This is a genomic window from Cupriavidus sp. UYPR2.512 (assembly GCF_000379565.1).
Lineage (GTDB): Bacteria > Pseudomonadota > Gammaproteobacteria > Burkholderiales > Burkholderiaceae > Cupriavidus.
Map to the genome: position 1 here is coordinate 1 of NZ_KB902965.1, position 97795 is coordinate 97795.

At 66.0% G+C, this 97795-nt stretch carries 76 protein-coding genes, 2 tRNA genes and 2 pseudogenes; 35 read left to right on the forward strand and 45 right to left on the reverse strand.

Annotated elements, in window-relative coordinates; genetic code table 11:
- Both A3A5_RS0115035 and A3A5_RS0115040 read right to left on the reverse strand, forming a co-directional pair.
- A partial coding sequence (locus tag A3A5_RS0115035) for a bifunctional UDP-4-keto-pentose/UDP-xylose synthase (RefSeq protein WP_018311387.1) occupies positions 1-551 on the reverse strand: 551 nt, incomplete at its 3' end.
- A 44-nt stretch (positions 552-595) separates the two neighbouring features.
- Entirely contained in the window at positions 596-2335 is a 1740-nt protein-coding gene (locus A3A5_RS0115040) for a glycosyltransferase family 39 protein (RefSeq protein ID WP_018311388.1), read from the reverse strand.
- A 208-nt stretch (positions 2336-2543) separates the two neighbouring features.
- Here A3A5_RS0115040 and A3A5_RS0115045 point away from each other — a divergent pair, with 208 nt between their 5' ends.
- Complete coding sequence (locus tag A3A5_RS0115045) at positions 2544-3215, forward strand: response regulator (RefSeq protein WP_026200796.1); 672 nt, start codon at positions 2544-2546, stop codon at positions 3213-3215.
- The gene (locus tag A3A5_RS0115050; protein WP_018311391.1) at positions 3212-4567 is read left to right on the forward strand and encodes an ATP-binding protein; all 1356 of its coding nucleotides are present in this window, start codon (positions 3212-3214) and stop codon (positions 4565-4567) included. The genes A3A5_RS0115045 and A3A5_RS0115050 overlap by 4 nt, the downstream gene beginning before the upstream one ends.
- A 51-nt stretch (positions 4568-4618) precedes the next feature.
- Here A3A5_RS0115050 and A3A5_RS0115055 read toward each other — a convergent pair whose 3' ends face one another.
- On the reverse strand, positions 4619-6973 hold the full coding sequence (locus tag A3A5_RS0115055; RefSeq protein WP_018311392.1) for a Tex family protein: 2355 nt from the start codon (positions 6971-6973) through the stop codon (positions 4619-4621).
- 169 nt (positions 6974-7142) lie between these two features.
- Between A3A5_RS0115055 and A3A5_RS0115060 the strand changes: the two genes are divergently transcribed.
- From A3A5_RS0115060 to A3A5_RS0115070, 3 genes are all read left to right on the forward strand, one after another.
- Complete coding sequence (locus A3A5_RS0115060; RefSeq protein WP_018311393.1) at positions 7143-7934, forward strand: hypothetical protein; 792 nt, start codon at positions 7143-7145, stop codon at positions 7932-7934.
- A 34-nt stretch (positions 7935-7968) separates the two neighbouring features.
- Positions 7969-8172 (forward strand): DUF465 domain-containing protein, encoded by a 204-nt coding sequence (locus A3A5_RS0115065; protein ID WP_013956445.1) that lies wholly within the window; start codon positions 7969-7971, stop codon positions 8170-8172.
- A 70-nt stretch (positions 8173-8242) separates the two neighbouring features.
- The gene (locus tag A3A5_RS0115070; RefSeq protein ID WP_018311394.1) at positions 8243-10405 is read left to right on the forward strand and encodes an ATP-dependent DNA helicase; all 2163 of its coding nucleotides are present in this window, start codon (positions 8243-8245) and stop codon (positions 10403-10405) included.
- A gap of 83 nt (positions 10406-10488) precedes the next feature.
- Here A3A5_RS0115070 and A3A5_RS0115075 read toward each other — a convergent pair whose 3' ends face one another.
- Positions 10489-11319, reverse strand: a complete 831-nt coding sequence (locus tag A3A5_RS0115075; protein WP_026200798.1) for an outer membrane protein assembly factor BamD — start codon at positions 11317-11319, stop codon at positions 10489-10491.
- A gap of 17 nt (positions 11320-11336) precedes the next feature.
- Here A3A5_RS0115075 and A3A5_RS0115080 point away from each other — a divergent pair, with 17 nt between their 5' ends.
- Both A3A5_RS0115080 and pgeF read left to right on the forward strand, forming a co-directional pair.
- Entirely contained in the window at positions 11337-12584 is a 1248-nt protein-coding gene (locus A3A5_RS0115080) for an RluA family pseudouridine synthase (protein WP_026200799.1), read from the forward strand.
- 2 nt (positions 12585-12586) lie between these two features.
- Positions 12587-13390 carry a peptidoglycan editing factor PgeF gene (gene pgeF / locus A3A5_RS0115085; RefSeq protein ID WP_018311397.1) on the forward strand — a complete coding sequence of 268 codons (804 nt, stop codon included), beginning with the start codon at positions 12587-12589 and terminating at the stop codon, positions 13388-13390.
- A gap of 13 nt (positions 13391-13403) precedes the next feature.
- Here the strand turns inward: pgeF and A3A5_RS0115090 are convergent, their stop codons facing one another.
- A complete protein-coding gene (locus A3A5_RS0115090) occupies positions 13404-13607 on the reverse strand; it encodes a hypothetical protein (protein ID WP_018311398.1) in 204 nt (67 codons plus the stop codon).
- Positions 13608-14053: 446 nt separating this feature from the next.
- Between A3A5_RS0115090 and phaC the strand changes: the two genes are divergently transcribed.
- From phaC to A3A5_RS0115135, 9 genes are all read left to right on the forward strand, one after another.
- Positions 14054-15823 (forward strand): class I poly(R)-hydroxyalkanoic acid synthase, encoded by a 1770-nt coding sequence (gene phaC / locus A3A5_RS0115095; protein ID WP_018311399.1) that lies wholly within the window; start codon positions 14054-14056, stop codon positions 15821-15823.
- An 84-nt stretch (positions 15824-15907) separates the two neighbouring features.
- Entirely contained in the window at positions 15908-17089 is a 1182-nt protein-coding gene (locus A3A5_RS0115100; protein ID WP_018311400.1) for an acetyl-CoA C-acetyltransferase, read from the forward strand.
- Positions 17090-17168: 79 nt separating this feature from the next.
- Complete coding sequence (locus A3A5_RS0115105) at positions 17169-17909, forward strand: 3-ketoacyl-ACP reductase (RefSeq protein WP_018311401.1); 741 nt, start codon at positions 17169-17171, stop codon at positions 17907-17909.
- Positions 17910-18345: 436 nt separating this feature from the next.
- Positions 18346-18897, forward strand: a complete 552-nt coding sequence (gene phaR, locus A3A5_RS0115110; RefSeq protein WP_010810130.1) for a polyhydroxyalkanoate synthesis repressor PhaR — start codon at positions 18346-18348, stop codon at positions 18895-18897.
- A gap of 304 nt (positions 18898-19201) precedes the next feature.
- Positions 19202-20170, forward strand: a complete 969-nt coding sequence (locus A3A5_RS0115115) for a tRNA-dihydrouridine synthase (protein ID WP_018311402.1) — start codon at positions 19202-19204, stop codon at positions 20168-20170.
- Positions 20171-20314: 144 nt separating this feature from the next.
- Positions 20315-21694, forward strand: a complete 1380-nt coding sequence (gene rimO, locus A3A5_RS0115120) for a 30S ribosomal protein S12 methylthiotransferase RimO (protein ID WP_026200800.1) — start codon at positions 20315-20317, stop codon at positions 21692-21694.
- Between the two features lie 116 nt (positions 21695-21810).
- A complete protein-coding gene (bktB, locus tag A3A5_RS0115125; protein ID WP_018311404.1) occupies positions 21811-22995 on the forward strand; it encodes a beta-ketothiolase BktB in 1185 nt (394 codons plus the stop codon).
- An 8-nt stretch (positions 22996-23003) separates the two neighbouring features.
- On the forward strand, positions 23004-23630 hold the full coding sequence (locus tag A3A5_RS0115130; RefSeq protein ID WP_018311405.1) for a hypothetical protein: 627 nt from the start codon (positions 23004-23006) through the stop codon (positions 23628-23630).
- A 166-nt stretch (positions 23631-23796) separates the two neighbouring features.
- Positions 23797-25020 carry a cystathionine beta-lyase gene (locus tag A3A5_RS0115135; RefSeq protein ID WP_018311406.1) on the forward strand — a complete coding sequence of 408 codons (1224 nt, stop codon included), beginning with the start codon at positions 23797-23799 and terminating at the stop codon, positions 25018-25020.
- A gap of 6 nt (positions 25021-25026) precedes the next feature.
- Here the strand turns inward: A3A5_RS0115135 and A3A5_RS0115140 are convergent, their stop codons facing one another.
- The 8 genes from A3A5_RS0115140 to mfd all read right to left on the reverse strand — a co-directional run bounded on the left by A3A5_RS0115140 (position 25027) and on the right by mfd (position 35088).
- Complete coding sequence (locus A3A5_RS0115140; protein WP_018311407.1) at positions 25027-25266, reverse strand: DUF2789 domain-containing protein; 240 nt, start codon at positions 25264-25266, stop codon at positions 25027-25029.
- A 129-nt stretch (positions 25267-25395) separates the two neighbouring features.
- Positions 25396-27054, reverse strand: a complete 1659-nt coding sequence (locus A3A5_RS0115145) for a PepSY domain-containing protein (protein WP_018311408.1) — start codon at positions 27052-27054, stop codon at positions 25396-25398.
- Positions 27055-27064: 10 nt separating this feature from the next.
- Positions 27065-27376, reverse strand: a complete 312-nt coding sequence (locus A3A5_RS0115150; protein ID WP_026200801.1) for a hypothetical protein — start codon at positions 27374-27376, stop codon at positions 27065-27067.
- On the reverse strand, positions 27373-27660 hold the full coding sequence (locus A3A5_RS0115155; protein ID WP_018311410.1) for a hypothetical protein: 288 nt from the start codon (positions 27658-27660) through the stop codon (positions 27373-27375). Before A3A5_RS0115155 ends, A3A5_RS0115150 begins: the two co-directional genes overlap by 4 nt.
- A gap of 196 nt (positions 27661-27856) precedes the next feature.
- Positions 27857-28711, reverse strand: coding sequence for a phosphoserine phosphatase SerB (gene serB, locus A3A5_RS0115160; protein WP_018311411.1), 855 nt, complete (start codon positions 28709-28711; stop codon positions 27857-27859).
- A gap of 115 nt (positions 28712-28826) precedes the next feature.
- Positions 28827-30218, reverse strand: coding sequence for an amidohydrolase (locus A3A5_RS0115165; protein ID WP_018311412.1), 1392 nt, complete (start codon positions 30216-30218; stop codon positions 28827-28829).
- 122 nt (positions 30219-30340) lie between these two features.
- Positions 30341-31558, reverse strand: coding sequence for an acetylornithine deacetylase (argE, locus tag A3A5_RS0115170; protein ID WP_018311413.1), 1218 nt, complete (start codon positions 31556-31558; stop codon positions 30341-30343).
- Between the two features lie 80 nt (positions 31559-31638).
- Entirely contained in the window at positions 31639-35088 is a 3450-nt protein-coding gene (gene mfd, locus A3A5_RS0115175; protein WP_018311414.1) for a transcription-repair coupling factor, read from the reverse strand.
- Between the two features lie 149 nt (positions 35089-35237).
- Between mfd and ispD the strand changes: the two genes are divergently transcribed.
- The gene (ispD, locus tag A3A5_RS0115180; RefSeq protein ID WP_157637229.1) at positions 35238-36050 is read left to right on the forward strand and encodes a 2-C-methyl-D-erythritol 4-phosphate cytidylyltransferase; all 813 of its coding nucleotides are present in this window, start codon (positions 35238-35240) and stop codon (positions 36048-36050) included.
- Positions 36051-36054: 4 nt separating this feature from the next.
- Positions 36055-36564 carry a 2-C-methyl-D-erythritol 2,4-cyclodiphosphate synthase gene (gene ispF, locus A3A5_RS0115185; protein ID WP_018311416.1) on the forward strand — a complete coding sequence of 170 codons (510 nt, stop codon included), beginning with the start codon at positions 36055-36057 and terminating at the stop codon, positions 36562-36564.
- Here ispF and A3A5_RS0115190 read toward each other — a convergent pair whose 3' ends face one another.
- From A3A5_RS0115190 to ompR, 6 genes are all read right to left on the reverse strand, one after another.
- Positions 36565-37140 carry a GNAT family N-acetyltransferase gene (locus tag A3A5_RS0115190; RefSeq protein WP_018311417.1) on the reverse strand — a complete coding sequence of 192 codons (576 nt, stop codon included), beginning with the start codon at positions 37138-37140 and terminating at the stop codon, positions 36565-36567. It lies immediately after the preceding gene.
- Positions 37141-37311: 171 nt separating this feature from the next.
- A complete protein-coding gene (locus A3A5_RS0115195; protein ID WP_018311418.1) occupies positions 37312-37833 on the reverse strand; it encodes a carboxymuconolactone decarboxylase family protein in 522 nt (173 codons plus the stop codon).
- Between the two features lie 106 nt (positions 37834-37939).
- Positions 37940-38488, reverse strand: a complete 549-nt coding sequence (locus A3A5_RS0115200) for a peroxiredoxin (RefSeq protein ID WP_018311419.1) — start codon at positions 38486-38488, stop codon at positions 37940-37942.
- A 307-nt stretch (positions 38489-38795) separates the two neighbouring features.
- Positions 38796-40097, reverse strand: coding sequence for an MFS transporter (locus tag A3A5_RS0115205; RefSeq protein WP_018311420.1), 1302 nt, complete (start codon positions 40095-40097; stop codon positions 38796-38798).
- Between the two features lie 229 nt (positions 40098-40326).
- On the reverse strand, positions 40327-41676 hold the full coding sequence (locus A3A5_RS0115210; RefSeq protein ID WP_035812651.1) for an ATP-binding protein: 1350 nt from the start codon (positions 41674-41676) through the stop codon (positions 40327-40329).
- Between the two features lie 24 nt (positions 41677-41700).
- Positions 41701-42423, reverse strand: coding sequence for a two-component system response regulator OmpR (gene ompR / locus A3A5_RS0115215; RefSeq protein WP_010810107.1), 723 nt, complete (start codon positions 42421-42423; stop codon positions 41701-41703).
- Positions 42424-42738: 315 nt separating this feature from the next.
- On the opposite strand from ompR, the gene A3A5_RS0115220 reads away from it, so the two are divergent.
- Positions 42739-43086, forward strand: coding sequence for a hypothetical protein (locus tag A3A5_RS0115220; RefSeq protein WP_018311422.1), 348 nt, complete (start codon positions 42739-42741; stop codon positions 43084-43086).
- Positions 43087-43132: 46 nt separating this feature from the next.
- Here A3A5_RS0115220 and A3A5_RS0115225 read toward each other — a convergent pair whose 3' ends face one another.
- Together A3A5_RS0115225 and hpnD are read right to left on the reverse strand one after the other, a co-directional pair.
- Complete coding sequence (locus A3A5_RS0115225; RefSeq protein WP_026200803.1) at positions 43133-44395, reverse strand: Zn-dependent hydrolase; 1263 nt, start codon at positions 44393-44395, stop codon at positions 43133-43135.
- A 44-nt stretch (positions 44396-44439) separates the two neighbouring features.
- Positions 44440-45276 (reverse strand): presqualene diphosphate synthase HpnD, encoded by an 837-nt coding sequence (gene hpnD / locus A3A5_RS0115230; RefSeq protein WP_018311424.1) that lies wholly within the window; start codon positions 45274-45276, stop codon positions 44440-44442.
- Between the two features lie 327 nt (positions 45277-45603).
- Between hpnD and A3A5_RS0115235 the strand changes: the two genes are divergently transcribed.
- Both A3A5_RS0115235 and A3A5_RS0115240 read left to right on the forward strand, forming a co-directional pair.
- The gene (locus A3A5_RS0115235) at positions 45604-46818 is read left to right on the forward strand and encodes an efflux RND transporter periplasmic adaptor subunit (protein WP_026200804.1); all 1215 of its coding nucleotides are present in this window, start codon (positions 45604-45606) and stop codon (positions 46816-46818) included.
- 4 nt (positions 46819-46822) lie between these two features.
- Positions 46823-49936 (forward strand): efflux RND transporter permease subunit, encoded by a 3114-nt coding sequence (locus tag A3A5_RS0115240; RefSeq protein ID WP_018311426.1) that lies wholly within the window; start codon positions 46823-46825, stop codon positions 49934-49936.
- Positions 49937-49972: 36 nt separating this feature from the next.
- On the opposite strand, the gene A3A5_RS0115245 is transcribed toward A3A5_RS0115240, so the two are convergent.
- The 6 genes and pseudogenes from A3A5_RS0115245 to A3A5_RS0115280 all read right to left on the reverse strand — a co-directional run bounded on the left by A3A5_RS0115245 (position 49973) and on the right by A3A5_RS0115280 (position 56889).
- Positions 49973-51163 (reverse strand): amidase, encoded by a 1191-nt coding sequence (locus A3A5_RS0115245; protein WP_018311427.1) that lies wholly within the window; start codon positions 51161-51163, stop codon positions 49973-49975.
- Between the two features lie 35 nt (positions 51164-51198).
- Positions 51199-52212, reverse strand: a complete 1014-nt coding sequence (locus A3A5_RS0115250) for an ABC transporter ATP-binding protein (protein WP_026200805.1) — start codon at positions 52210-52212, stop codon at positions 51199-51201.
- A 10-nt stretch (positions 52213-52222) separates the two neighbouring features.
- The gene (locus tag A3A5_RS0115255) at positions 52223-53242 is read right to left on the reverse strand and encodes an ABC transporter ATP-binding protein (RefSeq protein ID WP_081623905.1); all 1020 of its coding nucleotides are present in this window, start codon (positions 53240-53242) and stop codon (positions 52223-52225) included.
- Positions 53243-53245: 3 nt separating this feature from the next.
- Positions 53246-54133 (reverse strand): ABC transporter permease, encoded by an 888-nt coding sequence (locus tag A3A5_RS0115260; protein WP_018311430.1) that lies wholly within the window; start codon positions 54131-54133, stop codon positions 53246-53248.
- Positions 54134-54143: 10 nt separating this feature from the next.
- Positions 54144-55092: pseudogene (locus tag A3A5_RS38565) on the reverse strand (ABC transporter permease).
- Between the two features lie 174 nt (positions 55093-55266).
- Complete coding sequence (locus tag A3A5_RS0115280; protein ID WP_018311434.1) at positions 55267-56889, reverse strand: ABC transporter substrate-binding protein; 1623 nt, start codon at positions 56887-56889, stop codon at positions 55267-55269.
- 216 nt (positions 56890-57105) lie between these two features.
- On the opposite strand from A3A5_RS0115280, the gene A3A5_RS0115285 reads away from it, so the two are divergent.
- Complete coding sequence (locus A3A5_RS0115285) at positions 57106-58353, forward strand: Zn-dependent hydrolase (RefSeq protein WP_018311435.1); 1248 nt, start codon at positions 57106-57108, stop codon at positions 58351-58353.
- Positions 58354-58374: 21 nt separating this feature from the next.
- On the opposite strand, the gene A3A5_RS45675 is transcribed toward A3A5_RS0115285, so the two are convergent.
- The 3 genes from A3A5_RS45675 to A3A5_RS0115300 form a co-directional block, all read right to left on the reverse strand.
- Positions 58375-58800 carry a hypothetical protein gene (locus tag A3A5_RS45675; RefSeq protein ID WP_018311436.1) on the reverse strand — a complete coding sequence of 142 codons (426 nt, stop codon included), beginning with the start codon at positions 58798-58800 and terminating at the stop codon, positions 58375-58377.
- 156 nt (positions 58801-58956) lie between these two features.
- Positions 58957-59757, reverse strand: a complete 801-nt coding sequence (locus A3A5_RS0115295) for an IclR family transcriptional regulator (RefSeq protein ID WP_018311437.1) — start codon at positions 59755-59757, stop codon at positions 58957-58959.
- A gap of 227 nt (positions 59758-59984) precedes the next feature.
- Positions 59985-60071 (reverse strand) — tRNA-Leu (locus A3A5_RS0115300).
- Positions 60072-60347: 276 nt separating this feature from the next.
- Here A3A5_RS0115300 and A3A5_RS0115305 point away from each other — a divergent pair.
- Entirely contained in the window at positions 60348-60722 is a 375-nt protein-coding gene (locus tag A3A5_RS0115305; protein ID WP_018311438.1) for a VanZ family protein, read from the forward strand.
- Here the strand turns inward: A3A5_RS0115305 and A3A5_RS0115310 are convergent.
- Positions 60697-61554 (reverse strand): 23S rRNA (adenine(2030)-N(6))-methyltransferase RlmJ, encoded by an 858-nt coding sequence (locus A3A5_RS0115310; protein ID WP_018311439.1) that lies wholly within the window; start codon positions 61552-61554, stop codon positions 60697-60699. The genes A3A5_RS0115305 and A3A5_RS0115310 overlap by 26 nt on opposite strands.
- A 165-nt stretch (positions 61555-61719) precedes the next feature.
- On the opposite strand from A3A5_RS0115310, the gene mnmC reads away from it, so the two are divergent.
- The 6 genes from mnmC (at position 61720) to A3A5_RS0115340 (ending at position 70474) form a co-directional block, all read left to right on the forward strand.
- Positions 61720-63693, forward strand: coding sequence for a bifunctional tRNA (5-methylaminomethyl-2-thiouridine)(34)-methyltransferase MnmD/FAD-dependent 5-carboxymethylaminomethyl-2-thiouridine(34) oxidoreductase MnmC (gene mnmC / locus A3A5_RS0115315; RefSeq protein WP_018311440.1), 1974 nt, complete (start codon positions 61720-61722; stop codon positions 63691-63693).
- A 230-nt stretch (positions 63694-63923) separates the two neighbouring features.
- Positions 63924-65279 (forward strand): trigger factor, encoded by a 1356-nt coding sequence (tig, locus tag A3A5_RS0115320; RefSeq protein ID WP_018311441.1) that lies wholly within the window; start codon positions 63924-63926, stop codon positions 65277-65279.
- A 102-nt stretch (positions 65280-65381) separates the two neighbouring features.
- On the forward strand, positions 65382-66032 hold the full coding sequence (gene clpP, locus A3A5_RS0115325) for an ATP-dependent Clp endopeptidase proteolytic subunit ClpP (protein WP_018311442.1): 651 nt from the start codon (positions 65382-65384) through the stop codon (positions 66030-66032).
- A 231-nt stretch (positions 66033-66263) separates the two neighbouring features.
- Positions 66264-67541, forward strand: coding sequence for an ATP-dependent Clp protease ATP-binding subunit ClpX (gene clpX, locus A3A5_RS0115330; RefSeq protein WP_010810087.1), 1278 nt, complete (start codon positions 66264-66266; stop codon positions 67539-67541).
- A 255-nt stretch (positions 67542-67796) separates the two neighbouring features.
- Positions 67797-70208, forward strand: coding sequence for an endopeptidase La (gene lon / locus A3A5_RS0115335; protein WP_026200807.1), 2412 nt, complete (start codon positions 67797-67799; stop codon positions 70206-70208).
- 190 nt (positions 70209-70398) lie between these two features.
- Positions 70399-70474: transfer RNA gene (locus A3A5_RS0115340), tRNA-Val, on the forward strand.
- A gap of 800 nt (positions 70475-71274) precedes the next feature.
- Here the strand turns inward: A3A5_RS0115340 and A3A5_RS0115345 are convergent.
- Positions 71275-71514 (reverse strand): DUF2789 domain-containing protein, encoded by a 240-nt coding sequence (locus A3A5_RS0115345; RefSeq protein WP_018311444.1) that lies wholly within the window; start codon positions 71512-71514, stop codon positions 71275-71277.
- Between the two features lie 854 nt (positions 71515-72368).
- On the opposite strand from A3A5_RS0115345, the gene A3A5_RS0115350 reads away from it, so the two are divergent.
- Both A3A5_RS0115350 and A3A5_RS0115355 read left to right on the forward strand, forming a co-directional pair.
- Positions 72369-73289, forward strand: coding sequence for a helix-turn-helix domain-containing protein (locus A3A5_RS0115350; RefSeq protein WP_026200808.1), 921 nt, complete (start codon positions 72369-72371; stop codon positions 73287-73289).
- A 211-nt stretch (positions 73290-73500) separates the two neighbouring features.
- Positions 73501-74211 (forward strand): response regulator transcription factor, encoded by a 711-nt coding sequence (locus A3A5_RS0115355; RefSeq protein WP_018311446.1) that lies wholly within the window; start codon positions 73501-73503, stop codon positions 74209-74211.
- 72 nt (positions 74212-74283) lie between these two features.
- Here the strand turns inward: A3A5_RS0115355 and A3A5_RS0115360 are convergent, their stop codons facing one another.
- From A3A5_RS0115360 to A3A5_RS0115400, 9 genes are all read right to left on the reverse strand, one after another.
- Positions 74284-74676: a response regulator transcription factor gene (locus tag A3A5_RS0115360; protein WP_018311447.1), complete on the reverse strand. Its 393-nt coding sequence runs from the start codon at positions 74674-74676 to the stop codon at positions 74284-74286.
- A gap of 247 nt (positions 74677-74923) precedes the next feature.
- Positions 74924-75652: a YoaK family protein gene (locus A3A5_RS0115365; protein WP_026200809.1), complete on the reverse strand. Its 729-nt coding sequence runs from the start codon at positions 75650-75652 to the stop codon at positions 74924-74926.
- A 33-nt stretch (positions 75653-75685) separates the two neighbouring features.
- Positions 75686-76834 carry a porin gene (locus tag A3A5_RS0115370; protein WP_157637230.1) on the reverse strand — a complete coding sequence of 383 codons (1149 nt, stop codon included), beginning with the start codon at positions 76832-76834 and terminating at the stop codon, positions 75686-75688.
- A gap of 4 nt (positions 76835-76838) precedes the next feature.
- Positions 76839-77132, reverse strand: coding sequence for a XapX domain-containing protein (locus A3A5_RS0115375; RefSeq protein WP_018311450.1), 294 nt, complete (start codon positions 77130-77132; stop codon positions 76839-76841).
- Between the two features lie 37 nt (positions 77133-77169).
- Positions 77170-78783: an MFS transporter gene (locus A3A5_RS0115380; protein WP_018311451.1), complete on the reverse strand. Its 1614-nt coding sequence runs from the start codon at positions 78781-78783 to the stop codon at positions 77170-77172.
- Complete coding sequence (locus A3A5_RS0115385; RefSeq protein ID WP_018311452.1) at positions 78780-79214, reverse strand: DoxX family protein; 435 nt, start codon at positions 79212-79214, stop codon at positions 78780-78782. Before A3A5_RS0115385 ends, A3A5_RS0115380 begins: the two co-directional genes overlap by 4 nt.
- A gap of 28 nt (positions 79215-79242) precedes the next feature.
- The gene (locus tag A3A5_RS0115390; protein WP_035812652.1) at positions 79243-81189 is read right to left on the reverse strand and encodes an amidohydrolase; all 1947 of its coding nucleotides are present in this window, start codon (positions 81187-81189) and stop codon (positions 79243-79245) included.
- A gap of 6 nt (positions 81190-81195) precedes the next feature.
- Positions 81196-82185: an alpha/beta fold hydrolase gene (locus A3A5_RS0115395; RefSeq protein ID WP_018311454.1), complete on the reverse strand. Its 990-nt coding sequence runs from the start codon at positions 82183-82185 to the stop codon at positions 81196-81198.
- Between the two features lie 117 nt (positions 82186-82302).
- Entirely contained in the window at positions 82303-82989 is a 687-nt protein-coding gene (locus A3A5_RS0115400) for a hydrolase (protein WP_013951984.1), read from the reverse strand.
- A gap of 526 nt (positions 82990-83515) precedes the next feature.
- On the opposite strand from A3A5_RS0115400, the gene A3A5_RS0115405 reads away from it, so the two are divergent.
- Positions 83516-84124 (forward strand): response regulator transcription factor, encoded by a 609-nt coding sequence (locus tag A3A5_RS0115405; protein ID WP_051108528.1) that lies wholly within the window; start codon positions 83516-83518, stop codon positions 84122-84124.
- Between the two features lie 196 nt (positions 84125-84320).
- Here the strand turns inward: A3A5_RS0115405 and A3A5_RS0115410 are convergent, their stop codons facing one another.
- Both A3A5_RS0115410 and A3A5_RS44070 read right to left on the reverse strand, forming a co-directional pair.
- The gene (locus A3A5_RS0115410; RefSeq protein WP_018311456.1) at positions 84321-89828 is read right to left on the reverse strand and encodes an ATP-binding sensor histidine kinase; all 5508 of its coding nucleotides are present in this window, start codon (positions 89826-89828) and stop codon (positions 84321-84323) included.
- 193 nt (positions 89829-90021) lie between these two features.
- A pseudogene (locus tag A3A5_RS44070) lies at positions 90022-90187 on the reverse strand (integrase); the annotation flags it as partial.
- 457 nt (positions 90188-90644) lie between these two features.
- On the opposite strand from A3A5_RS44070, the gene A3A5_RS38570 reads away from it, so the two are divergent.
- Positions 90645-91424, forward strand: coding sequence for an L-serine ammonia-lyase, iron-sulfur-dependent, subunit alpha (locus A3A5_RS38570; protein WP_198293144.1), 780 nt, complete (start codon positions 90645-90647; stop codon positions 91422-91424).
- Between the two features lie 11 nt (positions 91425-91435).
- Positions 91436-91957, forward strand: a complete 522-nt coding sequence (locus A3A5_RS41530) for a flavin reductase family protein (RefSeq protein WP_081623906.1) — start codon at positions 91436-91438, stop codon at positions 91955-91957.
- A gap of 95 nt (positions 91958-92052) precedes the next feature.
- Here A3A5_RS41530 and A3A5_RS0115430 read toward each other — a convergent pair whose 3' ends face one another.
- Positions 92053-95502: an adenylate/guanylate cyclase domain-containing protein gene (locus A3A5_RS0115430; RefSeq protein WP_026200812.1), complete on the reverse strand. Its 3450-nt coding sequence runs from the start codon at positions 95500-95502 to the stop codon at positions 92053-92055.
- A gap of 417 nt (positions 95503-95919) precedes the next feature.
- Between A3A5_RS0115430 and A3A5_RS0115435 the strand changes: the two genes are divergently transcribed.
- Entirely contained in the window at positions 95920-96918 is a 999-nt protein-coding gene (locus A3A5_RS0115435) for a GlxA family transcriptional regulator (protein ID WP_018311459.1), read from the forward strand.
- Between the two features lie 103 nt (positions 96919-97021).
- Here A3A5_RS0115435 and A3A5_RS0115440 read toward each other — a convergent pair.
- Positions 97022-97795, reverse strand: a 774-nt coding sequence (locus A3A5_RS0115440) for a zinc-binding dehydrogenase (RefSeq protein WP_018311460.1), incomplete at its 5' end; no start/stop codon positions are given.

Genomic DNA, 97795 nt, shown 5'->3' on the forward strand with positions numbered 1-97795 from the left:
GCGCCGATCCAGTTGAACGGACGGAACAGGGTGTAGTTCAGGCCTTGCTCCATGCCGTAGGCGTGGATCACACGGTCCATCAGCTGCTTGGAGCAGGCATAGATCCAGCGCGGCTTGTTGATCGGGCCGTAGACCAGCGGCGAGGCCTCGGGGTCGAACTCATCATCGCTGCACATGCCGTAGACCTCGGAGGTCGACGGGAACACCAGGTGCTTGCCGTACTTGACCGCGGCGCGCACGATCGGCAGGTTGGCCTCGAAGTCCAGCTCGAACACGCGCAGCGGCTGGCGCACGTAGGTCGCCGGGGTGGCGATGGCCACCAGCGGCAGCACCACGTCGCACTTGCGGATGTTGTACTCGATCCACTCCTTGTTGATGGTGATGTCACCCTCGAAGAAGTGCATGCGCGGATGGTCGACGAGATCGCCGAGGCGGTCCGACGACATGTCCATGCCGTAGACCTCCCACGGCGTGGTTTCCAGGATGCGGCGCGTCAGGTGGTGGCCGATGAAGCCGTTGACGCCGAGGATCAGTACTTTCTTGCCTTGCATTGGATTTGACGAATGGCAGGGGAAATCAGGATGCGCCGGCGCGGCTAGCGCCCGCCGGCGAGGGGAAAGTTGGCGACGGCCACGCGCCGCCAGTCGCGCGCGACGACATGCATCGGCACGCGCGCGCTCAGTTCAGAGAATGCCTGCGGCGAGAGCAGCGCGATGGCACGCGGGCCGTGCTGCCAGGCATCGACGAAGGCATCGAGGGTCGGCAGCCACTTCTGCGGCTCCTGCCCGGCGCCGAAAGCGAGCTCGTCGGCCTGCGCCACCATGGTGAGCGGATGGCGCAGATAGAAGGGCAGGGTATGGTCGAGCATGCCGACGCCGTAGAGCGGCATGCCGGGGCGCAGCACGCGTTCGATCGGCGCCACCATGTCGATGCCCGAGGCGGAGCGGCCGATCGCCTCGTGGCCGAGCAATGCGGTGGAGAACGCCAGCAGCATGCCGAATGCATAGGCCGTGATGCTGGCCAGGCGGCCATGCCGCCGCAGCAGCCACAGCCCCATGGCGGCGCTGCCGAGCACCAGCGTGAATGCCAGCGCGGCCCATACGGCGTACGCGCGGTACAGCGCGTTGGGAGTGTTATTGGAATCCAGCGTAGCCACGACCGGGCTCGCCAGCAGGCCGATCGCGCCCACCACCAGCATCGCGCACAGCTGCCTGCGCCAGGATTGGTCGCCGGTCCGCGCCAGCGCTGCGCCCGCCAGGATCGCCAGTGCGGGAAATACCGGCAGGATGTAGCCGGGCAGCTTCGAACCCGACAGGCTGAAGAACACGAAGATCACCGCTGCCCAAAGCCCTGCCATCAGCGCAGGCCGGAACGGCCTGGGTCCATCAGTGGTCAACACCGCGGCACGCTGCCTGACCGCTCGGAACATGCCGGGGACCAGGCCCAGCCACGGCAGGAAACCGCCTACCACCAGCGGCACGAAGTACCACAGCGCGCCCTTGCGCGCATGGACAGTCGAGGTATAGCGCTGCCAGTGCTCGTGGATAAAGAAGAAGCGCAGGAATTCCGGATTGCGCTGCGCCACCAGCCAGTACCACGGCACCACCACCAGCAACATCAGCGCGATCCCGGCCGGCGCATGCAGGCGGCGCCACAGTGCCAGGTCGCGCGTCACGCAGCTGTACACCACCAGCACCAGTCCGGGCAGCGCCAGCCCGACCAGTCCCTTGGTCAGTACCGCCACGCCCATTGCCGCCCAGCACGCAAGCATCCAGTTGCGGCGCGCCGACGGCGTGGCATCAGGGTGCTGGGCCAGCAGCATGCAGGCGAGCACGCAGGCCATGATGCCGGACAGGGTCATGTCCAGCGTATTGAAATGCGCGGCGACGTTCCACATGGGCGCACTCGCCAGCACCAGTCCCGTCAGCAGCCCCGCACGGGCACCGAACCAGCGCCCGGCGGCCAGCATCGATACGCCCAGCCCGACCATGCCCGCCAGCGCCACGCACAAGCGCGCCTGCCAGTCGCCGATGCCGAACACTGCGTATGACAGCGCGGTGGCCCACATATGGAACGGCGGCTTTTCGAAGTACTTCAGCCCGTTGTAGCGGATCGTGACCCAGTCGCCCGTGCTCAGCATTTCGCGGGCGATCTCGGCATAGCGGCCCTCGTCGGGCCCGAGCAGGTGGCGCACGCCCAGCGTGCCGAACCACAATAGCGCGAATGCCAGCACCACCAGCCCCAGCGTGAGCGCGGGCACCCCTGCCAGGCGCGCGGCGGGCCGGGTGGTGACGAGACCTGGCTTGGCGGCGAGGCGATCGGAACGGTGCTGCATGCGGGAACGGCTCGGCGTGAAGGGAAGGAAAAGTGGCGCCGGAAGTGGCGATGTGCTGACGGGGGACAAGGCCATGTCCACGCCCGCGGCCCGGGCCGCGTTGAACGGGCGGACGCTTTTCAGGTCAGCGGAGGATAATGCGCGAACCTTAATGGCACATTAAGGCGGCGCATGCACAATGCCGTGATGCGTCCGGGTCACGTGGAACATGAGAATCCTTATCGTTGAAGACGACCCGATGCTGGGTGACGGGCTGCGGCGCGGGCTGCAGTTGCTGGACTATGCGGTCGACTGGTTCAGCACCGGCGCCGAAGCCGACCACGCACTCGACGTGGTCCACTACGACGCGGTAGTGCTGGACCTGGGCCTGCCTGGCGAGGACGGCATGACCCTGCTGGCACGCTGGCGTGCGCGCGGCTGCCGCATCCCGGTGATCGTGCTGACCGCGCGCGATGCGATCGACAGCCGCATCGGCGGCCTTGACGCCGGTGCCGACGACTACCTGGTCAAGCCGGTCGCGCTCGATGAGCTGGCGGCCCGGCTGCGTGCCGTGGCCCGCCGTGCCGCAGGCCTGTCGTCGCCAGTCTGGAAGCACGGCGCGCTGGAATTCCACCCGGCCGCGCGCCAGGCGTACTGGCAGGGCAAGCCCCTGGAGCTGACCAGCCGCGAAGCCATGCTGCTGGAGCTGCTGCTGGCGCACCCCAACCGGCTGTTGACGCGCGACTTCCTGCGCGACAAGCTCTATGACTGGCAGGGCGGCGTTGAAAGCAACGCGCTGGAGGTCCATATCCACCACCTGCGCCGCAAGATCCATCCGAAGATCGTGCGCACCTTCCGTGGCGCCGGCTACACGCTGGGCGCGGCCGAGGACTGCACATGACGTTGCAGCGCCGGCTCATCCTTGCGGTGCTGATCGCCGCGCCGGTGGTGTGGCTGCTGACCATCGGCATGACCTACGTGCGCGCCCGGCACGAGATCAACGAACTCTATGACACCGACATGGTGCGCATGGCGCTGCAGATGCATTCGGTGGTGCCGCTGGTGGACGTCGCCGCGGCGCCGTCGCGCACCCGGCTGCCAGAGCTGGTCGAGGGCGACCAGGGCGATGCCGGCCTGGGCGACCTTGCCATTGCCGCCTGGCTGCCGGACGGCAGGCCCTTGCATATCGATCCCGAGGGCGACCTGCTGCCGCGTGCGCCGGGTGTGAAGGGCTTTACCGACGTCAACATCGGCAAACAGTCCTGGCGGCTTTACTACCTCGATGATCCCGACACGGGCTGGCGCGTCTGCGTGGGCCAGCAAGTGGCAGAGCGCAATGAGCTGATCCTGTCCTATATCGCCGCGCAGGTGCTGCCGTGGGCAGCAGGCCTGCCGGTGCTGATCGGCCTGCTGATCTGGTTCATGCGGCGCGCCATGGCGCCGGTGCGCGCGTTGTCGACCGATATTGAAGGCCGCGCCCCCGAAGACCGCCGGCCGCTCAGCCTGCAGGCCGTGCCGGGCGAACTGGTGCCGCTGGTGCACGCCATGAACCGCCTGCTGGCGCGCGTGTCGGATTCGATCGAGCATGAGCGGCGTCTCACCGCCGATGCGGCCCATGAGATGCGCACGCCGTTGGCCGCGCTGAAGGCGCAGTGGGAAATCGCCGAGCGTTCGGCCGATGACGCCGAGCGCGCGCAGGCACGTGCCAACGTGGCTTCCGGCATCGACCGCATCAGCCGGCTGGTGTCGCAGCTGCTGACGCTGAGCCGGCTGGAAGATGCTGCCGGCCTGCCGTCGCGCCAGCCGGTCAACTGGGTCCCGGTGGCGCAGCAGGCGCTGTCCGACTGCCTGGCGCTGGCGCAGCAGAAGCAGGTCGACGTCGAACTGGAATGGCCCCCGGAAGGGCAGGCGCCATTGCCGGTGGCGGGTGACACCAACTTGCTGTCGCTGCTGCTGCGCAACCTGCTCGACAACGCCATCCGCTACAGCCCGCCGGGCGCGCTGGTGACCATCGATTTCCGGCCTGACGGCGTCACCGTGCGCGACCAGGGCCCGGGCGTCGCGCCTGACGTGCTGGCGCGGCTCGGCGACCGCTTCTTCCGTGGCGGATCGGGGCAACGCGAGCAGGGCCATGGCCTCGGCATTTCGATTGCGCAGCGCGTGGCGCGGCTGCATGGGCTGGAGATTGCATTCGCCAACCGCACCGATGGCGCCGGCAAGGGCCTGGCCGTGCGGATCGCGCACGGCGGCTGAAAACGACAACGCCCCGCACGGTTGCCCGTGCGGGGCGTCATGCCATCGGCCCTAGCGCTTGAGCTTGGCGAAGGCCGCGGCCATGGCGCCGGCCGGCTCTGCCTCGCGGCGGCCGCCGCTGAAGCCCTTGCCGCCGCCATTGCGTTGGCCGCCGCGGTCACCGCGGTCGCCGCCGGCACGCGCCGCGGCCTGGCCGGGCTCGTCGTCCAGGCGCATCGACAAACCGATGCGGTTGCGCTTGACGTCGACCTCCATCACCTTGACCTTGACAACCTGGCCAGCCTTGACCACCTCGTGCGCGTCCTTGACGAACTTGTTCGACAACGCGGAGATGTGGACCAGGCCGTCCTGGTGCACGCCGATATCGACAAACGCGCCGAAGGCTGCCACGTTGGTGACCACGCCTTCCAGCACCATGCCGGGCTGCAGGTCCTTCACGTCTTCCACGCCTTCCTGGAAGGTTGCGGTCTTGAACTCGGGGCGCGGGTCGCGGCCCGGCTTTTCCAGTTCGGTCAGGATGTCGCGCACGGTCGGCAGGCCGAAGGCGTCGTCGGTGAACTGCGTCGGCGACAGGCCGCGCAGCGCGTCGCGGTTGCCCATCACGTCGCGCAGGCCCTTCTTGACGTGTTCCAGGATGCGCTGCACAACCGGATACGCTTCCGGGTGCACCGAGGAGCGGTCCAGCGGATTGTCGCCGTCGTTGATGCGCAGGAAGCCGGCCGCCTGCTCGAAGGTCTTGTCGCCCAGGCGCGGCACCTGCTTCAGCGCGTCGCGGTTGGGGAAGGCGCCATTGGCGTCGCGGAACTCGACGATATTGCGCGCCAGCACCGTGTTCAGGCCCGACACGCGCGCCAGCAGCGGCGCCGAGGCGGTGTTGACGTCCACGCCCACGGCGTTGACGCAGTCTTCGACCACGGCGTCCAGCGCCCGCGCCAGCTCGCGCTGGTTGACGTCATGCTGGTACTGGCCCACGCCGATCGACTTGGGATCGATCTTGACCAGCTCGGCCAGCGGATCCTGCAGCCGCCGGGCAATCGACACCGCGCCGCGCAGCGACACGTCCAGGTCCGGGAATTCCTTGGCCGCCAGCTCCGACGCCGAGTACACCGAAGCGCCGGCCTCGCTGACCACGATCTTGGTCAGCTTCAGCTCGGGCATCTGCTTCATCAGGTCCTGCACCAGCTTGTCGGTTTCGCGGCTGGCGGTGCCGTTGCCGATCGACACCAGCGCCACATTGTGCTGTTTTGCCAGGCGCGCCAGCGTGGCGAGCGAGCCGTTCCAGTCGCGGCGCGGCTCGTGCGGGTAGATGGTGGCGGTGTCCAGCAGCTTGCCGGTGCTGTCCACCACGGCGATCTTGCAGCCGGTGCGGATGCCCGGGTCGACGCCCATCACGGACTTGGGCCCGGCGGGCGCGGCCAGCAGCAGCTCATGCAGGTTGCGGCCGAACACCTTGATGGCTTCGTTCTCTGCAGTTTCGCGCAGCTGCGTCAGCAGTTCGGTTTCCAGGTGGGGCTGCACCTTGACACGCCAGCACCAGCGGCATACGTCGCCCAGCCACTTGTCGGCCGGGCGGCCCAGGTTCTGGACGCCGACATGGCGCGCGATCATGCCTTCGCACGGGTGCGGCACCATCGCGTCCTGTTCTTCGCCCAGGCCCAGCTTGACCATCAGCACGCCCGCGTTGCGGCCGCGGAACAGCGCCAGCGCGCGGTGCGACGGCACGGTGCGGATGGTCTCGCTGTAGCTGTAGTAGTCGCGGAACTTCTCTTCCTCGGCGGTTTCCTTGCCGTCCATCACGGTGGAGGCCACCACGCCGTTGGTCCACAGGTGCTCGCGCAGCTTGCCCAGCAGTTCCGCGGTCTCGCCGAACTGCTCGGACAGGATGTCGCGCGCACCGTCCAGCGCGGCCTTGACATCAGGCACGCCGCCGTCGGCGGTGGGGTTGCCGTTGACGTACTTGGCGGCCTCGGCCTGCGGGTCCAGCGTGGGATCGGCCAGCAGCGCCTGCGCCAGCGGCTCCAGCCCGCATTCGCGCGCGATCTGGGCGCGGGTGCGGCGCTTGGGCTTGTAGGGCAGGTAGAGGTCTTCGAGCGTTTGCTTGGTTTCGGCGGCCTCGATGGCGGCCTGGAGCTCCGGCGTCAGCTTGCCTTGCTCCTGGATCGACGCGAGGATGGCCGCGCGGCGGTCTTCCATGTCGCGCAGGTACAGCAGGCGCTCTTCCAGGTTGCGCAGCTGCGTGTCATCCAGGTTGTCAGTCACTTCCTTGCGGTAGCGGGCGATGAAGGGCACGGTGGCGCCTTCGTCGAGCAGCGCCACGGCCGCGGCCACCTGGCGGGGCTGCACGGACAGTTCAGCCGCGATGAGCGAGACAATCTTTTGCGAGACGGATGCGGGCAGGTTGGACATCGGAGAGCGCAGCGAAAAACGCAGTCAGTCGAAAGCGGGGCATTTTGCCACAAGCGCGGGAGGTATCCGCTGGCACGCGCAGTGGGTGCGGGGCGGGCGGCGTCCCGCGCACGTCCGGAACGGGCCGGCGGGGCAGGCCGGGGCCCAGCCCGGATGCTAGAATCCGGTCATGATCGTCAAGTCCCGCCCGGCCGCCGCCAAGGCCACCATCCTGGCCATGCCAACCTTCGCCAACGTGCCTGAAACTTCCCTGTTCCGCTTCGGCCGCCTGGCTGCACTGGTCGTGGCTGCATGCGCCGTGCTGATGCCGCTGCGCGAGGCGCGCGCCCAGGCTTCCGCGCCCGCCGCGCCGCCCGCCGCCAACGGCCAGCGCGACTTTGCCGCCGAACGCAAGGCCGTTGAGGATTCGCGCGCCTGGACCAACTACCGCTTTGCCGCCGCCGAACGCGAGTGCTACGGCAAGTTCTTTGTCAACCGCTGCATCAACAACGCCAAGGAAGTCCAGCGCGAGGAGCTGCAGGTGCTGCGCAAGCGCGAACTGGAGGTTGGCGAGGCCGAACGCGCCCACCGCGCCGCCGAGCGCGACCGCGAACAGGCGCTGCGCCGCGCCGAGTTCGAGGCCAGCCAGCCAAAGCGCTCGGCAAGTGAGCAGTCCAGCCGCGAGGCCTTCGAGAAGAAGCAGCAGGAACAGCAGTTGCGGGAGGCGCAGCGCCAGGGCGAGGCGCCGCAGCGCGCTGCCAATGCGCAGGCGTACGAAAAGAAGCAGTCTGACTTCGATGCCCGCATGCAGGAGGCCCAGCAGAAGGGCGCCGGGCAGGCCCGCCAGCGGCAGGAGAACGTCAAGGCGTACGAGGCCAAGCAGCGCGACCTCGAACGGCGCCAGAAGGAACTGGAAGAGCGCCGCGCCAAGGCGAAGGAGCAGCAAGGCCAGGCGTCGGCGCCACGCCCGTTCGGCTTCTGAGGTCCGGCACCGTGACTGCGCAGCGGAGGCATAGATGGACAGCAACCTGAACACCCTGGAGCGGCGCATCATGGAGTTGCAGATCGAGCACCGCGACCTGGATTTCCTGATCGACCGGCTTGCCAGCGACGCCGTCCATGACGAACTGCAGCTGCGCCGGCTGAAGAAGCGCCGCCTCAAGCTGAAGGACGCCATTACGCTGCTGCAGCTGCAGCTCGAACCTGACGTGCCGGCCTGAGCGCATCCGCGCCAGGCTTGCCGATTGCCGCCGGCCCCGTCCGGTGGCCCATACAACATTCCCCCCTGCCTTGTCCGATCTTCCAGATTCCCCTGAGCCGTCCGAAGCCGTCAGCCTGACCGACGCCGGGTCGCCCGCGCCTGCCGCGCCCGCCGACGACGGCGCCAGCCGCGGCGCAGAACTGGCCACCATTTTTGCCGATACCGGCACGCTGGCCCAGGCCATTCCCGGCTACCGGCCGCGCGCCTCGCAGCACAAGATGGCCGAGGCCGTCGCCGACGCGATCGCGCAGAGCGATTCCGTCATCGTCGAGGCCGGCACCGGCACCGGCAAGACCTACGCCTACCTGGTGCCGGCGATGCTGTGGGGCGGCAAGGTGATCCTGTCGACCGGCACCAAGAACCTGCAGGACCAGCTGTTCCTGAGGGACATTCCCACCGTGCGCCATGCGCTGAACGTGCCGGTCTCGGTGGCGCTGCTCAAGGGCCGCGCCAACTACGTCTGCCATTACCACCTGGAACGCGCACAGGCTAACGGGCGCCTGGCGTCGCGCCAGGACGCGGCGTGGCTGCGCGACATCGGCCGCTTCATCAAGGAAACCTCCACCGGCGACAAAGCCGAGCTGGCGTCGGTGCCCGAGAACGCGCCGGTATGGCAGATGGTGACCTCCACGCGCGACAACTGCCTGGGATCGGAATGCCCGCATTACAAGGAATGCTTTGTGATGCGCGCGCGCAAGGAAGCGCAGCAGGCCGACGTGGTGGTGGTCAACCATCACCTGTTCTTTGCCGACGTGGTGCTGCGCGACACCGGCATGGCGGAACTGCTGCCGGCGGCCAACACCGTGATCTTCGACGAAGCCCACCAGCTGCCCGAGACCGCCACGCTGTTCTTCGGCGAGACGCTTTCCACCAGCCAGCTGCTGGAAATCGCCCGCGATACCGTGGCCGAAGGCCTGTCGCATGCGCGCGATGCGGTGGACTGGGTCGCGCTGGCCGCGCCGCTGGAGCGCGCCGCGCGCGACCTGCGCCTGGCCTTCAGCAAGGACAATGCGCGGCTGGCGCTGGGCCAGATCGAGGCCGACCGCCGTATCGCCGAGCCTTTCAACGAGACGCTCGATGCGCTGGACGAGGCGCTGTCAGACTTCGTCGAGATGCTCGAAAGCCAGGCCGAGCGTGCCGAATCGCTGCAGCAATGCCACCGCCGCGCGCTGGAGCTGGCCAACAAGCTGGCCGCGTGGCGCGCCGAAGCCGCGCCCGCGCCGGCACCGCAGCAGGCGGAGGGCGAGGGCGAAGCAGCCCCGGCGGTGCCCGCCGGGCCTGAAACCGTGCGCTGGGTCGAGGTGTTCTCGCATACCGTGCAGCTGCACCGCACGCCGCTGTCGATCGCGCCGATCTTCACGCGCCAGCGCGACGGCCAGCCGCGCGCCTGGGTTTTTACCTCGGCGACGCTGTCGGTGAAGGGTAACTTCACCCACTACGCCGCGCAGCTGGGGCTCGACAAGGACCGCTCGCTGACGCTGCCCAGCCCGTTCGATTACGCGAGGCAGGGGCTGCTCTATGTGCCGCGCGACATGCCGCAGCCGCAGTCGCCACAGTTCACCGACGCGGTGGTGCAGGCGGCATTGCCGCTGATCGAAGCCGCCGGCGGGCGCACGTTCCTGCTGTGCACCACGCTGCGCGCCGTGCAGCGTGCCTCGGACCTGCTGTATGACGCGTTTGCCGAGCGCGGCCTGAACCTGCCGCTGCTGGTGCAGGGCCAGGCCAGCCGCACCGAGTTGCTGGACCGCTTCCGCGAGCTGGGCAATGCGGTGCTGGTCGGCAGCCAGAGCTTCTGGGAGGGCGTGGATGTGCGCGGCGAGGCGCTGTCGCTGGTGATCATCGACAAGCTGCCGTTCGCGCCGCCCGACGACCCGGTGCTGGCCGCGCGCATGGAAGTGCTGCAGAAAAAGGGCCTGAGCCCGTTTGCCGTGCACCAGCTGCCGCATGCGGTGATTACGCTCAAGCAGGGGGCGGGGCGGCTGATCCGTTCGGAGTCGGACCGCGGCGTGCTGGCGATCTTCGATACGCGGCTGGTCGAGAAACCCTATGGCCGGCAGATCTGGCAAAGCCTGCCGCCGTTCACGCGCACGCGTGAGGCAGCGACCGTGGTGCGGTTCCTGGAGTCGCTGCGCGGTCCCGGCAAGGGGTCTGAGGCGGAGCCCGCCGGCGCCGGGGACGCGGCAGAGGACTGATCGCCGCGGGTGCCGGAAAAAGAAAAACGGGACGTATCCTCTCCGATACGTCCCGTTTCATTATGGCCGCCGGCCAGGCGGCGTCAGAACACTTCCCACCAGGCTTTGTCCTTGCGGCGCGCGCCGTACTTGATGAAATCGCTGTCCGGGAAATTGCGCTCCATCACGCGCGCGGTGTCGTCGCGCAGGTCCTTCATGCCCATCGCGTCATACGAGCGGTTCATGATGTACAGGGCCTCTTCGTTGGCCGGCGCGCCGTCGTAGTCCTTCAGCGACTGCTGGGCACGGTTGACCGCCGCCAGATACGCGCCGCGCCGGTAGTAGTAGCGCGCGGCATGCACTTCGTGCTGGGCCAGCGAGTTGACGATGTACTGCATGCGCAGCGTGGCGTCGGGGGTGTACTTGCTTTCCGGGTAGCGCGTGATCAGCGTATGGAACGCGTCGTACGCGGCGCGCGCGGCCTTGGGATCGCGCTCGCTCAGGTCCTGGCCCGAGAATCGGCCCAGCCAGCCCAGGTTGTCGTTGAAGTTGATCAGGCCCTTGAGGTAGTAGGCGTAATCGATATTGGGGTGGTTGGGGTGCAGCTGGATGAAGCGGTCCACTGCGGCCAGGGCTGCGGCCGTTTCACCATCCTTGTAGTTGGCGTAGGCGGTATCGATCTGGGCCTGCTGCGCATAGCGGCCAAATGGATAGCGGCCTTCGAGCTTTTCATACAGCTTGACGGCACGCGTGTAGTCGCCGCCATCCAGCGCATCCTTGGCTTCCGAATATAATTTGTTGGCCGACCAGCCTGCGGTCTCGTCGGGTTGGTCCGCGAGCAGGCCGCATGCAGACAGCATGACGCAGCCGCCTGCGAGCAGAACCGCTCCAATTGTCGTGCGCCAGCGCGCGCGTTTCATGCTCTGCAATTGCATGGGCAATCGTATCCCGGATGAAGAAAAATAGCGTCAAGCATTATAGCCCAAGCCCCCAGCCCAACTCCGAAGCAGGAGATGGCGTGGGAGGACTTCCACCAGAACGGGTGCGCGCAGCCGCGTCCGTGGCCGAATTCGAGGCCCATCCCGAGGACTTTGAAGACCTTGCCGAGACGCCCTCCGGCAGCGGCGCGCCAGTTGCCGAGCCGGCCGTGACCCTGTCGCTGGAGGTGGACAGCGCCTCGCATGGCGAGCGGCTCGATAAATTGCTCGCGCGTCACTTCAGCGAGTTTTCACGCAGCCGACTGCAGCAGTGGATCGAAAGCGGCGCGGTGCGCGTCGACGGCCAGGTGCGCCGGCCGCGCGACGCGGTGCAGATGGGCAACCGCATCGAGATCCAGCCGCAGGCCGCGCCGGAATCGTCCGCCTTCGCGCCTGAGGAGGTGCCGCTGGACGTGGTCTATGAAGACGACACCCTGCTGGTGATCAACAAGCCCGCCGGGCTGGTAGTGCATCCGGCAGCCGGCAACTGGAGCGGCACCGTGCTCAACGGGTTGCTGCACCGCGACCCCGCTGCCGCGTCGCTGCCGCGCGCGGGCATCGTGCACCGGCTCGACAAGGAAACCTCCGGGCTGATGGTGGTGGCGCGCTCGCTGACCGCGCAGACCGACCTGGTGCGCCAGCTGCAGGCGCGCACGGTCAAGCGCACCTATATCGCGCTGGTGTGGGGCCGCACCTATGACGAGGGCACCATCGACGCGCCCATCGGCCGCGACCCGCGCGAGCGCACGCGCATGGCGGTTGTGCATACCGCCAGCGGCAAGCCGTCGCGCACGCATTTCCGCACGCTGGCCACGGTGCCGCTGGGGCGGGGCTTCGTGTCGATGGTGATGTGCAAGCTGGAGACCGGCCGCACGCACCAGATCCGCGTGCATTTCGAGTCGATCGGCCACCCGCTGGTGGGCGACCCGGTCTACTTCCGCGCCACGCAGCGCGGGCAGCGCCCGGCGGTCCGCGCGCCGCTGCCGGTGCCGTATGAGCGCCAGGCGCTGCATGCGTACCAGCTCGGCCTGGTGCATCCGGCCACCGGCAGGCACATGTCGTGGACCGCGCAGCCGCCGCAAGACCTGCAGGCGTTGATCGATGCGCTGGACTTTGAAAGCGCGCAGGCCGGCGAGGAAGAAGAGGCCTGGGACGAAGTCTGGGAAGGCGGCGAGGCCCACTGGGAATACGCCGGCGGTGACGAAGACGGTGACCGGCGATGACGATGAGCGCAGCGCCTGATCCCGCCTGGCTGGTCCCTGGCTGGCCCGCGCCGGCGCGTGTGCGCGCGTTGTCCACGACGCGCCAGGGCGGTGTCAGCAAGGGCCCGTACGGGCTTGCCGGCGCAGCCCCGGGCGGCCTGAACCTGGGCACCCACGTTGGCGACGACCCCGCCGACGTGGCGCGCAACCGCGCACGGCTGGCCGCCTGCCTGCCGTCGATGCCGCAATGGCTGGAGCAGGTGCATGGCTGCGCGGTGGCGACGGTCGACCATGTGGCGGCACCGGGCGCGCCCGTGCCCCAGGCCGACGCGAGCCTGGCGGTGGCACCCGGCCACGTCTGCGCCGTGATGACGGCGGATTGCCTGCCGGTGCTGCTGTGCGATGCGCAGGGGACGGTGGTGGGCGCCGCGCATGCGGGCTGGCGCGGCCTGTGCAACGGCGTGATCGAAGCCACGCTGTCACGGATGCAGGCCGCCGCCGGTGCTGGCGCCCCGCGCTGGCTGGCGTGGCTGGGCCCGGCCATCGGCCCCGATGCGTTCGAGGTGGGTGCCGAAGTGCGCGATGCCTTTCTGGCCCAGGCACGCGCCGATGAGCAGGCCGCGGTTGCCGCAGCCTTCCGCGCCGGTGCACCGGGCAAGTACCTTGCCGACATCTATGCGCTGGCGCGCACGCGCCTGGCACGTGCCGGCTGCACCGAGGTCTACGGCGGCGACGCCTGCACCGTGGCCGATGCCGGTCGCTTCTACTCCTATCGGCGCGACGGCGTGACCGGCCGCATGGCCAGCCTGGTCTGGCTGGCGGACTGAGCCGGCCGCTGCCTCACTCGTCCTCGCCCCTGGCCGCCTGCGCGCGCTCGGCTTCGGCCTTGCGCCGCCGCCGGCCGGGCGTGCCCATGATGTAGAGCACCAGCGCCACCGGCGCCACGCCATACAGCAGGAAGGTGGCAACCCCTGCCACCACAGTGTGCTCGGTGATCGCCATCATCAGCGCCACGTAGAGCCAGCCAATGGCCACGATGTACATCAAACTTTCATCCTTCTCGCCTATGCTCTGTGGCCTCGGCAGATGCGAGCGCTGCATACCGTCCGGTAGGTCGGGGAGCGCGCAGCGCCGGGGCTGATTTCCGCATTGACAGCACGTGCGTTGCAAGGCAACAATGGGCTCAAATGTCTCGGAATCGCTGACGATTCCCAGGTTTTTCCGGCAAGCATACCGCATGGCGTTGCCATGCCAGGATGTCGCGCTTGCCGGATAAAAGGGGAGCCGCTATCGGATTGGACGCAAGCCACGGCCGCAGCAGGTGCAGTCGAGGCTTCCAGCCAGTTCCAGGGCAGATGTGCCGGCAGACCCTCCCGCTTTGGGGGAGGCGCAAGCCGGGTCCATTCGGATAGCATCTCCCCATGCAAAGTGCCGGCCAGGGCAATGCCCGGAGCCGGTTCGAATAGTGACGGCAGAGAGACAATCAAATCATGGCGACCGGCAAAGGTGCTGCAGCTTCCAATCAGGAAGGCAAGTCCCAACCATTCAAGCTCACGCCGGGGCCATTCGATCCAGCCACATGGCTGGAATGGTCCCGCCAGTGGCAGGGCACTGAAGGCAACGGCCACGCGGCTGCGTCCGGCATTCCGGGCCTGGATGCGCTGGCAGGCGTCAAGATCGCTCCGGCGCAGCTGGGTGATATCCAGCAGCGTTACATGAAGGACTTCTCGGCACTGTGGCAGGCCATGGCCGAAGGCAAGGCCGAGGCCACCGGGCCCCTGCACGACCGGCGCTTCGCCGGCGACGCATGGCGCACCAACCTGCCATACCGCTTCGCTGCCGCGTTCTACCTGCTCAATGCGCGCACCTTGACTGAGCTGGCCGATGCCGTCGAGGCCGATGCCAAGACGCGCCAGCGCATCCGCTTTGCGATCTCGCAATGGGTCGATGCGATGTCGCCCGCCAACTTCCTTGCCACCAATCCCGAGGCGCAGCGCCTGCTGATCGAGTCGGGCGGCGAATCGCTGCGTGCCGGCGTGCGCAACATGATGGAAGACCTGACGCGCGGCAAGATCTCGCAGACCGACGAGAGCGCGTTTGAGGTCGGCCGCAATGTCGCGGTGAGCGAAGGCGCCGTGGTCTTCGAGAACGAATACTTCCAGTTATTGCAGTACAAGCCGCTGACCGACAAGGTGCACGCGCGCCCGCTGCTGATGGTGCCGCCGTGCATCAACAAGTACTACATCCTGGACCTGCAGCCGGAGAGCTCGCTGGTGCGTCATGTGGTGGAGCAGGGGCATACGGTGTTCCTGGTGTCGTGGCGCAATCCGGACGCCAGCATGGCTGGCAGCACCTGGGACGACTACATCGAGCACGCGGCCATCCGCGCCATCGAAGTTGCGCACGACATCAGCGGCCAGGACAAGATCAACGTGCTGGGCTTCTGCGTGGGCGGCACCATTGTCTCGACCGCGCTGGCGGTGCTGGCCGCGCGCGGCCAGCACCCGGCGGCCAGCGTCACGCTGCTGACCACGCTGCTGGACTTCGCCGACACCGGCATCCTCGACGTCTTTGTCGACGAGGGCCATGTGCAGCTGCGCGAGGCCACGCTTGGCGGCGGCGCCGGCGCGCCGTGCGCGCTGCTGCGCGGCCTTGAGCTGGCCAATACCTTCTCGTTCCTGCGCCCGAACGACCTGGTGTGGAACTACGTGGTCGACAACTACCTGAAGGGCAACACGCCGGTGCCGTTCGACCTGCTGTTCTGGAACGGCGACGCCACCAACCTGCCGGGGCCGTGGTATTGCTGGTACCTGCGCCACACCTACCTGCAGGACGAGCTCAAGCTGCCGGGCAAGCTGACCGTGTGCGGCGTGCCGGTGGACCTGGCCAGCATCGACGTGCCGACCTATATCTATGGCTCGCGCGAAGACCATATCGTGCCGTGGACCGCGGCCTATGCCTCGACCGCGCTGCTGGCGAACAAGCTGCGCTTCGTGCTGGGCGCATCGGGCCATATCGCCGGTGTCATCAACCCGCCGGCCAAGAACAAGCGCAGCCACTGGACCAATGATGCGCTGCCGCAGTCGCCGCAGCAATGGCTGGCCGGCGCCACCGAGCATCACGGCAGCTGGTGGCCGGACTGGACCGCATGGCTGGCAGGCCAGGCCGGCGCGAAACGCGCCGCGCCAGCCAACTACGGCAATGCGCGCTATCCCGCAATCGAACCCGCGCCTGGGCGATACGTCAAAGCCAAGGCATGACGCTTGCATGAGGGCCGGCGTGCGTCATGCACGGCGCCGGCAGGCCTGCAGGTTCCCTCCCATTTCCATTGAAAGGACTACACAATGACTGACGTTGTCATCGTATCTGCCGCCCGCACCGCGGTAGGCAAATTTGGCGGCTCGCTGGCCAAGATCCCGGCGCCGGAACTGGGTGCCCTGGTCATCAAGGCCGCGCTGGAGCGCGCCGGCGTCAAGCCGGAGCAGGTGAGCGAAGTCATCATGGGCCAGGTGCTGACCGCCGGTTCGGGCCAGAACCCCGCACGCCAGGCCGCCATCAAGGCCGGCCTCCCGGCGATGGTGCCGGCCATGACCATCAACAAGGTGTGCGGCTCGGGCCTGAAGGCCGTGATGCTGGCCGCCAACGCGATCATGGCGGGCGACGCCGAGATCGTGGTGGCCGGCGGCCAGGAGAACATGAGCGCCGCCCCGCACGTGCTGCCGGGCTCGCGCGACGGTTTCCGCATGGGCGATGCCAAGCTGATCGACACCATGATCGTCGACGGCCTGTGGGACGTGTACAACCAGTACCACATGGGCATCACCGCCGAGAACGTGGCCAAGGAATACGGCATCACGCGCGAGGCGCAGGATGAGTTCGCCGTCGGCTCGCAGAACAAGGCCGAAGCCGCGCAGAAGGCCGGCAAGTTTGACGAAGAGATCGTCCCGGTGCTGATCCCGCAGCGCAAGGGCGACCCGGTGGCCTTCAAGACCGACGAGTTCGTGCGCCAGGGCGCCACGCTGGACAGCATGTCCGGCCTCAAGCCCGCCTTCGACAAGGCCGGCACGGTGACCGCGGCCAACGCCTCGGGCCTGAACGACGGCGCCGCCGCCGTGGTGGTGATGTCGGCGGCCAAGGCCAAGGAGCTGGGCCTGACCCCGCTGGCCACGATCAAGAGCTACGCCAATGCGGGTGTCGATCCCAAGGTGATGGGCATGGGCCCGGTGCCGGCCTCCAAGCGCGCCCTGTCGCGCGCCAACTGGACCCCGCAGGACCTGGACCTGATGGAGATCAACGAGGCCTTCGCCGCGCAGGCGCTGGCGGTGCACCAGCAGATGGGCTGGGATACCTCCAAGGTCAACGTGAATGGCGGCGCCATCGCCATCGGCCACCCGATCGGCGCATCCGGCTGCCGTATCCTGGTGACGCTGCTGCATGAGATGAAGCGCCGCGATGCCAAGAAGGGCCTGGCCTCGCTGTGCATCGGCGGCGGCATGGGCGTGGCGCTGGCGGTCGAGCGCAACTGAGAATCAAAAGGTATACCGGGCCCGCGCAGGTTCGCACGGGCCCGGCGGCAGATAACGAAGAGCCAATCAAGGAGTGGACATGACTCAGCGCATTGCGTATGTGACCGGCGGCATGGGTGGTATCGGAACCGCCATTTGCCAGCGGCTGGCCAAAGATGGCTATCGTGTGGTGGCCGGCTGCGGCCCCAACTCGCCGCGCCGCGAAAAGTGGCTGGAGCAGCAGAAGGCCCTGGGCTTCGATTTCGTTGCCTCTGAAGGCAACGTGGCTGACTGGGACTCGACCAAGACGGCATTCGACAAGGTCAAGGCCGAGGTCGGCGAGGTCGATGTGCTGATCAACAACGCCGGCATCACCCGCGACGTGGTGTTCCGCAAGATGACCCGCGCCGACTGGGACGCGGTGATCGACACCAACCTGACCTCGCTGTTCAACGTCACCAAGCAGGTGATCGACGGCATGGCCGACCGTGGCTGGGGCCGCATCGTCAACATCTCGTCGGTGAACGGGCAGAAGGGCCAGTTCGGCCAGACCAACTACTCCACCGCCAAGGCCGGCCTGCATGGCTTCACCATGGCGCTGGCGCAGGAAGTGGCGACCAAGGGCGTGACGGTCAACACCGTTTCGCCGGGCTATATCGCCACCGACATGGTCAAGGCGATCCGCCAGGACGTGCTCGACAAGATCGTCGCGACGATCCCGGTCAAGCGCCTGGGCCTGCCGGAAGAGATCGCCTCGATCTGTGCCTGGCTGTCCTCGGAGGAGTCCGGTTTCTCGACCGGCGCCGACTTCTCGCTCAACGGCGGCCTGCATATGGGCTGACCTGCCGGCCTGGTTCAGCCAGTCGGCAGCCGGCGCTGGCGCCCGCGTATTGCGGTGCAGCCAGCGCGGCGCACAAGGCGGCGGACGCTTCGTTTCGCCGCCCGTCTCGCGGGCCGTCATGGCCCGCGAATCGTTTCCGCCAGCGCGGCATTCCTCCCTTTTTGCGCCAATTCACCGGGTTTTCCTTAAGCCCCGTCGCTTTTCTTAGTGCCTTGTTGGGCATAGAATCAGGGCAGCGGCGCAGCCAGCACCATGTTCGTGCAGCGCAGTCCTCGCGGGGGCGAGGTTACAGGCCGCCACGCGCAGCCATGCGCGAACAGGCCACCAGACGGCCGGCACGACAACAAGCAGATGGCGCGGGCGGTACCGATTTGCGCACTGCACCCCGTGCGGTGCAGCAGCGCGCAAACAGCGATGACACAAGGACAGAGCACCGATGGCCACGACCAAAAAAGGCGCAGAGCGACTGATCAAAAAGTATCCGAACCGCAGGCTCTACGACACCCAGACCAGCACCTACATCACCCTGGCCGACGTCAAGCAACTGGTCATGGATTCAGAAGAATTCAAGGTTGTCGACGCCAAGTCTGGTGACGAACTGACCCGCAGCATCCTGCTGCAGATCATTCTGGAAGAAGAAACGGGCGGCGTGCCGATGTTTTCCAGCGCGATGCTGTCGCAGATCATCCGCTTCTATGGCCATGCCATGCAGGGCATGATGGGCACCTACCTGGAAAAGAACATCCAGGCCTTCATCGACATCCAGAACAAGCTGGCAGAGAACTCCAAGGGTCTGTATTCCGGCGAAACCTTCAGCCCCGACATGTGGTCGCAGTTCATGAACATGCAGGGCCCGATGATGCAGGGCATGATGAGCAACTACATCGAGCAGAGCAAGAACCTGTTCGTACAGATGCAGGAGCAGATGCAAAGCCAGGCCAAGAATATGTTCGGGACGTTCCCGTTCAACCAGCCGGACAAGAAGTAAAACACTGGCAGCGGCGGGCTCTGCACCCGCCGCATATCCGGCACGCTGGCTGGCACTCAGTCCGCGCTCCCATGCAGGCGGATGCCCGGCGCCGGCACACCTCCCCGAAAACCGCGACGACGCAAAGCAGGTAGAATGCGCGGTCTGCGCTGCCCCAGGCGCACGCAATCACGCAACTCTCTCCAGCGGCGGCTCAGTGTGGACTCGCCTTTACTGCGCGAATCCCGATGCCCTCCGTCATTCAATGTGCTTGTCAGGCGCCGTCCATCAAGGCCCGGCCCTCTGCTTTGGTGAAGGCTTCGCCATGAGCCGGCTGTTCCTGGCCCCCATGGAAGGGCTTGCCGACTACGTCTTGCGCGACGTGCTGACCGATACCGGCGGCTACGACGGCTGTGTGTCCGAGTTTGTCCGGGTGACGGGTTCGTTGCTTCCGGCGCGGGTCTACGAGCGGGATACGCCCGAAATCCTCGCCGGTGGCTATACCCGCGGCGGCACGCCGATGGTGATCCAGTTGCTCGGCAGCGATCCGGAATGGCTGGCACGCAATGCGGCCTATGCCGCGACCCTGTCGCCGCATGGCATCGACCTGAACTTCGGCTGTCCCGCCAAGGTCGTCAACCGGCATGGCGGCGGCGCGATGCTGCTCACGAACCCGGAACTGCTGAACCGAATCGTTGCGTCCGTACGCGCGGCGGTGCCGGCCCATATCGCCGTGACGGCAAAAATGCGGCTGGGCGTCTCCGATACCTCGCTGGCCATTGATTGCGCCACGGCGCTGGCCGAGGGCGGAGCGGCTTCACTTGTCGTGCATGCCCGGACGCGGGACCACGGCTACCGGCCGCCGGCCCACTGGGACTGGATCGCGCGCATTGCGGCTGCGGTGGACGTGCCCGTCATTGCCAACGGAGACGTCTGGACTGTCGCCGACTGGGAGCGTTGCCGGGCCGTCAGCGGCTGCGCCGACGTGATGATCGGGCGCGGCGCCGTGTCCGACCCTTTCCTGGCCTTGCGCATTCGCGGGCTGATGGACAGCGCGCCGTCGGACCAGGAGTGGCCGCTGGTGCTGCGCCAGATCGCCACTTACCTGAAAAAGCTGCATGCCCGTATTGCCTCCTGCCATGAGCATGGGCGCGTGAAACTCTGGCTCAGCTATCTCAAGCGGACATGGCCACAGGCCGCCGAACTGCATGCGGCCATCCGGCGCATGCAGGACTCGCTGGAGATAGAGCGGGTCCTGGAAGGCCTGCCAGGAGCCGCTGCCGCGCCGGAATGACGCGGCATTGCCGCGGCCTGGGCCACATGTGTGGAGTCAGGCGCCGAGAAATCATGGCAAACGGTTAAAATGCGCGATTGGCTCACCGGCTCCCGGCCTTGTCCCGCATATTCCGCCGCGCCTGCCCCACATTCGGATTGCACCGTGAAAAACCCTTCAGAATCAACGACCCAAAAAGACCATAGTCCGCGTGTGGGATTTGTTTCCCTTGGCTGCCCCAAGGCGCTGGTCGACTCCGAGCAGATCATCACCCAGCTGCGCGCCGAGGGCTATGCCATCAGCGGCACCTATGACGGCGCCGACCTGGTCGTGGTCAATACCTGCGGCTTTATCGACGAGGCCGTGCAGGAGAGCCTTGACGCCATCGGCGAGGCCCTGACCGAAAATGGCAAGGTGATCGTCACCGGCTGCCTGGGCGCGAAGAAGGATGCGGCGGGCCACGACATTGTGTCGTCGGTGCACCCCAAGGTGCTGGCCGTGACCGGCCCGCATGCGCTGGGCGAGGTGATGCAGGCGGTCCACACGCACCTGCCCAAGCCGCATGACCCGTTCACTGACCTTGTGCCGGCCGCCGGCATCAAGCTGACGCCCAAGCACTACGCCTACCTGAAGATCTCCGAAGGCTGCAACCACCGTTGCTCGTTCTGCATCATCCCGTCGATGCGCGGCGACCTGGTGTCGCGCCCGGTGGCTGAGGTCATGCTGGAGGCCGAAAACCTGTTCAAGGCCGGCGTCAAGGAACTGCTGGTGATCTCGCAGGACACCAGCGCCTATGGCGTGGACGTCAAATACCGCACCGGCTTCTGGAACGGCCGCCCGCTCAAGACCCGCATGACCGAACTGGTGGCGGCGCTGGGTGAGCTGGCCGCGCAGTACGGTGCCTGGGTGCGCCTGCACTACGTCTACCCGTACCCGCACGTGGACGAAATCATCCCGCTGATGTCGCAGGGCCATGTGCTGCCGTACCTCGATGTGCCGCTGCAGCACGCGCACCCGGACGTGCTCAAGCGCATGAAGCGCCCGGCCAATGCCGAGAAGACCATGGACCGCATCCGCGCCTGGCGCGAGATCTGCCCTGAGCTGACCATCCGCAGCACCTTTATCGCCGGCTTCCCGGGCGAGACCGAGGCGGAATTCCAGACCCTGCTGGACTTTATCGCCGAGGCCGAGCTGGACCGCGTGGGCTGCTTCGCCTACTCGCCGGTGGAGGGCGCCACCGCCAACGACCTGCCGGGTGCGCTGCCCGACGAAGTACGCGAAGAGCGCCGTGCCCGCTTCATGGAGGTGGCCGAAGCAGTGTCCGCGCGCCGCCTGCAGCGCAAGGTCGGCCAGACCCTGCGCGTGCTGGTGGACGAGGTCAACCAGGAGGGCGGTATCGGCCGTTCGTCCGCCGATGCGCCGGAAATCGACGGCCTGGTCTATATCGCGCCGCCGGAACGCCATTCCCAGCGCTATCGCGCAGGCGAGTTCGTCGACGTGAAGATCACCGGCGCGGACGGCCACGACCTCTGGGGCGAAGTCTGAAGTAGTCCTGCCGGACGAAGTTCGCTCAGGGAATAGTTAGGTAAAAGTACGGTCGTTCGTTTTCTACGGAACCCCGCTATACTGTGCGGTGCAACATAACCTCCTGGAGACAAGTCATGACGCGTGAAGTCGTAGTGGTGAGCGGTGTCCGTACCGCGATCGGGACCTTTGGCGGCGGCCTGAAGGATGTGGCGCCGGCGGAGCTGGGTGCGCTGGTGGTGCGCGAGGCGCTGGCGCGCGCGCAGGTGTCGGGCGACGATGTCGGCCACGTGGTGTTCGGCAACGTGATCCAGACCGAGCCGCGCGATATGTACCTGGGCCGCGTCGCGGCAGTCAACGGCGGCGTGTCGGTCAATGCGCCCGCTCTGACCGTCAACCGCCTGTGCGGCTCGGGCCTGCAGGCCATCGTCAGCGCCGCGCAGACCATCCTGCTGGGCGATACCGACGTGGCCATCGGCGGCGGCGCGGAAAGCATGAGCCGCGCGCCGTACCTGGCGCCCGCGGCCCGCTGGGGCGCACGCATGGGCGATGCCGGCCTGGTCGACATGATGCTGGGTGCGCTGCACGATCCCTTCCATCGCATTCACATGGGCGTGACCGCCGAGAACGTCGCCAAGGAATACGACATCTCGCGCGCGCAGCAGGACGAGGCGGCGCTGGAATCGCACCGCCGCGCTTCGGCCGCGATCAAGGCCGGCTACTTCAAGGATCAGATCGTCCCGGTGGTGAGCAAGGGCCGCAAGGGCGACGTCACCTTCGACACCGATGAGCACGTGCGCCATGACGCCACCATCGACGACATGACCAAGCTCAAACCGGTCTTCGTCAAGGAAAACGGCACTGTCACCGCCGGCAATGCCTCGGGCCTGAACGATGCCGCCGCCGCCGTGGTGCTGATGGAGCGCGCCGAGGCCGAGCGCCGCGGCCTGAAGCCGCTGGCCCGCCTGGTGTCGTACGGCCATGCCGGGGTGGACCCGAAGACCATGGGCATCGGCCCGGTGCCGGCGACCAGGATCGCGCTGGAGCGTGCCGGCCTGCAGGTATCGGACCTGGATGTGATCGAAGCCAACGAGGCCTTTGCCGCGCAGGCTTGCGCGGTGACCAAGGCGCTTGGCCTGGATCCGGCCAAGGTCAACCCGAACGGCTCGGGCATCTCGCTGGGCCACCCGATCGGCGCCACCGGCGCGCTGATCACGGTGAAGGCGCTGCATGAGCTGAACCGTGTGCAAGGCCGCTACGCGCTGGTGACGATGTGCATCGGCGGCGGGCAGGGCATTGCCGCGATCTTCGAGCGTATCTGAGGTTTGCCTTGCGCCTGGCTTTGCTGACGAAGAACCTCCGGACGCTCGGCCTGGCCGCCGTGCTCGCCCTGGCGGGCACGGCGCAGGCAGCGCCGGCGACCGAGCTGTCGACTGGCCCGGTGACCGCTGGGCCAGCCGGAGGGGAAGGCCTGGGCATCAACCAGGCCATTCGCGACGGCGAAGCCCGGCGCGGCGGCACCTCGCTTTCCACTGGTGCGCCAAAACCTCTGGCGCCGCGGCCGGAATATGCGTCACTGCCGGTCTACGTCGGCAAGGTCGGCGACCAGCCGGTGCGGCTGCGCCTGGGCCCCAAGCCTGACGAGCGCGACAGCGTGCGCGGCGAATACGCCGGCCGTGGCACCGGTGTGCGCCTGCTGGCTGGCGAGTGGGAGGACGGCGCCTTCCTGATGGAGGAGTCCGATGACGGCACCCGCGTATCCGGCAACTGGGAAGGCAGCATCGACGCCAGCGGCGCCGTGCGCGGCACCTGGACCGATGCGTTCAACCCGGCCATCGTGCTGCCGTTCTTTATCCGCCCGCTGGGCGTGCTGGTGATCCCCCCGTTCGACATGCGACCCAACAGCGGCGTCACCTACGCGCCGCCGCCGCCGAAGTCCTCGATTTCCGGCTGGTAAGCCGCTTCCTGGTGCCCGCAGCTGCCATCGCCGGTGGCGGGGCCGGCATTTGCTGGTAAGCTCGAAGGCTCATCGAGTCTCATTCCTGACCGTGCCGCGCTTCTGCCTGGGCGATACCGCCGGGGCAGCGCGCCGTGGCCGGCCAGCAGCCAGCAAGGAAACCGCCGTGTCCGATTCGCCATCCGACAAGCCCGCGTCCCCCGCCCATTACCTGCAAACCGTTGCGGTCCAGCCCGAACTGGAGATCGCGCCCGGCTTTGCCTCGTTTTCTCCCGCCACGCACCGCGGCTCCACCGTGGTGTTCCGCAACCTGGCCGAACTGCGCGCCCATGGCGACGGTGCCACCACCTACTGGCGCTATGGCCTGCACGCCACGCCGACCAGCGAGGCGCTGTGCCAGCACCTGGCGCTGCTGGAGGGCGCGCGCCACACGCTGCTGCAGCCATCGGGACTCGCAGCCATCTCACTGGTCTACTTCGCGTTGCTCAAGAGCGGCGACGACGTGCTGGTGCCGCACAACGTCTACGGCCCCAACCGCGACCACGGCGAGTGGCTGGCACGCGAATTCGGCGTGACCGTGCGCTACTACGACCCCATGGACGCCGCTGCGGTGGCGGCGATGATCCGGCCGGATACGCGCCTGATCTGGATGGAGTCGCCCGGTTCGGTGACCATGGAAGTGCCCGACAGCGACGCCATCGTCGCCGCGGCCAGGGCGCGCGGCGTGCTGACCGCGATCGACAATACCTGGTCGGCCGGCATCTACTTCCGCCCGTTCGACAAGGGCATCGACATCTCGGTGCAGGCGCTGACCAAGTACCAGTCCGGCGGCAGCGACGTGCTGATGGGCGCGGTGCTGACCTGCGACGATGCGCTGCACGACCGCCTGAAGCGCACCCGCATGCTGATGGGCTGGGGTGTTTCCGCCGATGACTGCCACCTGGTGCTGCGCGGGCTGCCGAGCCTGCCGGTGCGCCTGGCCGCGCATGACCGTGCGGCCCGCGAAGTGGCGGAGTGGCTGCACCAGCGGCCCGAGGTCGCGCGCGTGCTGCATCCGGCGCTGCCGGACTGCCCGGGCCACGCCAACTGGCGGCGCGATTTCACCGGTGCCAGCGGGCTCTTTGCCATCATCCTGCGGGCCCGCTATACGCGCCAGCAGGTCGATGCCCTGGTCGAGGCGCTGCAGCTGTTTGCCATCGGCTGGTCCTGGGGCGGCGCCCACAGCCTGGCCGTGCCATACCACGTGCAGGGCATGCGCCCGGCGGGCACCTGGCCGCCGGCCGGCTGGCAGGACACCGGCGAACTGGTGCGGCTTTATATCGGCCTGGAAGACACGCGCGACCTGATCGCCGACCTGCGCCAGGCGCTGGAGGCTACGCTGGCCGCGTAAGCGGTCTCAGGCTGGCTGTCTCAGGGCGAGATTGAGCTGGTCGACGATCTCGGCCCAGTCGGCGTCGTCCAGCAGCTCGTCGCGCAGCAGCGTGGCCTGGGCGGGGGTCCAGAACGGTGCCTCGGCCAGTTCGACATTGTCGGGCAGCGGGGCATGCGTGCCGATAAAGCTGCGGATGCTGGCTTCGTCGGAGGCCAGGCCGAGTTGGGCGAATAGTTCGGAAAACTGGTGGAAGGTCGATTCCATGGCGGTTGGCTCGATGTTGTTGGCCTGAGATAGTGTAGGGCAGCGGCCGGGCCGGCGCGCCCAAGGAAACAAAAACGGACGCTGCTGCGTCCGTTTTTGCGTGCGTGCGTGCGTGCGTGCGCCGTGCGCTCAGGGCGTATCCGTGCTGGGCATCGTCTTTGCGCTCGCGGTGGGCCTGGCGGCTTGGGCTGCCTGGGCTGCCTGGGCTGTCTGTGGCATCGCCCAGACCGACTCCGCCGGCCCGCTGCGCGCGCGGCGCTGCGTGGCGCGGGCCAGGGCGACAAAGCCCGCGGCCAGCGCGATCGCGCCGATATCGAAGCCGGCGATGATCCAGTGACCGCTGGGGATGCTCTGCAGCAGGTGGTCGCCGGTCAGGACCGCGTTCGCCAGCGGCACCGTCAGCGACGCCAGCGCGGCGGCGTAGAGCAGTTCCACCGCGGCGCGCACCGGCGGGCGCAGCAGCGCCCAGGCACAGGCCAGGCCAAACACCGTGAAATACGTGTAGCTCACCGCGCGTTCCGGCCACAGCAGCGCCGCCGGGAAGCACAGCGCCACGCCGATGCAGGAGCCGATGCACACGCCGACTGTGCCCTGCGCCAGCAGCCGGTGCACGCGCGGCTGCTCGGCCTGGCGCAGCTTGCGCCGCGACTCGATCCACAGCAGGTTGCCCGAATAGAACAGGAAGGCGCCGGCCAGCCCGGCCAGCAGGTAGACCAGCCGCACCGGCAGCTCGCCGAAGGTGCCGAAATGCAGCGCGTACAGTGCGCTGTAAAGCCCGTGGTTGCCGTCGCGCGTGCCGGCGGTCTGGTTGGCGCTCAGCTGGCCCGCGTTGGGCTCGCCGCTGGCGGCATGGATGCCGACCGAGCCCAGGTTGCCAAGTGCCTGCGTGCTGGTGCCGCGCACCTCCACCACGGCGTTGGCGTCGCCATAGCGCTGGAAGCGGAACGACTCGGGCGTGAAACGCTCGCCGCCATGCTCGCGCGCGATCTGCATCAGCGTGGCGGTGGGCATGGTCGGCACCGTACGGCCGGCCGCGGCCACTTCCGGTACGGCGGTGGTGGCGCGCGGCACCGCCTCGAACAGGCGGCCGTCGAAGGTCAGCGTGTTGAACACCATCATCAGCACCAGCGACAGGCAGAACAGCGCGCCGGTGACGGCAAAGACCAGGTGGAAGGGCAGGCTGAACAGGCCCAGCACATTGTGGGTGTCCATCCAGAAGCGCTTCAGGTTGCGCCCGGGGCGCACCGCGAACAGGTCCTTCTTCAGCCGCGGCAGGTGCAGCAGCACGCCCGACACCAGTGCCAGCCCGTACAGCACCGAGATCGCACCCATGAAGTAGATGCCGCCGGCCGGGATCCCCAGCGAGTAGTGCAGGCTGTTCAGGAACGCCGACAGTTCGCCGGTCACATGGTCGCGCGAGGTGTCGCGCTGCATCGCGGCATCGCCGGCCAGGCGGGCGTCTGTGGTCATCTGCCACTCGCCGGCCTGGTCCTGCCAGTAGGCCGAGATGTTGGGCTCGCCCTCCGACGGCATGATCACATAGGAACTCGCCGCGGCCTCGGGGTGGATCGCGACCAGCTTCTGCATGAGGCGGTCGACCGCGGCCGGGTCGGCCTTGGCCTCGACCGGCGCGCTGCCCTTGAGCCGCGACGGCGATTGCCATACATGCAGTTCGTGATGGAACACGGTGACCGCCCCGGCAAAGAAGGCGATAAACAGGGCCCAGCCGGCCATCAGGCCGACCCAGGTATGCAGCGTCTGGTACAGGCGCAGGGTTGCGGTTTTCATGATGGCGGTCTCAGGAGGCGGGCAGGGCGGCCAGTGCAGCCGGCGCCAGGCCGGCCAGTCGCAGCGCCCACAGCATGCCGAAGCAGAGCAGGTTGGCGCCGCCCAGCCAGAGCCAGGCGGTGCGGCTGGAGCGGAACAGCAGGCTGGCGCTGATGATGGCCACCCACACCGGCAGGCAGGCCACCACGGCCGCGACGATGCCGGTTTCCCAGCCGCCCGGCAGCCACAGGATCGACAGCGTGCACAGCGCCACCGCCAGCGGCAGCCCGAGCAGCGCGCCGGCCAGCCATTTGGTGCCCATCGCGGATGGGTCTGCGCTCATGCCCGTTGCTCCCGTGCTGCCCGGCGCTTGCGCGCGGCATAGGTGCCGATAAAGGGCCATACCGACAGCGCGCAGGGCACGGTCACCAGACTGGCCGCAATGGCTACGGGCCAGCCGTCGGTCGTGCTCCACAGCCAGGTGCTCGCGATGACCAGGGCGAGGCCCAGCCAGCCCGGCACACGCGGTTGCGCGACCCTGCCGGGCGGCAGCAGGACCTGGTTGGGCGCGGCCAGGTACAGGCACACAGCCGCAGCCAGGCCGAGAAGGACGGCCAGAACTTGCATGGGGGAATGTCAGATAAACGAAACATTAATAGTAATGATTCGCATTTAAAGAAGCAAGCGCTAAGTAGACACTGCGTCTCAGCAGGGATTTATCTGCACTAAGGGAGGGACTTGCGCTGGCTCTAGCGCGAATTGGTGCTGGCGGCCCGGGCGCCCGGCGCCCGGCGCGCGATGCCGCGTTTGCCGCGGCCCGGGATCAGTGCGGGAACAGCGCCAGCAGGCCATCCAGCCCGACGTGGTTGAACGCGACGCTGGCCTGCGCGCGCACCACCGGCTTGGCCCGGAAGGCCACCGACAGGCCGGCCACGGCCATCATCTTCAGGTCGTTGGAGCCATCGCCCATGACAATGGCCTGGTCCGGCGTGGCGCCGATCCGGGCGCAGACTTCCTGCACGGTGCGGGCCTTGACGTCGGCGTTGACGATCTCGCCAACGACATTGCCGGTCAGCTTGCCGTCGACGATCTCCAGCGTATTGGCGCGGGTCACGTCGAGCTTGAGCCGTGCCTTGAGCTTCTCGGTGAAGTGGACGAAACCGCCCGACACCAGCAGCGTGCGCAGGCCCAGCGCCTGCACGGTCTGCAGCATGCGCTCGGCGCCCGGCGACAGCCGCAGGCGCTCTTCATAGACGCGCTCCAGCACGCTGGCGTCCAGCCCCTTGAGCAGGGCCACGCGGCGGCGCAGGCTTTCGTTGAAATCGGTGATCTCGCCGCGCATGGCGGCTTCGGTGATGGCCGAGACCTCGGCCTTGAGGCCGCAGAAGTCTGCGATCTCGTCGATGCACTCGATCGTGATCAGGGTCGAGTCCATGTCCATCGCCACCAGGCGGAAGTCGGACAGCTTGCGCCCCGCGGGCACCACCGCCCAGTCGATCGCGCGCGGGCCGCAGAAATCGTCCAGCGCATCGCGCAGCGCCGGCGTCAGCGGCGCGCATTCCTCGGCAGCGGCCACGGTGTCGCTGCGCAGCACCAGTTCAGAGGCGCGGGCCAGAGTGCGGGCGGTGTCGAGGTCAGCAGGGGAAAGCGGGGCGGTGCTCTGGAGGATCAGGGGCATGACGAATGAGGATCGGGCGCTTGCCGCGCGGGCGGCAAGGCGGGGCCGGGGCTGGCCGCGCTGCGCGCGGCAAAACAGCTATTGTAGCCCCGCCGCAGCGCCCCGGGCGAGCCGCTCAGCGCTGCGCCATCACCATGTAGTCCACGGTCAGGCTGGACAGGGCGCGCACGCCGTTGATCAGCGCCGGCTCGTCCACATAGAACTCAGGCGAGTGGTTGGAAGGCGCCTTGGTCACATCCTGGCCCCTGGGCGTCACCCCGAGGTTGAAGAACAGGCCCGGCACTTTCTCCTGGTAGAAGGAGAAGTCCTCGGACGCGGTCGCCTTGGGCGTGATCATCCAGTTGCCTGCGCCGGCTACGCGCTGCAGCGTGGGCGCCATCTTCTCGGTCAGGGCCGGCTGGTTGATGGTGGCGTTGTACAGCTCCACCACGCGGAAGTTGGCCTCGGCGCCGGCACTGGTGGCGATGGCCTCGGTAGTGCGCTTCATGCGGGCATGGATGTCCTTCTTCATGCCTTCGTCATAGGTGCGCACGGTGCCCATCATCTCGACCTTCTCCGGCACAATGTTCATGCGGTTGCCGCCGTGGATGGTGCCCACGGTGATCACCGACGGTTCCAGCATGGCGTTGACCTGGCGGCTCTGGATGGTCTGCAGGCCCATCACGATCTGCGACGCCACCACGATCGGGTCGATCCCGCCCCACGGCCGCGCGCCGTGCGTCTGGCGGCCCTTGACGTCGATCCAGAACTGGTCGGCCGCCGCCATCGAGGGGCCGCTGCGCCAGCCCAGCTTGCCGGATTCGATGCCGCTGCTCACGTGCAGGCCGAAGATCGCGTCGACCTTGGGATTGTCCAGCACGCCCTCGGACACCATCTGCTTGGCGCCCCACGTGTTGGAGCCATTGGGTTCGAAGTCGGCCGGGCTTTCCTCGGCCGGCTGGAAGATGAACTTGACCGTGCCGGGCAACTGGTCCTTCATGCCGGCCAGCACTTCCGCGGTGGCCATCAAAATCGCCACGTGGGTGTCATGGCCGCAGGCGTGCATCACGTCCACTTCCTTGCCCAGGTACTGGCCCTTGGCCTTCGATGCAAACGGCACGTCCACGCGCTCCTTGACCGGCAGCGCGTCCATGTCGGCGCGCAGCGCCACCACCGGACCGGGCTTGCCGCCCTTAAGCACGCCGACCACGCCGGTCTTGGCCACGCCCGTCTTCACTTCCATGCCGAGCTTGCGCAGGTGGTCGGCCACCAGCTTGGCCGTGCGGGTCTCGTAGTTGCCCAGTTCCGGGTGCTGGTGGATATCGCGGCGCCATGCGATCAGCTGCTGCTCGACCGCCTTGGCGCGGGTTTCGATCTGCGCGTGCAGGGCGTCGGCGCCGGCAAGCGTGGGAGACGCGGCGGCCGGTGCCTGCGCTTGCGCGGTATTGCAGAGCAGGCCGGCGGCGAGGGCCACGCCCGCGAGCGCGAAGCGCGTGGTGGAACGGGATGCGGAATCACGGACAGCCATGCAAGGTCTCCTTCGTTGTTGTTGGTGTGATGCAGGCAGTGCTGCGGCCGCTGCGGATGGGGCGGCCAGAAGGGTGCCGCGCTGTGTGTCCTGGCCGGGCACTCAACGCGGCAGGGGGGATGTCAGTCCGCCACGCGCAGGCTGTCGACCACCTTGTGCAGAAAGGCCTCGCAAGCAGCCAGCTGCTCCAGCGCGACAAACTCATCCGGCTTGTGCGCCTGCTGGATATCGCCAGGCCCGCACACCACGGCCGGAATGCCGGCGCGCTGGAACAGGCCGGCCTCGGTACCATAGGCGACCTTGTTGGTGTCGCGGTCGGCGGTCAGCGCGCGCACCAGTTGCGTGATGGCTTCCTGCTCGGCCACGTCCAGCGATGGCGCAGCGGCGATCTTGCTCAGCGTCAGGCCGGCGTCGGCATGCTCGGCGCGCATCTTCGGCAGCAGTACGTCATTGGCGTAAGCCTGGATGCGCGCGTAGATGGCTTCGGGATCCACGCCGGGCAGGTTGCGGAATTCGAACACGAACTCGCACAGCGCCGGGATGGTGTTCAGCGCGATGCCACCCTGGATGGTGCCGGTCTGCGCGGTGGTGTAGGGCACGTCGAAGGCCTGGTCGTAGGGGCCGTTGGCCTTGAATTCATCGGCGATGTCGCGGATGAAACAGATCAGGCGCGCGGCGTATTCGATCGCATTGACACCGCGCGGCGTCAGCGACGAGTGCGCGGCCTGGCCCCTGACGCAGCAGCGGTAGGCGTTGATGCCCTTGTGCGCGACGATCACGCGCATGCTGGTGGGCTCGCCGACGATGCAGCCGCCGGGCGTCACGCCGCGGTCGCGCAGTTCGGCCAGCAGGTAGGGCGCGCCCATGCAGCCGATCTCTTCGTCGAAGGACAGCGCGTAGTGCACCGGCTCGCGCAGCCTGGCCTGCAGGATGGCCGGCAGCAGCGACAGGCTGGTGCCGATAAACCCTTTCATGTCGCAGGTGCCGCGGCCGTAGAGCTTGCCGTCGCGCACCACCGGCTTGAACGGGTCAGTGGTCCAGTCCTGGCCGTCCACCGGCACCACGTCGGTATGGCCGGAGAGCACGATGCCGCCGTTGGTGTTGCCGTCGGCGGCAGGCACGGTGACGAACAGGTTGGCTTTGTCCTGCTGCGGGTTGTAGCTCAGATGCGGCTTCAGCCCCTTGGCCAGGAAATGGTCGCGCACCGACTCGATCAGGCCCAGGTTGGAGTGGCGGCTGGTGGTGTCGTACGCGACCAGCCGCTGGGTCCATTCAAGCGCGCTGCCGCGCGCGGCGGTTTCGGTGACGGGCTGGCGGGAGGAAGCGGCTTGGGCGGACATGGGGCGATTATCACTAACTTGTTAAGGAATTGATGCTACACCCGGCCGCGCGCCGCGTCCATGCAGGATGCCCATGACGCCTACGCCAGTTGCCGCAACGTATGCTTGATGGTCTGCGCGCGCACCGCCACGTCCGGCATCTTGGCCTCGATGCGCAGCTTGTCCTGCCCGGCCAGCTTGATGTGGCGGTTCTTCTGCACCAGGTCGATGATGCGCATCGCGTCGATCGGCGGGTTGGGCACGAACTGCACGCTGATGGTGGCATCGCCCGCGTCGATCTTGCGCACGCCCAGCGGTGCGGCGGCGATGCGCAGCCGGTGCGTTTCCACCAGCGCCTGCGCCTGGTCCGGCAGGCGGCCGAAACGGTCGATCAGCTCTTCCTGGATATCGTCGACACGCTCCGCGGTCTCGCAGTTGGCCAGCCGCTTGTACAGCGACAGGCGTTCGTGCACGTCGGCGCAGTAGTCGTTGGGCAGCAGCGCCGGCGTGCCCAGGTTGATCTCGGTGGTGGCGGCCAGCGGCGCCATCAGGTCGGGCTCCTTGCCGGCCTTGAGCGCCTTGACCGCGGCGTTGAGCATGTCCGTATACAGCTGGAACCCGATCTCGTGGATCTCGCCCGACTGCTTGTCGCCCAGCACCTCGCCCGCGCCGCGGATTTCCAGGTCGTGCATGGCCAGGTAGAAGCCCGAGCCCAGTTCCTCCATCTGCTGGATCGCTTCGAGCCGGCGCTGCGCCTGCCTGGTCAGGCCTTCGACATCATGCACCAGCAGGTAGGCATAGGCCTGGTGGTGCGAGCGCCCGACCCGGCCGCGCAGCTGGTGCAGCTGCGCCAGGCCGAACTTGTCTGAGCGGTGGATCAGGATGGTGTTGGCGGTCGGCACGTCGATGCCGGTCTCGATGATGGTGGTGCACAGCAGGATGTTGTCGCGGCGCGCAACGAAGTCGCGCATCACGCGTTCCAGCTCGCGCTCGTGCATCTGGCCGTGTGCGACGGCAATGCGCGCTTCGGGCACCAGCTCGGCCAGCCGCGCGCGCTTGTTCTCGATGGTCTCGACCTCGTTGTGCAGGAAGTAGACCTGGCCGCCGCGCTTGAGCTCGCGCAGGATGGCCTCGCGGATCACGCCGTCTTCCTCGCGCCGCACGAAGGTCTTGATCGCCAGCCGCTTCTGCGGCGCGGTCGCGATCACCGAGAAGTCGCGCAGGCCCTCCAGCGCCATGCCCAGCGTGCGCGGGATCGGCGTGGCGGTCAGGGTCAGCACGTCGACCTCGGCGCGCAGCGTCTTCAGCGCTTCCTTCTGGCGCACGCCGAAGCGGTGTTCCTCGTCGATGATGACCAGGCCCAGGCGCTCGAACCTGACCTGGTCGGACAAGATCTTGTGCGTGCCGATGACGATGTCGACGGTGCCTTCGTTGATCTGCTTGATGGCCGCGTCGATCTCCTTCTTGGTCTTGAAGCGCGACAGCTCGACGATGCGCACCGGCCATTCGGCAAAGCGGTCGGACAGCGTCTGGAAGTGCTGCTCGGCCAGCAGCGTGGTCGGCGCCAGCATCGCCACCTGCTTGCCGCCCAGCACCGCGACAAAGGCCGCGCGCAGCGCCACCTCGGTCTTGCCGAAGCCGACGTCGCCGCAGACCAGCCGGTCCATCGGCTTGCCCGAGGTCATGTCGGCGATCACCGCGGCAATTGCGGCGGCCTGGTCCGGCGTTTCCTCGAAGCCGAAGCTTTCGGCAAAGGTCTCGTAGTCCTTGGGCGAGAGCGGGAAGGCAAAGCCCTCGCGCGCGGCGCGGCGCGCGTACAGGTTGAGCAGCTCGGCGGCGGTGTCGCGGATCTGCTGGGCGGCGCGGCGCTTGGCCTTGTCCCACTGGCCCGAGCCCAGGTGGTGCAGCGGCGCGGTATCGGGATCGGCGCCGGAATAGCGCGAGATCACATGCAGCTGGTGCACCGGCACATACAGCTTGCTGCCCTTGTCATAGTCCAGATGCAGGAATTCCTCGTCGCCCTGGCCCATATCGAGGGTCACCAGGCCCTGGTAGCGGCCGATGCCGTGCTCGCTGTGCACTACCGGGTCGCCGATCTTCAGCTCGGCCAGGTCGCGCACCATCGAGTCGACGGCGGAGGCCTGCTCCTGCTTGCGGCGCCCGGTGCGGCGCGCGGTGCCGGCGTACAGCTCGGCCTCGGTGACAAAGGCGATTTGCCCCTGCGGCAGCGCAAAGCCGCTCTGCAGCGGCGCCACCGCGATCGAGAAATGCGCTTCGCCGGCCAGGAACGCGGCAAAGTCGTCCACCGGCTGCGGGCGCAGGCCGCTTTCGGCAAAGAGCTGCAGCAGCGTCTCGCGCCGCCCGGCCGAGTCGGCGCACATCAGCACGCGGGTCTCTTTATCGAGCAACAGCGCTTCCAGATTGACCAGCGGGTCTTCGGCGCGGCGGTTGACCGAGACGTCGGGCAGGATGGCCGAGAACGCCGGCTGGTCCGCATTGGCTTCGGCCTGCAGCACCAGCCGTGCCATCGGCTTGGCGGCGACGAAGAACTGCTCCTCGGACAGGAACAGGTCCGCGGGCGGCAGCAGCGGGCGCTCGCGGTCGTGCCGCATGAAGTTGTAGCGCTGCGTGGTGTCGGCCCAGAAGCGGCGGATGGCCTCGTCGACGTTGCCGGCAAAGGCGAGCTGCGTATTGGCGGGCAGGTAGTCGAACACGGTGGCGCTGTGCTCGAAGAACAGCGGCAGGTAGTACTCGATGCCGGCCGACGGCACGCCGTTGCCGATGTCCTTGTAGATCGGCGACTTGGTCGGGTCGCCTTCGAACACCTCGCGCCAGCGGCCGCGGAAGGCGGTGCGCGCGGCTTCGTCGAGCGGGAACTCGCGCCCGGGCAGCAGCCGCACTTCCTTGACCGGGTACAGGCTGCGCTGGGTGTCGGGGTCGAAGGCGCGGATGGTCTCGATCTCATCGCCGAACAGGTCGATCCGGTACGGCAGCGCCGAGCCCATCGGGTACAGGTCGATCAGGCCGCCGCGCACGCTGTATTCGCCGGGGCGCATCACGGCGCTGACGTGCTCGTAGCCGGCCAGCGTGAACTGGGCCTTGAGCGCGTTCTCGTCCAGGCGCTCGCCCTGCTTGAAGAAGAAGGTGTATGCCGCCAGGAATGCCGGTGGCGCCAAGCGGTACAGCGCGGTGGTGGCCGGCACCAGCATCACGTCACATTGCCCGGTCTGGATGTCGTGCAGCGTGGCCAGGCGCTCGGACACCAGGTCCTGGTGCGGCGAGAAGCTGTCGTAGGGCAGGGTTTCCCAGTCGGGCAGCAGGCGCACGCGCAGCTCGGGCGCGAACCAGGGGATTTCCTCGGCCAGGCGCTGGGCATCGACCGCGTGGGAGCACACCACGGCCAGCATCGGCGCGCGCTCGCGGTGCTGGCGTGCGTACGCGGCCACAGCCAGCGCATCGGCCGAGCCGCGCAGGCCGGCCACGCTGTGGCGCAGCCCCGGCTTGACCAGCGGCAGGTTGACAAAGGGGAAGGCGGGCGTGGCGTCAGGCATGTCGGCAGCGAAGCGTTCAAAACGACGACACCCCGCCGGCATTGCGGGCGGGGGTCGGAGCAGGGGACCTCAACGGCCCGTGGCGCCTGCCGGGCACGCGTCAATGCGGAATGGCGCGGCATGGCGACGGGCAAGGGCCGTATTATAGAATGCGCACCGGTTGTCCCGCTGGCCATGCTGGCCAGCAGGCGCCCGCGCCTCTTTCACTCCACGCCGATCCTGTGTCCGCTCGCCGCTTTGCCCTGATTCCCTGTGCCGGTACCGGCAGCCGCGCCGGCGGCGCCGTCCCCAAGCAATACCAGACCGTGGCCGGCCGGCCGATGATCTGGTACGCGCTGGCGGCGTTTTCGGCGTGCGACGCCATCAACGCCACCGCACTGGTGCTGGCGCCCGACGACATGCCGCTGGAATCGCGCTTCGGCGCGGCGGCTTTTGCCGGGCTGCGCTTCGATACCGCCTTTGTCGGCGGCGATACCCGCCATGCCTCGGTGCTGGCCGGGCTGCACCACCTGGCGCAACTGGGCGCGACCGACAGCGACTGGGTGCTGGTGCACGATGCCGCGCGCCCGGGCCTGACCCCCGCGATGATCCACGCGCTGGTCCGCGCGGTGGAAAGCGATGGCGACGACGACCCGGACGCCGCCATCGGCGGCATCCTGGCGGTGCCGGTGCCCGACACGCTCAAGCGCGCCCAGGACGACGCCCGCATCGGCGCCACAGTGCCGCGCGAGGGGCTGTGGCAGGCGCAGACGCCGCAGATGTTCCGCCTGGGCGTGCTGCGCCAGGCGCTGCAGGACGCCATGGCGGCCGGCGCGGTGGTAACCGACGAGGCCAGCGCGATCGAGCGCCTGGGGCTGCATCCGCGGCTGGTCAACGGCTCGCTGCGCAATTTCAAGGTGACTTACCCGGAGGACTTCGCGCTGGCCGAAGTGCTGCTGGGCAACGACGGCAAAGGAGCCTGACCGCATGATGCCTTTCGATATCCGGGTGGGACAGGGCTACGACGTCCACGCGCTGGTGCCCGGCCGCAAACTGATCCTGGGCGGGGTCGAGATCCCGCACGACCGCGGCTTGCTGGGCCACTCCGATGCGGACGCGCTGCTGCACGCGGTCACCGACGCGCTCTTCGGCGCGGCCGCGTTGGGCGATATCGGCCGCCATTTCCCCGACACCGACGCGCAGTTCGCCGGCGCCGACAGCCGCGTGCTGCTACGCGAGGCCGCGCGCCGCGTGCGCGAGGCGGGCTATGAAATCGGCAATGTGGATGCCACCGTGATCGCGCAGGCGCCCAAGCTGGCGCCGCATATCGGCGCGATGGTGGCCAACCTGGCGCAAGACCTGGCGATTGCGCGCGGACGCTGCAACGTCAAGGCCAAGACCAACGAGAAGCTGGGCTTCGAAGGGCGCCAGGAAGGCATCGTGGCGCAGGCCGCGGTGCTGCTCTGGCGTGCCTCGGTGGGCGACGCGCAGGACTGATCAGGGCCGCGCGGCGTCTGGTGCCGCGGCGTCTTCCGGCGGGATGGCGTAGGTGTAGTCGATCAGGCGGGCCATTGCACCCGCGCGCGCACCGGCTTCGGTGCGCTTGGTGAAGCCCATCTGCTGGCACAGCCGGTTGGCCGAGGCCATTTCCGGCATGGTGCGCACCACCAGCATGGACGCGCCGATATCGCGCGCGCGCTGGATGCAGATCTGCATCAGCGTGCGGCCCAGGCCCAGGCCCCGCGCCTGCGGGCTGACCGACAGCAGCCGCGCTTCCGGCTGGGTCAGGGTGATGGTGCTGCCGTCGAGTGCCGGCAGCGTGGCGCCCGGATGGCAGAACAGCACGGCGCCCATGATGCCGTGATCGGTCTCCGCCACCCACCATTCCATATCCGGATTGCTGGTCGCCAGCACCGCCTGCATGCCGCGCTGGAACGAGGCGCGGCAGTCTTCCATGATGGCTAGCTCGTATTGCCCGTAGGCTTGTTGCGTGACGGCGGCGATGTCGCCCCAGTCGTGCACCGCCGCGAGGCGGTAGTGGAAGCGGGGGGAAGTCGGCGAAGGCAGGGTCATGGCAGGCTGTAAGTGCGTATCCTGCCTGGATTGTAGGCCGATCGCCGCACGTGTGCAGCCTTGGCGCAGAGCGGTTGCAGGATGAGAACAGCCGGCAATTCCTGATGGGAAGCTGCCGGCTGCTGTGCTACGGGGCTCGTGGCCGGGCGCGGGGGTGCGCTGTGGCCGGGCTTACTGCACGGCGATCACGTTGGCGGCGGCCACGATCACGGCGGCAATGCGGCCGACATCGCGCAGTTGCTGCGCACTCATGCCTTGTTCATTCTTCAGCAGCTGGTAGTGCGATTTCACACAGAAGTGGCACTTGCCCACGATCGAGGCGGCCAGCGCGTACATCTCGAAACGGCGCTTGTCCACACCGCCATGCGTGGCATAGGCGTTCATGCGCAGGCCGGCCGGCTGCGTGGCCAGGTCCGGATCGTCGGCCATTTCGACGTACGGGTACCAGGTGTTGTTCATGCCCATCAGCGCGGCTGCGGTCAGCGCGCCGTTGGTTTCCTCGGGCGACAGCACGCCGGCATTGCGGATGGCATCCACCAGCACCTTGCTCTGCGCCGCGAAAGCCGCCGCCAGCGCCACGCCCACCGCATCGTTGCCTTCCAGCGAAGAGCGCGCGATGGTGCCGTCCACGTTCAGGCGGATGTCCTTGGCGTAATCGGGGATGCAATTCTTAATCGTGCTGAGGAATTCCATTTATTTCTCCTATCGATCGGGGCCCAAAAAACCCGCGCAAGCGGGTTTTGAAGCGGAGGGCGGGGCCCTCCGCGGATCGCCACGGTGTCTGGCGACTGGCAGCAAATTACAGCGTGGCGCCACCAACGGCACGGTTGCACGGGCACAGTTCGTCCGTTTGCAGACCGTCCAGGATGCGCAGGACTTCTTCCGGATTGCGGCCCACGTTCAGGTTGTTCACCGATACGTGCTGGATCACGTTGTCCGGGTCGACGATGAAGGTCGCGCGCAGGGCAACGCCGGCAGCGTGGTCACGCACGCCCAGCTGGTCGATCAGCGAACCGGTCACGTCGGCGAATTGCCACTGGTCCAGCTTGTTCAGGTCCTTGTGTTCGCGGCGCCATGCCAGCTTGACGAACTCGTTGTCGGTCGAGCCGCCCAGCACGATCGCGTCGCGGTCGGCGAAGTCGCCGTTCAGCTTGGCGAAGGCAACGATTTCAGTCGGGCAGACGAAGGTGAAGTCCTTCGGGTAGAAGTAGATGATCTTCCACTTGCCTTCGAACGACTTTTCGGTGATGTCTTCGAAAGCCGACTGGCCGTTCTCTTCGTGATTGTTGAAACCCGGCTTGACACCGACGACGTGGAAGGCTTCGAGCTTGTCACCAACGGTCTTCATAGACTTCTCCTGATACGGTTGCAATGAGAGCGGTACGGTTGCAGCACGGCCGGCGTGGGACCGGTACTAGACTTTGCTGCAATGCACCGCGACAAAACGTGATTATGCGTCATCATCCGGCGCCGGGCTAATTGATATTCTCAAACAGCCCGATAGGCAAAGCATGTGACGCACGGAGCGAATCCCGGCATGCGCAGCGGCGCGGCGCCTGCCACGCGGCCTCGATGCGGAAGGGCAAGTATGCCATGCGCGATGAGCCCGCTTATGGCAACTTGGTGACGATTGCGGCGAGTTCAACCCACCATGTTCAGGCCGCTTGCATGGCCGGCTCCGCGCGGCGCGCACGGAAGATCACCAGCGTGGCGACCAGCCCGCACATGGCGGCGAACATCAGCCACAGTCCCGGTGCCGCCTTGTTGCCGGTGGCGTGGATCAGGTAGGTCGAGATCGCCGGCGTGAAGCCGCCGAACAGCGCGGTCGCCAGGCTGTACGCCAGCGAGAAGCCGGTGGTGCGCACCGCGGGCGGCATGATCTCGGTCAGCGCCACCACCATGGCGCCGTTATAGCTGCCGTACAGGAACGACAGCCACAACTCCACCATCAGCAGCCGCGAGAACGACGGCTCGGCCACCAGCCACGACACGGCGGGGTAGGCAGTCAGCAGCGTCGCCACGGTGAAGAACACCAGCAGCGGCTTGCGCCCGATGCGGTCCGACAGCGCACCCATCAGCGGCAGCCAGATAAAGTTGGACAGGCCCACGCACATGGTGACGATGAGGTTGTCGACATCGTCCAGCTTCAGCACGGTCCTGCCGAAGGTCGGCGTGTACGCCGTGATCATGTAGAACGACACCGTGGTCATCACCACCATCATGCAGCCGGCCAGGATGATGCGCCAGTTGTCCAGCATCGAGCGGTAGATCTCGCTGATGGCGGGGCGGTGCTTGCGCGCTTTGAAGGCTTCGGTCTCTTCCAGTGAGCGGCGGATCAGGAACAGGAACGGCACGATCAGGCAGCCAACCAGGAAGGGGATGCGCCAGCCCCATTCATCCATCTGCGCCGGCGCCAGCGTGGCGTGCAGGATCACGCCGAGCAGTCCGGCGAAGATCACCGCCACCTGCTGACTGCCCGACTGCCATGCGACGTAGAAGCCCTTGCGGCCCGGCTTGGCGATCTCGGACAGGTAGACCGAGACCCCGCCCAGTTCGACACCGGCGGAAAAGCCCTGCAACAGGCGCCCGGCCAGCACCAGCATCGGCGCTGCCACGCCGATGGAGGCATAGCCCGGCACGCAGGCGATCAGCAGCGTGCCCAGGGCCATCAGCGCCAGCGTCATGATCAGGCCCTTGCGGCGGCCGTGGCGGTCGATATAGGCGCCCAGCACGATCGCGCCCAGCGGCCGCATCAGGAAGCCCACGCCGAAGGTGGCGAGCGAAAGCATCAGCGAGGCGAACTCGTTGCCACTCGGGAAGAACGTCTTCGCAATGGCGGCGGCGTAGAAGCCGTACACCATGAAGTCGTACATTTCCAGGAAGTTGCCGCTGACGACGCGGAACACGGTGCGGAACCCGTGCTGCGAGCCGGAGGTGGCTGTGGAGGTATCTGACATGGCTGTCTCTCAGTCACCGCCGGTCGGGCCGGCGGCATGATTATTTCGGAGAAGTCAGCCAGGCGCGCGCGGGCCGCGCCATGAGGGGGAGGGATCGCCGCGGGCCTGATGACGGGGGCCAGTGTGCGCCGAGCCCCTGTCATTGCCCTGTCAAATGCCTTTCAGAAGCCTATCAAAGGCTGTCGAAAACCTGTCAAGGCGCCGGGGATCGCGCGCGCTCAGGTGACCCTCAGGCGCGCCGGAAGCACGCGCTGACCACCAGCCCCGTGGCCGGGGCGGCGCGGTTGGCCAGCAGCAGCCGGCCGCCGTTGCGCTGCATGATGCGGTTGACGATAGACATGCCCAGCCCGGCGCCCTTGGCCTCGCTGCGCGCGGCGTCGAGCCGGTAGAAGGGACGCGTGAGCAGCGACAGCTGGCCGTCGGGCACGCCGTTGCCGTGGTCGGCCACGGTCAGCACGGCTTCCTTGTCGTCCACCTGCGTGGAGATCTCAACCACGGCCATGCCGCTCAGCTCGTCCTTGGCATAGCGGCGCGCGTTCTCGACCAGGTTGTCCAGGATGCGCTGCACTTCCATGCGGTTGGCCACGGCCATCACCGGCTCATTGGCGCGCACGTGCACGCGCACGTCGTCATGCGCGGCGTAGACGCCCACCGCATCGTGCACCAGCGCCGACAGGTCCACCGGCTCCACGGTTTCCAACGGCGGCCGCGCGTAGTTGAGGAACTGGCCGATGATCGCGTCCATCTGTTCGATGTCGGCGATCATGGCGTCGCGCGTGACGGTGTCCATCGGCGACATCTCGGTTTCCAGGCGCAGCCGCGTCAGCGGCGTGCGCAGGTCGTGCGAGATGCCGGCCAGCATCACTACGCGGTCGTCGTCGAGCTGGCGCAGGTCGCGCACCATCTGGTTGAAGCTGTGGTTGGCCAGTGCCACCTCGCTGGCGCCGTGCTCGGGCAGCGGCGGCGGGTCGCCGCCGGCGCCGATGGCGCGGGCGGCGTTGGCCAGCCGCTTGAGCGGGTAGTTGACGCGCGCGGTGATAAAAGCCGCGCCGATGATCGACAGCAGCAGCGCGGCAATGCTCCACCACAGCCACTGGATGCCGGGCACGCGCTCGAAGCGCTCCGGGCTGATCGCCACCCAGTAGTCGTCGCCCTCGATCTCGAAGCTGACCCACACGCCGGGAATGTCGTTGACGGTGGTGGCCAGCACCGTGTCCTCGCCCAGGCGGCTGCGGATCTCCTGCTGCACCAGGGTGGTCAGGAACGGGTTGGCGGTGGGCGCGGCGAAGTCGTCGTCCTTCTCGCGCGGATAGACCTTGATGCCTTCGTTCTGCACCAGGTCGAGCAGCAGGAAGCGCCGCCGCGCCGGGTCGGAGTAGAGCAGCGCGGCCCGCGTGAGCTTGACCACGCTGACCACCTGCATGGCGATCTGCTGCGCGCGCGGGGCGCGTTCGAACAGCCGGTAGCTCTGGAACCAGATGCCCAGCGAAATCGCCAGCAGCAGGGCGATAAGCATGAAGGTCCGCCAGAACAGCGAACCAAAGAACCGCGTTGCGGTTCTACCGATAACGGTCGCCACGATAGGAACAGCGGCCGTAATCGGCTATTTCACGCCATCGGGGATGAAGACGTAGCCCAGGCCCCACACCGTCTGGATAAAACGTGGGTTGCTGGGGTCCGGCTCGATCAGCTTGCGCAGGCGCGAAATCTGCACGTCCAGGCTGCGGTCGAACACTTCGTATTCGCGGCCGCGCGCCATTTCCATCAGCTTCTCGCGCGACAGCGGCTGGCGCGGATGGCGGGCGAATACCTTGAGGACGGAGAACTCGCCGGTGGTCAGCGTGATTTCCTCGTCGTTCTTGGTCAGCGTGCGCGTGGCCAGGTTCAGCACGAAGTCGCCGAAGGCGAAGGTCTCTGGCGTTTCCGAGGGGGCGCCGGGCACTTCGGCCGGGCCTTTGCGGCGCAGCACCGCGTGGATGCGCGCGATCAGCTCGCGCGGATTGAACGGCTTGGGCAGGTAGTCGTCGGCGCCCATCTCCAGCCCGACGATGCGGTCCACGTCCTCGCCCTTGGCGGTGAGCATGATGATCGGGGTCTGGTCATTGGCCCCGCGCAGCCGGCGGCAGATCGACAGGCCGTCTTCGCCCGGCATCATCAGGTCCAGCACCAGCAGGTCGAAACGCTCGCGCAGCCAGAGCTTGTTCATCGCGGTGGCGTTTTCCGCCACCAGCACGGTGAAACCCTGTTCGCCCAGATAGCGGCGCAGCAAATCGCGCAGACGCGGGTCATCGTCGACGACAAGAATCTTGTGGCTGGTATTTTCCATGGCGGTATCTTAGCGACTATCGCTTTCGCTCAAAATGGCTTAACAAAACGTTACATACTTTACCCCGTGGTATGGCAGTGTGCACCAATCGTGCGATTACACTGCGCAATCCGTCTTTTTGGGCACCATGCGCGGCAGATTTCCACGCTTTTGCACCAGACGTACCACTGCCTCGCCCAGCCTGCCTCGCCCGCGCTGGCGCGATGCTTGCAGAGGGTGCGGCGCCGGACGGGGTACCGGAATTCCCGGCTTCAGGGCAGGCTATCCAGTCGGTCCCAAAGACTGCTTTTCCCGAAGCCAAGATCGCCATTATCAATGAAAGTGAACCGAACCCGGCACGGGCTTCCGCAGCATGGTATCGCCGGCGCCTGCATTGTGCTGGCGCTGGCCGTGCTGGCGCTGTGCATTCCGGCCGGGACGGTGCAGGCACAATCGGCCGGCATGGGCAACCTGCTCAAGCGCCATCCGTCGACCCAGGCCAGCGATCCCGGCAACAGCCAGCGCGAGGCGCGGGCCCGCGCCGAGCGCCATCGCGCCGAGCAGCGCGACGCCGAGCGCCGGCGCGGGGACGAACGCGGCGGCTCGCGCCTGTCGCCGGACGAGCGCCGCAAGCTGCGCAAGAACCTCTACGACTTCGGGCGCGATATCTACCAGGGCGGCTGATCCGTTCTTATCGTGCCGCGCCCCCCATGGTACGCCACTGTGGCGCTTAGCCACGTGGCTGGAAGTGCCGCAGGAAATCCACGAAGACCTCCGCCGCCAGCTGGGCATCCTCTGCCGTGATGGTTTCCTGCGGGTTGTGGCTGATGCCGCCGTTGCCGCAACGCACGAACAGCATGGCCACGTCGGTGATGCGCTGCATCATCATGGCGTCATGGCCGGCGCCGGAGGGCAGCTCGAAGGCCTGCAGCCCGCGCTTCTTCAGCACCGCCCCGAACTGGTCCATCAGCCAGCGCGCGCACGGCGCGTTGTTGACCGGGGGCACGCGCTCCACCTGGGCGGCCAGCCCGCGCCGTGCCGCGATCTGGCCGATGCCGGCCACGATGTCGGCGATGGCGGCCTCGCGGATGCCATCCTCGCCGGCGCGAATATCCATCGAGAAGGTGCAGGCCGCCGGGATGACATTGCTCGACCCGTTGGGCACCTGCAGCTGACCCACCGTGCCGACCAGCGTCGGCGCCGCCGCGCAGCGCTGCTCCACCAGCAGGATCATCTCCGCCGCGCCGGCGGCGGCGTCGCGGCGCATGCCCATCGGCGTGGTGCCGGCGTGGCTGGCCAGGCCTTCGACCCGCACCGCAAAGCGGCTGCTGCCCGCGATCTGCGTGACCACGCCCAGCGGCAGGCCGTGGTGCAGCAGCACCGGGCCCTGCTCGATATGCACCTCGACAAAACCCAGCAGCGACGCCGGATCGACCGCCGCGGCGCGCAGGGCCTGCCGATCGCCCGCGCCGGGCAGGTCCGATGCCGCCAGCGCCTCGCGCAGCGTGATGCCGTCCGCGTCCTGGCGCTCCAGCAGGGCGGGATCGAAGCGGCCAGCCAGCACGCTGCTGGCCAGGAAGCTGGTCTTGAAGCGCAGGCCTTCCTCTTCGGCGAACCCCACCACTTCAAAGTGATAGGGCAGGCGGATGCCGGCCTGGTTGAGCGCGCCGACCACGGCGATCGGCAGCAGGATGCCAAGCCGGCCGTCATAGCGCCCGCCATTGCGCACGGTGTCGAAGTGCGAGCCGGTCATCAGCACGCGCGCGCCGGGCACGGCCGGGTCGGCCGCATAACGGCCGATGACGTTGCCGATGGCGTCGATCCGCACCTGCATGCCGGCCGCCTCCATCCATTGCGCAAGCCGGGCCTGCGCGGCGCGATGGGCCGGGGTCAGGTAGGCGCAGGTGAGGCCGCCTTCCATGTCGGAGAAACGGGCGAGCTGGTCGGCGTGGGCGAGAATAGCGTCGCCGAGGGAAGCTGAGGTCTGCGTCATGGCGGTACGGCTTGGGGTGGGGCGGTCAGGAAAAAGGAGCAGAACTAGCTGTTGCGCAACCAGGTCTTCCAGGCAATCCACAGCTTGCGCAGCGGGGTCAGCGCGATGCGCTGGTTCAGCACCTGGAACTGGCTGGCTTCCAGCTCGTCGAGCAGCGCGTGGTAGATCGCGCCCATCAGCAGGCCGGCACGCTGGGCGCGGCGGTCCTGCTTCGGCAGCAGCGCCAGTGCCTCATGGTACAGCGCGCGGGCACGGCCGGCGTGGTACTGCATCAGCGCGACAAAGCGCTCGGAATGCTGGCCCTTCAGGATCTCGGATGCGGGGACCTGGAACTGCTGCAGCGTATTGACCGGCAGGTAGATGCGCCCGCGCCGCGCGTCCTCGCCGACGTCGCGCAGGATATTGACCAGTTGCAGCGACTGGCCAAGCTTCTCGGCAAATGCCAGCGTCTGCGGGTCGGTATAGCCGAACAGCCGCGCGCTGAGTGTGCCGACCACGCCGGCCACGCAATGGCAGTATCGGTTCAGGGCGGCCTCGTCCAGGTAGCGGGTCTGGGTCAGGTCCATTTCCATGCCTTCCAGCACTTCGGACATCTCGCCCTGGGGCAGGCCGGCGCTGCGCACATGCGGCTGCAGGGCCTTGGTGGTCGGATGGGTCGGCTCGCCCTCGAACAGGCGGCGCAGTTCGGCGCGCCACCAGTCCAGTTGCTGGTGGGCCAGGCCCGCGTCATGGGTGTCGTCGACCACGTCGTCGACTTCGCGGCACCAGGCGTACAGCGCGGTGATGGCGCGGCGGCGCTCGGCGGGCAGGAACAGGAAGCTGTAATAGAAGCTCGAGCCGCTCTGGGCGACTTTCTCTTGGCAATACTGATCGGGCGTCACGCCGGTCTCGGGTCGAAGATGTGGGGGGAAGCGCCAGCGGCGCGGCGGATTGTAGCATCGCGCTGGGCAGGGTATGGTCGCGCATGCCGACGCCTGTCGGCCCAGTCCACCGGCCCGGAACGGCAGCTGAGTCTTCATTCCAGCCGTTTCGTCGCCTGCCGTTTGACGCACCCGGGGGCGATCGCTATATTACTGACCGGCAAGTTATTTATTGCCAATGCCGGCTGCCTGCGGCCATTCCGACGGCCCCGACGACCTCCCGGGCGCGGGGGATTGCGGTCACCGGCCAGTCTTGTCAGTTGTTTCCAACCGACTCGTTGCCTACCGATGCCAGTGCTTTGCCAAGTGCCGGAAGTTGCGGCTGCAGATACCCCTGTCGTTACGATGCCGCCGCGCCACCTCGGTCGAGGCATGATCGTAGCCGCACTTTTGACGGCCAGCCTGCTGGCCCTGGCCGGCTGTGGCAAGAAGGCCGAGCCGGCGCCGGAGGTCCGCCCGGTGCGCCTGATGCAGCTGAGCCCGCACAACGGCAAGACCGCCTTCGAGTTCTCCGGCGACGTGCGCCCGCGCGTGGAGTCGCGGCTGGGCTTCCGCGTGGGGGGCAAGATTGCCGCCAGGCTGGTCGATGTGGGCGCGGTGGTCAGCAAGGGCCAGCCGCTGGCGCGCCTTGATCCCACCGACCTGTCGCTGGCCGAGGCCGGCTCGCGCGCCCAGTTCGAGGCCGCGAAGACTGACCGCGACCTGGCCGCCGCCGACCTGAAGCGCTACAACGACCTGTTCGCCAGAGGCTTTATCAGCGCTGCCGAGCAGCACCGGCGCCAGGCCAACTACGACGCCGCCGAATCGCGGCTGCGCCAGGCCCAGGCCGGGCTGCGCAGCCAGTCCAACCAGACCGGCTATTCGGTCCTGCATGCCGACGCGGACGGTGTGGTCACGGCGATCGATGCCGAGGTGGGCCAGGTGGTGACGCCTGGCCAGCCGGTGGTGCGCGTGGCGCAGACGGCAGAGAAGGAAGTCGCCATCGGCCTGCCCGAAGACCAGGTCGACCTGCTGCGCGGCATTACCGACGTGACCATCCATACCTGGGCCGAGCCGCAGCGCACGCTGCCTGGCCGCGTGCGCGAGATTGCCGCGGCGGCCGACCCGGTCACCCGCACCTATGCCACCCGCGTGACGGTGCCGAATCCGCCCGCCGACCTCAAGCTCGGCATGACCGCAGTGGTGACCTTCATGCGCACCGGCGCCACCCCGGCCATCCGGGTGCCGCTGACCGCGCTGCTGCAGGAGCAGGGCCGCAACCAGGTCTGGATCTATGACGCCGCAGCCGGCACGGTCAAGCCGGTGCCGGTGACGCTGGGCGAGGCCATCGGCAACGAGGTGGAGGTGCGCCAGGGCCTGGCCCCGGGCCAGACCATCGTCACCGCCGGGGTGCACCTGCTGCGCGCGGGCCAGAAGGTGCGCCCGCTGCAGACGGTCGCGCCTGCGGCAGGACCTGCTTCGGCCCCGGCATCGGCACCGGCCGCCACCCCGAGGCAGGGGTGAGCGGATGGACCATTCCCGCTTCAACCTGTCGCGCTGGGCGCTCGAGCACCAGCCGCTGACGCGCTACCTGCTGGTGGTGCTGCTGCTTGGCGGCATGCTGGCGTTCTTCCAGCTGGGCCAGGATGAGGATCCGCCCTTTACCTTCCGCGTGATGGTGGTGCAGGCCTTCTGGCCCGGCGCCACCGCCGAGCAGATTGCCGTCCAGGTGACGGACAAGATCGAGCGCCAGCTGCAGGAAGTGCCCTATGCGGACAAGATCCGCAGCTTTTCCAAGCCGGGCGAGACCACGGTGATCTTCCAGCTCAAGGACACCTCGCCGGCCAAGGAGACCGCGCAGATCTGGTACACGGTGCGCAAGAAGATCGGCGATATCCAGCAGACGCTGCCCGCGGGCGTGCGCGGGCCGTTCTTCAATGATGAGTTTGGCGACGTGTACGGCACCATCTACGCGCTCTCGGCCGACGGCTTCAACTACAAGGAGCTGCGCGAGTACGCCGACCTGGTGCGCCAGGAACTGCTGCGCGTGCCGTCGGTGGCCAAGGTGTCGCTGATCGGCCTGCAGGACGAGAAGGTCTTCATCGAGTTCAACCAGGCGCGCTTTGCCCAGTTGGGGCTGGATATCAACGCCATCGCCGACCAGATCTCGCAGCAGAACAACCTGACCGGCAGCGGCGTGCTGGTCGCCCCGACCGACAACCTGCAGGTGCGCCTGTCGGGCCAGTTCGCCAGCGTGGAAGACCTGGAGAACCTGGTGCTGCGCGGGCCCAACGGCATCGCCAATATCCGCCTGGGCGACATCGCGCACGTCTACCGCGGCTATGTCGACCCGACCCAGACCCGCATGCGCTTCAACGGCAAGGACGTGATCGGGCTGGGCATTTCGATGCAGAAGGGCGGCGACATCATCGAGCTGGGCAAGAACCTGCGCGCGGCCTTTGGCCAGCTGCGCGGCCAGCTGCCGGTAGGCATCGAGATGGACCAGGTGCAGGACCAGCCGCAAGCCGTCAAGCGTTCGGTCGGCGAGTTCGTGCGCGTGCTGATCGAGGCGGTGGTGATCGTGCTGGCGGTCAGCTTCATCGCGCTGGGCCTGCATACGCGGCCCTTGCGGCTGGACGTGCGTCCCGGGCTGGTGGTGGCGCTGACGATCCCGCTGGTGCTGGCCGTGACCTTCCTGTTCATGCATATCTTCGGCATCGGCCTGCACAAGATCTCGCTCGGGGCGCTGATCGTGGCGCTGGGGCTGCTGGTGGATGACGCCATCATTGCGGTCGAGATGATGGTGCGCAAGCTGGAAGAGGGCTTCTCCAAGATGGAGGCGGCGACTTTCGCCTATACCTCCACCGCGATGCCGATGCTGACCGGCACGCTGATCACCGCGGCCGGCTTCCTGCCGGTGGGCCTGGCGCGCTCGACGGTGGGCGAATATACCTTCGCGATCTTTGCGGTGACGGCGCTGGCACTGGTGCTGTCGTGGCTGGCGGCGGTCTATTTCACGCCCTACCTGGGCTACCTGCTGCTCAAGACCCGCGGCCCGGGCGCGGGCGAGGCCCACGAGATCTTCGACACGCCGTTCTATGCGCGCTTCCGCCGGCTGGTGGACTGGTGCGTGACCTGGCGCAAGGTGGTGATCGCGATCACGCTGGCGGCCTTTGCGCTGGGCATCTACGCCTTCAAGTTTGTCGAGAAGCAGTTCTTCCCGGATTCCAGCCGCCCCGAGCTGATGGTGGAGCTGTGGATGCCCGAGGGCACCAGCTTTGCCCAGATGGAAATAGAGGCCAGGCGCTTTGAGCAGCTGGTCGGCAAGGACAAGGAGGTCGAGAGCCTGACCACCTTTGTCGGCACCGGCGCGCCGCGCTTCTACCTGCCGCTGGACCAGATCTTCCCGCAGACCAACGTGGCGCAGGTGATCGTGATGCCGGTCAGCACCGAGGTGCGCGACGCGCTGCGCCGCCGCATCATCAAGCTGATGGATGCCGAGTTCCCGTACCTGCGCGGCCGCGTCAAGCTGTTGCCCAACGGGCCGCCGGTGGCCTATCCGGTGCAGTTCCGCGTGATCGGGCCGGACGCCGCCGGGGTGCGCCAGCTGGCCGACCAGATCAAGGCCGAGATGCGCGCCAACCCCAACACCGTCGGGGTCAACGACAACTGGAATGAGAACGTCAAGATGCTGCGCCTGGAGATCGACCAGGACAAGGCGCGCGCACTGGGCGTGACCACCAATGCCATCGCCCGCGTCACGCAGACCGTGCTGAGCGGCGTGCCGGTGGGCCAGTACCGCGACGGCGACAAGCTGATCGACATCCTGATGCGCACCCCGCGCAATGAGCGCGATGCGATCTCGGACCTGAACAACATGCTGGTGCCGGCCAACACCGGGCGCATGGTGCCGCTGACGCAGGTGGCGCGCGTGACGCTGCGCTCGGAGCCGGGCGTGGTGTGGCGCGAGAACCGCGACTTCGGCGTGACCGTGCAGTCCGATGTGGTCGACGGCATCCAGGGCCCGACGGTGACCGCGCAGATCAACCCGAAACTCGACAAGCTGCGCGCGCAACTGCCGCCGGGCTACCGCATCACCGTGGCCGGCGCGGAAGAAGAGAGCGGCAAGGCCGGCGCCTCCATCGCGGCGCAGCTGCCGCTGTGCATCTTCATCATCTTCACGCTGCTGATGCTGCAACTGCACAGCTTCTCGCGCGCGACCATGGTATTCCTGACCGGCCCGCTGGGCCTGATCGGCGCCGCCGCCACGCTGTTGCTGCTGCGCGCGCCGATGGGGTTTGTGGCGCAACTGGGCATCACCGCGCTGCTGGGCATGATCATCCGTAACTCGGTGATCCTGGTCGACCAGATCGAGCAGGACGTCAGCGCCGGCGTGCCGCAGTGGACCGCCATCGTCGAAGCCGCGGTGCGCCGCTTCCGCCCGATCATCCTGACCGCCGCCGCGGCGGTGCTGGCGATGATCCCGCTGTCGCGCTCGATGTTCTGGGGGCCGATGGCGGTGGCGATCATGGGCGGGCTGATCATTGCCACGGTGCTGACGCTGCTGTTCCTGCCGGCGCTGTACGCCGCGTGGTTCCGCGTCAGGCGGCCGGAAGATGGGCCGGGAGCCTTGGCGGCCTGACGACCAGGGGCGCAGGCGCCAGGAGGGCTCTCCGCGTCACGCCTGGTGCGCCATGATCTCCTGCGCCAGTGCCACCAGGCTGCGGTCGCTGCCCGCCGGCCCCAGCAGCGAGATCCCGAGCGGCGCGCCGTCGCGGCCGGCCAGCGGCAGGTTCAGCTGCGGGAAGCCGCTCAGCGGCGTCAGGCACAGCGTCTGGGCGGCGAGGTTGCGGTAGGTCTCCAGCGACTCGACCGGCTCGGCGCGCAGCGGCGCGATATCGGGCATGGTCGGCAGCACCAGCACGCCGTCCTGCCCCAGCAGCCGGCCCAGGTGTGCGGTGAAGTCGCGGCGCACGGCGCTGGCTTGCTCGAACTGGCTGCGGGTGACGGCCTTCGAGAAGGCGAAGCGTGCCGCGACATCGGCACCCAGCTCCAGCCCGTGTTGCTCGATCAGTTCGCCGTCGCTGTGCCACGCCTCCCAGCCCTGCACGTAGCGGAACGCCCACCACAGCTCGGACAGCGGCCGGTCGGCCATCGTGACCGGCGCGGCGCGGCCCAGCGCGGCTTCGATCCTGGCGACAGCTGGCGCCAGCGCGTCGCGGGCCTCCGGGGCCGGCTGGCCGAACAGGTCTGACGCGGACAGCAGCCGCGGCGCGGCCGGCAGCGGCGCCGGGTCCGCGCCGAACAACACCTCGGCCACGCGCGCGAAGGTGCCGATGTCGCGCGCAAAAAAGCCGCAGGTATCCAGGCTCTCGGACAGCGGCAGGCAGCGCTCCAGCGAAATACGCCCGTGCGTGGGCCGGATGCCGAACAGGCCGCAATGGCTGGCCGGCGCGCGCACCGAGCCGCCGGTGTCGGAGCCCAGCGCGAAGTCGCACAGCCCGTTCGATACCGCCGACGCCGAGCCCGACGACGAGCCGCCGGTGATGCGTTCCGGCGCCGCGCCGTTGACCGGGCGGCCATAGTGGGCGTTCTGGCCGTTCATGGAGAAGGCCAGCTCGTCGGTGTGGGTCTTGCCGACGAAGGCGGCGCCGGCATCCAGCAGCCGCTGCACCGCCGGCGCGGTCGCGGCCTTGATGCCCGAGCGCGCCAGCACGTGCGGGTTGCCGCCGCCGGTCGGATAGCCAGCGACGTCGAACAGGTCCTTCACGGCAAAGCTCAGGCCCTGCAGCGGGCCGCTGGCGGCGTGCGGGACGGCAATCTCCGGATACGGCATGAAGGCACGGGCGGGATGGGTGGCAAGCGTCATCGTGGCTGGAATACGTTGGGGTTCTGGGATGGGGGTCATGCCGCGGTGGCGACCGCGGGATCGGTGGCCAGCACGCAGCTGACGCGGTGCCCGGTGCCGACGGTGACCGCCTGCGGTACCTCGGCCAGGCATTGCGGGCGCGCATGCGGGCAGCGCGGCGCGAAAGTGCAGCCCGGTGGCAGCGCGGCCAGGTCGGGCGGGGCGCCGCCAATGGCCTGCAGCCGCTGGCCACGGTCGATGCCATGCTGCCGGCTTTGCAGCAGGGCGATGGTGTAGGGGTGGCGCGCCGCGCGCAGCAGGGTCCGGATCGGGCCTTCCTCGACAATGCGCCCGCCGTACATCACCGCGACGCGGTCGGCGATCTCCACCGCCGCGCCGATATCGTGGGTGACGAAGACGATGGACAGCCCCAGTTCGCGCTGGAGCTCGCGCAGCAGGATCAGCACCTGGATCTGCACGGTGGCGTCCAGCGCCGTGGTGGGCTCGTCGGCCAGCAGGATCCTGGGCCGCGCCGACAGTGCCAGCGCGATCATCGCGCGCTGGCGCATGCCGCCCGACAGCTCGTGCGGATATGCCGCCAGCCGCCGCTCCGGGCTGGGAATGCGCACGGACTCGAGGGCCTGCAGCGCGCGCTCGCGCGCCTCGGCGGCCGAGACCTTGTCGTGGCTGCGGATGGATTCGACGATCTGCTGGCCCACCGTGTAGACCGGGTCCAGCGCCAGCAGCGGCTCCTGGAACACCATCGCCATGGTGCCGCCGCGCAGCCGGGCCAGCGCGCGCTTGTCGAGCGCCATCACGTCGGCGCCGTCGACGCGGATCTGGCCTGCCATGCGGGTGCGGCGCGGCGGGTGCAGGCGCATCAGCGCGCGCAGCGTGACGCTCTTGCCGGAGCCGGATTCGCCGATCAGGGCCACGGCCTCGCCGGCGCCCACGTCAAGCGAGACGCCGTTGACCGCGCGCATGGTCTTGCCGCCGCCGGAGAAGGTGACGCGCAGGTCCCGCACCGAGATCATCGGCTCGCCGGGTGTGCTTTGTGGGGTGGTGGACATGGTGGGCTCCTCAGGGCGTGGCCAGCAGGCAGGCGACCGGATGCCCGGCCACCAGGTCGGTCAGCTGCGGCTCGCGCCGCGCACACGCGTCCTGCGCCATGGCGCAGCGCGGATGGAAGCTGCAGCCGGGTGGCGGGTTGATCGGATTGGGCGGGTCGCCCGCCAGCGGCGCGACCTCGGTGCGGCGGTCCGGGTCCATCGACGGCATCGACGCCAGCAGCGCGCGCGTGTACGGGTGCGCCGGGTGCCGATAAAGGGTCTCGGTATCCGCGATCTCCACCACCTTGCCCAGGTACATCACCATCACGCGGTCGCACAGGTAGCGGATCACGTTGAGGTCGTGGCTGATGAAGACGTAGGTCAGGCCGAACTCGGCCTTCAGGTCCAGCAGCAGGTTCAGCACCTGCGCCTCCACCGATTTGTCCAGTGCCGAGACCGCCTCGTCCAGGATCACCAGCCGCGGGCGCAGCGCCAGCGCGCGGGCAATGTTGACGCGCTGGCGCTGCCCGCCCGACAGCTCGTGCGGGTAGCGCCCGGCAAAGCGTGCCGGGTCCAGCCCGACGCGCTGCAGCAGGTAGCGGGCGCGCTCGGTGGCTTCGCGCGCCGGCACGCCATGGACGCGCGGCGTGAAGGCGACCGACGCCTCGATGGTCAGGCGCGGGTTCAGCGACGAATAGCTGTCCTGGAACACCATCTGCACCTGGCTGCGGAACTGCTTCATCGGCAACTGGGCCGAGCCCACGCCCTGCGCGTCGAAGATCAGTTCGCCGCTGTCCTGCTGCGTCAGCTGCATCAGCAGCCGCGCGGTGGTGGACTTGCCACAGCCGGACTCGCCGACCACGCCCAGGGTCTCGCCCTTGAGCACGTCGAAGCTGACGCCGTCGACCGCGCGCACCGACGCGGCACGCGCGCGCAGGCCGGACTTGATGGGAAAGTGCTTGACCAGCTGGTGGGCGATCACCAGCGGCTGCGCCGGGCCGCCGACATCACGGCCGGCCTGTGGGGAAGGGGCCTGCATCAGTGCTGGCATGGTTCAGTCCTTGATTTCCATGGCCGATCGGATGCCGTCGGCCAGCAGGTTGAACGAGACCGAGGTCAGGAAGATCATGGCGCCGGGCAGGGCGGCAACCCACGGCTGGGTGTAGATGGCCGTGCGCAGCGTGTTGAGCATCAGGCCCCACTCCGGCTCGGGCGGCTTGACGCCAAGACCCAGGAAGGACAGCCCGGAGGCCAGGATCATCGACACCGAGATCAGGCTGGTGGCATAGACGAAGATCGGCCCGAGCACGTTGTTGAGCACATGGGCGCGCACGATGGTCAGCGACGACGCCCCGGAAGCACGCGCCGCGTCGACAAACTCGCGGTTGCGCACCTGGGTGGTCACGCTTTCGGCCACGCGCACGACCTGCGGGATAAAGACGATGGTCAGCGACAGCAGCGCATTGCCCACGCCCGCGCCCAGCGTGCCCGACAGCGCGATCGCCAGCAGCACCGACGGGAAGGCGTACAGGATGTCGGTGAGCCGCATGATCACGGTGTTGGTCCAGCCGCCGGCATAGCCGGCGACGATGCCGAGTGCGCTGCCGATGACAAAGGCCAGCAGCACCGGCGTGATGCCCATGAACAGCGACAGCCGCGCGCCCAGCATCAGGCGGGACAGCATGTCGCGGCCCAGCTCGTCGGTGCCGAGCGGGAAGTGCTCCGTGCCGATCGGCTTCAGGCGCTTGAGGATGGATGAAGCGTACGGGTCGGCGGGCATCAGTGCCGGGGCGAGCAGCGCCATCAGCACCAGCGCCAGCAGCACCAGCGCGGCCAGCATGGCCAGCTTGTTGCGCAGCAGGCGCCGGCCGACCGTGGTCCAGTAGCCGGGCGAGCGCTGCACCGCTGCGGCGGCCGGTGATGGGTCGAGGGTCATGTCCATGTCGGCCTCCTCAGTTGCGCTGGATGCGCGGGTCGAACAGCGTCTGCAGCGCATCGACCAGCAGGTTGAGCAGCACGAAGAACACCGCCAGCACCAGGATGGTCCCCTGCAGCAGCGGGAAGTCGCGCTGGAAGATGGCGGCGTTGAGCAGGAAGCCGGTGCCTGGCCACGAGAACACGGTCTCGATCAGGATCGAGCCGCCCAGCAGGTAGCCCAGTTGCAGGCCCATCACCGACAGCGCGGTCGGCGCCACGTTCTTGACCACGTGGCGGAACACGGCCAGGTCGGACAGGCCGCGCGCGCAGGCCGACGATGAACTCGTTGGCCAGGATCTCGGCCACCAGCGCGCGCACCGTGCGCGCCACGATGCCCATCGGGATCACCGACATGGTCACCGCCGGCAGCAGCATGTACTGCATGTGCTCCCAGTCCCACGCCCAGTCGCCTGAACCGCCCGGCCCGGCGCCGGTGGCCGGCAGCCAGCCCAGCTGCACCGAGAACGCGATCACCAGCACCATGCCCAGCCAGTAGTGCGGGATGCTGACGCCAAGCACCGATAGCAGCGACGCGGTGCGGTCGGCCACGGAATCGCGCAGGTAGCCGGCGACAAAGCCGAACAGGCAGCCGAAGCTGAAGCCGATCAGCGTGGCCACGGTGGCCAGGCGCAGGGAATTGACCACGGCGGCGCCGACTTCGGCCATCACCGGCCGGCTGGTGGCGATCGAAGTGCCCAGGTCGCCCTGCAGCGCACGGCCCAGCCAGTGCACGAATTGGTCCAGGAAGGGCTTGTCGAAGCCGTAGAGCGCGGTCAGCTGGCGGCGCAGGTCTTCCGAGGCGTCTGGCGGCAGCACCGACACCAGCGGATCGCCGGGGGCGATATGGACCAGCGAGAAGCACAGCAGCGCCACCCCGAGCAGGATGGGGATGGCATAGAGGAAACGGCGGAACAGGTATTGCATGGCTGGCGGTATCCAGTTGCAGCGAGCCGCGAGGATCGCTGATCGCTCAGAACAACCACCGTCATTCCCGCACATACCCGACGGGCGCGTGGGCGGGAATCCAGTGTCTTTAAAGCCGCTGGGTCCCCGCGTGCGGCGGGGCTACGGTGTCAAAGGCCAAGGTGGCGCGTGCGCTCAGTCCATCGACATCGTTACGATATCGATAAACCAGCTCTGCGGCTGCACCACGCCCTTGACCTTCTTCGAGATCGCGCGCGGGCCGACGTCATGCGCGATCAGCACGAACGGCGACTCTTCGACGATGCGGGCATGCAGCTTGGCCAGCGCCGCGTCGCGCGATTTCTCGTCAAACGAGGTGCGCGCGTTCTCGATCAGCTTGTCGAACTCGGCATTGCCGAAGTAGCCCCAGTTGTTCGAGACCGGCGGCTGCGTCTTGGTGCTGACGAAGCGCACCATGGCGAAGAACGGGTCCATTGCCGCAAAGCTGACGTTGATGGCGTTGGCGCCGTGCGCGCTGGCGTCCTTGGCGCCGACGCGCCAGTTGGTGAAGAGGGTGTTCCACTCGACCACGTCGAAGTCGACGTCGATAAAGCACTCCTTCAGGTTTTGCTGCACGTATTCGTTCATCGGCAGCGGCTGCATCTGGCCGGAACCCGAGGCCGACACCTGCACCTTGACCTTGACTGGCTTCGCCGCCGAGTAGCCGGCCTCCTGCATCAGCTTTTTCGCCGCGGCCGGGTCATGCTTGATATCGAACCTGGGATTGCCCCACCACGGGTTGCCGGCCTCGACGATGCCCTTGGCCTCGGCCATGTAGCCGCCCAGCAGGGTCTTCAGCCCGGCGCGGTTGACGCACAGGTTGGCGGCCTGGCGCACGCGCTTGTCCAGCCACGGCGAGCCGGGCGCGAACGACAGCTGCCACGGCCACATATGCGGCTGCGCGTTGGCATAGACCTGGAAGCCGCGGCTCTTGATCTGGGCGATGGCGTCGGGGGCAGGCGCTTCGATCCAGTCGACCTGGCCCGACAGCAGCGCGGCGGTGCGGGCGTTGGCCTCGGGCATTGGCACCATCACCACCTTGTCGATTTTTGGCACGCGCTTCGCGTCCCAGTATTGCGCATTGCGCACCACTTCCAGACGCTCGCGCGGCACCAGGCGGCTCATCCTGAACGGCCCGGTGCCGGCGGCGTCGGCGGCAAACGCGACCCAGGCCTGCTTGGAGCGCTCGACCGGATCGGTGACCGGGGCCGGCACCGCGGCGAATTTCTTCTCCCACTGCGTGGGCGAGGCCATGAACAGGTTGGTCAGGTTGTAGGGCAGGAACGAATCCGGCTCGGAGGTGACCAGTTCGACGGTGAGGTCGTCGATCTTCTTTGCCGTGCGCAGCGTCGGCATGCGCGAGGCAGTCACGCCGACCTGGCTGGGATCGAACTGCCTGGCGGTCTTGTCCAGCACCTTGCCGACGTTCCAGACCACGGCATCGGCGTTGAATGGGGTGCCGTCGTGGAACTTGACGCCGGGGCGCAGCTTGAACACCCATCTGGTCTTGTCGGCGGCGTCGACCTTCCATTCGGTGGCCAGGCCCGGGATCAGCAGGCTGGGGCCGTTGCCCTTGGACAGGTCCCATTGGGTGAGGCCGTCGTACATCGGGATGCCGGAGAAGCGGTTGCCCTCGAAGCCCTGGTCGGGCTGGCCGAGCGTGCGCGGGATGTCGGCGGCGGTCATGCCGATGCGCAGCACCTTGTCGGCATGGGCGGCACCGGGCAGCGCGAGCAGCGCCAGCACGGTGGCGCTCATGACCGAGGCAGCTGACTTGAGACCTTTCGAGAGAGGGGACGGATCGTGGTGCACAGGCTTGCTCCTGGGTTGGCTTGAAGGGACCAATGTCTGCAAAGCAAGTCATGTGCCACGGTGGCAGGGCCGGGAACCCGGGCCGGCGTGCGGGCGACGGTGGTCTGCTTCTTGCTGAACCTGCTGCCGTTTCCTCTCCCTCCACCCCACCCGCAACGAGACATGGACCCGCTACACCTTCCCCGCATCAATGGCGCCCGCCTGTGGCAATCGCTGATGGACCTCGCCGCGATCGGCGCCACGCCCAGGGGCGGCGTGTGCCGCATCGCGCTGACCGAAGCCGACCGCAAAGGGCGCGACCTGGTGGTGCAGTGGTGCCGCGAGGCCGGGCTCGACGTGCGCGTCGACGAGATCGGCAACGTCTTCGCGCGCCGCGCCGGCAGCGACCCGCGCGCGCGCGCCGTGGCCACCGGCAGCCATATCGACACCCAGCCTTCGGGCGGCAAGTTCGACGGCAATTTCGGCGTACTGGCTGGCCTGGAGGTCATGCGCACGCTCGACGACCTGGGCATCGTCACGCGCGCGCCGCTGGAGGTTGCGTTCTGGACCAACGAGGAGGGCACGCGCTTCACGCCGGTGATGATGGGCTCGGGCGTGTTCGCCGGAGAGTTCGGCGCGGCCTTTGCACGCGCGCAGACCGATGTGGACGGCGTCAGCGTGGGCGACGCGCTGGCGGCCATCGGCTACCGCGGCGCGCAGCCGGCGGGCGCGGTGCCGGGCGGCATGTTCGCGGCCTACTTCGAGGCGCATATCGAGCAGGGGCCGGTGCTGGAGGCGGCCGGCCTGCCGATCGGCGTGGTCTCGGGCGCGCTGGGCCAGCAGTGGTACGACGTGACCGTGACCGGCATGGACGCGCACGCCGGCCCGACGCCGCTGGCGCTGCGCCACGACGCGATGCTGGCGGCCGCGCGCATGGTCGACGCGGTCAACCAGATCGCGCGCGACGAGGCGCCGCACGGGCGCGGCACGGTCGGCTACCTGCAGGTCACGCCGAACTCGCGCAACGTGATTCCGGGCCGGGTCGATTTCTCGGTCGACTTCCGCAACCTCTCGCAGGCTGGCCTGGACCGCATGCACGCGGCCATGCAGGCGGCTTTCGAAGGCATTGCCCCGGCCGCCGGCGTGGCGGTCGAAATCCGCCAGGTGGTGAAGTTCGAGCCATGCGTGTTCGCGCCCGAATGCGTGGACAGCGTACGGCGCGCGGCCTCGGCGCTGGGCCTGCCGCATATGGACGTGGTCAGCGGCGCCGGCCACGATGCAGTCCACGTCGCGCGGCGCGCGCCCACCGGCATGATCTTCGTGCCGTGCAAGGACGGCATCAGCCATAACGAACTGGAAGACGCGCTGCCCGAGCACATCGAGGCGGGCGCCAACGTGCTGCTGCAGGCCATGCTGGCGCACGCGCGCTAGGCGCTCGCGCCAGATCCGGGGCTAGTTGCAGATCGTGCCGGGAACCGGCTTGCCCGAGGCGGTCAGCCCCTGGCACGCATCGCCGCTCGCCAGGCTGGTATCCGCGGCCGCGGCTGGTGACAGCTTAAGCTTGCCTGCCACGGTGCAGCAGCCACGGGGGGGTGGCGCCATCGGCGTTCGCTTGATCGCTGGCAGCGGAGCCGGACCGCCAGCTTCCGCCATGTCGTCCGCGCGGTGTGGTGGCCCCGCCGGCGTCCGCTTGGTCGCTGGCAGCGGAGCCGACCCGCTAGCCTCCGCCATCTCTTCCGCATCAGGAAAGACGCACTGCCCTTGCTGGCAGATCCGTTCTCCTTTGCACTGCATGTCGTACTGGCATCCGGCGGCCTGTGCGAACGATGACCAGCCAGCGGCCATCGACGCTGCCAACACCAAGGCGGGGAATTTCATATGCCCTCCGATCAGGGCTGAGATATCGATGCCGGCGCGGCTCGGTGCCGCCCCAACACCTTCAGCATAGATCGCGGCAAGGGTCCGCGAAAGGCACTGGCACTCAGGTGTTCTACCACCCCTGCGCAAGTTGGCCGGCGTTCCCCGTGCCGGGCCTTAGTGGGCAATCGAGTGCGAGATCGCGCGCGCGCATTCCATCACCAGCGGCGCCAGCTTTTTCTGCGCCTCGGCCATGCCCCAGCGGCTGGCCGGCGGCGACACGTGCACCGCGCCGACCGCCACGCCCTGGCTGTTGACGATGGGCGCGGCCAGGCCCATGTCGCCGATGAACAGTTCCTCTTCATTGCTGGCATAGCCCAGCCGGCGGCACGCCGCCACGCGCTCGAAGATCGCATCCACGCCGGTCAGCGTCGCGGGGGTGCGCGCCACGCGTGCCGACTGCTCCAGCATCGCCAGGACCTGCTCGTCAGGCAGCGTGCTGAGGTAGGCCCGGCCGGAGCTGGTGCAATACATCGGGATGCGCATGCCCACCGGCGTCAGCACCGGCATGTGTTTGGCGGTCATCAGCTGGGCCACGTAGACCATGTCCAGCCCGATCGGCTCGGTCAGGTTGGCGGTCTCGCCGCTGGCTGCGGCCAGCTGCGACAGGTAGGGGCTGGCCGCCGGGATCAGCGCGTCGGCAGCCAGGTAGTTGTAGCCGATCTCCATCACCCGCGGCGTCAGCCGGAAGCGGCGCGTCTGCGGGTGCTTGTCGACATAGCCCAGCGCTTCCAGCGTATAGATGGTGCGCTGCGCCGAACTCTTGTTCATGCCGGTCAGCGTGGCCAGCTCCGACAGGGTCAGCGTGCGGTGGACGCCGTTGAACGCACGCAGGACTTCGAGGCCTTTTTCGAGCGACTGGTTGAACAGCGGGTTGTCGCGGTCGGGCGCGGGTGGCGGGACGGGTTTTGAGGGCATAGTTGGGTCGGGGCGGGAGGCCGGGCGGCACCATCCGCGGGACGGCTGCACCACGATGAATGAGTATTGCACCAATATACGAATGTATCGATTATCGATGCGACGGCGAAAGGATACCGTCGCTGGCGCAGGCTGGAAAGTGCCGCGGCGTGGGAATGCCTGCAGGGAGGAGCGGGCCGAAGGGGATTTGAAAACGGAAGTTGTCAGTCCGCCACTTGAAGGGCGGGTGGTGCGAGGGAGGGGACTCGAACCCCTACACCATTGCTGGCGTCAGGACCTAAACCTGGTGCGTCTACCAATTTCGCCACCCTCGCGGTCCTTGCGGCGCTGCCCGGGCGGGCGGCCGCGATGCTCGCTGGCTTGCGCCGGACAGGACAGCAAAAAAGGCGGCTGGAACTGCCCGCCTTTCATCTGTCCGCTGCTGCCGGCACTGGCCGCCGAACCGTGGTCTCGGCATGGCTCGCGCCTGCGGTGCAACGAGGTTGCGGATTGTAGCGCAAGGCGCGGGGGGAATCCAGCCCTGCCGGGCGCTCCGGTGGCGGCGGCAGGCGGCAGGGATATATTGGCGGTTTTCCAGAGAGGCCGCACACATGCCGATGATTGCCTTCCCGACCCTGACCCCGCTGCGCTGGCGCCTGCTGTTCTGGGGCTGCGCGGCAGCGGTGCTGGCGCTTTCGCTGATGCCGCCGACGCAGCCCCTGCCTACCACCGGCTGGGACAAGGCCAACCATATGCTGGCGTTCGCGGTGCTGGGCGTGCTGGGCCGGCGCGCCTACAGCGGGCGTGGCTGGGCCGTATTGCTGGGGCTGGTGGCGTACGGCGGGCTGATCGAACTGCTGCAGGGGCAGACCGGCTACCGCGAGGCCGACTGGCTGGACCTGCTGGCCGACAGCATCGGCCTGGCCGCGGGCATGGCGCTGGACTGGCTGGTGCGCCGCCTCAGCTCTCCTCGGCTTCGAGCGTGAACTTTGCGCCGTCGTCCTGCCCGAGCAGATCCGCCAGCACCGGCATGGCCTGCTGCAGCGATTCCTTCAGCCGCCACGGCGGGTTGACGATGAACATGCCGCTGCCGTGCAGGCCCAGGCCGCCCTCGACCGGATGCTTGACGGTCAGGGTCACGTGCAGCCAGCTCTTGAGCGGCAGGCCCTTGAGCTGCGCCGGCAGCTGCACGGATTCGCGCCGCTGCACCTGCGGGTACCAGACCGCGTAGACGCCGGTGGCAAAGCGCTCCAGCCCGTCGCGGATGGTCTGCACGGTGCGGGCGTAGTCCTGCTTGTCCTCGTAGGAGGGGTCGACCAGCACCAGCGCGCGGCGCGGCGGCGGGGGCAGGATGGCCTTGATGCCGCCGAAGCCGTCGCCGTCGTACAGCATCACGCGGCGCCCGGCGCCGCGGAAGTTGTCGCGCAGCACCTGGATCTCGGTGCTGTGCAGCTCGAACAGCCGCAGCCGGTCGTGCTCGCGCAGCATCTGCCAGGCCAGCCAGGGCGATCCGGGATAGTGGCGCAGGTTGCCGTCCGGGTTGAGCGCGCGCACCTGGTCCAGGTATTCGTCCAGCATCGCCGGCAGCTGGGTGCCGCTGGCGGCGGCGCGCCACAGCGGCGCGATGCCGGTCTCGAACTCGGCCTTCTTCTGCGCGTAGGCGTGGTCCAGCGCATAGAGGCCGGCGCCGGCATGCGTGTCGATATACCAGAATGCCTTGTCCTTCTGCGCCAGGTGCTCGAGCAGTTGCACCACGACGGCGTGTTTGAGGACATCGGCATGGTTGCCGGCGTGGAAGGCGTGACGGTAGCTGAGCATGTGGAGCGGGGCGCCTGGGCGGCGCAAATCAAGGGGCAGGGCGGTGCGGTCTGCGGGAAGGCCGCTATGCTACCATCCGGCGCGAGTTCCCAACCCCGGCCAACCCTGGTCCCACGCCCCGGCGAATCCGCCCGGGCATTTTGCTTCCGCCAAGTTTCCTGTCCCATGCCGCGCGCACTAGAGCCCGCCGAGCCGATCCTGTCTGCCGAAGGCATCCCGTATTCGCCTCGCTACGACGACGTCTACCACAGCACTGAAGGCGGGCTGGCGCAGGCCGCCCATGTCTTCCTGGGCGGCAACGGGCTGCCGCAGGCGTGGGCCGGCCAGCGCCAGTTCGTCATCCTCGAGACCGGCTTCGGCCTGGGGCTGAATTTCCTGGCGACCTGGCAGGCGTGGCGCAGCGATCCGCAGCGCTGTGGATCGCTGCATTTCGTCTCGATCGAAAAGCATCCGTTCACCCGCGAAGGGCTGGCGCAGTTGCACGCCGGGCTGGACGGGCTGCAGCCGCTGGCGCAGGCGCTGCAGGCGCAATGGCCGCTGGCGCTGCCGGGGCTGCACCGCCTGGTCTTCGACGGCGGGCGCGTGGTGCTGACGCTGGCGCTGGGCGATGTCGGGCAGATGCTGCCGCGGCTGGCGGCCGGCGTGGATGCCTTCTACCTGGACGGTTTCGCGCCGGCGCGCAATGCGCAGATGTGGTCGCCGCAGGTGTTCCGCGGACTGGCGCGGCTGGCCCGGCCAGGCGCCAGGCTGGCCACGTTTGCGGCCGCGGGCTTTGTGCGGCGCGGACTCAAAGACGTCGGTTTTGAAGTCAGCAAGGCGCCCGGCTTTGGCGGCAAGTGGCAAATGACCGTTGCACGCTTTCGCCCGCAATGGAAAGCACGCCGCCATGCGCCGCCACTGGCGGCGCAATGGGCCGGGCGCCATGCCATCGTGATCGGCGCCGGCCTGGCCGGCTGCGCAGTGACCGAGCGGCTGGCCGCGCGCGGCTGGCGCGTGACGCTGTTCGATGGCCACGGCGGGCCGGCGCGGCAGACCTCGGCGCATCGCGCGGCGGCAATGCATGCGCACGTGTCCGCCGACGACAGCTTGCTGTCGCGGCTGTCGCGCGCCGGCAACCAGTACGCGCTGCGCGCCTGGGCGGCGTTGGCCGAGGCCGGCCATCCGGTCGGCTGGCATGGCTGCGGCGTGCTGCAGCTCGGCGAGGACGAAGCCGAGGGCGAGGCCCAGCGCGCCGCGCTGGCGGCGCTGGGCTTGCCGGAAGGATTCGTGCGCTGGATGAGCGCTGCAGAGGCGGCAGTGGCCCACCAAGCCGGCGTGCCGCGTGGCGGCCTGTGGTTCCCGGAAGGCGGCTGGGTGGCGCCGCCGGACATCTGCGCGGCGCAGCTGGCACAAGCGGGCGCCGCGGTGACGGCACGTTTCGGCTGCCGGGTTGCCGCCATCGCTCGCGTTGACGGCCAATGGCAGGCAGTCGGGCAAGACGGTGAAGTGCTGGCCTCGGCGCCGGTGCTGGTACTGGCCAACGCGCATGAGGCGCAGCAACTGCTGCCGCAGCAGCACTGGACCATGCGGCGCGTGCGCGGGCAGCTGACCACGCTGGAGTCGGCGCAGGTGGATGCGCTCGGCGGCTGGCCGGATTGCGTGGTGACCGGTGCCGGCTACCTGCTGCCGCGTGGCGCAGACGGCGCCGGCCGGGTCGGCTCCAGCTACGACGCCGACGAGGGCCCGCTGGTGGAGCAGCCCGCCGTCCACGCGGCCAACCTGGCGCGCCTGTCCGGTATGCTGCCGCGCCAGGCCGATGCCGTGGCCGTCATCGATCCCGCGGCGCTCTCCGGCTATGTCGGCGTGCGCACAGTCACGCACAACCGGCTGCCGCTGGTCGGCCAGGTGCCTGACGAGGCCGCCGCGCTGGCGCAGGCCGCATCGCTGCGCGGCGCGCACTTGCGTGACCTGCCGCGCATGCCCGGGCTCTACGCAGCCCTTGCATATGGGTCGCGCGGCCTCACCTGGGCGGCGCTGGGCGCGGAACTGCTGGCCAGCCAGATCGAGGGCGAGCCGCTGCCACTGGAGTCGGACCTGGCCGATGCGGTGGATCCGGCACGCCTGCTGCTGCGCGCGCTGCGCCATGGGCAGGCGGGATAGCGCCGCAGGTCCGGCGAGCCGGTTCCGGGCCCGTTCCGGGCAAAATCTGCCGGAAGCGAATGAAAATCGTGCGATAATCCCCGTTTTCCGTTTGTGCGGAGCTTCCCGTTCGCCGGTGCGCCGCCCCGGCCGCCCTGTTGTGACGGCGCCGTGGCGGTAAAGCGGGCGGTACATGCGCAAGCGGTAGCACCTACGAACACAACTACATTTTCTGGATTGGATCTACGACCATGTCGAACGTGATTGAGAACCTCGGCAAGCTGGACCGCAAGGTGACCCTGGCCATCCCCAAGGCCGAAGTGGAGAAGGAAAAGCAGGAGCGCCTGGTTCGCCTGTCGAAGACCGTGAAGATGTCGGGCTTCCGTCCGGGCAAGGTGCCGATGAAGATGGTCGAGAAGCAGTACGGCCAGCAGGTCGAGTTCGAAGTGCGCTACGACAAGGCCGCACGCAAGTTCTTCGACATCACCAAGGAACAGGACGTCAAGGTTGCCGGCCAGCCCAAGTTCGAGATCAAGAACGAAGGCGTGGGCGAGGATGAAGTCGCATTCGACGCGACCTTCGAGGTGTACCCGGAAGTGACCATCGGCGACCTGTCGGCTGCCGAAGTCACCCGCACCGGCACTGAAATCACCGATGCCGAAGTCGACAAGACCATCGACATCCTGCGCAAGCAGCGCGTGCACTACCACGCCCGCGGCGAAGCCGGCGAGCACGGCGACGGCGGCGCCGACGTCACGGCCCAGAACGGCGACCGCGTGACGCTGGACTTCGTCGGCAAGATCGACGGTGAAGAGTTCGCCGGCGGTAAGGCCGAGGACTTCCCGTTCGTGCTGGGCGAAGGCCGCATGCTGCCCGAGTTCGAGCAGGCCGCGCTGGGCCTGAAGGTCGGCGAAAGCAAGACTTTCCCGCTGGCCTTCCCGGCCGACTACCACGGCAAGGAAGTGGCCGGCAAGACCGCCGAGTTCACCGTGACGCTGAAGAAGATCGAGTGGGCGCACCTGCCGGAAGTCAATGATGCCTTCGCCAAGTCGCTGGGCATCGCCGACGGCAGTGTCGAGAAGATGCGCGCCGACATCCGCGAGAACCTCGAGCGCGAAGTGAAGCGCCGCACGCACTCCATGCTGAAGGACCAGGTCATGGAAGCGCTGCTGAAGGCCAGCGAGCTGGAAGTGCCCAAGGCCCTGATCGAGCAAGACCAGGAACGCCTGGTGGAAATGGCCCGCCGCGACCTGGAACAGCGTGGCATGCCCAACGCCAAGGACATGCCGATCCCGGCCGAGATGTTCGCGCAGCAGGCTGAGCGCCGCGTCAAGCTGGGCCTGATCCTGGCCGAGGTCGTCAAGGTCAATGGCCTGGAAGCCAAGGCTGACCAGATCAAGGCCGAGATCGAGGACTTCGCCAAGAGCTACGAAGACCCGAAGGAAGTCATGCGCTGGTACTACGGCGACCAGCAGCGCCTGGCCGAAATGGAAGCCTACGTGCTCGAAAACAACGTGGTAAATTTCGTGTGCGACAAGGCCAAGGTCACCGACAAGAAGGTGTCCTTCGAGGAACTTACCGCCGAAGGCAACCAGCAGCAAGCCTGAGGCCGGAAGTGACCCGCCGCCCCGCGCCACGGCGTGGGGCGGGGCAACTTCCCGAGTTTCCCCGGATTGCCTTGCGATCCGACGAATCCATGGAGAACATGCATGACCCGCAATGATTTGCTTGACCGTCTCGCCACCACGCAGGCTTCGGCACTGGAAACCCAGGGCCTGGGGCTGGTGCCGATGGTCGTCGAGCAGTCCGGCCGGGGCGAGCGCGCCTATGACATCTACTCGCGCCTGCTGAAGGAGCGCGTGGTGTTCATGGTGGGCGAGGTCAACGACCAGACCGCCAACCTGGTGGTGGCCCAGCTGCTGTTCCTCGAGAGCGAGAACCCCGACAAGGACGTGTCGCTGTACATCAACTCGCCGGGCGGTTCCGTATCGGCGGGGCTGGCGATCTACGACACCATGCAGTTCATCAAGCCGGACGTGTCCACGCTGTGCATGGGCATGGCGGCAAGCATGGGCGCGTTCCTGCTGGCGGCTGGCGCCAAGGGCAAGCGTTCGGCGCTGCCCAACTCGCGCATCATGATCCATCAGCCGCTGGGCGGCGCGCGCGGCCAGGCCTCGGACATCGAGATCCAGGCGCGCGAGATCCTGTACCTGCGCGAGCGGCTCAACGCCATCCTGGCCGAGGTGACGGGCCAGCCGGCCGAGAAGATTGCGCGCGACACCGATCGCGACAACTTCATGAGCGGCGACCAGGCGGTTGACTACGGCCTGATCGACAAGGTCCTCGCCCGCCGCGGCTGATGCTGCGAGCCGCCGTGGCGCAATCCGCAGCGGCGGCCGGCCAGGCTGGCACGGGCTCAAATGGCGAAGGCTACACCGGAACGAGGCCCCGTGCCTCGTTTTTTGCTTTTGCCCCACAGCCGGGGGGAACCGCCGGTGGTGCCAATTGTTTTGGCGTATGATGCGTTTGAAGCGTATCGCCGAGGAGCCTGTCGCCCCGCGGCGTGCGCACTGCATAAGTGACTGATTCCTATGGCGGACAAAAAAGGTTCATCCAGCGAAAAGCTTCTGTACTGCTCCTTCTGCGGCAAGAGCCAGCATGAGGTCAAGAAGCTGATTGCCGGCCCGTCGGTGTTCATTTGCGACGAATGCATCGACCTGTGCAATGAGATCATTCGCGACGAGGCCACGGCATCCGAGAAAGACGCCGCCGCGGCTGCGCGCTCGGACCTCCCCACGCCCCACGAGATCCGCGAAAGCCTGGACCAGTATGTGATCGGCCAGGAACAGGCCAAGAAGATCCTGGCCGTGGCGGTCTACAACCACTACAAGCGCCTCAAGCACCTCGGCAAGAAGGACGATGTCGAGCTGTCCAAGAGCAACATCCTGCTGATCGGGCCGACCGGCTCGGGCAAGACGCTGCTCGCGCAGACGCTGGCGCGCCTGCTCAACGTGCCGTTCGTGATCGCTGACGCGACGACGCTGACCGAAGCCGGTTACGTGGGCGAGGACGTCGAGAACATCATCCAGAAGCTGCTGCAGAACTGCAACTACGAAGTCGAGAAGGCGCAGCGCGGCATCGTCTACATCGATGAGATCGACAAGATCTCGCGCAAGTCCGACAACCCGTCGATTACCCGCGACGTGTCGGGCGAGGGCGTGCAGCAGGCACTGCTCAAGCTGATCGAAGGCACCATGGCATCGGTGCCGCCGCAGGGTGGCCGCAAGCATCCGAACCAGGACTTCCTGCAGGTGGACACGACCAACATCCTGTTCATCTGCGGCGGCGCCTTCGATGGCCTCGAGAAGGTCATCATGCAGCGCTCGGACAAGACCGGCATCGGCTTCGCCGCGCAGGTCAAGAGCAAGGAAGAGCGCGACGCCAGCGAAGTGCTGCCGCAGACCGAGCCGGAAGACCTGATCAAGTTTGGCCTGATCCCCGAACTGATCGGCCGCCTGCCGGTGGTCGCGACGCTGTCCAAGCTGGATGAGGCCGCGCTGATGCAGATCCTGGTCGAGCCCAAGAACGCGCTGGTCAAGCAATACCAGAAGCTGCTGGCAATGGAAGGCGTCGAGCTGGAAATCCGCCCGGGTGCGCTGAGCGCCATCGCCCGCAAGGCGATCCGCCGCAAGACCGGGGCCCGAGGCCTGCGTTCGATCCTGGAGCAGTCGCTGATGGATGTCATGTACGACCTGCCCAACTACAAGGGCGTGCAGAAGGTGGTGATCGATGAAAATACGATCAACGGCGATGCACCGCCGCTGCTGATGTACGAAGAGCAGCAGCCCAAGGTGGCGGGGTCCAACTGACGCGAGGGCTGCCAGACGTGGTAAGTGGTCGGGACCACACCGGCAGCTGGTCGGAAAGGCCGTTCGCGTAGAAGCGAGCGGCTTTTTTTGTTTATTTCTACCGACGAGAGGGAGGAAACGCGGGTATGCTGTTTCAGAGGGGCCAGCAAGTGCAGGGAGCGGCATCTGCCTGCCTTGGTGAATCGATTGGCACGTATCTTGTAATCGATTCGGGCGGCCCAATTTACGCCTTAAATGACTGACTTGGGGAAAATGATGTCCGGAACACAACTCCTCCCGGCCGAGCCGATTCGCCTCCCACTGTTGCCGCTGCGCGACGTGGTGGTGTTTCCGCACATGGTGATCCCGCTGTTTGTGGGACGCCCGAAGTCCATCAAGGCGCTTGAGACTGCGATGGAGGCGGGCAAGAGCATTATGCTCGTGGCCCAGAAGACGGCGGCCAAGGACGAGCCGACCGCCGACGACCTGTATGAGGTCGGCTGCATCGCCAATATCCTGCAAATGCTGAAACTGCCCGACGGTACCGTGAAGGTGCTGGTCGAGGGTACCCAGCGCGCGAATATCCGAGAGGTGAGCGAGGACGAATCGCACTTCATGTGCGAAGCCGTGCCCGTGCCGCCCGCACCTGGCGAAAGCGCCGAGACCGAGGCCCTGCGCCGCGCGATCGTGTCGCAGTTCGACCAGTACGTGAAGCTCAACAAGAAGATCCCGCCCGAGATCCTGACCTCGCTGTCGGGTATCGACGAGGCAGGCCGCCTGGCGGACACCATCGCCGCGCACCTGCCGATCAAGCTTGAGCAGAAGCAGAAGATCCTGGAGATGGTCAACGTGACCGAGCGCCTGGAAAGCCTGCTGTCGCAGCTCGAAGGCGAGATCGACATCCTCCAGGTCGAAAAGCGCATCCGTGGCCGCGTCAAGCGCCAGATGGAGAAGAGCCAGCGCGAGTACTACCTGAACGAGCAGGTCAAGGCCATCCAGAAGGAACTGGGCGAAGGCGAAGAAGGCGCCGACCTGGAAGAACTCGACAAGCGCATCAAGGCCGCGCGCATGCCGAAGGAAGCCAAGAAGAAGGCCGACGCCGAGTTCAAGAAGCTCAAGCTGATGTCGCCGATGTCAGCCGAGGCCACCGTCGTGCGCAACTACATTGACACGCTGGTGAACCTGCCGTGGCGCAAGAAGAGCAAGGTCAACAATGACCTGGCCAATGCCGAGCGCGTGCTGGAAGAGGACCACTACGGTCTTGAGAAGGTCAAGGAACGTATCCTCGAATACCTTGCAGTGCAGCAGCGCGTGGACAAGCTGAAGGCGCCGATCCTGTGCCTGGTCGGCCCCCCCGGCGTGGGCAAGACCTCCCTCGGCCAGTCGGTGGCACGCGCCACGAACCGCAAGTTCGTGCGCATGGCGCTGGGTGGCGTGCGCGACGAGGCCGAGATCCGCGGCCACCGCCGTACCTACATCGGCTCGATGCCGGGCAAGATCCTGCAGAGCCTGTCCAAGGTCGGCGTGCGCAATCCGCTCTTCCTGCTCGACGAGATCGACAAGATGGGCGCGGACTTCCGCGGCGATCCGTCGTCGGCGCTGCTTGAGGTGCTGGATCCGGAACAGAACCACACGTTCCAGGACCACTACATCGAAGTGGACTTCGACCTGTCCGACGTGATGTTCGTGGCGACGTCGAACTCGCTGAACATCCCGCCGCCGCTGCTCGACCGCATGGAAGTGATCCGCCTGTCGGGTTACACCGAAGACGAGAAGGTCAATATCGCGCAGCGCTACCTGCTGCCCAAGCAGATCAAGAACAATGGTCTGAAGGCAGGCGAGATCGAGGTTGCCGAAAGTGCGATCCGCGACATCATCCGCTACTACACGCGTGAAGCGGGTGTGCGTTCGCTGGAACGCGAGGTGTCCAAGATCGCCCGCAAGGTGGTCAAGCTGCTGCTGCTGAAGAAGGAGGCGGGCACGATCAAGGTCGATTCCGAGAACCTGGACAAATTCCTCGGCGTGCGCAAGTACGACTTCGGCCTGGCCGGCAAGGAAAACCAGGTCGGCCAGGTGACCGGGCTGGCGTGGACCGAGGTGGGCGGCGACCTGCTGACCATCGAGGCCGCGATCATGCCGGGCAAGGGCAACATCACGCGCACCGGTTCGCTGGGCGATGTGATGAAGGAGTCGGTGGAAGCCGCGCGTTCGGTGGTGCGTTCGCGGGCACGACGCCTGGGCATCACGGATGAGATGTTCGAGAAGCGCGACATCCACATCCACGTTCCCGAAGGCGCCACGCCCAAGGACGGCCCGTCGGCGGGCGGTGCGATGACCACCGCGCTGGTGTCGGTGCTGACCGGCATCCCGGTGCGCGCGGATGTCGCCATGACCGGCGAGATCACGCTGCGCGGCGAGGTGCTCCCGATCGGCGGCCTGAAGGAGAAGCTGCTGGCGGCCCACCGGGGCGGCATCAAGCTGGTGCTGATCCCGGAGGACAACGTCAAGGACCTGGCCGAGATCCCTGACAACGTCAAGAACGCCATTGAGATCGTGCCGGTGCGCTGGATCGACAAGGTGCTGGAACTGGCGCTCGAGCGCAAGCCCGAAGCGTTGGCGGACGAAGACGCCAAGCCCGCCGAAGTGGCGGACAAGGCCACGGCCAAGGTTGAGCGCCTGCACCACTGACGCAGCCTCGGCCGTGTGAATGAAACGCCGCGGGGTAGCGATGCCCGGCGGCGTTTTTTTGCGCGCGCAGGTCTTGGCAAACTGAAATCACCTGTATTACACTTGCGCCCTCGCAATGCAAACCACGGCAACTGCCGCGAGGTGCGGAGCGATCAGCAAGTTGCAGGCAGCGAGCCTGCGATGGTCGAGCGGGTGCTTAGCTCAGTTGGTAGAGCGGCGCCCTTACAAGGCGTAGGTCGGGGGTTCGAGCCCCTCAGCACCCACCACCGCAAGACCAATAAAATCAAGGGCTTAGAGCGATCTAGGTCCTTTTTTTATGCCCGTTTCACCACCCGGTGAAGGCGCCAAAAAGAGCCTGTACCACCCAACAGGTAGCCTCGCCGCCGAGGCCAGAGCCGATTGCATCGTCCGGGCTCGTCATCGAATGTCGCGGCGTGCGCGTGTGTTTCGAAGGCAAACCTGAGTCCAATGTACTGCGCCTTGTGCTGACGAGCTTGCTGGGATCGGGTTCGTGATGCAGGTACTGAAGCTAGAGACCATGCGGACCGGATCGTCGTTGAAGAGAACTGCGAGAACTAGCCGTCGACAGGTATTGTCAGTCCATCGGTAACCGGGGGCTCAAGCATCAGATCGCGCATCCCGACTTGGTCCTGTTCTGCTGAGCGATGTCCTGGGTGAAGGGGGGCTGATATTGGTAAACGCCGCCGGCGGCTCAAGGCAGGCTTACACCATGGCTGGAAGGAGATCGCCTCTCGTCCCCTCGTTCGGGTTACCCGACCCGCGCAGCGGTCAATGCGCGTAGGGTAGACGAGAAGTGGAGAATTGAGCTAGGAGCAGAGGTTATTCCGTTGCAATCTCTGTGCATTCCATCGGAAATGGAATAACCCAATACATATGCTCACGTAAGAATATGAATCTTCTTTTGTGAGCATATCCATCTTTAGGGATGAAAGGGACAGCCGAAGGCCCCCTGCATGCACAATGTCGGCTCCTTCCATCAATCCTGGTTTGGATGATTTCGACAGCCATCTGGGCCACGCGCTATCTTCGCCCGCGCAGCGTTCCGTCAAACAGGTGTGCGCAACGCAAGATTCAATTGGTCCACGGCCTGTGCCCAGTCTGCATCCTCGTCAAATTCGTCGCGCAGCAAGGTTGCCTGGGCCGGCGTCCAGAATGGTGCTTCCCAAAGATTGATGTCTTGCGGTAGCGGCGAATGCTTCGCAACGAACGCAAGGATGTCCGCTTTGCTCGATGGCAAGCCGAGCTGGGCGAACAGGTCAGAAAACTGGTGAAATGGGGTGTCCATTGGAAACGTCCGGGAAGCAGGGTTTTGGCGGATGAAATGAAAGTGTGGCCGTAGGACTGCGCCTTTTTTACAAGGGAGCGGCGCTCGCGTTAACGGGCTGTTCTGCCCAGCTATGCATGGCCCGCGCAATCAGCGCGCAAACGGCGAGCGTGCCTGAGACAACGCCCAGTGACGAAGACGTGTGGGCGTGTGCAACAAACGCCGCCATTTCCCACTTTGTGGCGATCTTCTTGTCGCGTGTCATTTTTCAGTGAGCCGTGGCGGCGTTGCAGCCGAAGGCCGAAGTCTGCAATACCACCTTCGCCCTGAGTGCGATGCTCGAAGGCGATTATGAAATCTACATGGTGGTCGTTCGCAGCTCATCATCTGGTCCTCCATCTGATCTGAGAACCAGCGCCACAACGTCGCGTCTTGTTCATTGGCATGGGCCGCTGCTTGGAGCTGGGCCATCTTTAAGCAGATGTTGCCATTCATGGAATCTCCGTGTTTGCTCATTCCGTGTCTGTCTCAAGTGCCGGCCTGGCGCAGCCAAATGTTGACTTGGGGCTTGTGCACTTTATTCGGATGAGCCCACAGTTTCCATCGTCTTCTGGTATGACTGGCCTACACGCTCGGCGTGTCTGTAACGCATTCGGCATCCAGGCCGGCAAGCATGTCGCGATCTGCTTGAGGATCGGGGGCGATATCAGCAGCCTTAATTCCTTCGGGGTTGGCGATGATAGTATGTTCTTCAGGCAGTCGTTTGACTGCAGGAAGGCGGGCGCTTTTCGAGCTGCCAGCGTCAATGGTATTTTCAGTAACGCAAGGTCGCCCGGTCGTGTCTGGCTTGGCGCGACGATCATGACTACCTGGCCATGCGACTCTCCACATCTACTCACGAATCTGCCAAGCCGGCCATTCAGCGCGACTCATTAGGGTGCTTGTCGGAGGCATTGCGATACGATCAGGCGCTTGCCGCCGGCGATCTCAATTTCTACCGCAAGAGTTCCGTGATTGAGCGGATGAGTCAGGTAGTGACCCCAGCTTCGGCACGAGGGTTTCTGGTTGGCGTCTCTCTGATGGAAGGCCATCGTCGACGCATTTTTAGTCCGAATCAGGCGAACATGCATGCATTCGAGGCAGGTTCCATCTATCTGCGGAACTTCCAGGATGACTACAAGGCGGATATGTATGGGACGTTTGATTTCGTACTCATCGAACTGCCGCGCCCCTTCATGGAGCGTACAGCCCTGGAACTCGGCTGCCCCGCAGGTCTTGAACTGCGGCATGCCGCGGCGCAGACGGACGCCGTGCTGGCCCATCTCGCCCAGGCACTCTTACCCGCGCTCGCGCGGCCTGAAGGCGTCAGCAGGTTGTTTATCGATCAACTCGGACACGTGATCGGCACATACCTGGTCGAACATTATGGAGGTGTCAATCGGGGACGCATTCACTCCATGGGCCGACTTTCGCCTCGCATACTTGCGCGGGCGCAGGAGTTCCTCACGGCGCGGCTGGACGACGGAAACGTGTCCATTGCCGAGGTTGCTGATGCGTGTCAATTGTCCCGAAGCCATTTTTCCCGGGCATTTCGGCAGAGTACCGGCAAAACACCACATGAATGGCTGCTGGAGCGTCGCCTCGAGCGCGCGGCGGCACTGCTGCGCACCACGGACTTGCCGATAGCCGGGATTGCTGCGTCGTGCGGCTTTGCGGATCAGAGCCATCTCACACGCAGCTTCTCTAAGAAGCTTGGCCTGACGCCGGGTGACTGGCGGAGCGGTCGGCAAGACTAGGCACGCCTGGGTGCCAGCACTTGCCAGCCATTATCTGGCCCGCGCTGAGCACAAAAAGACAATGAAACGCACACGCGTTCAAGCCAAAGGGCTGGTGTAACACTACATTGCTGTCGGGCGCGTCGTATCTCCCCACATGGAGCGATGGGGTGATTCGCGCCTCTGATGTCGATGCTACGTGGAGGGCCCTACCGTGACTGCTGTATTACCGATGCGCGCCGAATCAGCGGCGCAGGACGACGCGGTGGTCCTTGTTGTCGATGATGACTTGCAGTTGCGAAACGCGCTGGGAAGCCTATTTCGTTCAGTCGGCATCCAAGCCGTGCTGCTCGACTCCGCGGCCGAGCTTTTTGCCTTCGGCTTCCCGGATGCGCCTTGTTGCCTGGTTCTCGATGTGCGCCTGAAGGGGCAAAGTGGCTTGGATGTGCAAGCCCGCATGGCAGAGCTCGGCATTCATATTCCCATCATCTTCATGACCGGCTACGGGGACATTCCGATGACGGTTGCTGCCATGAAGGCGGGGGCAGAACACTTTCTTTCCAAGCCGTTCCGTGAACAGGAACTGCTCGATGCCGTCACGGAGGCCCTACAGAAGGAGGGCTCGCGACGTGAGCGCTTGTGCCGATTGGCTGCAGTGCGCGACTGCTTCCGTTCCCTGACGCCGCGGGAGAGTGAGGTCATGGCGCATGCCGCATCAGGTTTGACAAACAAGGAGATTGCCGCCGTCATGTGCATCAGCGTGGTGACTGTCAAAGTTCATCGATGCCAGGCAATGCGAAAAATGAGGGCTCGGAGTTTTGCCGATCTGGTGCTTCTTGCGCAAACTCTCGGTCTCGTGCTGCTTCCCTCTGAGTCCGAAGCTGACGAGCAGCCTGCCATCCGGCTGCAGCCTCGACAGCTTGGAGCCGCAACCATAGCTTAGCGATGGCGTCGGGCAGCGTGCAGAGGACGCAGGTCATGTAAGGACGTCCCATCGATCCACTGCACGACACACTCACGATGGAGGAGAGTCCGTCTTGCGAGGACGTAATGCATTTTCAATGCATTGGATCATGTCCGTGTCCTGAAATGGCTTGTAAAGAACGCACGTCGCACCCATTGCCTTGGCACGCTGATCGAATCCCTCATGCGCAAATGCTGTCATGAAAATGACAGGCATATCGAGATTGCGCGCGCGCAGGGCTTCTATCAAAGCGAAGCCGTCCATGCCGGGCATTTGCGCGTCTGTGATCACGCAGGACATGCAAGGCAGCGAAGTGCACCGCAGTAGCTCTTGACCGCCTCCGAACAATTGCACGCCAAGATCGAGCGAACGCAGCAGCCCCCCCATGGCATTTCGGACGGCGACATCGTCGTCAACTATTGCGATCGTGGGGCGAGCTATCACACTGACTCCTTGTATACGCGCTGAGCGCTGGCAATGCTCTGCTGGAAGAGTAACGCCGAACCGGTGCACACCCTATCATACGATGGTATTGCCGATTCCTCGGGTGCACGTCCCACGCTACGTTGCGATGAAGTCACGCTGGCCAGGAAAATCAGTCCCCCAGCGATAGTGAGCCAGCCAGATATTCTGTCCGATTCATACCAAGGTATTACATGCGACGGCATCTCGATTTCATTCGTCTGCCAATTCACTTCTGCAGGCTGTTCGCGCCATTGCGCCAAGTCAAGAAACTGAGCGCCGTCAGCAATACGGCTGGCAGCATTACACACCAGAGCGAAAGCATCGAATAGCCAAGGGCGCCGAGAGCGGCGCCCGATGCGAAACCCGCGAGCGCCGGTACCATCTTTTTGAGCCGACCGCGTATGGCTTTGCCTTCGGCCTCAGATGCGGATGGCAGGTCCACCAGGTCAATGATAATTTGCGTCGTATTTCCGGTCATGATCGTGGTGGGGCCGAGGTCTGACAAGGACGTCCGGGACAGTGAGTTCTGAATACCCATGGCCACTACGGCAAGCATGCCGGCGCCGACGGCTGCAGGCGTACTTGGATCGGAAATGGGAGAGGCGTGGACCCCGGCAACTATGAAGAGAACCAGCGCCACGGCCTCGGCAAATAGCAACAGCGAGGGTGCCGATTGTTTGTCCCGTACGATGCGTGACTCGGTCAGCCTGGCGGCCGCAACCGCCAAGGCAAAAGTCGGCAGCGCAAGCAGTTTGGCGAGCAGGCCCGCAGAATCACCGGCGATGTCGACGCCGATCATCACGAAGTTTCCTGTCACGTGCGCCGTAAATAGGCCGAACAGTGAAATGAACCCGACCACGTCTACGTAGCCGGCGACGAAGGCCAGGATGCAGCCGAACGCCGGTCCTGAAAGATCAGCGCGGCGACCGGCGTCAGGAAGCTGTGTGGTTGTCAATGCGGTCTCTCACGATGGTTGGTCAGCGGACGGTCAGAAGCTGTGCCGCATCGCAATGGCGAACGTCTGCGGGTCTGCGCCAGCCTTGATACCGAGGTTGTTGATGGCGAAGTCATAGGTCGCGTTGCTGCGGTTGTTGATGCGGCTGTAGTAGGCGTATAGCGCGGTGCGCTTGGAAAGGGGGTAGTCATAGCCGACGGTTACCTGAAATGCGCCGGTATCCGAACCACTTCGGACGGATCCAATCGTTTCCATAGCTGTGCCGGTGCCATCGCCGACAAAGGCGAAGCCGGCGCGTATGCTGCCGGGGCCAAGCTCCTGTATCAGCGAGACATAGTAGCCATTGCGCGTAAGGTCTCCAGTGGCGGTACGATAGTGCAGGCGTTCATACAGAGCACTGATGCGCGTCGAGGGGAACTGGTAGGAAATTCCCGCCTTGATTGCGTCGTCGTTGCGTCCGCTGGTCTGATAGTGCTGGTGGATTTCATAGGCAAGCGTCAGGTTCAGGTTGCCGTGGCCATAGGCCGTGGCAAAGGAATACAACGCCGGATTGCGCGGCACCGTGGTCTTTTCTTCCGGCAATCCCCAGGCGATGGCGCCGCTCAAGCCGTGCCACGTCGGCGACTGGTAGTGCAACGAGTTCTTCTGCCGTCTATCAAATGAGCTTGTGTTCTGGACATTGTCGCTGGTAGACGCAGCGCCATTGCCTATCAGCGCCATGTAACCCGCAGTGGTGGGGTAATACGGGTCGTAGCTCTTGGTTGCACTTGTGTATGGCGTGTCCCAGTTGCCCATGAAGAGTGTGCCGTACGGGCTCTGAAGACCGAGCCGGGTATCCCGCGCGGCGATTTGCCCAGCGCCGTTGTCAATCGACAGGGCGCTTTCGATCTGCCAGATCGCCTTGATCCCATTGGCCAACTGTTCCTCGCCCCGCATGCCGAACACAGAGCGGTTATTCGTGAGGCGCGCCGTATTGCCCAATCTGGTGCCGTCGGTTGCGGTGGTCACGGTCACATACTCGATTGCCGTGTTCAGCCGACCATAGATCGCGACGTTGTTGTCCGCCATGACAGGTGCCGCGGCCGCGGACAAAGAGGCAGCCAAGGCGACGTGAATGCGCCGGGGCGCGATTGCGTTAGTGCGGCTGGCAAGTGCTTCGGGCTGCTTTCGGGAACGACTCATGCTGTTATTGGTTCCCTTCCTTGCTACGCGCGGGGAGGGATGCCGACGGTTCAACGACCGTGTCCGCTTTGGGCGGTGTACCCGTAATCTTCGGGACGCATTCGCCGCGGAACCATGCAATGGTGACTGGCTCGCCCGCCAGCATGCGCTTGACCGGCGGCACAACCTGCTCGCCAATCAGCATGCCCAGCAGCCCGATCAAAGCAATTGCGGGCGGCGCAGGCGAGCGGACCTGCATCAGTGCATAGATGATGCCGACCAGGATGCCGGCACCAAGGGAGATGAGATAGAGCTTCATATGTGACAAGGTTGGAGAGGGGGAAATCGGTGCGGCGTCACGCCGGCGGCAAGCCCAGGCCGAGCAGGTGTCTTACGTGGGGCGGTTCGGCGCCCACGTGGAAGCCGGCCACGTCGCGCTGCACATCGGCGTCGGCGTGCGGTACGCGCTGGTGCTGGCGCAGGTGCTCGGCCCACGACTCGACCAGGAACCACTCGGTCAGCAGTTCGGGGTTGGCCGGATCCTCCATCACGCCCCAGCTGAACGCACCGTCACGCAAACGCTCTTCCGACAGCTTGTGCACCGCATGCAGGAACGCATCGCGGTTGGCGGGCGGGATGCAGTATTCGATCAGGATCATCACCGGACCACGGTCGTGCGCGATCTCGCCGGCCATCTCCGGTTCGGGCCAGTGACGTGCGGGACCGAGGTCTTCTTCGCCGCGCGGCAGCCGCATGCGGTGCAGGATCAGCGCGGTAACGACCAGCCCCGCCGCGGCGATCAGCAGCGCATGCGGTGTGCCCAGTGCCTGCGCCACAAAGCCCCAGACCAGGCTGCCACCGGCCAGCGCGCCGTTGAACACCATCTGGTAGACCGCCAGCGCGCGGCCGCGCACCCAGTTCGGCAGGATCGCCTGCGCCGCGCCGCCGAGCGTGGTCAGCGCCATGATCCATGCCGCGCCAAGCAGCAATAGCAGCGGCAATGCCAGCCATATGGGTGGTGCGCTCGACAGCGCCGCCATGACGACCGCCGTGACGATCGCGGACAACAGCACCATGCCATCTGCATCGAGCCGCTGCTGCAGCCTGGACATCGTCAGCGCGCCAAGGATCGCGCCAGCGCCCACTGCGCCCAGCAACACACCATAGAGGCCGGCACCGCCATGCAACAGCTGACGGGCTACCAGCGGCAGCAATGCCCATACGCCGCTGCCGAAGGCAAAATGCACGGCGGCGCGCGCCAATACTACGTGCAGCTTGCTGTGCGCGCGCGTGAAGCGTAAGCCTGCTCGGAAAGCGCTGAAGAAGTGTTCGCGCAGCGGATCGCTTGGCTTTTCGGGACGCTTCCACCAGATCAGCGCAGCGATGACGAACACATAGCTGAGCAGGTCTGCGCCATACGTGGCAGCCGCGCCGAATGCCGCGAGCAGCAGACCCCCGGTAGCCGGTCCAATCGCACGGGCGACGTTCACACCCAGCGAGTTCAGTGCCACGGCCTGTCGCAGCGTGCTCGGCGGCACGAGTTCGGGCACGATCGACTGCCACGTTGGCCCCATCATCGCCGCACCCACACCGCCCACGAACGCCAGCGCAATCAGGATTTCGATCGTCAGTGCCTGGCGCCACGCCAGCAGCATCAGCGTGCCGCTGACCATGGCCAGTCCGATCTGGATCACGATCAGGAAGCGGCGCCGGTCGAGGATGTCGGAGAGCACACCGGCCGGAATCGCAAGGAGGAATACTGGCAGCGTGGCAGCCGCCTGGATCGTGGCGACCGCTGCCGGTGAAGTGGAGAGATCGGTTGCCAGCCATGCGCTGGCCACATCCCGCATGAAGCTGCCGATGTTACCGAGGATCGTGGCCACCCACAGTACCGCAAACGTGGGTTGGGCCAGCGGGGCAAACGTGCCGCCCGATGCAGGCTTGGCCGCCGAGATGGCAGATTGCGTCATGGTTGTCTCCGCGTGCGAAGGTCATCCCACGCCACGAGCAGGAACCCACCCACCAGGCCCAGATGTTCGAAGAACGCGTTAGCCATCATGAACTGCGCCTCGGGCGGTGCGCTCCAAAACCGGTTGGCCAGGAACGTGGCCATCAGCGTGAACGCCGCCAGCGCCAGTGCGCCTAGCCAGCGCCAGAAGCCGGTCAGGATCATTGCCGACGCGCCAAGCTCCAGCGCAATCGTCGCCGCAGCCAGCGGCACGGCGGGCGACAGGCCGAAGTGCTGCATCTCTGTCACTGCGCTGGAGAAGTCGAACAGCTTGACCAATCCGCCCTGCAGGTAGGCTGCGCACAGCAAAAGCAGGGCGATCCAGCGCAGCCAGCGAGGCAGCCGGTGCGTGTTGTTGCCGGCCGTGGCTAGCGGGGACGTCGAGATGGTCATGGCCGCTCTCCGATGTGATCAACGTGGATCAGAATGCCCAGCACGAGCAGCCTAGCGCGCCCCAGAACGTGCTTTCGTCCGACGTCGGCACGCTCGAGGTCCACGCATTGGCATGCGCATGGCCATGCACGCCGCACGAACTGGCGCAGCCGCACGCGGTGTTCAGCGCCAGTGCGCGCGCCTGGGCCTGCGGGCGCGGCTGGTACTGGCTGCCATGGCGGGCCGGTGACCAGTCGGGCATCGCGGGCGGGATGTCGGGCGAATGCTTGCCGAATTCGCTGTCGCCATAGACCACCTTGCCGCCGAGCACGGTCAGCACCGACGTGATGTCCTGGATGTCGTCGCCGGGCACCGAGTAGTAGTCGGCCGACAACACGGCCAGGTCGGCCAGCTGGCCCACCTTGATCTGGCCCTTCTTGCCCACTTCGGATGAGAACCACGTGTTGGCCTCGGTCCACAGGCGCAGCGCTGTTTCGCGATCGAGCAGGTTGGCCTGTGGATACATCGACATGCCGCCGACGGTCTTGCCCGTGGTCAGCCAGTACAGCGAGACCCACGGGTTGTAAGAGGCCACGCGCGTGGCGTCGGTGCCGGCGCCGACCTTCACGCCTCTTTCCAGCATCTTCTTGACCGGCGGCGTGGCTTCGGCAGCGCGTGCGCCATGGCGCTCGACAAAGTACTCGCCCTGGTAGGCCATGCGGTGCTGCACCGCGATGCCGCCACCGAGCGCGGCGATGCGGTCGATATTGCGGTCGGAAATCGTCTCGGCGTGGTCGAAGAACCAGTTCAGGCCGTTGAACGGGATGTCCTTGGCGACCTTCTCGTAGACGTCGAGCGCGCGCGTGATGGTCTGGTCATAGGTCGCATGCAGACGCCACGGCCAGCGCTTTTCGGCCAGCAGGCGGATCACCGGCTCCAGATCGGCTTCCATTGACGGCGCCATGTCGGGGCGCTCGACACGGAAGTCCTCGAAGTCGGCCGCGGTGTAGACCAGCATTTCGCCGGCGCCATTGTGGCGATAGAGGTCATCGCCCTGGCCTGGCTTGACGGTCGACGTCCAGGTCTTGAAGTCGCTCAGCTCTTCCTTGGGCTTCTGCGTGAACAGGTTGTAGGCCAGGCGCACCGTGAGGTGGCCTTCCTTGTGCAGCTCCTCGATGATGCTGTAGTCCTCGGGATAGTTCTGGTAGCCGCCGCCGGCGTCGATCACGCCGGTCACGCCCAGGCGGTTCACCTCGCGCATGAAGTGGCGCGTCGAGTTCTTCTGGTACTCGGGCGGCAGCTTCGGACCTTTGGCCAGCGTGGCGTAGAGGATCGTCGCGTTGGGCTTGGCCAGCAGCAGGCCGGTCGGATTGCCGCGTGCATCGCGCACGATCTCGCCGCCCGGAGGGTTCGGCGTGTCCTTGGTGTAGCCAACCGCACGCAGTGCGGCGCCGTTCAGAATGGCGCGGTCGTAGAGGTGCAAGATGAACACCGGGGTGTCGGGCGCCACAGCGTTCAGTTCGTCGATGGTCGGCAGGCGCTTTTCCACGAACTGGTGCTCAGTGAAGCCGCCCACCACGCGCACCCATTGCGGTGCAGGGGTGCGTGCCACTTGATCCTTGAGCATGCGCATGGCATCGGCCAGCGAACGCACACCGTCCCAGCGCAACTCCATGTTGTAGTTCAGGCCGCCGCGGATGATGTGCATGTGGCTGTCAATCAGCCCGGGAATGGCCCGCCGGCCGTTCAGGTCGATCACCCTGGTCTGCGTTCCCGCCAGCTTCATGATGTCCTGGCGCGTACCCACCCCGACGAAGCGGCCGTCCTGGATGGCCACGGCGTCGGCCTGCGGATTGGCACGGTCGAGCGTGGCGAACTTGCCGTTGACGAGAATGAGGTCGGGAGTCGGGTTCGGTGACATGGCGAATAGTTCCGAAGAGGCTGCCGCACCGAGGGCGGCAGCCGAGGCGATGAAGTGCCGGCGGGTAATGGACATCTCGGCTTATGCGTTCAGGAAGGCCAGCAGGTCGGCATTGACCTGGTCGGCGTTGATCACGCACATGCCATGCGATGCGCCCGGGTAGACCTTGAGCGTGGCGTGCTTGACGATCTTGGCCGACAGGCGGGCCGAATTGTCGATGGGCACCATCTGGTCGTCGTCACCATGCAGGATCAGCGTCGGCACGGTGATTTTCTTCAGGTCCCCGGTGTAGTCCACTTCCGAGAACTCTTTGATGCAGGCGTACTGGCCCAGGAGGCCACCGGTCATGCCCTGTGCCCAGAACGCATCGATAGTGCCTTGCGAAACCTTGGCGCCGGGCCGGTTGAAGCCGAAGAACGGCGTGGTCAGGTCCTTGTAGAATTGCGAGCGGTTTTCCGCCACGCCCTTGCGGATGCCGTCGAACACTTCCATCGGCAGGCCGTTCGGATTGGCCGCGGTCTTGAGCATGATAGGCGGCACCGCGCCGATCAGCACCGCCTTGGCCACGCGCTTTGTGCCATGACGGCCGATGTAGTGCGCCACTTCGCCGCCGCCGGTGGAGTGGCCGACCAGCGTTGCGCCCTTGATGTCGAGGGCGTCCAGCAGCGCAGCCAGGTCGTCGGCGTAGGTGTCCATATTGTTGCCCTGCGCGGGCTGGTCCGAACGGCCATGGCCGCGACGGTCATGGGCGATCACCCGGAATCCCTTCTGGACCAGAAAGAGCATCTGGGCGTCCCAGGCGTCGGCATTGAGCGGCCAGCCGTGCGAGAACACCACCGGGCTGCCCGTGCCCCAGTCCTTGTAGAAGATGCGCGTGCCGTCTTTGGTCGTGACGTAGTGGCCCTGATTCGTGGCGCGGCTGCTGGCTGGCGCGGCTTCCGCGGCCGTGGGCGTCAGTGCGGCAAGCGACGCCACCGATGCGGCCGCGGCGCCAACAGTGCTGCCTACCAGGAGTTGCCGGCGCGATGCATCGATGTTGTGACCTTGTTCCTGGGTGTGTTCTATTTGCATGATTAGGGCTAGCTGAAAGTTGGCTCGAAATCCTGGATGAATGAGATCGCTGGTTGCATCGGCCTATGCACGGAAATCGTGCGTAGGCCGATGACTATCTTCTTCCTGATCAGCTGTTTAGCGTGCGGGCACCGGGGCGATGGATTCGTGCCCCGTAGCCGTGCGCTGGGCGGCCTTGTGGACCATCGTGTAGGCGTAGTCGACACCCATGCCATAGGCGCCCGAGTGTTCCTTCACCAGCTTCATCACGGCGTCATACGTGTCGCGGTGGGCCCAGTCGCGTTGCCATTCCAGCAGCACCTGCTGCCAGGTCACCGGCACGGCGCCGGCCTGCACCATGCGTTGCATGGCGTAGTCGTGGGCTTCCTTGCTGGTACCGCCCGAAGCGTCGGCGACCATGTAGATCTCGTAGTTGCCTTCGAGCATGGCGCACAGCGCGAAGGTGGTGTTGCAGACCTCGGTCCACAGGCCGGCCACGATCACCTTGTTGCGGCCGTTGGCCTTGAGCGCATCGCGCACCTTCTGGTCGTCCCACGAGTTCATCGAGGTGCGCTCCAGCGTCTTCTGGTCCGGGAACACGTCGAGCAGTTCCGGATAGGTGAAGCCCGAGAACGACTCGCTCTCGACGGTGGTGATCGTCGTCGGGATATTGAAGATCTTTGCCGCCTTTGCCAGGCCGACGACGTTGTTCTTCATCGCCTGGCGGTCCATCGACTGGACGCCGAACGCCATCTGCGGTTGGTGGTCGATGAAAATCAGCTGGCTGTTTTGCGGGGTGAGGACTTCAAGCTTGGGGTTCGACATTGCGTTGCTCCTGTTTGGGGGGGCGAGAGTAAGGCTGCCGTGGCATCACCGCCGGGGCAGAGCCGCGTCGGGGCGGCTTGGCATAAGGGCCGCGACCGGCGTTTGTGTCCGGAGTGCAACCTGAGGGAAGAATAGTCGGCGCTGTCGGCCGACGCTATTGTCGATTCGTATTAGCCGTCCGCTGCCTTGGTTTCATCGCGAAGCCGGCAGGCTGTGCTACAGCAAATGGGGAGCGGCTTTGCCAACCCTTGCGGCGTAGGAAGGCATTGGGGCTGCGTGCGGGTTCGATGTGCGTTAGCCTGCAAACTGGCCGGCTTGGGCAGCCGCCAACAGTCACACTGAACTAACCCCATGGTATAAGTAGTCCATGATCCCGGTTGTGTGATGTAATCGAGAGTTTTGCGGGGTCAGGTCATGGTGGCGGAAGTGGGCCTGCCCAGACCTCGCGCACCGATGGGTGCACTGGAGATAGACTTTGACAATCAACAGCTTCGTAACCGCAGACACCTGTGCGAGTGATGAAGCGATGGTGCTGATCGTTGATGACGACGCGATGCTTCGCGGCGCGTTGGAGAACCTCTTCCGATCAGTCGGGATGCGCGTCGCACTGTTCGCATCCGCTGCCGAACTGCTAGCATTCGCGTTCCCGGACGCGCCCACTTGCCTACTGCTCGATGTCAGGCTCCGCGGGCAGAGTGGCCTGGACCTGCAGACTCGGCTGTCCCAAACGGGCATCCAGGTCCCAATCATTTTTATGACTGGTTACGGCGACATCCCCATGACCGTTGCCGCTATGAAGGCTGGTGCTGAGGATTTTTTGGCGAAGCCATTCCGTGAGCAGGACCTGCTCGATGCCGTGGCGGCCGCCTTGCAAAAGGATCAGCGTCGCCGCCATGGCATGCGTAAGCTGGATGAACTGCGAGCCAGCTACCAGAGCCTGACGCCGCGCGAGGCCGAGGTCATGCGCATGGTGGTGGCCGGTCTGCTGAACAAGCAGATCGCCGGCGAACTTGGTATCAGCGAGGTCACCGTGAAAATTCATCGCGGCCAGGCCATGCGCAAGATGAAGGCGCGCACCTTTGCCGAGCTTGTATTGATGGCACAGCAACTCGGCATTTGCGAGGCGCGGCATTGAGTCCCTGTAGCCTCCCGCGGTCGGCGGGAGGCATCTAGTGTCCTGTTCTGCAAATACCTTGCCATGAAATCGCCCAGTTGCCCGCCATGCGTCGTTGCTCGTCGTTGCCATAGCTACAGCTATGGCGCCTCCTCGCGCCTAGCCTGACGAGCAACTGGACGATTTCATTTTGGCAAGTTACTTGCGGAACAGGACACTAGTCCTGAGGCGGCAGGGTGAACTGAAACACGGCCCCGCAAGGCACATTGGGGTTCGCCCACAGCCGCCCTCCGTGTGCCTCGACGATCAACCGGCAGATCGCCAGGCCCATGCCCAGACCCTCCGCCTTGGTAGTGAAGAAGGTCTGGAAAACCCGCTCCAGATCTTGCGGCTCCAGCCCGATGCCGGCATCCTGAACCGCAACCAGCACAGCCCTCGATGCGTCGAGGCGCGACCGAATCAGCAGTTCCCGCGGCCGCTCTGCCACCTCTTTCATTGCCTCGATGCTATTCATCATCAGGTTCAGGAGCACCTGCTGCAACTGCACCCGGTCACCCACAACCGGCGGCAGGTCAGGCGCCAGCTCCGTCCGGAGCAGGACTTGATGGCGGCCTACCTCTCCCTGGATGAGGGCAATCGTGTCTTCGATAAGGGTGTTCATGTCAAGGCGCGCCGTGACGGCGGCCGTCTTCTTAAGCAGCGCACGCATGCCTCCAATCACTGCGCCAGCCCGATGGCCATCCTGAACGATGCGCCCCAACGTCTCTCGCACCTCGGCGAGATCGGGCGGCTGGCGAGCGAGCCAGCGCAGGCCCGCATTGGCGTTGGTGACGATGGCGGCCAACGGCTGGTTGACCTCGTGAGCGATCGAGGCGGTCAGCGCGTTCAATGTCGTCACGCGGGTAACGTGTGCCAGTTCGGCCTGTGCCTGGTGCAGCGCCTCCTCGGCGCGCTTGCGCTCGGTTAGATCAAGTATGTAGGAGACACCTTGGTCGCCACCCTCTTCGAATGTCGCGCACCCTAGCAGGACGAGCACGCGGCTTCCATCCTTGCGGAAGAACTCTTTTTCGAACGGCGGCAAGGTCCCGCTGATCCGGAGATCCTGGAGCAACCGTGCGTCACGCTCGCGCCAGTCCGGGGGCGTCAGGTCCGTCCAGCGCAAGGGGGCCGAGGCGAGGTCCTCGCGGTCGTAGCCCAGCATGCGGAGGAACGCGTCATTGGCCTCGAGGATTCGGCCGTCTAAGTGCCAGATGCAGATTCCGATAATATTGGCCTCGACCAAGCGCTGAATCTTCGCTTCGCGTTGCGCGAGATCCCGGTACAAACAAGTAATCTCCAGCGCAGCCGCCGCCTGCGAGGCGAGCATCTTCAGCACGGCGGTTCGGCTTGGCGCGAAGACGCGTGGCGAGAGGTTGTTCTCGAGGTAGAGCACACCGACGAGCTTGGCCTGCGTAATCAATGGCACGCAGAGAATGGATCGGGCATGATGCTGCAGAGTGTACGGATCGTCGGAAAATGGCTTCTGTGTCGCGGCATTGTCGAGAATGATGCTCTCGCGGGTGCGCAGGACATAGTGGAGCACCGATGCCGGCAGCGCAGTCGCAGTCACGCTCTCGTCGCGGAGCTGCACTGTGACAATATCGCCACCGGTCGTAGCCTCTGCTGCGATGCGCTGCTCGGACCCTCGGGGCAGGACCAGCAGTCCCCGTTCCGCGCCGGCCTGTTCAATCGCGGTGCGCATGAGTGTGTCGAGTAATTTGTCCAGGACGATCTCGCCGGACACAGCTTGCGACACGGCAATCACGGTGGCGAGGTCCAGGTGTTCGACCGGCGCCCCGATCGTCGTCGTTGGTGCGGGTGCTCGCTCTTCCCCCCGGAGGTGCGGATGCAACGCATCGAGTTGCCGCACCTTGCCGTCGGCGCCCCAGCGAAGATAGCCGTGGCGGGCATCCTGCATGTAGACACGGGCGATCTTTTCAAAGCCACGTGCAGCATAGAACTGAGCGGCCAATTCGTTGGCCAGCGCCTGAATATGGATGAAATCATTGTCCCGCGCGGTGCGGATGGAGCGCTCATAGTGTTCCATGGCGTCAACGTCGCGACCATCGAGCCGGGCGATTTCGGCACCAACCAAGGTGGCGCGGGCTGCGAAATTCTCGGGACACTGCCCGGCCCACGTCATGAGCTGGCGATGGTGGTCTGCCAATGCCTCCCGGTGCCGGGCCCGTTCCGGAGCAGCGGTCTTGTCACAAGATGCAGCCCGCGCCAGTGCAGCGTAGAAATGGTATTCCGCCTGCTCGAAGAACGAGGGGGATGTCCAGACCAGGCCCTCGGCTCTGTCCGCCGCCATAATGGCTGTTACATGGTCGCCGGCGAGATAGCGTGCCTGTAGTTTGCGAATCCAGTACCAGCAGGTAGCGAGCGTGGAGGCCGGCGCTGCATCCAGATAGCGCTCAAATTGTGCCTCGTCGAACTCGGTGTCATTGAAGGAGCCGAAGATCAGGGTTAGCCCGCGCAGTGTCCTGGCCAACTGGAGTTGGGGCGTGACCCGGTCGACCGCGAGACCGAACCCCGCCCGCCTCGCGAAGTCGATCGTGGTCGCGGCCTCGTGCTGGACCTCGGCCAGCGGATCGCCACAGGCGAGGTAATGCGTGATTAGGTTGTTGCGCGCGAAGGCGGCGTAGGTGAGGTCGCCGAGCTTATCTGCCACGTCGACCGCGCGCCGGATCAGGCTGCGCGCGTCGCGGATCGGGCGGGTCCATTGCATCACGTGACCGCCGAACACCTGGTAAACGCGGGCCTGGAACCGGTCCATACCGCGCTGCTCGACCAGGTCCAGGCCGAGCCGGCCGAAGCGGTATGCTGTCTTGTAGTCGCCGTAATGCGGCCCCAGGATCATGCCGAGCCATGCATAGGCAAGTGACGACGCGTCGCTGTTGCCGAACGCAAGGCTTAGGTTCGTCATCCGTCCAATGATCAGGATGGCCAAGTTGAGATCGGTGTACCAGGCGGGCGGCATGAGCGCGTTGAGAACGTCCATCGTCCCACACGCGATCGCATCGCTCATCAGCGGCAGATCGAGCAGCACCTCGATGGGGCGATCGCCAAGATTTCGCCACATTCGCTCGTATTCCTGGAAAACGTCCTCTTTCGTCGGGTGCGCCGAATATTCGACGCCAGCGCGACGCAGGTAATCGAGGCCCACCACGACGGCGCGCTCTCGTTGACCGAGCGCCAGAAAGAGCTGCAGCCGGAGTTGCGTGATGGCTGCGAGATCGGGGAGGCTTTCGGTTCGGCGCAGGAGCCCAGAAAGGCGCGCCTCCGCCTTATCGGAGGCCCCAGTGAGAAACTCGCATTCGGCAAGGTGGAAGGTGAGCGCAAAAGCGAATCTGGGTCGGCGCTGCCAGGCGTCGTCCTGCATGAAACCCGCACCGGCTGTGAGATAGGCCAGTGCCGAGGCGTAGGCTGTGGAGGCTTTGGCTCGCTGGCCGGCGAGCAGGTTAAGCTCGGCCACTCGTTCCCGCTCTTCGACGGCCGTTATCAGACCGGCGCCACGGTTGAGTTGGCCGACGATCTCGAAGACGCGCTCCCCGATTGCCTCTGCAGGCGTGCCCGCTACCAGGCGCCGGCCGATAGCGAGGTGCGCCGCTGGCCGCGAGATTTCGGGAATTAGCGCATAGGCAGCTTCCTGGATACGATCGTGCAGGAATCGGTAGGTACCGGGCAGGCGCGACACCAGTCCAGCGCGCACCGCCGGCCACAGCGCTGCATCCAGCAACGCTTCGCCGCCATCTTGCACCATGGCGAGCATCTCGATCGCCGCTTCGTTGCCGAGACACGCCAGTTGCTTCAGGGTGTCCCGGGTCGCGGCAGGAAGGCGCCTGAGCTTTCCTAGCATGAGCTCCGCGACATTGTCGGTAAAGCCTTTGGCCCGAATCTTCTCGAGGTCCCACGACCAGCGCGCGTCACGATGATCGAAAATGAGCAGCCCCTCTTCGGTCAGGGCGGTGAGAAACTGGATGGCGAAAAATGGGTTGCCGCCAGTCTTCTCCTGCACCAGTCGGGCCAGAGGTGCGGCGTCCCCAGGTGCACAATGCAAGGCATCGACGATGAGTCTGCTTACATCGTCGAACCCAAGGGGGGAAAGTGCGATGTCATTTACCCGCCCCCCGGCCTGGCGGATTGCCGGCAATCGCAGTAGCAACGGATGTCCGGGCTTGACGTCGTCATTCCGATAGGCTCCGATAAGCAGCACGTGGCGTACCTCCGGCTGGGTCGCCAGATACTCGAGCAGATCGAGTGTTGCCGCGTCCAGCCACTGCAGGTCGTCGAGAAAGAGTGCCAGCGGATGCGCGGCTTGGGCAAAGACGGCAAGCAGGCGCTGGAAAACCATCTGGAATCGGTGCTGCTCGTCGCGCGGCGGCAGCTCCGGCACCGGCGCCTGCGGCCCCAGAATCAGCCCGAGCTCGGGTATGAGCGGCACCATGAGGCCGCCATTCGGGCCCAGCGCCTCCGCCAGTGCGGCGCGCCAGGGCGCCAAGTCGGCCTCGCTCTTGCCCAGTAGTGGGCGGACCAGATTCTGGAAAGCCTGAGCCAACGTCGCATACGGGACGTCTCGCTTATACTGATCGAACTTGCCCGAGGCAAAGAGGCCATTCCTGAGAGCCAGTGCGCTGTGCAATGCAAGCACGGCCGAGGTCTTTCCGATACCGGCGTAGCCGGAAACCAGCACAATCTCCGGCGTGCCCTGGGTCACCACCCTATCGAAGGCAGCGAGCAAGGTTTCAATCTCGCGCTCCCGTCCATAGAGCCGCTCCGGAATCAATGGGCGATCAGGCAGGTCGTGCTCGCCGAGCGGGAAGGTGTCAATGCTTCCCCGGCTTTCCCATGCGACCGAACTGCGCCGTAGATCGGCCTCCAGCCCCCCTGCGGTCTGGTAGCGCTCCTCCGCTGTCTTGGAGAGCAGCTTCATCACCATGGCGGAAAGCACGGCCGGGATCGACGGTACCCGTTCCGCCGGCGGCACTGGCTGTCGGGCGAGATGGCTGTGCAACAGGTCCATCGGGTCGTCGGTGGCGAACGGCAGCACGCCCGTGAGCATTTGATAGAGCGTGACGCCGAGCGAATAGAGGTCGCTCCGCGCGTCGATTGACCGGTTCATGCGTCCGGTCTGCTCGGGGGGCATGTAGGCCAGCGTGCCGGCGATCTCTTCCGGTGGCGCCAGTGCCTGGCGCTCGCGCGACTGGCGCGAGGCAATGCCGAAGCCCGTGAGCCGGGCCTCGATTGGGGCATCGTTCACCAGGATATGGGCCGGCTTGATGTCCTTGTGTATGAGACCCCGCTGGTGGAACTGGTCCAAGGCCGCGGTGATGCTGATGGCCAGGCGCAAGAAACGGCCGACCTCCATGGGGGTGCCCAGCAGCTTGGCAAGTGGCTCGCCACCAGGGTCGTCAAGCAGTAAAACAGTCCGGCCATGCTCCCGCACAAGCTCCAGCGGTCTTACTGCCCAACTGCCGTCCAGTTCGTCCTTCAAGTCGTATTCGTGCGCGAGGCGCGCGAGACTAGTGGGGCGCGGGTGCTCGGCCGCGTACCACACAGCTAGTACAGCCTTTGGCACGCCATCTCGGCCGGGGAGCCAACCTCTACCGACAACGCGATCGCCATCTTCCCATACGACCGGGAAGCTGACACCTCTCTCATGGCCGAAGTAAAACAATGGGTTCATCTGCCGTGTTCCGCTCTCAAGTCGATAACTCCATTTGATGTTTTCGGGCGCTGGGTGGGTCGGATAAATTGCCGTAACGGTGATCCGGTCAAGGGGACCGAACGACGAAATTTTGCCACGGGGATGCCTATCTATGACGGGCTTCATTTGTCTACCTAGGATCACATCTAGGCATGACTGCCTTGTGCAAATACACCAGCAACTGAGTCAGGTCACATAACGAAGTTTGCTATCGATCCCAAGAACATTGCCAGTTCACGGATGTTCGCAGACATCTGCAGGTTGGTTAAAATTGCCCAGAATTCCTGGAGTTTCAATGGCGGCTTTTGCTCGGTCAGCTTGCCGTTGTTCCACGTCACGCTTCAAACACCAACGGCGTGAGTCTCAGACCGAGATCAGATCCCATACTGTTTCGAATGCCTGTTGCTGAATCCCGTCGACGTTTCCTCGCCTCGCTGGAAGCGGGATTGGCTTGATCCGTACACGGCTGTCTGCCAAATCCCTGGCCATAGAATGAATACGCTCGCGCCATGTAGGCCCGGCTGCTACCGAACTTCTTGAACGGCTTCTCTCCGCGGTTGCCGCGGTCGTTGCCCGCAGACGAATCCCACCTTGGCGCAAATGTCCCAATGTGACGACGCACCGGTTCTATCTCCTAACCCGTAGAGTTTGATGTACTAGCGACATGCCCATAAGGCGAACGGCGCTCAGTTCGGAGCGATCGGAACTGACATGGTTGGGGGCAGTATGTCAATCAGCACATTTGATATCTTCCGAGTTGAGAACGGGCCCTCTGGGTCGCATATCGCGGCCCCCATGATCGCAGCTGGCTACCTACATGTGCAGACCGTCGACGAGCATCCGATTCCTTACCCCTTTCGGAGCATCGAGGAACTATTGCAGATGTGCAAGGAGTCAAGTCGCACCATTGCCGACCTGATGCTCGAGAACGAGAAGTGCTGGCGAAGCACCTATGACATTCGCGCTGGGCTATTGGAATTTGCCGATGCCATGGAAGCTCCAATCGCGCTCGGCTGCTCAATCGGCGGCAAATTGCCTGTTCCGATTAGGATGCAGCGCGGTGATGCCGAGCGGTATCAGCAGCAATCAGAGCGCGGTGAGGAGTCTCTAGGTCATCCGTCATGGATGGTCGAGTGTGTTGACCTATGCGCAATAGCGGTCAGCGAAGAAAGTGCTACCGCGGACCAAATAGCGACCGTTCCGACAATTGGTGCTGCGGGTGTAATTCCTGCTGTACTGCAGTACTACCGTGAGTTTGTACCCGGAGCGAATGAGAATGGGGTGGTTGATTTCTTGCTAACCGCAGCAGCCATAGGCATCGCTTATAGGAAGAATGCGTCGATAGCTCGGCCGAGAGTCGATAACGATGGTGAAGTCGGGGTGACCTGCTCGATGGCCGCTGCGGGGCTTATGGCGGTGCTCGGCGGTAGCAACGAACAGATCGCGAACGCGATTGAGATTGGATTGGAGCACAACCTCGTCATGACCGGCGAACCAGTTGAGGGGGGCTACAAATTCCCTGTATCAAACGCGATGCCAAGGGGTGACATCAAGGCAAGCCTTGGGGCAGATTGAAAGGAAAAGCAATGGAACATATTGATGGTCTGACTCTGCGCAAGGCGTTGGGTGCTTTCCCCACCGGGGTGACCGTGATGACCACTTTGGACGCCACTGGAAGGCCATGCGGCATCACCGTCAACTCGTTCAGTTCTGTCTCACTAACTCCACCTTTGATCCTATGGAGTCAATCGCTTTCATCAAGGAGCTACCCCGTGTTTCGGGATGCCGGGCGGTTCGTAGTAAATATCCTCTCGGAGCATCAAATCCCAATTTCGAAACAATTTTCGACAGCTAGCGACGACAAGTTTCGCAATATCGTCTTTCGCCCTGGTTTGGGAGATGTTCCAATTATTAGTTCATGCGCTGCCAATCTGGAGTGCGTGAAGATTTCCGCCCATCCGGAAGGTGATCATGTCGTTTACATCGGACGTGTTGTCCGCCTGGAACGGTCCGAGAACAGGCCACTCGTCTTCGGGAACGGGCGCTACCTTGTAGCACGCGCCCATCAGCAGGATGAACTGGATTCTGTTCTCCCTTTGGAAGCCTAAGGCTGGTGTTCTGCAGCATGTCAAATGTAGTTCGGAAGGCCGCAACTCGGCGATGACAAAGTGCTAATTCGCTAGCCATCCCGCGGAAGATTGGTTCACTGTTCCTCGAGTTTGATGAGCAACGCGCGGGCCTCCCGCAAGTCCACTGTGTCGACGCCTTCACTGAACCAGCCGTAGGTCTCGGACAGCAAGGAGCGGGCCTCGGCATGCCGGCCATGCTGCTGCCACAGGCGGCTCAGCGCTACAACCGCGCGGAGCTTCGGCGAGCGGGCATCCTGCCTGCTGGCAATCGCGATCGCCCGCTGGAAGCAGGCTTCGGCTTCGTTGGCGACCTCGTTCGCTTCGCCCAGTCGGCCCGCTTCCAGCAGCGTCAGTTCTCCCTTGAGTCGATGCAACTCTGCTTCGTGCACCCGCTCTTCGGTTCGTTCCACGACAGCCAGCGCCTCGGCCACTGCTGCAAGCCCCGCTTCAACTTGTCCGGCTATGGCACAGGTTTCGGCCAGTAGCGCCAGGAAATGGGTTCGCAGAAGCTCGGCCCCGGTTTCGCTGTATGCACATAGGCCTTTTTGAATGAGGCCGATTCCCTCTGCTACTTGCCCGCCCGCAGCCAGGGCACAGCCCAACAGGATGGTTCCGCAAGCCAGGCCGTACGGCAAACCATAATCGGTGGCGAGGGCGACGAGTGCCTGCGCGAGATCGTGCGCCAGCTGCACTTCGCCACAGAACAGACGGACCTGCGCAGCGGCTATCAGCGCATCGGCCGTGTCCGAGGGGTGGGATGGGTTCTGGGCCAGGGTGAGTGCCTCCTGGCTGCGTGTGCAGGCTTGGGCCGGGTAGGCAAGCATCCACAGGTCCATGGCAATGAGGGCCAGCCCTTGCACACCAGGTTCCAGGCCATAGACGTAGGCATGCGAGCGGTGCTGCCGGGGGTCATAGAGTGCCATGGCCTGCTCCAGTCGCGCACGAGCCGGCACCAGTTCGCCAAGATAGAACAGATTGGCGCCCAACGCCCGACGTGCCTGGACCAGCAACGCAGGATCCTGCGCCCGTTCGGCCAGGTCAAGCAACTGCTCCGCCAGTTCGCGAGCAGTCCGGAGCTCCGCACGGACTGTGTAGAACGTGCGGAGTCCCATCAGGGCAGTAAAGAGCTGGTCCGTCTCGCCGAGTTGCCGGCAGAGCGCGAGCGCGCGCGTGTACGTTGCGCCCACTTGCGGGGCAGCGAAGCCTCCTTTGGCCATCCAGGCCGGGCCGAGGGTGATCTGGAGCGCGAGTTCCTGTTCTGCGCGCTCGCGGCCATCTGGTAGCGTGGCGAGCAAGGTCAGTGCCATGGTGAGGTGGGTGACCGCCTCGGCGTCAGCCGAGCGTTGCACGGCCTGGCGCCCGGCTCGGTGCAGGTACTCCACCGCCTTCGGTGTGTTGCCGCTGCGGCTGAAGTGATAGGCCAGCTCGCTGCAGTGCTCCTCGAGCTGAGCACTGAACAGGGCCTCGATCGCCTGGGCGGTGCGCTCATGCAACGCACGACGCCGCTCACTCAGCAGGGAGCCGTAGGTCACCTCCTGGGTCAGCGCATGCTTGAAGCTGTACTCGACCTCCGGGAACGCTGGCTGCTCGTAGATGAACTCCCCAGCCTGCAGCCGGGCCAGCAGGCTCTTCGTCTTGTCCTCGGGCTGCTCGACGACGCGTGCAAGCAGGCTCCAGGGAAATATCTTGCCGATCACGGCCAGGGTCTGCAGCAGCGCTTTCTCGGCTGGCTGCAGGCGGTCGATGCGGGCGGCGAGCACCCCTTGCACGGTGGCGGGAATGTGCAGCTTGCCCGGGACCTGTTCGAGGCGATAATGCCCGCGCTCGCCGCGCAGGACTTGCCCCTCGACCAGGTCCTGCACCACTTCCTCGATAAAGAAGGGGTTGCCTTCGGTCTGCTCCAGAATCAGCGGCTCGAGCCGGGCAAGTTCGGTGGCGTCGCCCAGCAGCGCGCGCAGCAGGTCCCGAGCTTCGGCTTCGCCAAGCGGATCCAGGCGTAGCTGGGTGTAATAGCTCTTGCGGCTCCAGTCGTGCCGGTATTCCGGCCGGAAATTGACCAGCAGCAGGATGCGTGCGCTGGGCACGCTCTCGCCGAGAAAACCGAGGAAGGCCTCGGTTTCGCTGTCGAGCCACTGCAGGTCTTCGACGATCAGCTCCAGTGGCTGGGTGAGGCTTTCGCGCACGAGCAGCCGCTTGATTGCCTCGAAGGTGCGCTGCTGGCGGATCTGGGTGTCCATCTGCGCCAGTGCCGAGCCTGGCTCGACGGCTCCCAGCAGGTGGCAAAGATAAGGCAGGCTGTCTTCCAGCGCACGATCCAGCGTCAGGAGCTTGCCAGTGAGCTTCTCGCGCCGCCGGCGCTCATCGTCTTGCACCGTGATCTGGCAGTAGTTTCGCAGCAGTTCGATCAGCGGCAGATAGGGGTAGGCTTTGCCGTGCGAAACCGAGAAGGTTTCGAGCACCAGGCCATCGCGCGGCGCGAGCAGCTTGAACTCGTGGCAAAGCCGTGACTTGCCGACCCCTGGTTCGCCGACCACGCCGACAATCTGCCCATGTCCGGCTCGTGCCCGTGCCCGCGCATCGTGCAGCTGTTCGAGTTCCCGGGTGCGCCCGACAAAGCGCGCCAGGCCGCGGCTGGCCGACACCTGCAACCGGGTGCGCAGCGGGCCCAGACCGACGACTTCAAAGACCTCGAGCGGCTTGGGCAGCCCCTTGATCGGCGTTTCTCCGAGGGCCTTGAACGCGAAATAGCCTTCGGTCAGGTTGCGGGTGTGTTCACTCGCAACAATCGAGCCGGGCACTGCAATGCTCTCCATGCGCGAAGCAATATGGATCGAATTGCCCACTGGATCATAGTCAGTGTGCAAGTCCTTGATGCGGATCGTGCGCACCACAACTTCGCCGGAATTGATGCCGACACGGATCTGCAGCGCGATGCCCTGGGCGAGGCGCACGCCGTCAGCGTAATGACGCATGGCTTCCTGCATGCGCAGCGCCGCCAGCAAGGCCCGCTGCGGATGGTCTTCGTTCGCGATGGGCGCGCCGAAGAGCGCCAGGATGCCATCGCCCATCGACTTGGCGACATAGCCCTCATAGTGATGCACGGCCTCCATCATCAGCGCCAGCACCGGGTCGATCAGGCGGCGGGCGTCTTCGGGATCGAGGTCATGGATCAGCGCGGTCGAGCCGGCCATGTCCGCGAACAGCGCGGTGACCATCTTGCGCTCGCCGTCCGCCGGGCCGCGGGCTTCCATCTCTGCCTGCGCCGCGAGGATGCGCTCGGCCAGATAGGGAGGGGTGTAGTCGATGGGGGTGCTGGACGCAGTTGCCGTGGCACCGGGGGCCGCGCTTGAGGCAGCGGGGGCGCTTACGGGAGCGCCCAGCGGCGCGCCGCATTCGCTGCAAAACTTGGCGCTGGCAGCCGCCTCTTGCCCGCAGGCCGGGCAGGCGCGCACCTGCCTGGCGCCACATTCCTCACAGAATTTGGCACCTGCCGGATTCTCGAACCCGCACCTTGCGCAGCGCATGGGCCTGTCCCCTGATGGGGCTAGCGACAGTCAACGATTAGATCTTATCAAGGCGGGCAGGGCCCGTCGAACGAGATGCCGTGCGCTTGCGCGTGGTGCTCGCTCCTGGTCGGAGCTTACTCACTGCTTCCGACAGCGCGGGCGTTGGGGGCCACTAACCGGCGGTTGCCAGGCCAAGCGGCGGGCCGAAGTGCTGTCCTATGTCTTCCTGCCCGGCCCATGTCGAGATCAGTGCTCAGTTCGCCACGTGGGTCAGGATTGGCAACCAGAAGGCCGCCGCGCGGCTCCGTCCCCTTACGTTTAATCCAGCGCCTCGCGTTCGCGCTTTGCCAGACATAGCCACTCGGAATGGTTGGATACAATGGGCGTTCGACGTGCGCGGTCAAGCTCCGACCGCGCCGTGCCTCGCTGTGCGGAATGAGAACTACTGTAGACATCGTCATCTATCCCGGATTCAAGGCCATAGAAGCGGTTGGCGCCATCAATGTCTTCGACTATGCCAACACCCGTTTGCGGCAACTCGGCAGTGATGCGAAATACGAGCTTCGCATGGTTGGGCCGCATGCCGGCGTTATCCGGTCCGATACGCTCATTTCGCTTGATGCAACGAAGGCGCTCAATGATTTGGTGCCCGCCGATGTGGTGGTGATTGTCGGGGCTCGCGACATTCTGAATGTCCTGGCGGCGTCTGGCGATATCGTGGACTGGTGCCGCACGTGTGCTCACAGGATAAGAACCATTGTGGGCCTTTGCTCGGGAAGCTTTTTTCTCGCTGAGGCAGGCTTGCTGAGCGGCCGGCGCGCTGCCACGCACTGGAGTGTGGCTGAACTCATGCGACAACGTTATCCCGAGATACTGGTGGACGCAGACGCCATTTTCATTCGCGATGCGCATGTCTGGACGTCTGCCGGCGTGACCGCCGTCTTCGATCTGGTCCTCGCCATGGTAGAGGAGGACCTGGGTCGCGATATCGCGTTGTCGGTGGCGAGAGATCTTGTGGTCTACCTGAAGCGACCGGGAGGGCAGTCGCAGTTCAGCGAACATCTGCTCAGCCAGATGACGGTTCATCCGAGGGTTCGCGATATACAAGACTATATCCATCGCTCACCAAAGGCGGATCTCTCGGTAAAAGTCCTCGCGGCGCGCTTTGCGATGAGTGAGCGAAATTTCTCCAGGGTGTTCCTGAAAGAGACCGGGCACACGCCTTCGGCTTATGTGGAGCAGACCAGGCTGGATGCGGCCCGGCGGCTCCTTGAAGACGGTGAACAGCCGCTGAAACGGATCGCCATGGAGAGCGGCTTTGGGTCAGAGGCGAGGCTGAGGCAGGCGTTCCAGCGGCGGCTGAATGTGACCCCCGGCGCTTATCGTGAGCGCTTCGCGAGCACTGGCGTCGAGGATATTGCTGACGTAGCTTGATGCGGCCCACCTACTGTGGGGAATGCCGGATCGCGCCGGTAGAAGCGCTGTATGCCGCCATGGCAGCCGTCTGGACAGCAGTTCCAGGCTCACGGCCCGCTCCTCAGTACAGCACCACGGAGCGGATCGACTCGCCGCGCTTCATCAGGTCGAAACCTTCGTTGATGCGCTCCAGCGGCAGCGTGTGCGTGATCAGGTCGTCGATGTTGAGCTTGCCGTCCATATACCAGTCGACGATCTTCGGCACGTCGGTGCGCCCGCGCGCGCCGCCGAAGGCCGAGCCCTTCCACTCGCGCCCCGTCACCAGCTGGAACGGTCGCGTCGAGATCTCCGCGCCGGCCTCGGCCACGCCGATGATGATCGACTTGCCCCAGCCCTTGTGGCAGCACTCCAGCGCCTGGCGCATGACCTGCGTGTTGCCGATGCATTCGAACGAGTAGTCTGCGCCGCCGTCGGTGAGCTGGATGATGTGGTCGACCACGTTATCCACGTCCTTCGGGTTGATGAAGTGGGTCATGCCGAACTTGCGCGCCATGGCTTCGCGCGCCGGGTTCAGGTCCACGCCGATGATCTTGTCGGCGCCCACCATCTTCGCGGCCTGGATCACGTTCAGGCCGATGCCGCCGAGGCCGAACACGACCACGTTGGCGCCGGCTTCCACCTTGGCCGTGAACAGCACCGCACCCACGCCGGTGGTGACGCCGCAGCCGATGTAGCAGACCTTGTCGAACGGCGCATCCGGGCGGATCTTCGCCAGTGCGATCTCCGGCACCACGANGTGGTTGGCAAATGTCGACGTGCCCATGTAGTGGAAGATCGGCTTGCCGTCGATGGAAAAGCGCGAGGTGCCGTCCGGCATCAGGCCCTTGCCCTGCGT

Bases quoted from the DNA above. Each gene is read 5' to 3' on its own strand.
- A3A5_RS0115040 (WP_018311388.1), bottom strand. From the start codon at position 2,335: ATGCAGCACCGTTCCGATCGCCTCGCCGCCAAGCCAGGTCTCGTCACC.
- A3A5_RS0115045 (WP_026200796.1), top strand. From the start codon at position 2,544: ATGAGAATCCTTATCGTTGAAGACGACCCGATGCTGGGTGACGGGCTG.
- A3A5_RS0115050 (WP_018311391.1), top strand. From the start codon at position 3,212: ATGACGTTGCAGCGCCGGCTCATCCTTGCGGTGCTGATCGCCGCGCCG.
- A3A5_RS0115055 (WP_018311392.1), bottom strand. From the start codon at position 6,973: ATGTCCAACCTGCCCGCATCCGTCTCGCAAAAGATTGTCTCGCTCATC.
- A3A5_RS0115060 (WP_018311393.1), top strand. From the start codon at position 7,143: ATGATCGTCAAGTCCCGCCCGGCCGCCGCCAAGGCCACCATCCTGGCC.
- A3A5_RS0115065 (WP_013956445.1), top strand. From the start codon at position 7,969: ATGGACAGCAACCTGAACACCCTGGAGCGGCGCATCATGGAGTTGCAG.
- A3A5_RS0115075 (WP_026200798.1), bottom strand. From the start codon at position 11,319: ATGCAATTGCAGAGCATGAAACGCGCGCGCTGGCGCACGACAATTGGA.
- A3A5_RS0115080 (WP_026200799.1), top strand. From the start codon at position 11,337: ATGAAGAAAAATAGCGTCAAGCATTATAGCCCAAGCCCCCAGCCCAAC.
- pgeF (WP_018311397.1), top strand. From the start codon at position 12,587: ATGAGCGCAGCGCCTGATCCCGCCTGGCTGGTCCCTGGCTGGCCCGCG.
- A3A5_RS0115090 (WP_018311398.1), bottom strand. From the start codon at position 13,607: ATGTACATCGTGGCCATTGGCTGGCTCTACGTGGCGCTGATGATGGCG.
- phaC (WP_018311399.1), top strand. From the start codon at position 14,054: ATGGCGACCGGCAAAGGTGCTGCAGCTTCCAATCAGGAAGGCAAGTCC.
- A3A5_RS0115100 (WP_018311400.1), top strand. From the start codon at position 15,908: ATGACTGACGTTGTCATCGTATCTGCCGCCCGCACCGCGGTAGGCAAA.
- A3A5_RS0115105 (WP_018311401.1), top strand. From the start codon at position 17,169: ATGACTCAGCGCATTGCGTATGTGACCGGCGGCATGGGTGGTATCGGA.
- phaR (WP_010810130.1), top strand. From the start codon at position 18,346: ATGGCCACGACCAAAAAAGGCGCAGAGCGACTGATCAAAAAGTATCCG.
- A3A5_RS0115115 (WP_018311402.1), top strand. From the start codon at position 19,202: ATGAGCCGGCTGTTCCTGGCCCCCATGGAAGGGCTTGCCGACTACGTC.
- bktB (WP_018311404.1), top strand. From the start codon at position 21,811: ATGACGCGTGAAGTCGTAGTGGTGAGCGGTGTCCGTACCGCGATCGGG.
- A3A5_RS0115140 (WP_018311407.1), bottom strand. From the start codon at position 25,266: ATGGAATCGACCTTCCACCAGTTTTCCGAACTATTCGCCCAACTCGGC.
- A3A5_RS0115145 (WP_018311408.1), bottom strand. From the start codon at position 27,054: ATGAAAACCGCAACCCTGCGCCTGTACCAGACGCTGCATACCTGGGTC.
- A3A5_RS0115150 (WP_026200801.1), bottom strand. From the start codon at position 27,376: ATGAGCGCAGACCCATCCGCGATGGGCACCAAATGGCTGGCCGGCGCG.
- A3A5_RS0115155 (WP_018311410.1), bottom strand. From the start codon at position 27,660: ATGCAAGTTCTGGCCGTCCTTCTCGGCCTGGCTGCGGCTGTGTGCCTG.
- serB (WP_018311411.1), bottom strand. From the start codon at position 28,711: ATGCCCCTGATCCTCCAGAGCACCGCCCCGCTTTCCCCTGCTGACCTC.
- A3A5_RS0115165 (WP_018311412.1), bottom strand. From the start codon at position 30,218: ATGGCTGTCCGTGATTCCGCATCCCGTTCCACCACGCGCTTCGCGCTC.
- argE (WP_018311413.1), bottom strand. From the start codon at position 31,558: ATGTCCGCCCAAGCCGCTTCCTCCCGCCAGCCCGTCACCGAAACCGCC.
- mfd (WP_018311414.1), bottom strand. From the start codon at position 35,088: ATGCCTGACGCCACGCCCGCCTTCCCCTTTGTCAACCTGCCGCTGGTC.
- ispD (WP_157637229.1), top strand. From the start codon at position 35,238: ATGCGCACCGGTTGTCCCGCTGGCCATGCTGGCCAGCAGGCGCCCGCG.
- ispF (WP_018311416.1), top strand. From the start codon at position 36,055: ATGATGCCTTTCGATATCCGGGTGGGACAGGGCTACGACGTCCACGCG.
- A3A5_RS0115190 (WP_018311417.1), bottom strand. From the start codon at position 37,140: ATGACCCTGCCTTCGCCGACTTCCCCCCGCTTCCACTACCGCCTCGCG.
- A3A5_RS0115195 (WP_018311418.1), bottom strand. From the start codon at position 37,833: ATGGAATTCCTCAGCACGATTAAGAATTGCATCCCCGATTACGCCAAG.
- A3A5_RS0115200 (WP_018311419.1), bottom strand. From the start codon at position 38,488: ATGAAGACCGTTGGTGACAAGCTCGAAGCCTTCCACGTCGTCGGTGTC.
- A3A5_RS0115205 (WP_018311420.1), bottom strand. From the start codon at position 40,097: ATGTCAGATACCTCCACAGCCACCTCCGGCTCGCAGCACGGGTTCCGC.
- ompR (WP_010810107.1), bottom strand. From the start codon at position 42,423: ATGGAAAATACCAGCCACAAGATTCTTGTCGTCGACGATGACCCGCGT.
- A3A5_RS0115220 (WP_018311422.1), top strand. From the start codon at position 42,739: ATGAAAGTGAACCGAACCCGGCACGGGCTTCCGCAGCATGGTATCGCC.
- A3A5_RS0115225 (WP_026200803.1), bottom strand. From the start codon at position 44,395: ATGACGCAGACCTCAGCTTCCCTCGGCGACGCTATTCTCGCCCACGCC.
- A3A5_RS0115235 (WP_026200804.1), top strand. From the start codon at position 45,604: ATGCCAGTGCTTTGCCAAGTGCCGGAAGTTGCGGCTGCAGATACCCCT.
- A3A5_RS0115240 (WP_018311426.1), top strand. From the start codon at position 46,823: ATGGACCATTCCCGCTTCAACCTGTCGCGCTGGGCGCTCGAGCACCAG.
- A3A5_RS0115245 (WP_018311427.1), bottom strand. From the start codon at position 51,163: ATGACGCTTGCCACCCATCCCGCCCGTGCCTTCATGCCGTATCCGGAG.
- A3A5_RS0115250 (WP_026200805.1), bottom strand. From the start codon at position 52,212: ATGTCCACCACCCCACAAAGCACACCCGGCGAGCCGATGATCTCGGTG.
- A3A5_RS0115255 (WP_081623905.1), bottom strand. From the start codon at position 53,242: ATGCCAGCACTGATGCAGGCCCCTTCCCCACAGGCCGGCCGTGATGTC.
- A3A5_RS0115260 (WP_018311430.1), bottom strand. From the start codon at position 54,133: ATGGACATGACCCTCGACCCATCACCGGCCGCCGCAGCGGTGCAGCGC.
- A3A5_RS0115280 (WP_018311434.1), bottom strand. From the start codon at position 56,889: ATGAGCGCCACCGTGCTGGCGCTGCTCGCGCTGCCCGGTGCCGCCCAT.
- A3A5_RS0115285 (WP_018311435.1), top strand. From the start codon at position 57,106: ATGGACCCGCTACACCTTCCCCGCATCAATGGCGCCCGCCTGTGGCAA.
- A3A5_RS45675 (WP_018311436.1), bottom strand. From the start codon at position 58,800: ATGAAATTCCCCGCCTTGGTGTTGGCAGCGTCGATGGCCGCTGGCTGG.
- A3A5_RS0115295 (WP_018311437.1), bottom strand. From the start codon at position 59,757: ATGCCCTCAAAACCCGTCCCGCCACCCGCGCCCGACCGCGACAACCCG.
- A3A5_RS0115305 (WP_018311438.1), top strand. From the start codon at position 60,348: ATGCCGATGATTGCCTTCCCGACCCTGACCCCGCTGCGCTGGCGCCTG.
- A3A5_RS0115310 (WP_018311439.1), bottom strand. From the start codon at position 61,554: ATGCTCAGCTACCGTCACGCCTTCCACGCCGGCAACCATGCCGATGTC.
- mnmC (WP_018311440.1), top strand. From the start codon at position 61,720: ATGCCGCGCGCACTAGAGCCCGCCGAGCCGATCCTGTCTGCCGAAGGC.
- tig (WP_018311441.1), top strand. From the start codon at position 63,924: ATGTCGAACGTGATTGAGAACCTCGGCAAGCTGGACCGCAAGGTGACC.
- clpP (WP_018311442.1), top strand. From the start codon at position 65,382: ATGACCCGCAATGATTTGCTTGACCGTCTCGCCACCACGCAGGCTTCG.
- clpX (WP_010810087.1), top strand. From the start codon at position 66,264: ATGGCGGACAAAAAAGGTTCATCCAGCGAAAAGCTTCTGTACTGCTCC.
- lon (WP_026200807.1), top strand. From the start codon at position 67,797: ATGTCCGGAACACAACTCCTCCCGGCCGAGCCGATTCGCCTCCCACTG.
- A3A5_RS0115345 (WP_018311444.1), bottom strand. From the start codon at position 71,514: ATGGACACCCCATTTCACCAGTTTTCTGACCTGTTCGCCCAGCTCGGC.
- A3A5_RS0115350 (WP_026200808.1), top strand. From the start codon at position 72,369: ATGCGACTCTCCACATCTACTCACGAATCTGCCAAGCCGGCCATTCAG.
- A3A5_RS0115355 (WP_018311446.1), top strand. From the start codon at position 73,501: ATGCGCGCCGAATCAGCGGCGCAGGACGACGCGGTGGTCCTTGTTGTC.
- A3A5_RS0115370 (WP_157637230.1), bottom strand. From the start codon at position 76,834: ATGAGTCGTTCCCGAAAGCAGCCCGAAGCACTTGCCAGCCGCACTAAC.
- A3A5_RS0115375 (WP_018311450.1), bottom strand. From the start codon at position 77,132: ATGAAGCTCTATCTCATCTCCCTTGGTGCCGGCATCCTGGTCGGCATC.
- A3A5_RS0115380 (WP_018311451.1), bottom strand. From the start codon at position 78,783: ATGACGCAATCTGCCATCTCGGCGGCCAAGCCTGCATCGGGCGGCACG.
- A3A5_RS0115385 (WP_018311452.1), bottom strand. From the start codon at position 79,214: ATGACCATCTCGACGTCCCCGCTAGCCACGGCCGGCAACAACACGCAC.
- A3A5_RS0115390 (WP_035812652.1), bottom strand. From the start codon at position 81,189: ATGTCCATTACCCGCCGGCACTTCATCGCCTCGGCTGCCGCCCTCGGT.
- A3A5_RS0115395 (WP_018311454.1), bottom strand. From the start codon at position 82,185: ATGCAAATAGAACACACCCAGGAACAAGGTCACAACATCGATGCATCG.
- A3A5_RS0115400 (WP_013951984.1), bottom strand. From the start codon at position 82,989: ATGTCGAACCCCAAGCTTGAAGTCCTCACCCCGCAAAACAGCCAGCTG.
- A3A5_RS0115405 (WP_051108528.1), top strand. From the start codon at position 83,516: ATGGTGCTGATCGTTGATGACGACGCGATGCTTCGCGGCGCGTTGGAG.
- A3A5_RS0115410 (WP_018311456.1), bottom strand. From the start codon at position 89,828: ATGAACCCATTGTTTTACTTCGGCCATGAGAGAGGTGTCAGCTTCCCG.
- A3A5_RS38570 (WP_198293144.1), top strand. From the start codon at position 90,645: ATGATCGCAGCTGGCTACCTACATGTGCAGACCGTCGACGAGCATCCG.
- A3A5_RS41530 (WP_081623906.1), top strand. From the start codon at position 91,436: ATGGAACATATTGATGGTCTGACTCTGCGCAAGGCGTTGGGTGCTTTC.
- A3A5_RS0115430 (WP_026200812.1), bottom strand. From the start codon at position 95,502: ATGCGCTGCGCAAGGTGCGGGTTCGAGAATCCGGCAGGTGCCAAATTC.
- A3A5_RS0115435 (WP_018311459.1), top strand. From the start codon at position 95,920: ATGAGAACTACTGTAGACATCGTCATCTATCCCGGATTCAAGGCCATA.